This is a genomic window from Streptomyces sp. CB02009 (assembly GCF_001905825.1).
GTDB lineage: Bacteria > Actinomycetota > Actinomycetes > Streptomycetales > Streptomycetaceae > Streptomyces.
This window is the reverse complement of the sequence record NZ_LIVV01000005.1, coordinates 366087-475836: the sequence shown is the minus strand read 5'-3', so window position 1 is coordinate 475836 and position 109750 is coordinate 366087. Positions and strand designations below refer to the sequence as shown.

The 109750-nt window shown below is 70.6% G+C and carries 123 protein-coding genes and 3 tRNA genes (1 of these 126 running past the window's edge); 87 read left to right on the top strand and 39 right to left on the bottom strand.

The genetic code is table 11. The features are described 5' to 3' along the window. Window positions 1–890, bottom strand: partial view of an amidohydrolase family protein gene (locus tag AMK27_RS21750; RefSeq protein WP_073910803.1) — the 5' portion only. The gene continues 391 nt to the left of window position 1, outside the view; the window shows 890 of its 1281 coding nt (coding positions 1–890); it begins with the start codon at window positions 888–890; the stop codon falls past the left edge of the window. Window positions 891–1097: 207 nt separating this feature from the next. Here AMK27_RS21750 and AMK27_RS21745 point away from each other — a divergent pair. The 9 genes from AMK27_RS21745 (at window position 1098) to AMK27_RS21705 (ending at window position 6794) form a co-directional block, all read left to right on the top strand. Beyond that, window positions 1098–1170, top strand: a tRNA-Thr gene (locus AMK27_RS21745). A gap of 43 nt (window positions 1171–1213) precedes the next feature. Next, window positions 1214–1286 (top strand) — tRNA-Met (locus tag AMK27_RS21740). Between the two features lie 86 nt (window positions 1287–1372). Then, window positions 1373–1537 carry a 50S ribosomal protein L33 gene (gene rpmG / locus AMK27_RS21735; protein WP_003956487.1) on the top strand — a complete coding sequence of 55 codons (165 nt, stop codon included), beginning with the start codon at window positions 1373–1375 and terminating at the stop codon, window positions 1535–1537. Window positions 1538–1619: 82 nt separating this feature from the next. After that, window positions 1620–2072, top strand: a complete 453-nt coding sequence (locus tag AMK27_RS21730) for a MaoC family dehydratase N-terminal domain-containing protein (protein ID WP_073910800.1) — start codon at window positions 1620–1622, stop codon at window positions 2070–2072. 2 nt (window positions 2073–2074) lie between these two features. Next, window positions 2075–2503 (top strand): MaoC family dehydratase, encoded by a 429-nt coding sequence (locus AMK27_RS21725; RefSeq protein WP_073910796.1) that lies wholly within the window; start codon window positions 2075–2077, stop codon window positions 2501–2503. A gap of 170 nt (window positions 2504–2673) precedes the next feature. Next, entirely contained in the window at window positions 2674–3243 is a 570-nt protein-coding gene (locus AMK27_RS21720; RefSeq protein ID WP_198955917.1) for a TetR/AcrR family transcriptional regulator, read from the top strand. Between the two features lie 98 nt (window positions 3244–3341). Further along, window positions 3342–4787: an MFS transporter gene (locus tag AMK27_RS21715; RefSeq protein ID WP_073910792.1), complete on the top strand. Its 1446-nt coding sequence runs from the start codon at window positions 3342–3344 to the stop codon at window positions 4785–4787. A gap of 169 nt (window positions 4788–4956) precedes the next feature. Beyond that, entirely contained in the window at window positions 4957–6015 is a 1059-nt protein-coding gene (locus AMK27_RS21710) for a UDP-N-acetylmuramate dehydrogenase (RefSeq protein ID WP_198955916.1), read from the top strand. Between the two features lie 65 nt (window positions 6016–6080). After that, the gene (locus AMK27_RS21705) at window positions 6081–6794 is read left to right on the top strand and encodes a hypothetical protein (RefSeq protein WP_073910784.1); all 714 of its coding nucleotides are present in this window, start codon (window positions 6081–6083) and stop codon (window positions 6792–6794) included. Here the strand turns inward: AMK27_RS21705 and AMK27_RS21700 are convergent. Both AMK27_RS21700 and AMK27_RS21695 read right to left on the bottom strand, forming a co-directional pair. Continuing rightward, entirely contained in the window at window positions 6739–7770 is a 1032-nt protein-coding gene (locus tag AMK27_RS21700; RefSeq protein WP_198955915.1) for an adenosine deaminase, read from the bottom strand. The genes AMK27_RS21705 and AMK27_RS21700 overlap by 56 nt on opposite strands. A gap of 118 nt (window positions 7771–7888) precedes the next feature. Beyond that, on the bottom strand, window positions 7889–9115 hold the full coding sequence (locus tag AMK27_RS21695; RefSeq protein WP_073910777.1) for a pyridoxal phosphate-dependent aminotransferase: 1227 nt from the start codon (window positions 9113–9115) through the stop codon (window positions 7889–7891). Between the two features lie 207 nt (window positions 9116–9322). On the opposite strand from AMK27_RS21695, the gene AMK27_RS21690 reads away from it, so the two are divergent. The 10 genes from AMK27_RS21690 (at window position 9323) to AMK27_RS21640 (ending at window position 22503) form a co-directional block, all read left to right on the top strand. Next, window positions 9323–9395 (top strand) — tRNA-Trp (locus AMK27_RS21690). A gap of 103 nt (window positions 9396–9498) precedes the next feature. Then, window positions 9499–9786 (top strand): preprotein translocase subunit SecE, encoded by a 288-nt coding sequence (gene secE, locus AMK27_RS21685; protein ID WP_030318724.1) that lies wholly within the window; start codon window positions 9499–9501, stop codon window positions 9784–9786. 44 nt (window positions 9787–9830) lie between these two features. Next, window positions 9831–10718, top strand: a complete 888-nt coding sequence (gene nusG, locus AMK27_RS21680) for a transcription termination/antitermination protein NusG (RefSeq protein WP_073910773.1) — start codon at window positions 9831–9833, stop codon at window positions 10716–10718. A gap of 158 nt (window positions 10719–10876) precedes the next feature. Then, entirely contained in the window at window positions 10877–11311 is a 435-nt protein-coding gene (gene rplK, locus AMK27_RS21675; protein WP_015035536.1) for a 50S ribosomal protein L11, read from the top strand. 78 nt (window positions 11312–11389) lie between these two features. Further along, window positions 11390–12118, top strand: coding sequence for a 50S ribosomal protein L1 (gene rplA, locus AMK27_RS21670; protein WP_030318718.1), 729 nt, complete (start codon window positions 11390–11392; stop codon window positions 12116–12118). Window positions 12119–12233: 115 nt separating this feature from the next. Continuing rightward, window positions 12234–13157, top strand: a complete 924-nt coding sequence (locus AMK27_RS21665; protein ID WP_073910770.1) for a hypothetical protein — start codon at window positions 12234–12236, stop codon at window positions 13155–13157. Between the two features lie 284 nt (window positions 13158–13441). Next, entirely contained in the window at window positions 13442–13972 is a 531-nt protein-coding gene (gene rplJ, locus AMK27_RS21660) for a 50S ribosomal protein L10 (RefSeq protein WP_030318714.1), read from the top strand. 109 nt (window positions 13973–14081) lie between these two features. Then, window positions 14082–14465, top strand: a complete 384-nt coding sequence (gene rplL / locus AMK27_RS21655; protein WP_073910766.1) for a 50S ribosomal protein L7/L12 — start codon at window positions 14082–14084, stop codon at window positions 14463–14465. Window positions 14466–15013: 548 nt separating this feature from the next. Continuing rightward, window positions 15014–18496, top strand: coding sequence for a DNA-directed RNA polymerase subunit beta (rpoB, locus tag AMK27_RS21645; RefSeq protein WP_030318711.1), 3483 nt, complete (start codon window positions 15014–15016; stop codon window positions 18494–18496). 107 nt (window positions 18497–18603) lie between these two features. Next, window positions 18604–22503, top strand: coding sequence for a DNA-directed RNA polymerase subunit beta' (locus AMK27_RS21640; protein WP_073910763.1), 3900 nt, complete (start codon window positions 18604–18606; stop codon window positions 22501–22503). 68 nt (window positions 22504–22571) lie between these two features. Here the strand turns inward: AMK27_RS21640 and AMK27_RS21635 are convergent, their stop codons facing one another. The 14 genes from AMK27_RS21635 to AMK27_RS21570 all read right to left on the bottom strand — a co-directional run bounded on the left by AMK27_RS21635 (window position 22572) and on the right by AMK27_RS21570 (window position 34733). Further along, window positions 22572–22835 carry a hypothetical protein gene (locus AMK27_RS21635; protein WP_073910760.1) on the bottom strand — a complete coding sequence of 88 codons (264 nt, stop codon included), beginning with the start codon at window positions 22833–22835 and terminating at the stop codon, window positions 22572–22574. After that, complete coding sequence (locus tag AMK27_RS21630) at window positions 22822–23055, bottom strand: hypothetical protein (RefSeq protein WP_073910757.1); 234 nt, start codon at window positions 23053–23055, stop codon at window positions 22822–22824. Before AMK27_RS21630 ends, AMK27_RS21635 begins: the two co-directional genes overlap by 14 nt. Before the next feature lie 22 nt (window positions 23056–23077). Next, window positions 23078–23989, bottom strand: a complete 912-nt coding sequence (locus tag AMK27_RS21625) for a peptidoglycan-binding protein (RefSeq protein WP_073910755.1) — start codon at window positions 23987–23989, stop codon at window positions 23078–23080. A gap of 80 nt (window positions 23990–24069) precedes the next feature. Next, a complete protein-coding gene (locus tag AMK27_RS21620; protein ID WP_073910753.1) occupies window positions 24070–24480 on the bottom strand; it encodes a hypothetical protein in 411 nt (136 codons plus the stop codon). A gap of 58 nt (window positions 24481–24538) precedes the next feature. Further along, window positions 24539–25108, bottom strand: a complete 570-nt coding sequence (locus AMK27_RS21615) for a hypothetical protein (protein WP_073910750.1) — start codon at window positions 25106–25108, stop codon at window positions 24539–24541. Next, window positions 25108–26238 (bottom strand): hypothetical protein, encoded by a 1131-nt coding sequence (locus AMK27_RS21610; protein ID WP_073910747.1) that lies wholly within the window; start codon window positions 26236–26238, stop codon window positions 25108–25110. Before AMK27_RS21610 ends, AMK27_RS21615 begins: the two co-directional genes overlap by 1 nt. Before the next feature lie 14 nt (window positions 26239–26252). Next, window positions 26253–27395 carry a hypothetical protein gene (locus AMK27_RS21605; RefSeq protein ID WP_073910745.1) on the bottom strand — a complete coding sequence of 381 codons (1143 nt, stop codon included), beginning with the start codon at window positions 27393–27395 and terminating at the stop codon, window positions 26253–26255. A 46-nt stretch (window positions 27396–27441) separates the two neighbouring features. Further along, on the bottom strand, window positions 27442–28662 hold the full coding sequence (locus AMK27_RS21600; RefSeq protein WP_073910743.1) for a hypothetical protein: 1221 nt from the start codon (window positions 28660–28662) through the stop codon (window positions 27442–27444). A 40-nt stretch (window positions 28663–28702) separates the two neighbouring features. Then, window positions 28703–29896 carry a hypothetical protein gene (locus AMK27_RS21595; protein ID WP_073910741.1) on the bottom strand — a complete coding sequence of 398 codons (1194 nt, stop codon included), beginning with the start codon at window positions 29894–29896 and terminating at the stop codon, window positions 28703–28705. A gap of 54 nt (window positions 29897–29950) precedes the next feature. Further along, window positions 29951–30883: a phage distal tail protein gene (locus AMK27_RS21590; RefSeq protein ID WP_073910739.1), complete on the bottom strand. Its 933-nt coding sequence runs from the start codon at window positions 30881–30883 to the stop codon at window positions 29951–29953. A 55-nt stretch (window positions 30884–30938) separates the two neighbouring features. Next, window positions 30939–32189: a tape-measure protein gene (locus AMK27_RS21585; RefSeq protein WP_073910735.1), complete on the bottom strand. Its 1251-nt coding sequence runs from the start codon at window positions 32187–32189 to the stop codon at window positions 30939–30941. After that, entirely contained in the window at window positions 32186–33385 is a 1200-nt protein-coding gene (locus tag AMK27_RS21580) for a phage tail protein (protein ID WP_073910731.1), read from the bottom strand. Before AMK27_RS21580 ends, AMK27_RS21585 begins: the two co-directional genes overlap by 4 nt. Window positions 33386–33414: 29 nt before the next feature. After that, complete coding sequence (locus tag AMK27_RS21575; RefSeq protein WP_073910727.1) at window positions 33415–34428, bottom strand: hypothetical protein; 1014 nt, start codon at window positions 34426–34428, stop codon at window positions 33415–33417. 92 nt (window positions 34429–34520) lie between these two features. Beyond that, window positions 34521–34733, bottom strand: a complete 213-nt coding sequence (locus tag AMK27_RS21570) for a hypothetical protein (protein WP_073910723.1) — start codon at window positions 34731–34733, stop codon at window positions 34521–34523. Window positions 34734–35035: 302 nt separating this feature from the next. Here AMK27_RS21570 and AMK27_RS21565 point away from each other — a divergent pair, with 302 nt between their 5' ends. Beyond that, complete coding sequence (locus AMK27_RS21565; protein ID WP_073910720.1) at window positions 35036–35809, top strand: hypothetical protein; 774 nt, start codon at window positions 35036–35038, stop codon at window positions 35807–35809. 27 nt (window positions 35810–35836) lie between these two features. Here the strand turns inward: AMK27_RS21565 and AMK27_RS21560 are convergent, their stop codons facing one another. The 4 genes from AMK27_RS21560 to AMK27_RS21545 form a co-directional block, all read right to left on the bottom strand. Continuing rightward, window positions 35837–36157, bottom strand: a complete 321-nt coding sequence (locus AMK27_RS21560) for a hypothetical protein (protein ID WP_382510622.1) — start codon at window positions 36155–36157, stop codon at window positions 35837–35839. A 119-nt stretch (window positions 36158–36276) separates the two neighbouring features. Then, the gene (locus AMK27_RS21555; RefSeq protein ID WP_073910714.1) at window positions 36277–36567 is read right to left on the bottom strand and encodes a hypothetical protein; all 291 of its coding nucleotides are present in this window, start codon (window positions 36565–36567) and stop codon (window positions 36277–36279) included. 97 nt (window positions 36568–36664) lie between these two features. Then, window positions 36665–37276 (bottom strand): phage tail tube protein, encoded by a 612-nt coding sequence (locus AMK27_RS21550; RefSeq protein WP_073910710.1) that lies wholly within the window; start codon window positions 37274–37276, stop codon window positions 36665–36667. Between the two features lie 126 nt (window positions 37277–37402). Beyond that, on the bottom strand, window positions 37403–37810 hold the full coding sequence (locus tag AMK27_RS21545; RefSeq protein ID WP_073910707.1) for a hypothetical protein: 408 nt from the start codon (window positions 37808–37810) through the stop codon (window positions 37403–37405). 293 nt (window positions 37811–38103) lie between these two features. On the opposite strand from AMK27_RS21545, the gene AMK27_RS21540 reads away from it, so the two are divergent. Continuing rightward, window positions 38104–38931 carry a hypothetical protein gene (locus AMK27_RS21540; RefSeq protein ID WP_073910670.1) on the top strand — a complete coding sequence of 276 codons (828 nt, stop codon included), beginning with the start codon at window positions 38104–38106 and terminating at the stop codon, window positions 38929–38931. A 106-nt stretch (window positions 38932–39037) separates the two neighbouring features. Here AMK27_RS21540 and AMK27_RS21535 read toward each other — a convergent pair whose 3' ends face one another. The 3 genes from AMK27_RS21535 to AMK27_RS21525 are packed head-to-tail and all read right to left on the bottom strand — an operon-like array spanning window position 39038 to window position 40327. Next, window positions 39038–39241, bottom strand: a complete 204-nt coding sequence (locus tag AMK27_RS21535; protein ID WP_030318670.1) for a hypothetical protein — start codon at window positions 39239–39241, stop codon at window positions 39038–39040. Further along, window positions 39235–40035 (bottom strand): hypothetical protein, encoded by an 801-nt coding sequence (locus AMK27_RS21530; RefSeq protein WP_241847570.1) that lies wholly within the window; start codon window positions 40033–40035, stop codon window positions 39235–39237. Before AMK27_RS21530 ends, AMK27_RS21535 begins: the two co-directional genes overlap by 7 nt. Beyond that, the gene (locus tag AMK27_RS21525; RefSeq protein WP_073911871.1) at window positions 40028–40327 is read right to left on the bottom strand and encodes a WhiB family transcriptional regulator; all 300 of its coding nucleotides are present in this window, start codon (window positions 40325–40327) and stop codon (window positions 40028–40030) included. Before AMK27_RS21525 ends, AMK27_RS21530 begins: the two co-directional genes overlap by 8 nt. Before the next feature lie 233 nt (window positions 40328–40560). On the opposite strand from AMK27_RS21525, the gene AMK27_RS21520 reads away from it, so the two are divergent. The 5 genes from AMK27_RS21520 to tuf all read left to right on the top strand — a co-directional run bounded on the left by AMK27_RS21520 (window position 40561) and on the right by tuf (window position 45704). Further along, the gene (locus AMK27_RS21520; RefSeq protein WP_073910666.1) at window positions 40561–41010 is read left to right on the top strand and encodes a helix-turn-helix domain-containing protein; all 450 of its coding nucleotides are present in this window, start codon (window positions 40561–40563) and stop codon (window positions 41008–41010) included. Between the two features lie 336 nt (window positions 41011–41346). Then, the gene (gene rpsL, locus AMK27_RS21515) at window positions 41347–41718 is read left to right on the top strand and encodes a 30S ribosomal protein S12 (RefSeq protein ID WP_003948652.1); all 372 of its coding nucleotides are present in this window, start codon (window positions 41347–41349) and stop codon (window positions 41716–41718) included. Window positions 41719–41720: 2 nt separating this feature from the next. Further along, window positions 41721–42191, top strand: a complete 471-nt coding sequence (gene rpsG / locus AMK27_RS21510) for a 30S ribosomal protein S7 (protein ID WP_015035567.1) — start codon at window positions 41721–41723, stop codon at window positions 42189–42191. Between the two features lie 39 nt (window positions 42192–42230). Further along, window positions 42231–44360: an elongation factor G gene (fusA, locus tag AMK27_RS21505; protein ID WP_073910662.1), complete on the top strand. Its 2130-nt coding sequence runs from the start codon at window positions 42231–42233 to the stop codon at window positions 44358–44360. Between the two features lie 150 nt (window positions 44361–44510). Further along, on the top strand, window positions 44511–45704 hold the full coding sequence (gene tuf / locus AMK27_RS21500) for an elongation factor Tu (protein ID WP_073910658.1): 1194 nt from the start codon (window positions 44511–44513) through the stop codon (window positions 45702–45704). A 123-nt stretch (window positions 45705–45827) separates the two neighbouring features. Here tuf and AMK27_RS21495 read toward each other — a convergent pair whose 3' ends face one another. Next, window positions 45828–47807 carry a PIG-L family deacetylase gene (locus AMK27_RS21495; protein ID WP_073910654.1) on the bottom strand — a complete coding sequence of 660 codons (1980 nt, stop codon included), beginning with the start codon at window positions 47805–47807 and terminating at the stop codon, window positions 45828–45830. 213 nt (window positions 47808–48020) lie between these two features. Between AMK27_RS21495 and AMK27_RS21490 the strand changes: the two genes are divergently transcribed. The 33 genes from AMK27_RS21490 (at window position 48021) to truA (ending at window position 67215) form a co-directional block, all read left to right on the top strand. After that, window positions 48021–48383: a YciI family protein gene (locus tag AMK27_RS21490; protein WP_073910651.1), complete on the top strand. Its 363-nt coding sequence runs from the start codon at window positions 48021–48023 to the stop codon at window positions 48381–48383. Beyond that, on the top strand, window positions 48380–49621 hold the full coding sequence (locus AMK27_RS21485) for an RNA polymerase sigma factor (RefSeq protein ID WP_073910647.1): 1242 nt from the start codon (window positions 48380–48382) through the stop codon (window positions 49619–49621). Before AMK27_RS21490 ends, AMK27_RS21485 begins: the two co-directional genes overlap by 4 nt. Before the next feature lie 446 nt (window positions 49622–50067). Continuing rightward, a complete protein-coding gene (gene rpsJ / locus AMK27_RS21480; protein WP_003948644.1) occupies window positions 50068–50376 on the top strand; it encodes a 30S ribosomal protein S10 in 309 nt (102 codons plus the stop codon). 11 nt (window positions 50377–50387) lie between these two features. Next, window positions 50388–51032 (top strand): 50S ribosomal protein L3, encoded by a 645-nt coding sequence (gene rplC, locus AMK27_RS21475; RefSeq protein ID WP_073910644.1) that lies wholly within the window; start codon window positions 50388–50390, stop codon window positions 51030–51032. A 7-nt stretch (window positions 51033–51039) separates the two neighbouring features. Beyond that, on the top strand, window positions 51040–51690 hold the full coding sequence (rplD, locus tag AMK27_RS21470) for a 50S ribosomal protein L4 (RefSeq protein ID WP_073910640.1): 651 nt from the start codon (window positions 51040–51042) through the stop codon (window positions 51688–51690). After that, window positions 51690–52013 (top strand): 50S ribosomal protein L23, encoded by a 324-nt coding sequence (rplW, locus tag AMK27_RS21465; RefSeq protein WP_024755407.1) that lies wholly within the window; start codon window positions 51690–51692, stop codon window positions 52011–52013. Before rplD ends, rplW begins: the two co-directional genes overlap by 1 nt. A gap of 40 nt (window positions 52014–52053) precedes the next feature. Then, entirely contained in the window at window positions 52054–52890 is an 837-nt protein-coding gene (gene rplB / locus AMK27_RS21460) for a 50S ribosomal protein L2 (RefSeq protein ID WP_055598863.1), read from the top strand. Window positions 52891–52902: 12 nt separating this feature from the next. Then, window positions 52903–53184, top strand: a complete 282-nt coding sequence (gene rpsS, locus AMK27_RS21455; protein WP_015035577.1) for a 30S ribosomal protein S19 — start codon at window positions 52903–52905, stop codon at window positions 53182–53184. Window positions 53185–53226: 42 nt separating this feature from the next. Beyond that, window positions 53227–53574, top strand: a complete 348-nt coding sequence (gene rplV, locus AMK27_RS21450; RefSeq protein ID WP_056552397.1) for a 50S ribosomal protein L22 — start codon at window positions 53227–53229, stop codon at window positions 53572–53574. After that, a complete protein-coding gene (gene rpsC, locus AMK27_RS21445; protein ID WP_017239578.1) occupies window positions 53574–54422 on the top strand; it encodes a 30S ribosomal protein S3 in 849 nt (282 codons plus the stop codon). Before rplV ends, rpsC begins: the two co-directional genes overlap by 1 nt. A gap of 5 nt (window positions 54423–54427) precedes the next feature. Then, complete coding sequence (gene rplP / locus AMK27_RS21440) at window positions 54428–54847, top strand: 50S ribosomal protein L16 (protein ID WP_015035580.1); 420 nt, start codon at window positions 54428–54430, stop codon at window positions 54845–54847. Beyond that, complete coding sequence (gene rpmC, locus AMK27_RS21435) at window positions 54847–55071, top strand: 50S ribosomal protein L29 (protein ID WP_017239580.1); 225 nt, start codon at window positions 54847–54849, stop codon at window positions 55069–55071. The genes rplP and rpmC overlap by 1 nt, the downstream gene beginning before the upstream one ends. Further along, window positions 55071–55352, top strand: a complete 282-nt coding sequence (rpsQ, locus tag AMK27_RS21430; protein WP_015035582.1) for a 30S ribosomal protein S17 — start codon at window positions 55071–55073, stop codon at window positions 55350–55352. The genes rpmC and rpsQ overlap by 1 nt, the downstream gene beginning before the upstream one ends. Window positions 55353–55446: 94 nt before the next feature. Further along, window positions 55447–55815, top strand: a complete 369-nt coding sequence (gene rplN, locus AMK27_RS21425; protein WP_003956455.1) for a 50S ribosomal protein L14 — start codon at window positions 55447–55449, stop codon at window positions 55813–55815. Window positions 55816–55817: 2 nt separating this feature from the next. Beyond that, entirely contained in the window at window positions 55818–56129 is a 312-nt protein-coding gene (rplX, locus tag AMK27_RS21420) for a 50S ribosomal protein L24 (protein ID WP_015035583.1), read from the top strand. Then, window positions 56126–56683, top strand: a complete 558-nt coding sequence (gene rplE, locus AMK27_RS21415; RefSeq protein WP_106975815.1) for a 50S ribosomal protein L5 — start codon at window positions 56126–56128, stop codon at window positions 56681–56683. Before rplX ends, rplE begins: the two co-directional genes overlap by 4 nt. 5 nt (window positions 56684–56688) lie before the next feature. Beyond that, window positions 56689–56874, top strand: coding sequence for a type Z 30S ribosomal protein S14 (locus AMK27_RS21410; protein WP_003948630.1), 186 nt, complete (start codon window positions 56689–56691; stop codon window positions 56872–56874). A 206-nt stretch (window positions 56875–57080) separates the two neighbouring features. Next, window positions 57081–57479, top strand: coding sequence for a 30S ribosomal protein S8 (gene rpsH, locus AMK27_RS21400; RefSeq protein WP_015035585.1), 399 nt, complete (start codon window positions 57081–57083; stop codon window positions 57477–57479). 21 nt (window positions 57480–57500) lie between these two features. Further along, complete coding sequence (rplF, locus tag AMK27_RS21395) at window positions 57501–58040, top strand: 50S ribosomal protein L6 (protein WP_024755414.1); 540 nt, start codon at window positions 57501–57503, stop codon at window positions 58038–58040. Between the two features lie 3 nt (window positions 58041–58043). After that, complete coding sequence (gene rplR, locus AMK27_RS21390) at window positions 58044–58427, top strand: 50S ribosomal protein L18 (RefSeq protein ID WP_015035587.1); 384 nt, start codon at window positions 58044–58046, stop codon at window positions 58425–58427. Window positions 58428–58473: 46 nt separating this feature from the next. After that, window positions 58474–59076, top strand: coding sequence for a 30S ribosomal protein S5 (gene rpsE / locus AMK27_RS21385; RefSeq protein WP_015035588.1), 603 nt, complete (start codon window positions 58474–58476; stop codon window positions 59074–59076). Continuing rightward, window positions 59076–59258 (top strand): 50S ribosomal protein L30, encoded by a 183-nt coding sequence (gene rpmD / locus AMK27_RS21380; protein ID WP_015035589.1) that lies wholly within the window; start codon window positions 59076–59078, stop codon window positions 59256–59258. Before rpsE ends, rpmD begins: the two co-directional genes overlap by 1 nt. Window position 59259: 1 nt before the next feature. Continuing rightward, entirely contained in the window at window positions 59260–59715 is a 456-nt protein-coding gene (gene rplO, locus AMK27_RS21375) for a 50S ribosomal protein L15 (protein ID WP_030318646.1), read from the top strand. A 213-nt stretch (window positions 59716–59928) separates the two neighbouring features. Beyond that, window positions 59929–61248, top strand: a complete 1320-nt coding sequence (secY, locus tag AMK27_RS21370) for a preprotein translocase subunit SecY (RefSeq protein ID WP_073910637.1) — start codon at window positions 59929–59931, stop codon at window positions 61246–61248. Next, window positions 61248–61895, top strand: a complete 648-nt coding sequence (locus AMK27_RS21365; RefSeq protein WP_073910633.1) for an adenylate kinase — start codon at window positions 61248–61250, stop codon at window positions 61893–61895. Before secY ends, AMK27_RS21365 begins: the two co-directional genes overlap by 1 nt. A 95-nt stretch (window positions 61896–61990) precedes the next feature. After that, window positions 61991–62842 carry a type I methionyl aminopeptidase gene (gene map, locus AMK27_RS21360; protein WP_030318640.1) on the top strand — a complete coding sequence of 284 codons (852 nt, stop codon included), beginning with the start codon at window positions 61991–61993 and terminating at the stop codon, window positions 62840–62842. A 226-nt stretch (window positions 62843–63068) separates the two neighbouring features. Next, a complete protein-coding gene (infA, locus tag AMK27_RS21355; protein ID WP_003956442.1) occupies window positions 63069–63290 on the top strand; it encodes a translation initiation factor IF-1 in 222 nt (73 codons plus the stop codon). Window positions 63291–63352: 62 nt separating this feature from the next. Beyond that, window positions 63353–63466, top strand: coding sequence for a 50S ribosomal protein L36 (gene rpmJ / locus AMK27_RS21350; protein ID WP_003956441.1), 114 nt, complete (start codon window positions 63353–63355; stop codon window positions 63464–63466). Between the two features lie 191 nt (window positions 63467–63657). Then, window positions 63658–64038, top strand: a complete 381-nt coding sequence (gene rpsM / locus AMK27_RS21345) for a 30S ribosomal protein S13 (RefSeq protein WP_015035595.1) — start codon at window positions 63658–63660, stop codon at window positions 64036–64038. Window positions 64039–64104: 66 nt separating this feature from the next. After that, window positions 64105–64509, top strand: a complete 405-nt coding sequence (rpsK, locus tag AMK27_RS21340; RefSeq protein ID WP_006376016.1) for a 30S ribosomal protein S11 — start codon at window positions 64105–64107, stop codon at window positions 64507–64509. Between the two features lie 125 nt (window positions 64510–64634). Further along, the gene (locus tag AMK27_RS21335; RefSeq protein WP_024755423.1) at window positions 64635–65657 is read left to right on the top strand and encodes a DNA-directed RNA polymerase subunit alpha; all 1023 of its coding nucleotides are present in this window, start codon (window positions 64635–64637) and stop codon (window positions 65655–65657) included. 142 nt (window positions 65658–65799) lie between these two features. Further along, entirely contained in the window at window positions 65800–66264 is a 465-nt protein-coding gene (rplQ, locus tag AMK27_RS21330; protein ID WP_015035596.1) for a 50S ribosomal protein L17, read from the top strand. A 93-nt stretch (window positions 66265–66357) separates the two neighbouring features. After that, a complete protein-coding gene (gene truA / locus AMK27_RS21325) occupies window positions 66358–67215 on the top strand; it encodes a tRNA pseudouridine(38-40) synthase TruA (protein WP_073910629.1) in 858 nt (285 codons plus the stop codon). Here truA and AMK27_RS21320 read toward each other — a convergent pair. After that, the gene (locus AMK27_RS21320) at window positions 67186–68166 is read right to left on the bottom strand and encodes a hypothetical protein (protein ID WP_073910626.1); all 981 of its coding nucleotides are present in this window, start codon (window positions 68164–68166) and stop codon (window positions 67186–67188) included. The genes truA and AMK27_RS21320 overlap by 30 nt on opposite strands. 56 nt (window positions 68167–68222) lie before the next feature. Here AMK27_RS21320 and AMK27_RS21315 point away from each other — a divergent pair, with 56 nt between their 5' ends. The 4 genes from AMK27_RS21315 to glmM all read left to right on the top strand — a co-directional run bounded on the left by AMK27_RS21315 (window position 68223) and on the right by glmM (window position 72676). Then, on the top strand, window positions 68223–69845 hold the full coding sequence (locus AMK27_RS21315; RefSeq protein ID WP_198955914.1) for an ABC-F family ATP-binding cassette domain-containing protein: 1623 nt from the start codon (window positions 68223–68225) through the stop codon (window positions 69843–69845). A 331-nt stretch (window positions 69846–70176) separates the two neighbouring features. Beyond that, window positions 70177–70620, top strand: a complete 444-nt coding sequence (rplM, locus tag AMK27_RS21310) for a 50S ribosomal protein L13 (protein ID WP_055641831.1) — start codon at window positions 70177–70179, stop codon at window positions 70618–70620. A gap of 44 nt (window positions 70621–70664) precedes the next feature. Then, window positions 70665–71177 (top strand): 30S ribosomal protein S9, encoded by a 513-nt coding sequence (gene rpsI, locus AMK27_RS21305; protein WP_015035601.1) that lies wholly within the window; start codon window positions 70665–70667, stop codon window positions 71175–71177. A 140-nt stretch (window positions 71178–71317) separates the two neighbouring features. Continuing rightward, on the top strand, window positions 71318–72676 hold the full coding sequence (glmM, locus tag AMK27_RS21300; RefSeq protein ID WP_073910618.1) for a phosphoglucosamine mutase: 1359 nt from the start codon (window positions 71318–71320) through the stop codon (window positions 72674–72676). Between the two features lie 65 nt (window positions 72677–72741). Here glmM and AMK27_RS21295 read toward each other — a convergent pair whose 3' ends face one another. Together AMK27_RS21295 and coaA are read right to left on the bottom strand one after the other, a co-directional pair. After that, window positions 72742–73701 carry a DUF389 domain-containing protein gene (locus AMK27_RS21295; protein WP_073910614.1) on the bottom strand — a complete coding sequence of 320 codons (960 nt, stop codon included), beginning with the start codon at window positions 73699–73701 and terminating at the stop codon, window positions 72742–72744. Window positions 73702–73703: 2 nt separating this feature from the next. Next, window positions 73704–74672, bottom strand: coding sequence for a type I pantothenate kinase (coaA, locus tag AMK27_RS21290; protein WP_073910610.1), 969 nt, complete (start codon window positions 74670–74672; stop codon window positions 73704–73706). 197 nt (window positions 74673–74869) lie between these two features. Here coaA and AMK27_RS21285 point away from each other — a divergent pair, with 197 nt between their 5' ends. The 9 genes from AMK27_RS21285 to AMK27_RS21245 all read left to right on the top strand — a co-directional run bounded on the left by AMK27_RS21285 (window position 74870) and on the right by AMK27_RS21245 (window position 83098). Then, window positions 74870–75640: a hypothetical protein gene (locus tag AMK27_RS21285; RefSeq protein WP_073910607.1), complete on the top strand. Its 771-nt coding sequence runs from the start codon at window positions 74870–74872 to the stop codon at window positions 75638–75640. Window positions 75641–75679: 39 nt separating this feature from the next. After that, entirely contained in the window at window positions 75680–77527 is a 1848-nt protein-coding gene (gene glmS, locus AMK27_RS21280; protein WP_073910603.1) for a glutamine--fructose-6-phosphate transaminase (isomerizing), read from the top strand. A gap of 24 nt (window positions 77528–77551) precedes the next feature. Then, on the top strand, window positions 77552–77920 hold the full coding sequence (locus tag AMK27_RS21275) for a holo-ACP synthase (RefSeq protein WP_073910599.1): 369 nt from the start codon (window positions 77552–77554) through the stop codon (window positions 77918–77920). A 212-nt stretch (window positions 77921–78132) separates the two neighbouring features. Then, window positions 78133–79602: a bifunctional ADP-dependent NAD(P)H-hydrate dehydratase/NAD(P)H-hydrate epimerase gene (locus AMK27_RS21270; RefSeq protein WP_073910595.1), complete on the top strand. Its 1470-nt coding sequence runs from the start codon at window positions 78133–78135 to the stop codon at window positions 79600–79602. Between the two features lie 48 nt (window positions 79603–79650). Next, the gene (locus AMK27_RS21265) at window positions 79651–79878 is read left to right on the top strand and encodes a hypothetical protein (RefSeq protein ID WP_073910591.1); all 228 of its coding nucleotides are present in this window, start codon (window positions 79651–79653) and stop codon (window positions 79876–79878) included. A 20-nt stretch (window positions 79879–79898) separates the two neighbouring features. Then, window positions 79899–81047 carry an alanine racemase gene (alr, locus tag AMK27_RS21260; RefSeq protein WP_073910588.1) on the top strand — a complete coding sequence of 383 codons (1149 nt, stop codon included), beginning with the start codon at window positions 79899–79901 and terminating at the stop codon, window positions 81045–81047. Window positions 81048–81057: 10 nt separating this feature from the next. Beyond that, window positions 81058–82239: an alpha/beta fold hydrolase gene (locus tag AMK27_RS21255; protein ID WP_073910584.1), complete on the top strand. Its 1182-nt coding sequence runs from the start codon at window positions 81058–81060 to the stop codon at window positions 82237–82239. 33 nt (window positions 82240–82272) lie between these two features. After that, window positions 82273–82773 carry a tRNA (adenosine(37)-N6)-threonylcarbamoyltransferase complex ATPase subunit type 1 TsaE gene (tsaE, locus tag AMK27_RS21250; protein WP_073910580.1) on the top strand — a complete coding sequence of 167 codons (501 nt, stop codon included), beginning with the start codon at window positions 82273–82275 and terminating at the stop codon, window positions 82771–82773. A 133-nt stretch (window positions 82774–82906) separates the two neighbouring features. After that, on the top strand, window positions 82907–83098 hold the full coding sequence (locus AMK27_RS21245) for a hypothetical protein (RefSeq protein ID WP_073910576.1): 192 nt from the start codon (window positions 82907–82909) through the stop codon (window positions 83096–83098). 240 nt (window positions 83099–83338) lie between these two features. Here AMK27_RS21245 and AMK27_RS21240 read toward each other — a convergent pair whose 3' ends face one another. Continuing rightward, complete coding sequence (locus tag AMK27_RS21240; RefSeq protein WP_241847569.1) at window positions 83339–83905, bottom strand: L,D-transpeptidase; 567 nt, start codon at window positions 83903–83905, stop codon at window positions 83339–83341. 96 nt (window positions 83906–84001) lie between these two features. Here AMK27_RS21240 and tsaB point away from each other — a divergent pair, with 96 nt between their 5' ends. The 8 genes from tsaB to AMK27_RS21200 all read left to right on the top strand — a co-directional run bounded on the left by tsaB (window position 84002) and on the right by AMK27_RS21200 (window position 89889). Further along, window positions 84002–84658, top strand: a complete 657-nt coding sequence (gene tsaB / locus AMK27_RS21235; RefSeq protein WP_073910567.1) for a tRNA (adenosine(37)-N6)-threonylcarbamoyltransferase complex dimerization subunit type 1 TsaB — start codon at window positions 84002–84004, stop codon at window positions 84656–84658. Continuing rightward, entirely contained in the window at window positions 84655–85152 is a 498-nt protein-coding gene (rimI, locus tag AMK27_RS21230) for a ribosomal protein S18-alanine N-acetyltransferase (protein ID WP_073910563.1), read from the top strand. Before tsaB ends, rimI begins: the two co-directional genes overlap by 4 nt. Further along, the gene (gene tsaD / locus AMK27_RS21225) at window positions 85142–86257 is read left to right on the top strand and encodes a tRNA (adenosine(37)-N6)-threonylcarbamoyltransferase complex transferase subunit TsaD (protein ID WP_073910559.1); all 1116 of its coding nucleotides are present in this window, start codon (window positions 85142–85144) and stop codon (window positions 86255–86257) included. The genes rimI and tsaD overlap by 11 nt, the downstream gene beginning before the upstream one ends. After that, window positions 86254–86508 (top strand): hypothetical protein, encoded by a 255-nt coding sequence (locus AMK27_RS21220; RefSeq protein ID WP_073910555.1) that lies wholly within the window; start codon window positions 86254–86256, stop codon window positions 86506–86508. Before tsaD ends, AMK27_RS21220 begins: the two co-directional genes overlap by 4 nt. A 65-nt stretch (window positions 86509–86573) precedes the next feature. Further along, window positions 86574–87419 (top strand): polysaccharide deacetylase family protein, encoded by an 846-nt coding sequence (locus tag AMK27_RS21215; protein WP_079188545.1) that lies wholly within the window; start codon window positions 86574–86576, stop codon window positions 87417–87419. A gap of 114 nt (window positions 87420–87533) precedes the next feature. Beyond that, on the top strand, window positions 87534–87899 hold the full coding sequence (locus AMK27_RS21210; RefSeq protein WP_073910548.1) for a YciI family protein: 366 nt from the start codon (window positions 87534–87536) through the stop codon (window positions 87897–87899). 82 nt (window positions 87900–87981) lie between these two features. After that, window positions 87982–89187 carry an RNA polymerase sigma factor gene (locus AMK27_RS21205; RefSeq protein WP_073911869.1) on the top strand — a complete coding sequence of 402 codons (1206 nt, stop codon included), beginning with the start codon at window positions 87982–87984 and terminating at the stop codon, window positions 89185–89187. Window positions 89188–89208: 21 nt separating this feature from the next. Beyond that, window positions 89209–89889 (top strand): hypothetical protein, encoded by a 681-nt coding sequence (locus tag AMK27_RS21200; protein WP_073910545.1) that lies wholly within the window; start codon window positions 89209–89211, stop codon window positions 89887–89889. Between the two features lie 134 nt (window positions 89890–90023). Here AMK27_RS21200 and AMK27_RS21195 read toward each other — a convergent pair whose 3' ends face one another. Then, complete coding sequence (locus AMK27_RS21195; RefSeq protein WP_073910542.1) at window positions 90024–91214, bottom strand: class I SAM-dependent methyltransferase; 1191 nt, start codon at window positions 91212–91214, stop codon at window positions 90024–90026. Window positions 91215–91343: 129 nt separating this feature from the next. Between AMK27_RS21195 and AMK27_RS21190 the strand changes: the two genes are divergently transcribed. The 4 genes from AMK27_RS21190 (at window position 91344) to groL (ending at window position 94753) form a co-directional block, all read left to right on the top strand. Beyond that, on the top strand, window positions 91344–92270 hold the full coding sequence (locus AMK27_RS21190) for a polysaccharide deacetylase family protein (RefSeq protein WP_073910540.1): 927 nt from the start codon (window positions 91344–91346) through the stop codon (window positions 92268–92270). Window positions 92271–92302: 32 nt separating this feature from the next. Beyond that, on the top strand, window positions 92303–92530 hold the full coding sequence (locus AMK27_RS21185) for a hypothetical protein (RefSeq protein WP_073910537.1): 228 nt from the start codon (window positions 92303–92305) through the stop codon (window positions 92528–92530). 175 nt (window positions 92531–92705) lie between these two features. After that, entirely contained in the window at window positions 92706–93014 is a 309-nt protein-coding gene (gene groES, locus AMK27_RS21180; RefSeq protein ID WP_017239619.1) for a co-chaperone GroES, read from the top strand. A gap of 110 nt (window positions 93015–93124) precedes the next feature. Beyond that, a complete protein-coding gene (groL, locus tag AMK27_RS21175) occupies window positions 93125–94753 on the top strand; it encodes a chaperonin GroEL (protein ID WP_073910534.1) in 1629 nt (542 codons plus the stop codon). Window positions 94754–95056: 303 nt separating this feature from the next. Here groL and AMK27_RS21170 read toward each other — a convergent pair whose 3' ends face one another. Beyond that, complete coding sequence (locus AMK27_RS21170; RefSeq protein WP_073910531.1) at window positions 95057–95755, bottom strand: ester cyclase; 699 nt, start codon at window positions 95753–95755, stop codon at window positions 95057–95059. A gap of 46 nt (window positions 95756–95801) precedes the next feature. Between AMK27_RS21170 and AMK27_RS21165 the strand changes: the two genes are divergently transcribed. Next, window positions 95802–99245: a hypothetical protein gene (locus tag AMK27_RS21165; RefSeq protein ID WP_073910528.1), complete on the top strand. Its 3444-nt coding sequence runs from the start codon at window positions 95802–95804 to the stop codon at window positions 99243–99245. Here AMK27_RS21165 and AMK27_RS21160 read toward each other — a convergent pair. The 5 genes from AMK27_RS21160 to AMK27_RS21140 all read right to left on the bottom strand — a co-directional run bounded on the left by AMK27_RS21160 (window position 99222) and on the right by AMK27_RS21140 (window position 104570). Further along, window positions 99222–100244, bottom strand: coding sequence for a hydroxyacid dehydrogenase (locus AMK27_RS21160; protein WP_073910524.1), 1023 nt, complete (start codon window positions 100242–100244; stop codon window positions 99222–99224). The genes AMK27_RS21165 and AMK27_RS21160 overlap by 24 nt on opposite strands. A gap of 17 nt (window positions 100245–100261) precedes the next feature. Further along, entirely contained in the window at window positions 100262–101119 is an 858-nt protein-coding gene (locus tag AMK27_RS21155; protein WP_073910520.1) for a carbohydrate ABC transporter permease, read from the bottom strand. Beyond that, window positions 101116–102015 (bottom strand): carbohydrate ABC transporter permease, encoded by a 900-nt coding sequence (locus AMK27_RS21150; protein ID WP_073910517.1) that lies wholly within the window; start codon window positions 102013–102015, stop codon window positions 101116–101118. The genes AMK27_RS21155 and AMK27_RS21150 overlap by 4 nt, the downstream gene beginning before the upstream one ends. A gap of 4 nt (window positions 102016–102019) precedes the next feature. Beyond that, complete coding sequence (locus AMK27_RS21145; RefSeq protein ID WP_073910514.1) at window positions 102020–103348, bottom strand: ABC transporter substrate-binding protein; 1329 nt, start codon at window positions 103346–103348, stop codon at window positions 102020–102022. Window positions 103349–103472: 124 nt separating this feature from the next. After that, window positions 103473–104570, bottom strand: coding sequence for a substrate-binding domain-containing protein (locus AMK27_RS21140; protein ID WP_073910510.1), 1098 nt, complete (start codon window positions 104568–104570; stop codon window positions 103473–103475). A 209-nt stretch (window positions 104571–104779) separates the two neighbouring features. Between AMK27_RS21140 and AMK27_RS21135 the strand changes: the two genes are divergently transcribed. Then, a complete protein-coding gene (locus AMK27_RS21135; RefSeq protein ID WP_073910506.1) occupies window positions 104780–106609 on the top strand; it encodes a DUF2264 domain-containing protein in 1830 nt (609 codons plus the stop codon). A 69-nt stretch (window positions 106610–106678) separates the two neighbouring features. Here the strand turns inward: AMK27_RS21135 and AMK27_RS21130 are convergent, their stop codons facing one another. Both AMK27_RS21130 and AMK27_RS21125 read right to left on the bottom strand, forming a co-directional pair. Next, window positions 106679–107452, bottom strand: coding sequence for an SDR family NAD(P)-dependent oxidoreductase (locus tag AMK27_RS21130; RefSeq protein ID WP_073910503.1), 774 nt, complete (start codon window positions 107450–107452; stop codon window positions 106679–106681). Window positions 107453–107513: 61 nt separating this feature from the next. After that, on the bottom strand, window positions 107514–108188 hold the full coding sequence (locus AMK27_RS21125; protein ID WP_073910500.1) for an MOSC domain-containing protein: 675 nt from the start codon (window positions 108186–108188) through the stop codon (window positions 107514–107516). 81 nt (window positions 108189–108269) lie between these two features. On the opposite strand from AMK27_RS21125, the gene AMK27_RS21120 reads away from it, so the two are divergent. Then, window positions 108270–109187, top strand: a complete 918-nt coding sequence (locus tag AMK27_RS21120; RefSeq protein WP_073911867.1) for a LysR family transcriptional regulator — start codon at window positions 108270–108272, stop codon at window positions 109185–109187. A 134-nt stretch (window positions 109188–109321) separates the two neighbouring features. On the opposite strand, the gene AMK27_RS21115 is transcribed toward AMK27_RS21120, so the two are convergent. After that, window positions 109322–109711, bottom strand: a complete 390-nt coding sequence (locus AMK27_RS21115) for a WhiB family transcriptional regulator (RefSeq protein WP_073910497.1) — start codon at window positions 109709–109711, stop codon at window positions 109322–109324. Between the last annotated feature and the right edge of the window lie 39 nt (window positions 109712–109750).

The window sequence follows — 109750 nt, the reverse complement described above, 5'->3', positions numbered from 1 at the left end:
CCCGCCGCGAGCCGCACTCCGGCCGCCCGCAGCAGCCGCACCGGCGCCGCGCCGCGCGTCTCCGTGCCCCCGCAGCCGCCCTGCGGCAGGCAGACCACGGTCACGCCGGCCGCCGCGAGCCCGTCCGCCGCCCGCCGCGCCGCGTCGGAGGGGAGCCGGCCGAGGCCCGCGCACGGCCCGATGGTCACCCCGGGCCGCAGCCCGCCGGCCATCGCCGCCAGCCGGGCGAGCCGGGCCGGGTCGTCCCCGTCGGTGTGCAGGTCGACCGGTACGCCGTGTTCGGCCGCGATCTCCAGGACCGCCTCGACGTACCCCGCCGGGTCCGGGTCCAGGTCCGGACAGCCGCCCACCACCCCGGCGCCCATCTTCACCGCGTCCCGCAGCATGGCGAGCCCGTCCGCGCCGGCCGCCCCGGTGAGCAGCCTCGGCACCGCGACGGCGGTGAGGTCCACGAGGCCGCGCAGTGAGCGCCGGGCCTGGAGGACGGCTTCGAGCGGGCCGAGTCCGTGGACGTCGCCGATCCGGACGTGCGCGCGCTGCGCGGTCGCGCCGTGGCCGAGCTGGAGCAGCGCCGCCTCGGTGGCCCGGCGCTGGACCTCCTCGGGGGTGTAGGAGACGGGCCCGGGGGAGTCGGCGGAGAGCGCGGTGTCGGCGTGGGCGTGGGGTTCGGCGGCGGCGGGGAGCAGCAGGTAGCCGGCGAGGTCCACGCGCGCGCCCGCGGCGGTGAGGCTGCCGGCGGTGCCGACGGCCTCGATCCGGCCGCCGACGAGCCGTACGTCCACGGTCCGCCCGTCGGTGAGCCGTGCGTGGGAGAGCAGGAGCGAGGTCGAGTCGGCCGTGGTGGCGGCCCCGTCCTCGGGCGGCTGGGGCTGCTTGCTTTCGGCTGACATCGGGGCTCCTCAAGGCTCCTCAAGATCAAGATCACGAAGCGTGGGGCAGAGCCTAGGGGCGGTCGGTCCGCGCTTCGAGGAGGAGCGCAATAGTCGTACCGATGAGGCCACGAGTGGCGTACGGGACGCCTGGTGAGGGCCGTCGCGAGGGCGCCGCGAAACGGATTTGGGTGATGGGCCGGGGACCGTGTAATGTCTTCCTCGCTCGCCCCAATAGCTCAGTCGGTAGAGCGTCTCCATGGTAAGGAGAAGGTCTACGGTTCGATTCCGTATTGGGGCTCTGGTGAGAAGGACCCGTCTTCGGACGGGATCCGGATCATCAAAGCGGTGTAGCTCAGTCGGTAGAGCAAGCGGCTCATAATCGCTGTGTCACCGGTTCAAGTCCGGTCACCGCTACACACGGTAGCCGATTGTGGGGTCGGTCCTTCGATCGGCTACTCTTTTATGCGTTCATCCGTCCCATCCGTCCAAGGAGCACTCACGTGGCTGCCACCGACGTCCGCCCGAAGATCACGCTGGCCTGCGTGGAGTGCAAGGAGCGGAACTACATCACCAAGAAGAACCGGCGTAACAACCCGGACCGTCTTGAGATGAAGAAGCACTGCCCCCGCTGCAACTCGCACACTGCACACCGCGAGACGCGCTAATCAGGCTCGTACACGAGGCCGTCCCCACTCGGGGGCGGCCTCGTGTCGTTTGTCGGCAACAAATCCAGGAGGTATCGAGTCCATGGCGCTCGACCAGTCCTTCGTGGGCCGGACCTATCCGCCCACCCCGGCCTACGAGGTCGGCCGCGAGAAGATCCGCGAGTTCGCCGAGGCGATCGGGGACGTGAATCCCGCCTACGTCGACCAGGAAGCGGCCAAGGAACTCGGGCACCCCGATGTGATCGCTCCGCCGACGTTCGTGTTCGCCATCACGTTCAAGGCGGCCGGCGCGGTCATCGAGGACCCCCAGCTGGGCCTCGACTACAGCCGGGTCGTCCACGGCGACCAGAAGTTCGCCTACACGCGGCCCGTGCGCGCCGGTGACCGGCTGTCCGTCACCTCCACCATCGAGGCGATCAAGTCGATGGCGGGCAACGACATCCTGGACATCCGCGGCGAGGTCCACGACGAGTCCGGCGAGCACGTCGTGACCGCCTGGACGAAGCTCGTCTCCCGCGCACCCGAGGGGGCCTGACCATGACCGCGAAGATCGCCTACGACGAGGTCGAGGTCGGCACCGAGCTGCCCGCGCAGACCTTTCCCGTGAGTCGCGCCACACTCGTCCGGTACGCCGGCGCCTCCGGGGACTTCAACCCCATCCACTGGAACGAGAAGTTCGCGGTGGAGGTCGGCCTCCCCGACGTCATCGCCCACGGCATGTTCACCATGGCCGAGGCGATCCGCGTCGTCACCGACTGGGCCGGCGACCCGGCCGCCGTCGTCGAGTACGGCGTCCGCTTCACCAAGCCCGTGGTCGTCCCCAACGACGACACCGGTGCGCTGATCGAGGTCAGCGCCAAGGTCGCCGCGAAGCTGGACGACCAGCAGGTGCGGGTCGACCTGACCGCGATGTGCGCGGGCCAGAAGGTCCTGGGCATGTCCCGGGCCGTGGTCCGGCTCGCGTAGCCGCCCGGATCGATCGCAGGGCAGAGCAAGGCAGGGCAGAGCAAGGCAGGCCAGAGGTGGGCGGCCGCGGAGAGCGGCCGCCCGCCTTTTCGCTCGCCCACCCCCTCCGCTCTTCGCGCGCCGGGGCTTTCCGCTTGCCAAGTTAGTGAGTGAGCACTAACTTGGTTCGCATGGTCAGGATGAGTGCGGAGGAGCGGCGCGAGAGCGTCATTCGCGCGGCGATGAGCGAGTTCAGCCGCGGCGGGTACTACGGCACGTCCACCGAGGCGATCGCCAAGCGCGTCGGCGTCTCGCAGCCGTATCTCTTCCGGTTGTTCCCCGGCAAGAAGGCAATCTTCCTGGCCGCCTCCGAGCGCTGCATCAGCGACACGATCCGGGTCTTCGAGGAGGCCTCGAAGGGGCTGACCGGCCAGGAGGCCCTCCATGCCATGGCCACCGCGTACACCCGGATCATCACCGAGGACCCCGACCGGCTCCTCCTGCAGATGCAGGTGTACGTGACCGTCGCCGCCGCCGAGGCGGCCGGCGACCACGAGTTCGGCGAGGCCGTACGGGCCGGCTGGACGACTCTCTGGGAGACCGTCCACCTCGCGCTCGGCGCCGACGCCGACGAGACCACGACCTTCCTGGCGTACGGGATGCTCATCAACACCCTCGTCGCCATGGGCTTCCCGCCCGAGCACCGGGTCTGGGAGGGGTTCTACCCCTCCGTCCGGCGCCCCGGCGGCACCGAGGAGTAGCGCGGGGGCCCGCCTTCGGGCGTCCGCCCGCACGTCCCGCTCCCTCATGGGCGCGAAAGTTAGTCAGCAATAACTAACCTGATATCCGAGGGGCAGTAATGAACCAGCCAGCAGCCCGCCGCGGTTCCACCGCCTGGGCACTCGTCATCACCAGCGCCGCAGGCTTCATGGCGGCCCTCGACAACCTCGTCGTCACCACCGCCCTCCCCTCGATCCGCGAGGACCTCGGCGGAGCGCTGCACGACCTCGAATGGACGGTGAGCGCGTACACCCTCACCTTCGCCGTGCTCCTCATGTTCGGCGCCGCCCTCGGCGACCGCTTCGGCCGTCGCCGTCTCTTCATCGTCGGACTCACCGTCTTCACCGGCGCCTCCGCCGCGGCCGCCCTCGCCCCCGGCATCGACGCGCTGATCGCCGCCCGCGCCCTCCAGGGCGTCGGCGCCGCGATCATGATGCCGCTCACGCTCACCCTGCTCACCGCGGCCGTCCCGGCCGCCAAGCGCGGCACCGCCTTCGGCATCTGGGGCGCCGTCCAGGGACTCGCCGTCGCCTCCGGCCCCCTCATCGGCGGCGTCCTCACCGAGCACCTCTCCTGGCAGTGGATCTTCTGGCTGAACGTCCCGCTCGGCCTCGCCCTGCTGCCGCTCGCCCGGCTGCGCCTCGCCGAGTCGTACGGCACCGGTGCCCGCCTCGACATCACCGGCACGCTCCTCGCCAGCGGCGGCCTCTTCGGCATCGTGTACGCGCTGATCCGCGGCCCGATCGACGGCTGGACCTCCGCGACCGTCCTCACCGGACTCATCGCCGGCGCCGCGCTCATCGGCGGGTTCGTCCACCACGGCATACGCGCCAAGGCGCCGATGCTGCCCATGCGGCTCTTCCGCAACCGCGCCTTCTCCGGGATCAACGCGGCCAGCCTGCTGATGTTCCTCGGCATGTTCGGCTCGATCTTCCTGCTCAGCCAGTACATGCAGGGCGTCCTCGGCTACTCGCCCACCGAGGCCGGGCTGCGGATGCTGCCCTGGACCGGAATGCCCATGATCGTCGCACCGCTCGCCGGCGCCCTCTCCGACCGCGTCGGCGGCCGCCCGGTCGTCGCCGCCGGCCTCACCCTCCAGGCGATCGGCCTCGCCTGGTTCGCCCTCGTCCTGACCCCCGACGCCTCGTACACCGCCCAGCTCCCCGCCCTCGTCGTGAGCGGCATCGGCATGGCCCTGTACTTCGCACCGGCGGCCAACCTCGTGATGTCCAGCGTCCGGCCCTCCGAGCAGGGCATCGCCTCCGGCGCCAACAACGCGCTGCGCGAGGTCGGCGGCGCGCTCGGCGTCGCCGTGATGGCCTCGATCTTCGCCGCCCAGGGCGGCTACGCGTCCGGCCAGGACTTCGTCGACGGCCTGCTGCCCGCGCTGTGGGTCGGCGCCGGAGCGGTGGCCCTCGGCGCGGTCGCGGTGCTGTTCGCCCCGTCCCGGCGCCAGGAGGCCCGGCGGAAGGCGGAGGCGGCCGCAGAGGCGGAGGCCGGCGAGAAGGACCTCGTCGGCGTGTGAGCGGGCCCCCGCGCCCCGCGCGAGCGGGCCCCGCGGCCTCCCCGCCGGGAGACAGAACCTCTCCGGGCGGGGACTGCCCCGTCCCCGCCCCGTGCGAGCGGGCCCCCGCGCCGTCCCGGCCGGGAGACGAGACGTCTCCCGGCCGGGACGGCCCCGTACTCTTGAGCCCGTGCAGCCTCTTCTCGACGCCCCCCTCGCGCCCCTGACCACCTTCCGGCTCGGCGGCCCCGCGGCCCGGCTCGTCACCGCCACCACGGACGACGAGGTGGTCGCGGCCGTGCGCGAGGCCGACGCCGCGGGGACGCCCCTGCTGGTCATCGGCGGCGGGTCCAACCTCGTCATCGGCGACAAGGGCTTCGACGGCACCGCCCTGCGGATCGCGACCGAGGGCTTCACCCTCGACGGAACGAGGCTGGAACTCGCCGCCGGAGAGGTCTGGACGGACGCCGTCGCCCGCACCGTCGAGGCCGGACTCGCCGGCATCGAGTGCCTGGCCGGCATCCCCGGCTCGGCCGGCGCGACCCCGATCCAGAACGTCGGCGCGTACGGGCAGGACGTCTCCGCCACCGTGACCGAGGTCGTCGCCTACGACCGGCGCGCCGAGGAGACCGTCACCCTCACCAACGCCGAGTGCGCCTTCTCGTACCGCCACAGCCTCTTCAAGGAGCACCCCGAGCGGTACGTGGTGCTCCGGGTCCGCTTCGAGCTGGAGGACGCCGGCGGGCTGTCCGCGCCGGTCAAGTACGCCGAGACCGCCCGCGCCCTCGGCGTCGGGGCGGGCGACCGGGTGCCGCTCGCCCAGGCCCGCGAGACCGTCCTGCGGCTGCGCGCCGGCAAGGGCATGGTCCTGGACCCCGCGGACCACGACACCTGGTCCGCCGGATCCTTCTTCACCAACCCGATCCTCACGGCGGAGGAGTACGAGACCTTCCTCACGCGCGTGGCCGGGCGCCTCGGCGCGGACGTCACCCCGCCGGCCTTCCCCGCGGGCGAGGACGGTGCCGTGAAGACCTCCGCCGCCTGGCTGATCGACCGGGCCGGGTTCACCAAGGGGTACGGCTCCGGGCCCGCGCGCATCTCCACCAAGCACACGCTCGCGCTGACCAACCGGGGCGAGGCGACCACCGAGGACCTGCTCGCGCTGGCCCGTGAGGTCGTCGCCGGGGTCCACGAGGCGTTCGGCGTCACGCTGGTCAACGAGCCCGTGACGGTCGGCGTCAGCCTGTAAAGCCCCAGAGCCCCAGAGCCCTAAAGCGCTTGTGCGGGACCCGCGCGGGTCCGCAGTCTTTCCGGATGCGTCTCAAGGCCCGGGAGTACCGGATCCGCGCGGGGGAGCGCGAGCACCGGATCGTCCGGCCGTGGCCCCCGCTGCGGCACACCACGCTCAACTCGCCCCTCCACGACCGCTGGGGCTACCTCGTCGGCGACCACGACGGCCTCGCCCGGCTCGCCGGGCTCTTCTCCTTCGCCGCGTTCTCCCGGCACACGCTCGTCCACGTCCCGCTGCGCGACAGCCTGCCGCGCGACTACGCGCCGGGCACCCCCGTCGACCTCGTCCTGGCCCACCGGGACACCGGCGGCCTGCGCCCCTCCGCCTGGCCCGCGCTGCGCGGCCGGCTCCGCGACGGGCGGCCGCTGACCCTCCGTACCGACGAGCGGCGCACCGCCGACCGCGCCGCCGCCTGGGAGGCGGCCCCCGAGCGGGTCGCCGGACGGCTCAGGGCCGCCGTGCACGCCCGCACGCTCTTCCTCCTCGGCGACCGGGACGTGTTCTGCGCCGCCGCGGGGGAGCTCTCCCTCGCGGCCGGGCACGGGCCGCTGCACGAGCGGGCCCCGGCGGGCCACGACGTCCTGCTCGCCTCGCTGACCCCGTTCCTGGAGCAGCCCGCGCACGGCTGGGACCGCACCGAGGTGGACATCGGCTTCCAGGCCCGGCCCCCGCTGCACCGCTTCACCCCACCGGGGCGGCCAGCCAGTCGTCGATCCCGGCCAGCAGCTTCTCCCTGATGTCCTCCGGCGCCGCCGAGCCGCGGACCGACTGCCGGGCCAGTTCCGCCAGTTCGGGGTCCGTGAAGCCGTGGTGCCTGCGGGCGATCTCGTACTGCGCCGCCAGGCGGGAGCCGAAGAGCAGCGGGTCGTCCGCGCCGAGGGCCATCGGCACCCCCGCGTCGAAGAGCGTCCGCAGCGGGACGTCCTCGTGCTTCTCGTACACCCCGAGGGCCACGTTGGACGCCGGGCAGACCTCGCAGGTCACCCCGCGCTCCGCGAGCTTGCGCAGCAGCCGCGGGTCCTCGGCCGAACGGACTCCGTGGCCGACCCGGGAGGCCCGCAGGTCGTCCAGGCAGTCCCGTACCGACGCCGGACCCGTCAGCTCGCCGCCGTGCGGGGCCGCGAGCAGGCCGCCCTCGCGCGCGATGGCGAAGGCCCGGTCGAAGTCCCGCGCCAGGCCGCGCCGCTCGTCGTTGGAGAGTCCGAAGCCGACCACGCCCCGGTCCGCGAAGCGCACCGCGAGCCGGGCGAGCGTGCGCGCCTCCAGGGGGTGTTTCATCCGGTTCGCCGCGACGAGCACCCGCATCCCGAGCCCGGTCTCCCGCGAGGCCGCGTCGACCGCGTCGAGGATGATCTCCAGGGCGGGGATGAGCCCGCCGAGGTGCGGGGCGTACGAGGTGGGGTCGACCTGGATCTCCAGCCAGCCCGAGCCGTCCCGGACGTCCTCCTGGGCCGCCTCGCGGACCAGGCGCTGGATGTCCTCGGGGGCGCGCAGGCAGGAGCGGGCGATGTCGTACAGCCGCTGGAAGCGGAACCAGCCGCGCTCGTCGGTCGCCCGCAGCTTCGGAGGCGTACCACTGCTCAGCGCCTCGGGAAGGTGCACGCCGTACTTGTCGGCCAGCTCGATCAGGGTGGAGGGCCGCATCGAACCGGTGAAGTGCAGGTGCAGATGGGCCTTGGGCAGCTGGGTGAGATCGCGGTAAACGTGCTCCATTGGCTGATCCTGCCGCACCCGAATGGACGACGACACCCCGTTTCCCCGATCGGGACCTTGCTAGAACGCAAAAACGGGCCCCCGGCTCCGAAGAACCGGGGGCCCGCGAGGAGTGCGATCAGTCCGTCGCCTCGGCGAGGAGCTTCTGCAGCCGGGACACGCCCTCCACCAGGTCCTCGTCGCCCAGCGCGTAGGACAGGCGCAGGTAGCCCGGCGTGCCGAAGGCCTCGCCCGGGACGACCGCGACCTCGGCCTCGTCCAGGATCAGGGCGGCCAGCTCGACGGAGGTCTGCGGGCGCTTGCCGCGGATCTCCTTGCCGAGCAGGGCCTTCACCGAGGGGTACGCGTAGAACGCGCCCTCCGGCGTCGGGCAGTACACCCCCTCGATCTCGTTGAGCATCCGCACGATCGTCTGGCGGCGGCGGTCGAAGGCGGTCCGCATCTCCGCGACGGCGTCCAGGTCGCCCGAGACGGCGGCGAGGGCGGCGATCTGCGCCACGTTGCTCACGTTGGACGTGGCGTGCGACTGCAGGTTCGTCGCGGCCTTGACGACGTCCTTCGGGCCCACGATCCAGCCGACGCGCCAGCCCGTCATGGCGTACGTCTTCGCGACACCGTTGACCACGATGCACTTGTCGCGCAGCTCGGGGACGATCGCCGGCAGCGAGGTGAACTTCGCGTCGCCGTAGACGAGGTGCTCGTAGATCTCGTCGGTGAGGACCCACAGGCCGTGCTCGACGGCCCAGCGGCCGATCGCCTCGGCGTCGGCCTCGGAGTACACGGCGCCGGTCGGGTTGGACGGCGAGACGAAGAGGACGACCTTGGTCCGCTCCGTACGGGCCGCCTCGAGCTGCTCCACCGAGACCCGGTAGCCGGTGGTCTCGTCGGCCACGACGTCCACCGGGACACCGCCCGCGAGGCGGATCGACTCGGGGTACGTCGTCCAGTACGGCGCCGGGACGATGACCTCGTCGCCCGGGTCGAGGATCGCGGCGAAGGCCTCGTAGATCGCCTGCTTGCCGCCGTTGGTCACCAGGACCTGGGAGGCGTCGACCTCGTAGCCGGAGTCGCGCAGCGTCTTGGCGGCGATGGCGGCCTTCAGCTCCGGCAGACCGCCGGCCGGCGTGTAGCGGTGGTACTTCGGGTTCTTGCAGGCCTCGACGGCCGCGTCGACGATGTAGTCCGGGGTCGGGAAGTCGGGCTCACCCGCGCCGAAACCGATCACCGGGCGCCCGGCGGCCTTGAGGGCCTTGGCCTTGGCGTCGACGGCGAGGGTGGCGGACTCGGAGATCGCACCGATCCGGGCGGAGACCCGACGCTCGGTGGGAGGGGTAGCAGCGCTCATACGGCCCATCGTCCCAGACCTCATCAAGGCCCGGCACACAGGTTTCACGGACCGGACAGGAACGGTCATTCCCGGTCGTACGCGCGTCCGACGGCAGGTCGCTCGTGGTTTCTGTTCGACGCGGGGGCCCCTGACCACGTATGCTCACTCCTCGTTGGCCCGCACCGACCACATCTCACGATGCGGTACGTTGAGGGACACCAACAAAGGGTCGTAGCTCAATTGGTAGAGCACCGGTCTCCAAAACCGGCGGTTGGGGGTTCAAGTCCCTCCGGCCCTGCTACACACACCGCCAGGTGTTGTGCGCATGTACGTACTTCATTGCACCGCCGTGCGGCTCCACCCGGGCGCGGCACGGCCGACCCGGAATCAGGTGAGAGATCGTGACGGACGCCGTAGGCTCCATCGACATGCCTGATGCCGATGACGAGGCCTCCGAGTCGAAGAAGAAGTCCCGCAAGGGCGGCAAGCGCGGAAAGAAGGGCCCTCTGGGCCGTCTCGCGCTCTTCTACCGACAGATCGTCGCCGAGCTCCGCAAGGTCGTCTGGCCCACGCGCAGCCAGCTTTCGACGTACACCACCGTGGTGATTGTCTTCGTCGTCATCATGATCGGCCTTGTCACCGTGATTGACTATGGCTTCCAGGAAGCAGTCAAGTACGTCTTCGGCTGACTTTTTGTTCCACCCCATCTGTATCGCAGGAAGAAGCAGCCACCGTGTCTGACGCGAACCTGAACGACGCCTTCGAGTCCGAGTCCGTCGAGGACGAGCTGGACATCGTCGAGGCCGCCGACGAGGACCAGGCAGACGCTGCTGACGACGTTGCCGGCGAGGCCGCCGAGGACGCCGCTCTCGAGGTCGAGGACCAGGACGAGGCCGACGAGGCTGAGGCCGACGAGGACGCCGAGGCCGAGGCTGACGAGGACGACGAGTCCGTCGCCGACGAGGTCGAGGACGCCGAGGAGGAGGCCGAGCCGGCCGCCCCGGTCGACCCGGTCGCCGCGCTCCGCGAGGAGCTGCGCACCCTGCCCGGCGAGTGGTACGTCATCCACACCTACGCGGGCTACGAGAAGCGCGTGAAGGCCAACCTCGAGCAGCGTGCCGTCTCGCTCAACGTCGAGGACTTCATCTACCAGGCCGAGGTCCCCGAGGAAGAGATCGTCCAGATCAAGGGCGGCGAGCGGAAGAACGTCAAGCAGAACAAGCTTCCCGGCTACGTTCTCGTCCGCATGGACCTGACGAACGAGTCCTGGGGCGTCGTCCGCAACACCCCCGGCGTCACCGGCTTCGTGGGCAACGCCTACGACCCGTACCCGCTGACCCTGGACGAGATCGTCAAGATGCTCGCCCCGGAGGCCGAGGAGAAGGCCGCCCGCGAGGCCGCCGAGGCCGAGGGCAAGCCGGCTCCGGCCCGCAAGCTGGAGGTCCAGGTGCTGGACTTCGAGGTCGGCGACTCGGTCACCGTCACCGACGGCCCCTTCGCCACCCTCCAGGCGACCATCAACGAGATCAACCCCGACTCGAAGAAGGTCAAGGGCCTCGTCGAGATCTTCGGTCGCGAGACCCCGGTCGAGCTCAGCTTCGACCAGATCCAGAAGAACTGATCTCACAAGTTTCCGACCAGGTCAGAGCGGCTCTCGCAGCTGCTCTGACCTGCTCGGTTTTTGGCCGCGCGTCTATACCCGTTATCGTTGTGCGGTATGCCTGCATCCGGATGACCGGATGGCGGGCTGAACACTCTCACTAGGACCCGGAGAGAGCAATGCCTCCCAAGAAGAAGAAGGTCACGGGGCTTATCAAGCTCCAGATCAACGCTGGTGCGGCCAACCCGGCCCCGCCGGTCGGTCCCGCGCTGGGCCAGCACGGCGTCAACATCATGGAGTTCTGCAAGGCCTACAACGCCGCGACCGAGTCGCAGCGTGGCATGGTCGTGCCGGTGGAGATCACGGTCTACGAAGACCGCACCTTCACCTTCATCACCAAGACTCCGCCGGCCGCCAAGCTGATCCTCAAGGCCGCTGGTGTGGACAAGGGCTCCGGCGAGCCCCACAAGACCAAGGTCGCCAAGCTCACGGCTGCCCAGGTCCGCGAGATCGCCACGGTCAAGCTCCCCGACCTGAACGCCAACGACCTGGACGCCGCGTCCAAGATCATCGCTGGCACCGCCCGTTCCATGGGCATCACGGTCGAGGGCTGATCAGCCCCCTCGTGACCTAGTGGTAGGGCCAGCGCCGGCCCGCACCACGACTCCACACCTGAACCAACAGGAGAAGCAGTGAAGCGCAGCAAGACCCTCCGCGCAGCGGACGCCAAGATCGACAGCGAGAAGCTCTACGCTCCTCTCGAGGCCGTCCGTCTCGCCAAGGACACCTCCAGCACCAAGTTCGACGGCACCGTCGAGGTCGCCTTCCGCCTGGGTGTCGACCCGCGCAAGGCCGACCAGATGGTCCGTGGCACCGTGAACCTTCCGCACGGCACCGGCAAGACCGCCCGGGTCCTGGTCTTCGCGACCGGTGACCGTGCCGAGGCCGCGATCGCCGCGGGCGCCGACATCGTCGGCTCCGACGAGCTCATCGACGAGATCTCCAAGGGCAACCGCCTGAACGAGTTCGACGCCGTTGTGGCCACCCCGGACCTCATGGGCAAGGTCGGCCGCCTCGGCCGCGTCCTCGGCCCGCGTGGTCTCATGCCGAACCCCAAGGTCGGCACCGTCACCCCCGATGTCGCCAAGGCTGTCAACGACATCAAGGGCGGCAAGATCGAGTTCCGCGTCGACAAGCACTCGAACCTGCACTTCATCATCGGCAAGGTCTCCTTCGATGACACGAAGCTGGTCGAGAACTACGCCGCGGCCCTGGACGAGATCCTCCGTCTGAAGCCGTCCGCCGCGAAGGGTCGCTACATCAAGAAGGCGACCATCACGACGACGATGGGCCCCGGCATCCCGCTGGACTCGAACCGCACCCGCAACCTCCTCGTCGAGGAGGACCCGGCCGCGGTCTGAGCCCTTCAGGCTCACTGAGTGGTCAGCCGGCCCCGCACCTCCTCGGAGGTGCGGGGCCGGCTTCTTGTTACGGTGCGAGGGACCGCAGCAGGCTGCCCAAGGGGTGGGGGAACAGATGAACATGTCCGCATGGAAGCGCGCGGGTGTCGCCGTGACGGCCGTGGCCGTCGTCACCGGAGTCGCGGGGTGTCAGGACGGGGACGGGAAGGCCGCGGGCGCCGACAAGGCGCAGACGCAGAGCCTCGGTGACATCACCAAGGTGATCCGGACCGCGTACGAGAAGACCTCGGCCGCCAAGTCCGCGAAGATCCGGATGACGATGGAGCTGCCCGCCGGTCTGGAGGGCGGTGGCGGCACCATGGAGATGACCGGCGTCCAGGGCTGGGACCCGACCGTCATGGACATCACCGTCAAGGGCTCGATGCTGGGCGCGGCCAACGGCGGCGGCCCCGACAAGATGCGCATGATCATGCTCGGCAACGTCATGTACATGGACATGGGTGCCGAGCAGGCCGCTCAGATGGACGGCAAGCGCTGGATGAAGCTGGACATGCAGGCCGCGGCGGAGGCCTCCGGCGACAAGGCCCTGTCGAAGTCGATGACCGGCGGCCTGGAGAACATGAACCAGGACCCGGCCAAGCAGCTCGCCCTGCTGCTCGACTCGCCCAACCTCAAGCACCTCGGTGCCGAGAAGGTCGAAGGCGCCGAGACCCAGCACTACAAGGGCACGCTGACCCTGGAGCAGATGGTCGCCACCAACAAGTCCCTGGACGTGCTGTCCGAGAAGGACCGGGCGGCCCTGGTCGAGAGCGTCAAGAAGGCCGGCATCACGGCGTACGACACCGAGGTCTGGGTCCGTGAGGACGGCTACCCGGCCCGGATGGACATCGGCATGAAGTCGGCGCAGGGGACCGTGACGATGGGGATGTACTTCTCCGACTACGGCTCCAAGGCCACCGTCCAGGCCCCGCCGGCCAAGGACACCGTCGACCTCTTCGAGATGCTGAAGGGCCTCGGCGCGGGCGGCGGCAAGGCCTGACGCACGTCGGGCGTCCGGGGGCGGTCAGGCCTGATTTGCCCCCGGGCGTGTCGGTCACGTACTCTTCCGAGGAAGCCAAAGACCGCTGGTCGTCACTGTGCCGTCAAGGTGCGGTGGCCGAAGGATTCGCTGCGATGCGAACGACCCGCGCAGGTGATTGTGGATGAGTTCCCGGATCCTCGTGATGCGGTTGAGCTGAGCCCCGAGCGCCTGCGCCCGGGGCGTTTTTGTTGTGGCAGCGCCTTCTGAGCGGTCCTCATCACCCGGAAGGAGGCCGACGCTCTATGGCAAGGCCCGACAAGGCTGCCGCGGTAGCCGAGCTTGAGGACAAGTTCCGCAGCTCGAACGCCGTCGTGCTGACCTCGTACACGGGGCTCACCGTGGCGCAGCTGAAGACGCTGCGTCGTTCGCTCGGTGAGAACGCCCAGTACGCCGTGGTGAAGAACACGCTGACCAAGATTGCGGCCAACCAGGCCGGCATCTCCGCGCTGGACGACCAGCTTGCTGGTTCGACCGCGGCCGCCTTCGTCACCGGTGACCCGGTGGAGTCGGCGAAGGCTCTGCGTGACTTCGCCAAGGAGAACCCGAACCTCGTCATCAAGGGCGGTGTCCTTGATGGTAAGGCGCTGTCCGCCGACGAGTTCAAGAAGCTCGCGGACCTCGAGTCCCGCGAGGTTCTGCTCAGCAAGCTGGCCGGCGCGTTCAAGGGCAAGCAGTCGCAGACTGCCTCGCTCCTCCAGGCGCTGCCGTCGAAGTTCGTCCGCACCGCGGAGGCGCTTCGCGTCAAGCTCGCCGAGCAGGGCGGTGCCGAGTAATTCGGCTCGCGTCATGATCTGTGCCGCCTAGGCGCAGGTCGTAGCGGGCCGTAACGCCCGCCTCTCTATACATCCGGCACCTGCCGAATTAGTGGAAGGATCGCCCATCATGGCGAAGCTCTCTCAGGACGACCTCCTCGCCCAGTTCGAGGAGATGACCCTCATCGAGCTCTCCGAGTTCGTGAAGGCCTTCGAGGAGAAGTTCGACGTCACCGCCGCCGCGGCCGTCGCCGTTGCCGGCCCGGGCGCCCCGGTCGCCGGTGCCGAGGCTGTCGAGGAGCAGGACGAGTTCGACGTCATCCTCGAGGGTGCCGGCGACAAGAAGATCCAGGTCATCAAGGTCGTGCGTGAGCTCACCTCCCTGGGCCTCAAGGAGGCCAAGGACCTCGTCGACGGCACCCCGAAGCCGGTCCTCGAGAAGGTCGCGAAGGAGGCCGCCGAGAAGGCTGCCGAGTCCCTCAAGGCCGCCGGCGCCTCCGTCACGGTCAAGTAAGACCGTTTCGAGTCGCTGAAGCTGACTCCTGCCCCCGTGTAACGCGGGGGCATCGAAAGGCGATCACCCTTCTGGGTGGTCGCCTTTCGGCGTTCCCGGGAAGGGCGTGGCGGGGGGCCCGAGGGCCGTCGGCGGCGGAGTATGGTGATCTTCGCCGTGCGCCCCGCAGACCGGGGGGCCTTGACGAACCGCACGCAGCGCGCAATTCTCAGGACGCGTCGTCACAACGATCCGTTTCCGAGGCATGGATCGACGGCTGAACGGGCAGTATCGAGGTGCGCCGCACGGCGCGAGGTACCGCGGAGTTGAGAGCAACGAGGGTCGCGAATTATTCGCCCTGGACATCAGTGAGCCAAGTGGCTACACTGACCCTTTGCGCTGCCTGTTAGCTGCCCCCTGCCCGTCACCAGGGGCATACCTTCGCATCCGCTTCGTGGACCGACCCCGTCTGAGCTGGCCTTTTGGTCGTATCAGGAAAAGTCTGCCGTGAAGCGATGCAGGGGACCGGTACGCGCGTAGTGAGTCCGAGCCCTCGGAAGGACCCCCTCTTGGCCGCCTCGCGCAACGCCTCGACCAATACGAACAACGGCGCAAGCACCGCCCCGCTGCGCATCTCCTTTGCAAAGATCAAGGAGCCCCTCGAGGTTCCGAACCTCCTCGCGCTGCAGACCGAGAGCTTTGACTGGCTGCTCGGCAACGCCGCCTGGAAGGCTCGCGTCGAGGCTGCCCTTGAGTCGGGACAGGACGTCCCCAGGAAGTCCGGTCTGGAAGAGATCTTCGAGGAGATCTCTCCGATCGAGGACTTCTCCGGGTCGATGTCGCTGACCTTCCGCGACCACCGCTTCGAGCCGCCGAAGAACTCGATCGACGAGTGCAAGGACCGTGACTTCACGTACGGCGCCCCGCTCTTCGTCACCGCCGAGTTCACCAACAACGAGACCGGCGAGATCAAGTCCCAGACGGTCTTCATGGGCGACTTCCCGCTCATGACGAACAAGGGCACCTTCGTCATCAACGGCACCGAGCGTGTCGTGGTGTCGCAGCTGGTCCGTTCGCCGGGTGTCTACTTCGACTCCTCCATCGACAAGACGTCCGACAAGGACATCTTCTCCGCCAAGATCATCCCGTCCCGGGGTGCCTGGCTGGAGATGGAGATCGACAAGCGCGACCTGGTCGGTGTCCGCATCGACCGCAAGCGCAAGCAGTCCGTCACCGTCCTCCTCAAGGCTCTCGGCTGGACCACCGAGCAGATCCTGCAGGAGTTCGGCGAGTACGAGTCCATGCGCGCCACCCTGGAGAAGGACCACACCCAGGGCCAGGACGACGCGCTGCTCGACATCTACCGCAAGCTGCGTCCGGGCGAGCCGCCGACCCGTGAGGCCGCTCAGACGCTGCTCGAGAACCTCTACTTCAACCCGAAGCGCTACGACCTCGCCAAGGTCGGCCGCTACAAGGTGAACAAGAAGCTCGGCGCCGACGAGCCGCTGGACGCCGGCGTGCTCACCACCGACGACGTCATCGCCACGATCAAGTACCTGGTCAAGCTCCACGCGGGCGAGACCGAGACGATCGGCGAGAACGGCAACGAGATCGTCGTCGAGACCGACGACATCGACCACTTCGGCAACCGTCGTCTGCGCAACGTCGGCGAGCTCATCCAGAACCAGGTCCGCACGGGTCTGGCTCGTATGGAGCGCGTCGTGCGTGAGCGCATGACCACCCAGGACGTCGAGGCGATCACGCCGCAGACCCTGATCAACATCCGGCCGGTCGTCGCCTCCATCAAGGAGTTCTTCGGCACCAGCCAGCTGTCGCAGTTCATGGACCAGAACAACCCGCTGTCGGGTCTGACGCACAAGCGTCGTCTCTCGGCGCTGGGCCCTGGTGGTCTGTCCCGTGAGCGGGCCGGCTTCGAGGTCCGAGACGTGCACCCGTCCCACTACGGACGCATGTGCCCGATCGAGACCCCCGAAGGCCCGAACATCGGTCTGATCGGTTCGCTCGCCTCGTACGGCCGCGTCAACGCGTTCGGCTTCATCGAGACGCCGTACCGCAAGGTCGTCGACGGTCAGGTCACCGACGAGGTCGACTACGTCACCGCCGACGAAGAGGACCGCTTCGTCATCGCGCAGGCCAACGCCGCGCTCAACGACGACCTGCAGTTCACCGAGCCCCGTGTCCTGGTGCGTAAGCGTGGCGGCGAGGTCGACTACGTCGAGCCGTCCGACGTGGACTACATGGACGTCTCGCCGCGCCAGATGGTGTCGGTCGCGACCGCCATGATCCCGTTCCTCGAGCACGACGACGCCAACCGTGCCCTCATGGGCGCGAACATGATGCGTCAGGCGGTGCCGCTGATTAAGTCGGAGGCCCCGCTCGTCGGCACCGGCATGGAGTACCGCTGCGCCACCGACGCCGGCGACGTGCTCAAGGCCGAGAAGGACGGTGTCGTCCAGGAGCTGTCGGCCGACTACGTCACGGTCGCCAACGACGACGGCACGTACATCACGTACCGCCTGCACAAGTTCTCGCGCTCCAACCAGGGCACCTCTGTGAACCAGAAGGTCGTCGTGGACGAGGGCGACCGCGTCATCGAGGGCCAGGTCCTCGCCGACGGTCCCGCCACCGAAGACGGCGAGATGGCGCTCGGCAAGAACCTGCTCGTGGCGTTCATGCCGTGGGAGGGTCACAACTACGAGGACGCGATCATCCTGTCGCAGCGCCTCGTGCAGGACGACGTCCTCTCCTCGATCCACATCGAGGAGCACGAGGTCGACGCCCGTGACACCAAGCTCGGCCCGGAGGAGATCACCCGGGACATCCCGAACGTCTCCGAGGAGGTCCTCGCCGACCTCGACGAGCGCGGCATCATCCGTATCGGTGCCGAGGTCGTCGCCGGCGACATCCTCGTCGGCAAGGTCACGCCCAAGGGCGAGACCGAGCTGACCCCGGAGGAGCGCCTGCTCCGCGCGATCTTCGGTGAGAAGGCCCGTGAGGTCCGTGACACCTCGCTGAAGGTGCCGCACGGCGAGATCGGCAAGATCATCGGCGTCCGCGTCTTCGACCGCGAGGAGGGCGACGAGCTTCCCCCGGGCGTGAACCAGCTGGTCCGCGTCTACGTCGCCCAGAAGCGCAAGATCACCGACGGTGACAAGCTCGCCGGCCGTCACGGCAACAAGGGCGTCATCTCGAAGATCCTGCCGATCGAGGACATGCCGTTCCTGGAGGACGGCACCCCGGTCGACATCATCCTCAACCCGCTGGGTGTCCCGTCCCGAATGAACCCGGGACAGGTCCTGGAGATCCACCTCGGCTGGCTCGCCAGCCGCGGCTGGGACGTCTCCGGCCTCGCGGACGAGTGGGCGCAGCGCCTCCAGGTGATCGGCGCCGACAAGGTCGCCCCCGGCACCAACGTCGCGACCCCGGTCTTCGACGGTGCGCGTGAGGACGAGCTCGCGGGTCTGCTGAACCACACCATCCCGAACCGCGACGGCGAGCGCATGGTGCTCCCGACCGGTAAGGCGAGGCTGTTCGACGGCCGCTCCGGCGAGCCGTTCCCGGACCCGATCTCGGTCGGGTACATGTACATCCTCAAGCTCCACCACCTGGTCGACGACAAGCTCCACGCCCGGTCGACCGGTCCGTACTCGATGATCACCCAGCAGCCGCTGGGTGGTAAGGCCCAGTTCGGTGGCCAGCGCTTCGGTGAGATGGAGGTGTGGGCGCTGGAGGCATACGGCGCCGCGTACGCCCTCCAGGAGCTGCTGACGATCAAGTCCGACGACGTGACCGGCCGCGTGAAGGTCTACGAGGCCATCGTCAAGGGCGAGAACATCCCTGAGCCCGGCATCCCCGAGTCCTTCAAGGTGCTCATCAAGGAGATGCAGTCCCTGTGCCTCAACGTGGAGGTGCTGTCCTCGGACGGCATGTCCATCGAGATGCGCGACACCGACGAGGACGTCTTCCGCGCAGCGGAGGAGCTCGGCATCGACCTGTCCCGGCGCGAGCCGAGCAGCGTCGAAGAGGTCTGACGGGAGTTCGGTCGGGGACTCGGCGTTTCACCGCTGAGTCCCCGGCCGGCCCCAGGACCCCCGAATCAGACCCCAAGCCTTACAACCCTGAGAGGGATTGACGCATAGTGCTCGACGTCAACTTCTTCGACGAGCTCCGGATCGGTCTGGCCACCGCTGACGACATCCGTCAGTGGAGCCACGGCGAGGTCAAGAAGCCGGAGACCATCAACTACCGCACGCTCAAGCCCGAGAAGGACGGACTCTTCTGCGAGAAGATCTTCGGTCCGACCCGGGACTGGGAGTGCTACTGCGGCAAGTACAAGCGTGTCCGCTTCAAGGGCATCATCTGCGAGCGGTGTGGCGTCGAGGTCACCCGCGCGAAGGTGCGCCGTGAGCGGATGGGCCACATCGAGCTCGCCGCTCCCGTCACCCACATCTGGTACTTCAAGGGCGTTCCGTCGCGTCTTGGCTACCTGCTCGACCTCGCCCCGAAGGACCTCGAGAAGGTCATCTACTTCGCGGCGTACATGATCACGTACGTCGACGACGAGCGTCGTACGCGTGACCTGCCCTCGCTGGAGGCGCACGTCTCCGTCGAGCGCCAGCAGATCGAGAACCGTCGCGACTCCGACCTGGAGGCCCGCGCCAAGAAGCTCGAGAACGACCTCGGCGAGCTCGAGGCCGAGGGCGCCAAGGCCGACGTGCGCCGCAAGGTGCGCGAAGGTGCCGAGCGCGAGATGAAGCAGCTGCGCGACCGCGCGCAGCGCGAGATCGACCGTCTGGACGAGGTCTGGTCGCGCTTCAAGAACCTCAAGGTCCAGGACCTGGAGGGCGACGAGCTCCTCTACCGCGAGCTGCGTGACCGCTTCGGCACGTACTTCGACGGTTCGATGGGTGCCGCGGCGCTGCAGAAGCGCCTGGAGTCCTTCGACCTGGAGGAGGAGGCCGAGCGTCTCCGCGAGATCATCCGCACCGGCAAGGGCCAGAAGAAGACCCGTGCGCTCAAGCGCCTCAAGGTCGTCTCCGCGTTCCTGCAGACCGCGAACAGCCCCAAGGGCATGGTTCTCGACTGCGTGCCGGTCATCCCGCCGGACCTGCGTCCGATGGTGCAGCTGGACGGTGGCCGCTTCGCGACCTCCGACCTGAACGACCTGTACCGCCGCGTGATCAACCGCAACAACCGTCTGAAGCGTCTGCTCGACCTCGGTGCCCCCGAGATCATCGTGAACAACGAGAAGCGGATGCTCCAGGAGGCGGTCGACGCCCTCTTCGACAACGGCCGTCGTGGTCGCCCGGTCACGGGCCCCGGCAACCGTCCGCTGAAGTCCCTCAGCGACATGCTGAAGGGCAAGCAGGGTCGTTTCCGTCAGAACCTGCTCGGTAAGCGTGTGGACTACTCCGCGCGTTCCGTCATCGTCGTCGGTCCGCAGCTGAAGCTGCACCAGTGCGGTCTGCCGAAGGCCATGGCGCTGGAGCTCTTCAAGCCGTTCGTGATGAAGCGCCTGGTCGACCTGAACCACGCGCAGAACATCAAGAGCGCCAAGCGGATGGTCGAGCGCGGCCGCACGGTCGTGTACGACGTCCTCGAAGAGGTCATCGCCGAGCACCCGGTTCTGCTGAACCGTGCGCCCACGCTGCACCGCCTCGGCATCCAGGCCTTCGAGCCCCAGCTGGTCGAGGGCAAGGCCATCCAGATCCACCCGCTCGTCTGCACCGCGTTCAACGCGGACTTCGACGGTGACCAGATGGCCGTGCACCTGCCGCTCTCCGCGGAGGCGCAGGCCGAGGCCCGCATCCTGATGCTGTCCTCGAACAACATCCTGAAGCCGGCCGACGGCCGTCCGGTCACGATGCCGACCCAGGACATGGTCCTCGGTCTGTTCTTCCTGACCACCGACGGTGAGCTCCGTGACACCAAGGGCGAGGGCCGCGCGTTCGGCTCCACGGCCGAGGCGATCATGGCGTTCGACGCCGGCGAGCTCGCGCTGCAGTCGCAGATCGACATCCGCTTCCCCGTCGGCACCGTCGCTCCCCGTGGCTGGGTTCCCCCGGTCGCCGAGGAGGGCGAGCCGGAGTGGCAGCAGGGTGACTCGTTCCGCCTGCGCACCTCGCTGGGCCGCGCGCTCTTCAACGAGCTGCTGCCCGAGGACTACCCCTTCGTCGACTACTCCGTCGGCAAGAAGCAGCTCTCCGAGATCGTCAACGACCTCGCCGAGCGGTACCCCAAGGTCATCGTGGCGGCGACGCTCGACAACCTGAAGGCGTCCGGCTTCTACTGGGCGACCCGCTCCGGTGTCACCGTGGCCATCTCCGACGTCGTCGTGCCCGAGGCCAAGAAGGCCATCGTCAAGGGCTACGAGGAGCAGGACGAGAAGGTCCAGAAGCAGTACGAGCGCGGTCTCATCACGAAGGAAGAGCGCACTCAGGAGCTCATCGCGATCTGGACCAAGGCGACCAACGAGGTTGCCGAGGCGATGAACGCGAACTTCCCGAAGACGAACCCCATCTTCATGATGGTCGACTCGGGTGCCCGAGGAAACATGATGCAGATGCGTCAGATCGCGGGTATGCGTGGTCTGGTGTCGAACGCCAAGAACGAGACGATCCCGCGTCCCATCAAGGCGTCCTTCCGTGAGGGCCTCACCGTTCTGGAGTACTTCATCTCCACGCACGGTGCCCGTAAGGGTCTGGCGGACACCGCCCTGCGTACCGCCGACTCGGGTTACCTGACCCGTCGTCTGGTGGACGTCTCGCAGGACGTGATCATCCGCGAGGAGGACTGCGGCACCGAGCGCGGTCTGAAGCTGCGGATCGCCGAGCGCGGCGCCGACAACGTGCTGCGCAAGACGGACGACGTCGAGACCTCCGTGTACGCGCGGATGCTCGCCGAGGACGTCGTCGTCGACGGCAAGGTCATCGCGCCGGCCAACGTCGACCTGGGTGACGTGCTCATCGACGCCCTCGTGGGCGCCGGTGTCGAGGAGGTCAAGACCCGCTCGGTCCTGACCTGTGAGTCCGCCGTCGGTACCTGTGCGTTCTGCTACGGCCGTTCGCTCGCCACCGGCAAGCTGGTCGACATCGGTGAGGCGGTCGGCATCATCGCCGCCCAGTCCATCGGTGAGCCCGGTACCCAGCTGACGATGCGTACCTTCCACACCGGTGGTGTGGCCGGTGACGACATCACCCAGGGTCTGCCCCGTGTCGTCGAGCTCTTCGAGGCTCGTCAGCCCAAGGGTGTCGCCCCGATCTCGGAGGCGGCCGGCCGCGTCCGTATCGAGGAGACCGAGAAGACCAAGAAGATCGTCGTCACCCCGGACGACGGCACCGACGAGACGGCGTTCCCGATCTCGAAGCGTGCCCGTCTGCTGGTGGGCGAGGGCGACCACGTCGAGGTGGGCCAGAAGCTCACCGTGGGTGCCACCAACCCGCACGACGTGCTGCGGATCCTCGGTCAGCGCGCGGTCCAGGTCCACCTGGTCGCCGAGGTCCAGAAGGTCTACAACTCGCAGGGTGTGTCGATCCACGACAAGCACATCGAGATCATCATCCGGCAGATGCTGCGCCGTGTGACGATCATCGAGTCCGGCGACGCGGAGCTGCTGCCGGGCGAGCTCGTCGAGCGCTCGAAGTTCGAGACCGAGAACCGTCGTGTGGTCACCGAGGGCGGTCACCCCGCCTCCGGCCGTCCGCAGCTGATGGGTATCACCAAGGCCTCGCTGGCGACGGAGTCCTGGCTGTCGGCCGCCTCCTTCCAGGAGACGACCCGAGTCCTGACGGATGCGGCGATCAACGCCAAGTCCGACAGCCTCATCGGCCTCAAGGAGAACGTCATCATCGGTAAGCTCATCCCGGCCGGTACGGGTCTGTCCCGCTACCGCAACATCCGGGTCGAGCCGACCGAGGAGGCCAAGGCCGCGATGTACTCGGCCGTCGGCTACGACGACATCGACTACTCGCCGTTCGGCTCGGGCTCCGGCCAGGCCGTTCCGCTGGAGGACTACGACTACGGTCCGTACAACCAGTAAGCGAGTCGCTTGACCGAAGGGCGGTCACCCCGATGGGGTGGCCGCCCTTCGGCGTGTCACCGGGCGGGTCAGCGGGAGGCCAGCTCCCAGACCGCGACGAGCACGCCGGCGCTCGCGGTGAGCGCGGCGATGCTGGCCACCGGCCAGCGGCCCCGCTCCAGGTCGTCGAGGCGGGCCTCGTGGTCGGCGAGCTGCCGGTCGGTCTGGTCGCTGCGCTGGACGAGCAGGGCGAGCGAGCCGTCGACGCGGGCGAAGCCCGCCTCCAGGGTGCCGCGGAGCCGTTCCAGTTCGAGGGCGACGGCGACGGGGTCGTTCGGGTCAGACTCGGTCATCGGCACCGCCCGGGGTGGGGCGCAGCCAGGACGGGAGCAGGCCCTGCACCACGTCGAGGGCCATCACCCGGGCCAGTCCGCCGGCGACGGCCAGCGCCCCGGCGACCCAGGGGAGGGTCGCGGGGACGCCGGAGGCGTCGACGATCGCGGGGAGCACGACGGCGATGCCGACGGCGGACTGGAGGACGGTGCGGGCCGTGCGCTTGGCGGCATCGGACATCGGGTCTCCTCTGGTGCGGTGGTCACTTCGTGTACGGGACCTTCAGCGCGCTCCAGGACGCGGCGCCGGGGATGCCGTCGGCGTCGGAGCCGCGGAAGCCGAGCTTGCGCTGCCACTTCGCGTAGCTGAGCCGGTCGGCCTCGCTCCAGCGGGGACCGGGGCCGACGGTGTACGCGGCGCAGCCCTCGGCGACGAGTCGGCGGCCCATGGCCGTGATGACCGGGGAGCTCGTCTCCTTGCGGAAGAACGAGGTGCCCGGGAACGGCTGGAGGCGGGGGGCGGCGGGCTTTCCGCTGCCGGGGGCGGGCTTGGCGGGCGCCTTGGTGAGCCGGGTCTGGACGCGCTGCCGGAGGGTCGGCATGCCGAAGCCCTTGGGGTCGCTCTTCCAGTCGGACCATTCCAGGTGGCCGATGACGGACTTGGCGCCCCAGCCGTGGGCCCGGCAGAGGGCGGCGGAGACCCGTTCGATGGCGTCGAGCTGGGCGGCCGGCCAGGGGTCGGTGCCGTTGCCGAGGTTGACGCACTCGAAGCCGTAGAAGCGGGCGTTGCCGTCGACGGCTCCGGGGCTGCCCTGGTGGGCGCGGGGGACCGGCGGGCGGTCCCCGTAGGTCTCGGTGATCACGGCCTGGAGGACGGACGGGTCGCCGCCGCCGGCGTGGTTGGCGCGTCCGTCGCCGACGAGGTGGACGGTGCCGTCCTTGGCGATGACGCCGTGGCAGAGCGGTCCCGGCAGGCCCTCGTAGCCGTTGAAGCACATCTCGACGGAGGAGGCGGTGCCGGAGCTGACGGTGTGGTGGATCATCACGCCGGTGACCGGGCCCCAGGCGCCGGCGTGGTTGCGGTTGTGGGAGCGCCAGCCGGGGTGTTCGACGACGGTGACGCCTTCGGCGCGGAGTGCGGCGAGGAGCCGGTCCGCGGGGAGGGGAGTGGCCATCTGGTGTCCTCCGGACATGAAAAAGGCCCGCACGGTGGGCGGGCGGGCGTACGGGCGGGGCGGGTGCCGGCGGGCGGGTGCTACGGCGCGGGGGCCGGCTCCGGGGTGGGCTCGGGGGTGGGCTCCGGGGCCGGCGGGGCCCAGGCCGCGCACAGCTCGGCCAGGGCGGAACGGCGGGCCTGGAAGTCGGCGAGCGCGGCCGTCACGGCCCGCTGGGCGGCGGTCGGGTCGGGGACGACCGGGGCGCCGTCGACGCCGTCCACGATGGCCAGGCCGGAGCCGCGCAGGACGGCGTCGCCGCTGCCCCTCTCGGTGATCTCGGCGGTGACGTACACCGACGGGTACTGGCCGGTGACGGGGTCGCGCCGGAGGGTGTGGCTCAGGCTGTTGTCGTAGACGCGGACGTCGACGGTGTGTCCGTCCTCGGTGAGGGTGGCGCGGCCCGCGTAGTCGATGGCCACGCCCCAGGGTTCGGTGGGGTCGATGTTCACTGGGTGCTCCTTGTGCTCGGCGGCGGGGATCAGACTGCGGGGATCCGGGCGGCGGGGATCAGGTCTGGGCGCCGTGGATGAGGACGGGCTGGGCGTAGACCGTGCCGCCGGTGGCCTGGGCCTGGATCTCGATGTTCATGGTCTGGCCGAACCGGGTCTTCATGTCGCCGGGCAGCAGGCCGATGTAGTCGTAGGTGGTGCCCGCGGTGACCGAGGGTCCGAACGGGACGTTGTCGACCAGGACCCGCACCTGGCCGGTGGCGCCGCCGGACGCCGCCGTGTTGATGGCGAGCCGCAGCTTCGGCTGCCAGATGGGGTTGGAGGAGCGGGCGATGGTGGTGAAGGCGGCGGCGGTGGTGGAGGGCCACTTGGCCGGGTCGGTGGCCAGCGGCGGCATCAGTTGCAGCCAGGGCCGGGCGAGGCCGCCGGTCAGGATGTCGTCCGCGAAGATCTCGTGGTTGTAGCCGTCGAAGATCCGGAACAGCGGCCGGGTGATGGTGACGCTCTCGGACGGGGTGGGACGGAACTCGTTGACCGGGGGGCGGGTGTTCACCGCGGTCGACAGGGCCTTGAGGCGGCGTTCCATCTGGTTGAGCCGGTCGATGATGTCCTCGGGCAGCTGGGGCATCAGGCCTCCTCAAGGTAGAGCTCGGCGGTGTCGGGCCGGCCGCGTTCCGGCGGGGTGATCTTGACGCCGATGATGCGGTAGCGGGCGTCGAGCCCCTGGGAGTACCACTCGTCGGTGATGCGGATGCGGGCGACGCGGCCGAGGAGGGCCGGCGGGACGATGCCGCCCAGGTGGATGCTGATCGAGGGGATCACCACGGCGCCGCGCGCCTGCGCGAGCTCGGTGGTGGCCACCGAGTCGAGCGCGAGCGGGTCGCTGATCTCGTTGTGGTCCGAGGACAGGTCGATCAGCGGCCAGCCGTCCACGAGCAGGTCGCTGGCGTACTGCGTGCCGGAGAAGAGGGGCCGGGACTCGGCGGCGGCGTTGGAGTTGGTGGAGGCGCCGCGGGCCACGGCGGTGGTGCCGCCGCGGGTCGCGTCGTACGGGAAGGAGTACGACAGGATGACGCCGGGCCGGTCGAAGACCAGGTCGGTCGCGCCGGTGACGATCTTGGGTTCGCCGATCCGGAGCTGCCGGATCCGCTGCCCGGTGGCCGGGTCGCGGTAGACCAGGATCTGGTGCTCGAAGCCGTCCTCGGTCGCGGCGAGCTGGTCGAGCGCCTCCAGGTAGACGGTCTCGTCGCCCTTGCGCCACGAGGCCGTCTTCTGGAACTTGGGGATCTCGTTCCCGAAGGTGATCCCGAGGCGGCGGGGTTCCTCGCCCGCGGGGGCGTCGGGGTAGGTCTGGACGTCGAGCTCGCGCCACAGCCGGCGCGCGATCTCCAGCTGGTCGGTCGGGGTGTCGTACGTGATGTCGGTACGGATGCGGCGGCGCCCGGCGTACGAGTCGAAGGTGGCGGCCTGGACGCCGAGGGTCAGCACCCCGCGGCCGCTGGACTGCAGGGTGCTGGTCCAGACGATGCCGCCCCACCACAGGTCGCCGCCGCGCTCCAGGTAGACCGCGGTGCGGCCCTCCCGCACCTTCTTGACCCGGTCGGCGATGGCCTTGTCGGGGATGGGGACGGTGCCGGAGAGCGAGCCCGCCTTGCCGATGTAGTCGTCGAACGAGACGTCCCGCAGCGGCAGGATGTCCAGCGTCTGGTCGGTGAGCAGGTCGCAGAAGATCGCCCGGTAGGGCGTTTCGATGGCCATCGAGGGCCACCCCCTTACAGGACGTAGGTGGCGGAGACGCGGATGTTCCGTCCGGGGACGAGAGCGCCGTTGGAGGACCAGGTCCGCAGGTTGACCTGGCCGTTGGTGTAGATGTTGGCGCCGCCGTCGCCGAAGCCGTCGGAGGCCGAGGCCTCGAAGTCCATGGACGGGCGCCAGCCGGCCGGCAGGGTGCAGAGCGGCTCGTCGGGCAGGTTGCCGGCGCTCTCGACGTTGACCTGGGCGCCGGTGCGGGTGACGGTGACCGTGACGGTGCACAGCCCGCTCTTGGTCCTGCGGCCGCTGAACGAGACGACCGACCAGTTGGCCAGGGCCGTGGCGCCGGTGGTGGTGGTCTCGTTCTCGACGGGCGGCTGGTAGGCCGTCCAGGCGCTGCCGTTCCAGCGCTGGAGCTGGCCGCCGTTGTAGTCGCGGTACTGGCCGTTGTAGCTGCCGGTGGTGATCGTGCCGCTGGGCGCGATGCCGCCGATCTCCTTGGGGTAGGCGACCCAGGCGGTGCCGTCCCAGCGCTGGAGGAAGTGGGCGTTGTCGTTGTCCTGGTACTGGCCCGGGTAGCCGCCGGCCACGCCTGCGTTGTTGTAGACGGGCAGGATGCCGCCGGCGGAGACGGTCGTGGTGCGCAGGTCGGTGGTGGCGCCGCCCGCCCAGTCGATGCCGCCGGTGCCGGCGGAGGCGCCCTTCTTGACCTTCACCGTGAACAGGATCAGGGAGCGGGCGGGGGCCGCCGGGGCGGCCGGGGTGGCGGCCGGGGTGCCCTTCACGATCTCGACGGCTGCCTCGTGCTTGCCGAGGGCGTCCACGTCGTTGTCGTAGACGCGGACCACGACGAGGTCGACGCGGTCGTTGAGCGGGTCGCCGTCGGCGAAGGTGAGGGTGATGTCCTCGTCGAGGGCGACCGGGTAGGCGCCGTCGGTGGTGCCGCCCTGGATGACGGCCTTGCCGTGGTAGACGGTGGCCGTCATCGGGCCGGAGGAGCTCATCCACAGGCCGCCGACCCGGAACTTGCCGTCGTACGTGCCGGGCAGGACGCCGGACCGGACGCCGAGCGGGTTGACGGGGGTGGTGGCGCCGATGTTGGTGATGCGGGTGTTCTGGCGGGTCTGCCCGGTGGGCATCAGCCATCCGGAGCGAACGGGCATGCGGTTCTCCTGGAGGTAGGGGCGGTCGGGTGGCGGCCGTGCGGACTCAGTACTGCGGGGTGACCTGGAGGAACGAGTTGTCGAACCAGGCCCGCACGTTGGCGTTGGTGCTCCGGTAGTACGCGGTGACCGTGTAGGTCGCGCCGGGCGTCAGGCCGGACAGGCGCTGCGTCGTCGAGACGGACACGGCGTCGGTGGCACTGGACGACTTGGAGGCGAAGGCGGAGAGTTCGTCGTCCACCTCGCGGAAGACGGTGGCGCCCTGGGTGATGCGGACGCACATCAGCGCGGAGCTGGCGACGCCGGTGGTGCCCGAGTTCAGGGACAGCTCGGTCTTCGAACCGAAGGAGAGGATCGCCTGCCGGCTCTCCGGGGCGACGAAGCTCAGCGACAGCGGGTTCTCCGCCCGGTCGACCAGGGTGTTCACGAAGGTCGTCGAGAGGGTGTACCCGCCGTCCAGCGAGTCGTTGAAGTACGGCCCCGGGTAGGCCGGGGCCCACGCCGCGCCGCTCCAGCGCTGGATCGGACCGGCCGCGGTGGCCCGGTACTGGCCCGTGTAGCTGCCCGCGGTCGTGGCGTTGACGGAGGTCGGGACGATACCGCCGAGGGCCTCCGGGTAGGCGACCCACTGGCCGCCGTCCCAGCGCTGCAGCTGGTTGTTGGCGGTGTCCTGGTACTGGCCGGGGTGGGCGCCCGGCAGGACCGGGCCCTCGACCGGGAGGATGCCGCCGAGCGCGACGACCGGCGTGCGCAGGTCCTTCAGGGAGGTGTTCCACGGGATGCCGCCGTTGCCTCCGCTGGCGCCGGCCGGGACGGTCACCTCGTACAGCGGCAGGCTGCGCGGCGGGGCCGCGGGCGCCTTGGGGGCCTGGCCCGGCACCCCCTGGACGATCTCGACCTTCGCCTCGTTGCGGGTGCTTCCGTCGTAGAGGTTGTCGTAGATCCTCAGGACGACCAGGTCGATCCGGCCGTACTGGGCGTCGCCCGCGGCGAAGGTGACCTGCGCGGATGCGGGCAGGGCCACCGGGTAGACGCCCTGGGAGATGTCGCCCTGGATGACGGCCCGGCCCTCGGAGACGATCGCCGTCATGGCCGAGGCCTTGTCCATCCAGAAGCCGGCCAGCCGGTACTTGCCGTCGTAGGAGCCCGGCAGGACGCCGGAGCGGACCTGGACGGGGTTGATCATGGTGGTCGCGCCGACCTGGTTCAGGCGGGTGTCCTCGCGGGTCTGGCCGGTCTCGGCGACCCAGCTGCTGCGCAGGTTCACGGGGTTCTCCAATCGGGGAGGTGCGGGGTGGGGGGCGGGGTCAGGACCTGATCCACTGGGCGGACAGGTTGCTGTAGTAGCCCGAGCCGCCGAGGGTCCGGACGGCGGCCGTGTGGTTGTGGTAGCCGGCGAGCTGCAGGACGTTGCCCGCGGTGAGCTTGACCAGGCCCTGGCCGCCGACGGTGACGGCGCCGGTGGACGCCGGGCCCAGCCAGGTCATCCGGGGTACGCCGACGCCGCCGAGGTGGATGCGGGCGCCGCGCACGCCGGTGGCGGAGTCGCCGTTCCAGGCGACGTGGCCGGAGACCCGCCACCAGCCGGTGCGCGGTACGACGAAGCTGTCGGTGCCGTTCCAGCCGGTGAAGTCGTCGATGTCGACGTTCTGCAGGGTGATCGGCGTCCAGGTGCCGGCCGGCACGCTCTGCATCGACGTCTGCGAGACGCTGAACAGGACCGCCGCCCTGCCCTCCGCGTACTGCCAGGCCGCACCGTCCCAGCGCTGCAGGACACCGGCGTTGTCGCGGTACTGGCCGGTGTACGCGCCGGTCGTCATCGTCCCGTGCGGGGCGATGCCGCCGATCGGCTTCGCGTACGAGACCCAGGCGGTGCCGTCCCAGCGCTGGAGCAGGCCGGCGACGTCCCGGTACTGGCCGACGTAGGCGCCCTTGAAGCCGCTGGTCGGGATGATGCCGCCGAGCGCGGTCATCGGGTAGTGCAGGGTGGTGACGACGCCCGCGGTGGTCCACTTGACGCCGCCGGTGCCGGCCGAAGTGCCGGCCGGCACCGAGACGGTGTAGAGCGGGAAGGCGCTGCCGGGGCCCGAGAGGGGAACGGCCGGGGTGGCCGCGGGGGTGCCCTTGACCAGCCGGATCACGGCCCCGGTGGCGCCGCTGCGGTCGTACGCGTCGTCGAGGACGGCCAGTTCGATCAGGTCGATCCGGCCGTACTGCGGATCGCCGTCCGCGATGGTCAGGGTCTCGGGGGAGGTCACCGCGATCATGTACGCGCCCTGGGCGGTGTCGCTGCCCTGGACGACGGCCCGGCCGGTGCCGACGGAGCACTCCATCGCCGACGTGCCGGTCAGCACCAGGCCGCCGGGCACGATGCCGGGGCGCGAGCGCAGCGGGGTCTCCGCGGCGCTCTGCCCGTTCGGGGTGAGGAGCGCGGACAGCGCGATCCGGGTGTCCTCGCGGGTCTGGCCGGTCGGATGCAGCCAGGCGGCCCGTACGGTCATGGGTTCACCTCTTTCTGTACGGAGCGGTCTGCGGGGAGGAGGAGGCGGCCGTGGTCACCACTCGGCGCTGCGCCAGCGGATCGTCATCAGGGCCTCCGGCGTCGAGGCGTCGGGCCGGAACGACAGCTCCGTGCGGCCCGGTTCGAGGAGGAACAGCTCCTCCGGGCTGGAGTCGGCCATCGCGGTGTGGCGGCGGGAGGCCGTGTTGTTGAGCATCACCGTGCCGTTGGCGGTGTCGACGACGAGCTCGTCACCGGCGGCCAGGTCGATCGCGTACCGCAGCCGGCGCGTGCTGACCCGCTCGGTGACGGTCGGCATCGAGCAGGGGCCGCGGAAGACGATCACCGGGTGGGTGGCGGCGGAGCCGGTGTTCTCGGCGACGGCGTCACCGGTGGACTTGGCCTGGCCCCAGTTGAGCGGCCAGGTGAGACCGTTCGGCAGCCAGTTCAGTCCGGTCTCCGGCTGCGGCGGGGTGGTGGAGGAGGACTGCTCGTTGACGGCGTAGCGGCGCGGGTCGGCGGCCAGCCACTGGATCGACATCTTCGAGCTGCCCTGGGTGGCGAAGCCCTGGTCCGCGGGGACCACGCGCTGGGCGATCCGGGCGCGTACGGCGAGGAGTTCGCCGTGCAGCCGGACGGTGAGCCAGCGCTCCTCGTCGAGCAGGGCGAGCGCCTGGCGCAGTGCGCGGACGGCCTCGCCGGTCTGGCTCCACTCCGGCATCAGCACGATCGTGCCGCTGATCTTGCGCGGCTTGGCGTAGCGGGAGCCGGGCCAGGCGCCGTGCGAGGTGGGCCGGTCGGCGTCGGAGGAGTCGTACTCGGGCAGGTCCTCCCAGCCCTGGAGTCCGGACCGGTCGACGTTGAAGGGGGTGCCGGGGCCGATGAGAAGCCCGGCCCACTGGATCTGCCCGTCCTGGGTGATCAGTGAGCCGGGCGCGTGGTCGGCGGTGAGGCTGCTTCCGGCGTATGTGGTTGTGGTCTCGGCCATGGGGCCGTCACCTCACTTCTGAGGGGCTGTCGGGTGAGAGGGCTGGGCGGGGGCCTCAGCCGTGGGCGCCGGCGAGGAAGAGCAGGTCCTCGGCGGTCGACCGCGGGCCGGCGCCGGGCTCCTCGTGGAACTCCGCGATGCGGTGGGGCTGCCGGGGAGTCTCGGTGAGGGCCGGGACGCGCCGGTTCTCCAGCACGGTGAGCGGGTCGATGCGCGGCGCGCTGTCGGCGCCGGGGAAGACGACACCGCCCTCGGCGAGCATCGGGATCTTGTCGATGTCGACGCCGAACTTCTTGCCGAGGATGTTCACGCTCAGCTTGTTGAGCCCGTCGATGATCCAGTTGGCGAAGGCGATCAGGCCGTTGATCGGGCCCTTGACGACGCCGAGCACGGCGCTCAGCGCGCCCTTGATCAGCTCGCCCATGCCCCGCAGCGCCCTGGCCACGGCGTCCTTCGCGTGCCGGAAGAAGCCCGGGATCTTGTCGGTGACGAAGGAGAGCACCGGCTTGACGGCGTTCTTGATCCCGCCCATCGTGCGCGAGGCGATGCCGCGCAGGGCGTTCGAGGCCGAGGTGACGGTGGTGCGGACCCTGCTGATGCCGCTGATGCCGGAGCCGACGATCTTCAGGGCGCCCGTGAACAGGGCCAGGTACCCCTTGGCGTACGTTCCGACGGCCTGCCCGATGAGCTTGAGGACCGGCTGCAGGAACGTCCAGACCGACTGGAAGCCCTTCAGCGCGGCCTGGAACACCTGCCGCATGATCTTCTGGCCGGTCTCGCTCTGCATCGCGTACTCGATGAGCCAGGCGGCGACCGGTACGAGGATGCCGGCGAGGAAGCCGATCGGGTTGGCCCGCATGGCGAGGTTGACGCCGGTCATGGCGACGGAGGCGACGGTCATGACGGTGCCGTAGGTGTCCATCAGCCGGGTGACGACATCGGCGACGGGCAGCAGCGGGAGGAGGAGGGCGAGGACGCCGCCGACCGCGGGGCCGAGCCTCCCGGTGGCCGTTCTCGCCCTGCCCGCCGCGGTGCCGATCTTCCCCACGCCGGTGGCGGCCTTGGAGCGCTGGATGCGCCGGACGGAGTCCGCGGCGCCGGACGAACCGGTGCCGAGGCCGCGTACGGAGGTGCCGGCGGTGCGCAGGGCGGCGGCGAACCGGTCCATGCCGCCGGCCGTGCGCAGGGCGTCGTCCCTGAGCCGCTTCAGTCCGTCGCCCGCCTGACCGAGACCGCTCCTGAGAGCGCTCATCGCCGGCAGGACACCGCCGGCGAACGGGTTCGGGAAGGCCGCGACGGCACTCATCCGCGCGCCTTCGCCAGGTACATCAGCGCGTCCGCCGTGGACTGCGGGTCACTGGTGCGGGCCGCGTGGTAGTGCTCGATGTGCAGCCCGGCGCCGCCGTTGCCGCCCCCGAGCTGCGCGCTCATGCGGGCGCGCCGGGCGGTGAGGGCGAGCAGCCGGTCCAGCTTGGACAGCGGCAGGACGGCCTCGGCCTCGCCGGCCTCGGCGAGGATCGCCGGCACACCGCCGCTGCGGGGCATGACGACACCGCCGGTGGCGAGCATGGGGATGGTGGGGATGTTGACGCCGAAGGTCTTGCCGCCGACGACCGGGACCCAGCCGGGGACGCTGACCTTGACGCCGTTGACGGCCCTGATCATCCGGTTGATCAGGCCGATGACGGCGTTGATCGGGCCGGAGACGCCGCTCTTGATGCCCTCGAAGGCGCGGGACGCGATGTCCTTGAGGCCGTTCCAGATGGAGGACATCTTGTCCTTGACGGCGCTGAAGGCGTTCGGGATGGCGCTCTTGATCCAGTTCACCACCGGGGTGATGACGGCCTTGATGCCGTTCCAGACGCTGCCGACAACCGTCTTGATCGCCTTCATGACCGTGGTGATGACCGTCTTCCAGATCGTCACGTAGGTCTTGATGACGGTGGCGACGGCCTTGACGACGGTGGAGATCGCCGTCTTGATGCCGTTCCAGACCGTCTTGATCAGCTGCCCGGCCTTCTTCATGATCGGGCCGATGGCCTTCATGACCGCGCTGATCACGGTCTTCACGGCGTCGAAGGCCTTCTTCAGGACCTTCTGCATCGTCTTCGACTGCATCGCCATGGCGACGATCTTCTCGATGAGAGGCATGAAGAGTTCGATCAGGCGGGCGAGGAGATTGCCCTTCATGGACTTGTTGAGCTTGTCCTGGCCCTTGGCGGCCTTGCCGGCGCCGGACTCGTACTTGCCGAGCTTGGTGCCGGCCGTCTCGGCGGTCCGGCCGGCCTTGGTCATCGACTTCTCGGCCTGGTCCGAGGCGGTCTTGAGGTTCTTGAGCTGGGTGCTGGAGCCCTGGGCGCCGGTCTTGAGGTTCTTGAGCTGACCGTTCGCCGAGTTGCCCGCGTCGCCGACCTTCTTGACGGCGGTGGCGGCGCCGGTGGCCTGGGTCTTGAGGTTGCGCAGGGAGTCGGACGACTTCTTGAGGGAGCTGGTGAAAGCCATGAGTTACCTCCTTTCGGGGTGGGTGGGGCTCAGGCCATGGCCTGAGCGGCCTCCTGGGCCTTGACCTTGAGGGTGTTGAACGCGGAGGCCACGTCGCCGCCGGCGCGGGCGAGCCGTTCGGCCGCCCTGGCGGACGACTCCAGACCGCGGGCCTTCGGGAGCTTCTTCGGATCGAAGTGCCGCTGCGCGCTGGCCAGCTTCCCGGTCGCCTTGGCCATCGCCTGGATCTGCGTGGGGTTGGCGTCGACCATGGCCGAGTTGAGCTTTTCGAGCTTCTTAGGGTCCGGGACCTTCTTGGGGTCGTAGTCCTTCACGGCCTTGACGAGCGCGTCGATCGCCTTGGCGACCGTCTCGATCTTGGCGGGGTCGGCTTCCTTGACGGCCGTGTTGATCCTTCCGACGGCGTCTGCCGCCTTGACCATCGCGGAGGCCTTCGGCAGGTCCTTGAACTTCGTCGTGAACGGGCCGGCCTGGGTGTTGAACTCCTTCAGGGGAGGGTTGATCCCCTCCAGCTGGGCGCGCAGGGCGTCGAAGTTCGCGTTCTGCGGGAGCGAGGCCAGTCCGCCGGCGGCGGCCCCCTCCCGGTCCTCGACGGCGGTCCGGTCCTGGAGGCGGATGCCGCGGCCGGTGTCGGAGGTGGCGAGGACCCGGCCGTTGGGGTTGCCCATCAGCCGGGCCGGCAGCTGCTGGATGTCGCGCTGGATCTTGATGACCCAGGCGGCGAGGATGAGGCCGATGGCGGGGAGCATCAGGCCCACGACGGCCGAGGCGAGGTAGTAGCCCCACTTGTTGTCCGGGTTCTCCCGGTTCTCGTAGAACTTCTCGAGGGCGGCGCCGAATCCGTCGAGACCCATGGCTTCGAGGAACTCGGACTTCTTCGCCTTGGTGAGCTCGTCGTACATCGACTTGAAGCGTTCGGTCCACTGCTCCGGGAGCTGCTTCTGGAGGTATTGCTCCGTGATCAGCGGGCTGGCGTCCGACTTGGTGAGGTAGGTCTTGAGGGCGGTGATCTCGGTGGAGAGATCATCGGGTGTTTTCGTCATGATTACTCCGCTTCCGGCCGGGACGGCCGAGCGCCGAAAAGCCCCTGCCGATGCCGGCAGGGGCTTGTTCGAGTGGGGGCGGCGGGCGGCGGCTAGGCGTCCTCGCCGCGGCGGGGGTCGCGTCGCGCCGTCGCGAGCGCGTCGTTCCAGCCGGCCGCGTACGCGCGGGTCTCGCAGCGGGAGACCTCGGCGTACAGGCTGCCGAGCAACGCTCTCTTGTCGAGGGCGGCGGGTCCGTCGAGGAGCTGGCGGAGGCGGTCCTGGAGAGGGATCTGCGGTCGCGATGCCTCGGCCTGCTGGGTCATGGACGCCTGCCTTCCGGTTGCTTGCCCGTGCGTGTGTGGCGGCGCCGCGGAGTGAGGAGCGGGGGCACCACGTTGTTCGAACTCTTGTGCGAACAGAGTGTGGAACATTCGTTCGGTGTTTGTCGAGCGGGAAACGTCTGACGGTGCGTCTTCTCGTCAAGTTCCCGTACGGGTTGGCGGCTGAAGGTACTTCCGTTCGACCGGGTAACCTGGAAGGCGCTCTCCGGACCGGACCACCTCGGGGCGCGGGGGGCGCGAGGGGCGCGCGGGGACCCCAGGGGGCTGGAAGGCAGTACTGACGCATGGAAACGGAGCCGGGTGTCAACCGGCGCGAGCGAGTCGTCGACTGGCTCGCGTCCCATCCTGATCTGCCCCACCTCTTCGCACGCCTCTCCGAGCTCGTCCTGGTCCACGGCTACGCCACCGAGGACCTCGTCGTGATCCCCCGGACCGAGGTCGACCGCCGCGAGACGGCCGCGTTCACCGCGGGCTGGGCCGAGGCCGTGTCGGACGAACTCCCGCGTATCCGGCGGGAGTACGAGAAGCGCGTCGCCGACGCCTACACCCAGGGCCAGGGCGACGCGCGGGGGATCCGCCGGCCCGATCGCCGGATCGACAGCGGGCAGGACGGCGCCCGGGTCATCGCACTGCCCTTCGCCCGGCTCCTCGAACCGCCCGCCGCCGTGGTCGAGGCCGAGGAGCGCGTCCGCAGGGAGCGCGAACTGTTCGAACAGCGGCCCGAGCCGGAACCCGAGCACGCCTCGGGCCCCGAACCGGGTGCGGACCCCGACGTCCTCGTGACCGCCCAGGAGAGCCGTACCCGCAGGAGCGCCCAGCCGGTGCGGAAGGTCGTACGCGGCAAGGGCGGGCGCCCGATCGTGCCGCCGCTCGCCGGGGTCCCCGTACAGAACGGCCCGAACGCCGACCGGCGCGACCACGACGCCAACGAGGCGAACGACGCCGACACGCGTCCCGGCAGGGGGCGCAGGGGGTCGTTGTCCGAGCGGGCCAAGGCCCTGGAGAAGGAGCTCTCCGCCGAGCGAGCACGGGAAGCGCCCCCGGAGTCCGCTCCCTGACGGGAACGGCCTCCGGGGGCCGCGGGGTCACCCGAAGAACCGGGCGAGGGCGTGGGGAGACACTGCCGCGCTCTCCTCGGCACGCGCGCTCCGCCCGTGTTCGTCGGTGCCCGTGCCGTCGGCTCCGTCGTGGTCCTCGTCCTGGTCGGGGCCGCCCGGACGGGGGACGGGCGTCGGCGGATCGGGCTGGTCGCCGTCCTCGCCGCTGTTGACGCACATGAACATCCAGTTGGAGACGGCCAGATGGTCCACCGTGGCCGCCAGCAGGTGGTCGGTGACCGACCACTCGGCGGCCTCGCCGTGGAGCTCGCGCTGGAGGGCGCTGTCCCGCGGCAGGTGCTTGACCATGACCATCAGGCGACGGCTGGACAGTTCGCCCCGGTGCCAGTCGAGCAGGTCGGCGGAGTAGTGGCGGAGCAGGTCCGCCTCAAGGGCCTCGGCGTGTTCGTCGACGAACTCGACGAGGCTCAGTCTTCCCCCAGGCCGAGCCCGGTCTCCTTGCCGTAGGCCTCCAGGATCGCGGCGACGTCCTGCATCGTGATGTCGTGCTGCTCGAAGCGGGCGAACTGCTCCTCACCCATCAGGAGCGCGAGCAGGCCGTCCACGTCGTTGTCGTCGAGCGTGCGCAGCGCCTTGGCCGTCGCCCGGCTCAGTTCGGTCGGAAGGGTGTAGCTCTCGCCGTCCAGCTCGAAGGACCAGGCGCGGCCATGGGCCTCCTGTCGCTGTGCGCGGGCGGCGTTGACGTCGAAACGGGCCATGGGGATGCGTACTCCTTGTGTCGGGTGAAGGACGGTCGAGAGAGGGAGGGGCGGGGCGGGACGGCGGTGCGCCGTCCCGCCCCGGGTGGGGAGGGGATCAGACCGCCGCGCCGTACTGGCTGTCCTTCATGAGGAAGGTCGCCAGCGGCTTGCCGTCGCCCTTCGACATGGCGGAGAAGGTGACGCCCAGCTGCGACGCCGCCTTGCGGGCCAGCTTGATGTCGTCGGTGGCCGTGACCTGGCCGCGCGGGATGATGAAGCGGTACTTCACCGCGGTCGTGCCACCGGCCTTGACGTCGGTGAACTCCAGGCCGAGGGCGCGCACGTCGGCGAACGGACGCTCGGCGATCTCGTAGCGGTAGGTGTCGACGGCCGGCGTCGGCTCCGCCTTGACGGCGTCCCCGCCCATGAAGAAGGGCAGGGTGTCCTCGTTGAACTGGAGCAGCGAGAACTTCAGCGAGAGGTCACGGCTCGAGTAGATGTAGTGGACCGGGGAGACCGACTGCCACGAGTCGATGGCCTCCAGCTTGTCCTTCTTCGAGAAGGTGACGCCGTCGCCGGAGGTGAAGCCGAGGTCCTTCCAGCCCGCGCCGGTCCAGTCGGCGGCGGAGTCGGTGCCGAACGTGGCCGGGGCGGAGGTACCGGCGTCGGCCACGTAGAGCTTGCCGGTGCCGGCGACGCGGATCTCGGCCGAGTTGTTTCCTGCCATGGTGTGTTTCTCCTTGGTGAGAGGGCTGCCGTCCGGACGTCGGTCCGGGTACGGCAAAGGCCCCGCCGGACGGCGGGGCCTGGTCTGTGGGGGCGTCGGGGAGGACGCCGGGGGAGGCGCGAGCGTCTAGAAGACGTTCAGCGAGAGCTGGATGACGCAGAGGTAGCGGTTGGCGCCCCGGTAGAGGTAGTCGGGCATCCAGCGCGGCCCGTCCTGCTCCTCGACGTCGCTGACGAAGTGGGCGCCGATCTGCTTGCCGAGGGTGGCGAGCAGGGCCCGGCGGGCGGCGTTGGCGAGGACGTGGGCCGCGCTCTTGGTCGGCGCGTACACCTCGAACTCGACCAGCGGCTTGTCGACGTGCAGGTCGCCGATCCAGGCGCCGCCGCGGCGGTTCACCAGGACGGCGTTCTGCGTGCCGTCGAAGCCGGCCGGCGCCTGTGCGGCGATCGTGACGCCGGCCAGTGCCGGGTCGGCCTTGAGGACGTCGACGACCAGCTTCTCGACGTCCGGGAACGCACTCGGGGGAGTGGTCATGACGGTGCTCCTCGAAGGGCTCGGAAGAGGGAGGCGGTGCGGGGCGCCGCCCGGGCCGCTCCGCGGGAGGGGGCGGGGCGCGGCAGCGCGCCCGGACGGCGAACGGCGAAGCCGCTGCCCGTCGTCCGGGCGCAGCTCCGCCGCTGCACCAACTGTGACAGAGAGCGTGCGCGCACGCAACTAGTTCGGTGCGGCCTTCCCGCATCCCCCGCCCCGGCCCCGTCGTCCGTCCTCCCGCGAGGGCCCGCACAGGTGCCCGATAGGTTGGCGGCCACCGACCGAGGAGCCGCCCCGTGCCCGCCGCCCGCCCCCGCCTTCTGTACGTCACCGACCTCGCCTACCCGGCCCGCGGACGGCGCTACTGCGACGAGGACATCCACCTCACCGCCCGGCTGCGCGACTCCTTCGACCTGGCGCTCTGCCACCCGCTCGACGCCGCCGCCCTCATGGACGGCTTCGACGCCGTCGTCGTCCGCAACAGCGGCCCGGTCATCGGCTACCAGAAGGAGTACGACACCTTCCGCGAGCGCGCCCTGGCCGAGGGCACCCGCGTCTACAACCCGCTCCACGGCCGCGGCGACATGGCCGGCAAGCAGTACCTGCTCGACCTGACCACCGCCGGATACCCGGTCATCCCCACCGTCGACCGGCCCGAGGACCTCCACCGGCTGCCCGCCGCCGACGCGTACGCGGTCAAGCCCAAGGCCGGCGCCGACTCGATAGGCCTGCGCTTCCTCGCCCACGAGGAGCTCGCGGGCCTCCGCTACGACGGCCTCCTCGTCCAGCCGCGCGTCGACTTCCGGTACGAGGTCTCCTTCTACTTCGTCGACGACCTCTTCCAGTACGCCCTGCACGCCCCCGACCCCGCACGCCGCTGGGTCCTGGAGCCGTACGAGCCCACCGGGGACGACCTCGACTTCGCCCGCCGCTTCGTCGACTGGAACACCCTCGACCACGGCATCCAGCGCGTGGACGCCTGCCGCGCCCCCGGCGGTGAGCTGCTCCTCGTCGAACTGGAGGACCTCAACCCCTATCTCTCCCTGGACCGCGTGCCCGAGGAGACCCGCGACCGGTTCGTCACCGCCTTCACGGACTCGCTCCACCGCTTCCTGGCGGCCTGAGGCGCCGCACGCGAAGCGGCACGCGAAAGCGCCCCCGTCCTTCACGGACGGGGGCGCTTCACGTACGACGGGCGGTCAGACGGTCAGACGGCCAGGGGGCCGGCGGTCAGGCGGTACGGGGACGGCGGCGGGCCACGCGCTCGGCGGCGAACACGTCCTCCAGGCGGAAGAGCTGGGCCCGGCCCGCCTTCCCCGCGGCCCGCAGATGGCCGAGCTGGACCCACTTGCGGATGGTCGCGGGGGCGACCCCGGCCTCCTCGGCGGCGAGCGGTCCCGGGATCAGGGCCGGCAGGGCGGGCGAGCTCAGCACGAGGTCTCCTCGGAGTCGTCGGTCGGTGCGTCGGCCGGTGCGGGGGCCAGTGCGGTGGTCGGTGCGGCGGCCGTGTCCATCGCCGCCCGGATCTCGTCGGTACGGGAGCCGGCGGCGGCCGCGAGCTCCGCCCACTCGGGCTCCGGCCACAGGTGCCGGTAGGCGGGGTCGTCCTGGCAGCCGCACGCCTCGTCCACGCACACGCAGGCCGGGTTCACGCAGAGCACCGCGCGCCGGTCGGGGAAGGCCCGCAGCGACACCGAGTCGCACCAGGGGCAGCGGCCCGACACCCGTACGACCGTCTCCGAGTCGCCGAGCGTCCGGGCGCAGCGCCGGGCCATCCGGCGGATCTCGTCCCGTACGTGCCGGGCGAGGTCCGGCTCTGCGGCGATCGCGTCGAGGAGTCCCACGACCCGGCGGAGCCGGTCGACCACCCCGGCGCGGGGCGGCCGGGGCAGGGCGAGCCGGGCGCACACGGCCTCCTCCAGCTCCACCACCCCGTCGGTGATGTCGCGGATCGCGTCGGAGACGTGCAGCCGGATGGGGGCGGCGCCGTGGCCGGGGACGGCGAGGCCGTGCCGCTGCTGGAGGAGCAGCGCCTCGCGGCGCTCCTCGCGGATCTGCTCGTCACGGGCCGCGGGGGAGGGGGCCGGGGCGCTCCCGGCGGGGCCGCGGCGGCCGGGCGCGAGCTCTTCGGCGAGCTCGGGGAACTGGCGCACGAGGGAGGCGGTCCAGAGTGCGATGTCGCGCAGCACGGGTTCGACGGACGGGGCGCGGGACGTGCGGTCAGCCACGGCGGCCGCTCCGGGTGAGCGTCGGGGCGAGGGCGACGGCCTTCGCCACGCGGGCCGCGTCCGCCGGGCGACCGTTGCGCCAGAGGCGGCCCGCGCAGACTCCGTCGAAGTAGCTCTCGGCGGGGGCCACGGCCGTCTCGCACTCGCGGCGGACGGGGCAGCCGGCGCAGGCGCGCAGCGCCGGGGCCGCCTCCTTGGCGCGGCGGGCGAAGACGACGGACGGGGAGAGGTCGGCGCACGCGGCGTCGGCCTGCCAAGGGGTGGGGTCGGGCTGGAACAAGAGGTTCTCCACGGTCCGGGGCACCCCGAACCCAGGGGACCTGTGGGGCCGTTGGGGCTCAGGGGGCCGACGAGTGCGGCGGCGAGCCAGAGTTACACGTTGCGTGCGAGCGCGCAACAAATTTGCGAGGCGACCCCCTCGCGACCTTCATCGTTTCAACACGTTGCGTACCCGAAACCAAGTAATTCTGTGCGCGCAAGCACGCTAGAGTTGAGCGCCTGGAGGAGTGGAGTGAGGAGCTGTACATGACCACTCGTGGGCTGGATGAGTTCGCAGGCTGGGTCGAAGGCCTGATGCGACAGCGCGGCTACGACATCGACAGCCCGCGCGGCGGCGGCAAGTCCCGGATCGCGGACGAGGCCGGGGTGCACCGGGCCGCCGTGACGCGCCTGCTGCAGCGGCAGAGCATGCCCGACCTGGAGACCATGCGCAGGATCGCCCCGCTGCTCGGGGTATCGGTCCGCGACATGCTCATCCGGTCCGGCCGGGTGAGCCCGGAGGAGCTCCCGATGGCGGCCGATCTGCTGCCGCCGAGCGACTGGCAGCCGTCGATGGAGGACTTCGCCCGCTGGCTGGGCGTCCCCGACGACCGCATGGGCGTCTTCGTCAAGGTCGTGAACCAGTTCCTGGAGCCCGACACGGAGGCGGAGGGGTCCGCCGAGGCTCCCGAGCCCCGCCGCACGGCCCGGGACTGACCCCGGCCCGGTCCGGGATCGGCGCCCGTCCGCCCCGGACCGGCCCCGCTCCGCTGCGATCCTGCCTGGTCCCGGCCCTCCCCGGCCGGGACCACGTGCGCGTGGGCATTTGTTTTGACCGGAGTCCATGCGATAGGTACGCTCAAGCCTTGTGCCTGGGGTGTGCCTGGGCTCGCGTGCGTGTCATCAGCCGCACGGCGAGTCATATATCGGCCACCGTGATCCGCGCCTTTCCGCCTCGGTGGACGGGTCCGCGAGATTCGACACACCCGACCGCGTGGGTCGGTGAATGTTCCAGGTTAGTTTCACCGACGGCACACAGAAACCGGAGAAGTAGTGCCTACGATCCAGCAGCTGGTCCGGAAGGGCCGGCAGGACAAGGTCGAGAAGAACAAGACGCCCGCACTCGAGGGTTCCCCTCAGCGTCGCGGCGTCTGCACGCGTGTGTTCACGACCACCCCGAAGAAGCCGAACTCGGCCCTCCGTAAGGTCGCGCGTGTGCGTCTGACCTCCGGCATCGAGGTCACGGCCTACATCCCGGGTGAGGGTCACAACCTGCAGGAGCACTCCATCGTGCTCGTGCGCGGTGGCCGTGTGAAGGACCTGCCGGGTGTTCGCTACAAGATCATCCGCGGTTCCCTCGACACGCAGGGCGTCAAGAACCGTAAGCAGGCTCGCAGCCGCTACGGCGCCAAGAAGGAGAAGTAAGAATGCCTCGTAAGGGCCCCGCCCCGAAGCGCCCGGTCATCATCGACCCGGTCTACAGCTCTCCTCTTGTCACCTCGCTGATCAACAAGATCCTGCTGGACGGCAAGCGTTCCACCGCCGAGCGCATCGTGTACGGCGCCATGGAGGGTCTTCGCGAGAAGACCGGCCAGGACCCGGTCATCACGCTGAAGCGCGCTCTCGAGAACGTCAAGCCGGCCCTCGAGGTCAAGTCCCGCCGTGTCGGTGGCGCCACCTACCAGGTGCCGATCGAGGTCAAGCCGGGCCGCGCGTCCACGCTGGCCCTCCGCTGGCTCGTCGGTTACTCCCGCGCCCGTCGCGAGAAGACCATGACCGAGCGCCTCATGAACGAGCTCCTCGACGCCTCGAACGGCCTCGGTGCGGCCGTCAAGAAGCGTGAGGACACGCACAAGATGGCCGAGTCCAACAAGGCCTTCGCGCACTACCGCTGGTAGTCGCAACCCACATCGAGACCGAGAGAAGACTGAGCCGATATGGCTACCACTTCGCTTGACCTTGCCAAGGTGCGCAACATCGGCATCATGGCTCACATCGACGCGGGCAAGACGACCACCACCGAGCGGATCCTGTTCTACACCGGTGTCTCGTACAAGATCGGTGAAGTCCACGACGGCGCTGCCACGATGGACTGGATGGAGCAGGAGCAGGAGCGCGGCATCACGATCACGTCTGCCGCGACGACCTGCCACTGGCCGCTCGAGAATGTCGATCACACGATCAACATCATCGACACGCCGGGTCACGTCGACTTCACCGTCGAGGTGGAGCGTTCGCTGCGCGTGCTCGACGGTGCTGTCACCGTGTTCGACGGTGTGGCCGGCGTCGAGCCCCAGTCCGAGACCGTCTGGCGTCAGGCGGACCGCTACGGCGTGCCGCGTATCTGCTTCGTCAACAAGCTCGACCGTACGGGCGCCGAGTTCCTCCGCTGCGTCGACATGATCGTGGACCGCCTCGGCGCCGTCCCGATCGTCATGCAGCTGCCCATCGGTTCCGAGATGGACTTCCAGGGCGTCGTCGACCTCGTTCGTATGAAGGCGCTCGTCTGGTCCGCCGAGGCGACCAAGGGCGAGATGTACGACGTCGTCGACATCCCGGCCTCGCACACCGAGCTCGCCGAGGAATGGCGCGCCAAGCTGGTCGAGACCGTCGCGGAGAACGACGAGGAGCTCATGGAGCTCTTCCTGGAGGGCGTCGAGCCCACCGAGGAGCAGCTGTACGCGGCTGTCCGTCGTATCACCATCGCTTCCGGCAAGGGCAACGGCGAGAAGACGGTCACCCCCGTCTTCTGCGGCACCGCGTTCAAGAACAAGGGCGTTCAGCCCCTGCTCGACGCTGTCGTCCGTTACCTGCCTTCGCCCCTGGACGTCGAGGCCATCGAGGGCCACGACGTCAAGGACGCCGAGGTCGTCGTCAAGCGCAAGCCGTCCGACGACGAGCCGCTGTCGGCCCTCGCGTTCAAGATCGCGAGCGACCCGCACCTCGGCAAGCTCACCTTCGTCCGGATCTACTCCGGTCGCCTGGAGGCCGGCACCGCGGTGCTGAACTCCGTCAAGGGCAAGAAGGAGCGCATCGGCAAGATCTACCGCATGCACGCGAACAAGCGTGAGGAGATCGACTCGGTGGGCGCCGGCGACATCGTCGCCGTCATGGGCCTCAAGCAGACCACCACCGGTGAGACGCTGTGTGACGACAAGAACCCCGTCGTGCTGGAGTCCATGGACTTCCCGGCACCGGTCATTCAGGTCGCCATCGAGCCCAAGTCCAAGGGTGACCAGGAGAAGCTGGGTGTCGCCATCCAGCGTCTCGCGGAGGAGGACCCCTCCTTCCAGGTGCACTCGGACGAGGAGACCGGCCAGACCATCATCGGTGGTATGGGCGAGCTTCACCTCGACATCCTCGTCGACCGCATGCGGCGCGAGTTCAAGGTCGAGGCGAACGTCGGCAAGCCGCAGGTCGCTTACCGCGAGACGATCCGCAAGACCGTCGAGCGCGTGGACTACACCCACAAGAAGCAGACCGGTGGTACCGGTCAGTTCGCCAAGGTGCAGATCGCGATCGAGCCGATCACCGAGGGCGACGCCTCGTACGAGTTCGTGAACAAGGTCACCGGTGGCCGCATCCCGAAGGAGTACATCCCTTCGGTCGACGCGGGTGCGCAGGAGGCCATGCAGTTCGGCATCCTGGCCGGCTACGAGATGACTGGCGTCCGCGTCATCCTTCTCGACGGTGGCTACCACGAGGTCGACTCCTCCGAGCTCGCGTTCAAGATCGCCGGTTCGCAGGCCTTCAAGGAGGCCGCGCGGAAGGCTTCGCCGGTCATCCTCGAGCCCATGATGTCCGTCGAGGTCACCACGCCCGAGGACTACATGGGTGAGGTCATCGGCGACATCAACTCCCGCCGTGGCCAGATCCAGGCCATGGAGGAGCGCAGCGGCGCTCGCGTCGTGAAGGGCCTCGTGCCCCTTTCGGAGATGTTCGGCTACGTCGGCGACCTCCGCAGCAAGACCTCGGGTCGCGCAAGCTACTCGATGCAGTTCGACTCCTACGCCGAGGTTCCGCGGAACGTCGCCGAGGAGATCATCGCGAAGGCCAAGGGCGAGTAACTCTCCCGAGTTCACGCTTTAGGCTTGACACCAGTCGCCGGGGCTCAGCCCCCGAAACCCGAGGGTCCGGGTCCCGGCGGATGGCATCCCAGCAAAGATCACCTGGCGCCGATGAGCAAGGCGTACAGAACCACTCCGCAGGAGGATTCAGTGGCGAAGGCAAAGTTCGAGCGGACTAAGCCGCACGTCAACATCGGCACCATCGGTCACATTGACCACGGTAAGACGACCCTCACGGCCGCCATTACCAAGGTGCTGCACGACGCGTACCCGGACCTGAACGAGGCCTCGGCCTTCGACCAGATCGACAAGGCTCCCGAGGAGCGCCAGCGCGGTATCACGATCTCGATCGCGCACGTCGAGTACCAGACGGAGTCGCGTCACTACGCGCACGTCGACTGCCCGGGTCACGCTGACTACATCAAGAACATGATCACGGGTGCCGCGCAGATGGACGGCGCCATCCTCGTGGTCGCCGCCACCGACGGCCCGATGCCGCAGACCAAGGAGCACGTGCTCCTGGCCCGCCAGGTCGGCGTTCCGTACATCGTCGTCGCCCTGAACAAGGCCGACATGGTGGACGACGAGGAGATCCTGGAGCTCGTCGAGCTCGAGGTCCGTGAGCTCCTCTCCGAGTACGAGTTCCCGGGCGACGACCTTCCGGTCGTCCGTGTCTCGGCGCTCAAGGCGCTCGAGGGCGACAAGGAGTGGGGCGAGAAGCTCCTCGGCCTCATGCACGCGGTGGACGAGTCCATCCCGCAGCCCGAGCGTGACGTCGACAAGCCGTTCCTGATGCCGATCGAGGACGTCTTCACGATCACCGGTCGTGGCACCGTCGTCACCGGTCGTATCGAGCGCGGTATCCTCAAGGTCAACGAGACCGTCGACATCATCGGCATCAAGACCGAGAAGACCACCACCACGGTCACCGGTATCGAGATGTTCCGCAAGCTGCTCGACGAGGGCCAGGCCGGTGAGAACGTCGGTCTGCTCCTCCGTGGCATCAAGCGCGAGGACGTCGAGCGCGGCCAGGTCATCATCAAGCCGGGTTCGGTCACGCCGCACACCAGCTTCGAGGCCCAGGCCTACATCCTGTCGAAGGACGAGGGTGGCCGTCACACCCCGTTCTTCAACAACTACCGCCCGCAGTTCTACTTCCGTACCACGGACGTGACCGGCGTCGTGACCCTCCCCGAGGGCACCGAGATGGTCATGCCGGGCGACAACACCGCCATGAGCGTTGAGCTGATCCAGCCCATCGCCATGGAGGAGGGCCTCAAGTTCGCCATCCGTGAGGGTGGCCGGACCGTCGGCGCCGGCCAGGTCGTCAAGATCAACGCCTGATCGTTGATCTGACCTGGTAGCTCCACGAGCTGCAGCAGAAGGCCCCGCACCTTTCGGTGCGGGGCCTTCTCGCATGTCCGGAGGGGGCACGGCCGTCCCTCCCGGGGGATCACCTCCGAAGGATCACGGCCGCCAGCTCCACGGGTGCCCGTCCGCGCCGAGGCCGACCACGGTCGCCCCGTCCGCGCCCAGGCGCAGCGCCGCCGACACCGCGGGCGTCCCCGTCGGCCGGGTCCGGGTCCGGTTCCCGGCCCGCACCCGTACCCGGCCGTCCGGGCCGGTGCCCAGGAGGACGGTCCCCAGGGCCGCGGAGCGCGCCGCGACCACACCCCCGTAGCCGTCCAGACCGGCGTCGCCGCGGGGCCCGAGGAGTTCCCCGGCCGCCGGGGGCCGGTAGTAGAGGTCGCCGCCCGCCGACGCCACCGCGGATCCGGAGAGCGGCAGCCGCGCGCTCTGCTCGACGCCGTCCACCCAGTGCCGTACGGAGTCCCGCCCGGCCGCGTGGAGGTGAACCCGTCCGGCCGCGTCGAGCGACACGGCGAGTCCGTCCTGGACCTCCGCCGTCCCGGGGAGCGCCCGCCACGGACCCCAGGAGCCGTCGGCCGCCCGTACCCGGGTCGAGACGTTCCGGTCCGCGTTCCGTACAAAGAGGTGGACCCGGCCGTCGGGCGCCGCGACGGCCACCGGCGCACCGATCCGGCGGCCCCGGTCGTCGGTGCGCTCCGGGTTCCCGAGTCCGCGCCAGGCCAGGAACGGGCCGCCGGGGGAGCGCTGCTCCAGGAGCACCAGCTCGCGCCGGTTCCGCCCGCCGTGTCCGTCGATCGCGGAGAACCGCACCCCGAAGAGCAGGACCCGGCCGTCGCCGAGCACGGCCGAGCCGAGCGCGGGGGCGAGCGGGCCGCCGCCGAGGTCCGTCGGCCCGTCCCAGACGCCGGGTGCCGTCTCCTGCCAGCGGACCGCGCGCAGGCCGAGCACCCCGTAGGCGGTGAGGCGGCCGTCCGGCCGCTCGGCGAGCGCGGGGCCGGCGGCGGGCCAGCGGTGGTGGGTGGAGCGGACCCAGCCCTTGCGGTTGGTGAGCGGGCGTGCGCCGCCGACGCCGTAGTCGCCGCAGCCCGAGGGGTTGCCGCAGTCCCAGGAGGGGTCGCCGCCGTAGGGGACGAGGCGGGCCGCCTTGGCCTTCAGTACCTGGGGCGGGAGGTTCTTGGGCCAGTGCCGGTTGTAGTAGCCGCGGAACGCGGTCGTCGTGAACGCCGGTATGGGTTCGCCGTCCCGGACGGCGTCCGCGACCCAGCGGCTCAGCGCTGCCCAGGTGAAGGACGCGACGGCCGTGTGGTCGCCGTGGTCCGAGTAGCCGGGCTGCTCCGAGTCCCGTCTGCGGGTGGCCTCGTCGCTGAGCTGGATGTCCGGGTCGGGGTCCAGTGTGTGCACGACGGTGGGCCGGTAGCGGGCGAGCAGCCCGACGAGGACGCCGACCAGCCGGTCGTAGTCGTAGGTGTCCGAGCGGGTGACGGGCGAACCGGTCGACAGATGGGTCCGCAGCTCCAGGGCGCGGTCGTGCCAGAGGGCCGGCAGGGCCATGTAGCGCCGGTTCGTGTGCATCGGCAGGTTGAGGAAGACCAGCTCGACGCGGTTGCGGCCGTGGACGAGGGTGTCGATCTCCGCCCGCCGGCCGCCGGCGAGCGTGAGCGTCTCGCGCTGCCAGGGAGTGAACACCGGCAGGCCGAGCGCCGCCGCGTACGACTGGCGCAGGCCCTGGTGGCGTGCCGAGGAGTAGGCGGCGCGGTCCGGGGGAGCGTCCGGCATCCCCTTGATCCGGTTCCGGCCGGTGTGCTCGCCCGCGGTCACGTACACGGAGACGAGGGGGACCCCGGCGTCGAGGAGGCGCTGGGTGTCCGGGTTCATGAAGTACAGGTCGTCGTCCGGGTGCGCGGCGACCTGCAGGAGCAGCGCACGCCGGGTCCGCGCGGACGCGATCGGCTTGCCGGGCGCGGGGTCGGCGGTCGGCGCGGCCCTGCGCGGCTCCGGCACGGAACACCCGGCGACGGCCGAGCTGACGGCGAGGGCCGCGGCGAGAACCGCCCGCCGGCGGGGTGCTGTGGTCACGTGGGCGGTCCGTCCCCTGGGTAGTGCGGTCCCCGGTAAGACGAACGTTCGAAGTCTGGGGTTGTGTGCGGACGGGTCCGTGACTGGCAGGATGCGGCCACCGGAAAAAGATCTTCGAAAAGCGTCGCCGGTCGTGTCGAGGACCGGGCGCCGGTTCCGACCGACAGGTGACAGCACGCCACAGGGGCGCGCGGTACGGGGAGGACGACCACCATGAAGTACGTCGCGATGATCTACGGGAACCAGGCCAAGTGGGACGCCTTCCCCGCCGAGGCCTGGCCCGAGGCGATCGCCCGCCAGGAGGCCTTCAACAGGAAGTACCGCGAGAGCGGCGAGCTGATCGGCGCGTACGGCCTCGCGGACGCGGCCGCCGCCCAGCTCGTCCGCCGCGTGGACGGCGTCCCCGCGGTGACCGACGGCCCGTACCTGGAGACCAAGGAGTATCTGGCCAGCTTCTACCTGCTCGACTGCGACGGCCCCGAGCGGGCCCGGGAGATCGCCGCCGACATGCCCTTCGCGGACGTCGACCCGGTGGAGCTCTGGCCGGTCCTGCACGAGTCCGCGGCGGACGTGTGACCGGCACCGACGGGATCGAGGACCTGCTGCGCACGTACGCGCCGCAGGTCCTCGGCGTCCTCGTGCGGCGGTACGGGACCTTCGACACCTGCGAGGACGCCGTCCAGGAGGCCCTGATCGCGGCGGCCCGCCAGTGGCCCGAGGAGGGCGTCCCCGACAACCCGCGGGGCTGGCTGGTCACCGTCGCCGCCCGCCGGCTCGTCGACCAGGTGCGCAGCGAGGCCGCGCGCCGCCGCCGCGAGGACTCCCTGGCCCTGGCCACGCCGGCCTCGGAACTCCTCGCGCACGCCGCCGACGAGGAGCCCGGCACGGACCGGGACGACTCGCTGTCCCTGCTGTTCCTCTGCTGTCACCCCGAGCTCTCCCCGTCCAGCCGGGTCGCCCTCACCCTGCGCGCCGTCGGCGGTCTCACCACCGGGCAGATCGCGGCCGCCTTCCTGGTGCCGGAGTCGACGATGGCGCAGCGGATCAGCCGGGCCAAGCAGACGATCCGGGAGGCGGGCGGCTCGCTCGCGCTGCCGCCGGGGGAGGACCGCACGGCCCGGCTCGCCGAGGTCCGGCACGTGCTCTACCTGGTCTTCAACGAGGGCTACACGGCGAGCGCCGGCGAGGAGCTGACCGCGCCCGAGCTGTCCACCGAGGCGATCCGGCTCGCGCGCCTGCTGCACCGGCTGCTGCCCGAGGACACCGAGACGGCGGGGCTGCTCGCCCTGATGCTGCTCACGGACGCCCGCAGGCCGGCCCGTACGGGCCCGCACGGCGCACTCGTACCGCTGGCGGAGCAGGACCGGGGGAGGTGGGACGGCCGGCTCGTCGCGGAGGGCGTCGAGCTGATCAGCCGCACCCTGCCCCGGGGGCAGGTCGGCCCGTACCAGCTGCAGGCGGCGATCGCGGCGGTGCACGACGAGGCGGAGACCGCCGGGGCCACCGACTGGCCGCAGATCCTCGCGCTCTACGAACTCCTGGAGCGGACCGGGCCGAATCCGATGGTCACCCTCAACCGCGCGGTGGCCCTCGCGATGGTCGAGGGGCCCGCGGCGGGGCTCGCGCTCCTGGACGAGCTCGCGCGGGACAAGCGGCTGGCCCGGCACCACCGGCTGCTCGCCACCCGGGCCCATCTCCTCGAACTGCTCGGCGAGAAGGAGGCCGCGGCGGCGGCCTACCGGGAGGCGGCACGCCGTACGACCAGCGCTCCGGAGCGCCGTCATCTCACCGGGCGGGCGCGGCGCTTGGGGTGAGGCGGCGGGGGGCGTCCGAGGAGGGCGCGTGCGCCCCGGCGCATGGCCGTACGTGACGTGGGGTACAGTCTTCGCTCCCGATTGGCGGCCGGATGGCCCCGTATGGCAGACTGTCGGGGTTGCTCGGTTGAGTGCCGATGCTGCGCGCCTCCCGTCGGGAGGACCGGAAGCGAGTCCCACAGTACTCGTCGCTCCTTCTCAGGAGCGGACGTACGGGAATCTTCTGGGAAGCGTCAGCGGGGTGCCGACCAGGCGCCCGGTGGGTGTTGTGCCCCCGGCCTGCGGTCATGGCGACCGTGCCCCCTTGGTTGGGAAATCCCTAGGGATTTCTGCGTAGAGGGAGTGCGACACGCCCGACCGCGTGGGTCGGAGACACGGCAACGCTTCTCCGTAAGCGAAGCCGATCGGGTTCCAGAGCGTTACGAGACAAAGGACTACTAGTAGCCATGGCGGGACAGAAGATCCGCATCCGGCTCAAGGCCTACGACCACGAGGTCATCGATTCCTCGGCGAAGAAGATCGTCGAGACGGTGACCCGCACTGGTGCGTCGGTCGCGGGCCCGGTGCCGCTGCCCACTGAGAAGAACGTGTACTGCGTCATCAAGTCGCCGCACAAGTACAAGGACTCGCGCGAGCACTTCGAGATGCGCACGCACAAGCGCCTCATCGACATCCTCGACCCCACGCCGAAGACGGTTGACTCGCTCATGCGTCTCGACCTCCCGGCGGGCGTCGACATCGAGATCAAGCTCTGAGGGCGCGCGAGATGGCTAAGAACATCAAGGGCATCCTGGGCGAGAAGCTCGGCATGACGCAGGTCTGGGACGAGAACAACCGGATCGTTCCGGTGACCGTCGTCAAGGCCGGCCCCAATGTCGTGACCCAGGTGCGTACGAACGACGTCGACGGCTACGAGTCGGTCCAGATCGCCTTCGGCGAGATCGACCCTCGCAAGGTGAACAAGCCCCTCAAGGGTCACTTCGCCAAGGCCGACGTCACCCCGCGCCGCCACCTGGTGGAGCTCCGCACCGCTGACGCCTCCGAGTACACGCTCGGCCAGGAGATCACCGCCGAGGTCTTCGAGGCCGGCGTGAAGGTCGACGTCACCGGTAAGAGCAAGGGCAAGGGCTTCGCCGGTGTCATGAAGCGCCACAACTTCCGTGGTGGCAAGGCGTCGCACGGTGCCCACCGCGTGCACCGCAAGCCCGGTTCCATCGGTGGCTGCGCCACCCCGGGCCGTGTCTTCAAGGGTATGAAGATGGCTGGTCGCATGGGCAACGAGCGCGTGACCACCCAGAACCTGACCGTCCACGCCGTTGACGCCGAGAAGGGTCTGCTGCTCATCAAGGGCGCCGTCCCCGGCCCCAACGGTGGCCTCGTCCTGGTCCGCACCGCGGCCAAGGGGGTTTGAGGAACCGATGAGCACCATTGACATCCTTTCGCCGGCAGGCGACAAGACCGGGACCGTCGAGCTCCCCGAGGAGATCTTCGGCGCCAAGGTCAGCATTCCGCTGATCCACCAGGTCGTCGTCGCGCAGCTGGCCGCGGCCCGTCAGGGCACGCACAAGACCAAGCGCCGTGGCGAAGTCCGCGGTGGTGGCAAGAAGCCTTACCGCCAGAAGGGCACCGGCCGCGCCCGTCAGGGTTCGACCCGCGCCCCGCAGTTCGCCGGTGGTGGCGTCGTTCACGGCCCCCAGCCGCGTGACTACTCGCAGCGGACCCCGAAGAAGATGAAGGTCGCCGCTCTCCGCGGTGCCCTCTCGGACCGGGCCACCCACTCCCGCATCCACGTCGTCTCCGGCGTGGTCGAGGGTGCGATCTCCACCAAGGCCGCGAAGACGCTGTTCGGCAAGATCTCGGAGCGCAAGAACCTGCTCCTGGTCGTCGAGCGCTCCGACGAGGCCGCGTGGCTGTCCGCTCGTAACCTGCCCCAGGTGCACATCCTGGAGCCGGGCCAGCTCAACACGTACGACGTGATCGTCTCCGACGACGTGGTCTTCACTCAGGCCGCCCTCGAGTCCTTCGTGTCTGGCCCCCAGACCGCTGAGACCGAAGGGAGCGACGCCTGATGACTGAGGCCGTCGTCACCAGCAAGACCTTCTCGGACCCGCGCGACATTCTCGTCAAGCCGGTTGTCTCGGAGAAGAGCTACGCACTGCTGGACGAGAACAAGTACACGTTCATCGTCGCGCCTGGCTCCAACAAGACCCAGATCAAGCAGGCCGTCGAGGCGGTCTTCTCGGTCAAGGTCACCGGGGTCAACACGATCAACCGCCAGGGCAAGCGCAAGCGCACCAAGGCCGGTTTCGGCAAGCGCAAGGACACCAAGCGCGCCATCGTGACCCTTGCCGAGGGCAACCGTATCGACATCTTCGGCGGTCCGACCGCCTAAGGGCGGTCTGGATCGTCCGGAATCGGACGAGGACTGAGAAATGGGAATCCGCAAGTACAAGCCGACTACGCCGGGCCGTCGTGGCTCCTCCGTAGCCGACTTCGTCGAGATCACGCGGTCCACGCCGGAGAAGTCGCTGGTCCGCCCCCTGCACAGCAAGGGCGGCCGTAACAACACCGGTCGTGTGACCGTCCGTCACCAGGGTGGTGGCCACAAGCGCGCCTACCGCGTGATCGACTTCCGTCGTCACGACAAGGACGGCGTGCCGGCCAAGGTCGCGCACATCGAGTACGACCCCAACCGCACCGCGCGCATCGCGCTGCTCCACTACGTGGACGGCGAGAAGCGCTACATCATCGCCCCCAAGGGTCTGACGCAGGGTGACCGCGTCGAGAACGGCCCCGGCGCTGACATCAAGCCCGGCAACAACCTGGCGCTCCGCAACATCCCGGTCGGTACCACGATCCACGCGATCGAGCTCCGTCCCGGTGGCGGCGCCAAGTTCGCGCGCTCCGCTGGTGCCTCCGTGCAGCTGCTGGCGAAGGAGGGCACGATGGCCCACCTTCGTATGCCGTCGGGCGAGATCCGTCTCGTCGACGCCCGCTGCCGCGCCACGATCGGCGAGGTCGGCAACGCCGAGCAGTCGAACATCAACTGGGGCAAGGCCGGCCGTAAGCGCTGGCTTGGCGTCCGCCCGACCGTCCGCGGTGTGGCGATGAACCCGGTTGACCACCCGCACGGTGGTGGTGAGGGCAAGACCTCCGGTGGTCGCCACCCGGTCTCCCCGTGGGGTCAGAAGGAGGGTCGTACTCGCTCGCCGAAGAAGGCTTCGAGCAAGTACATCGTCCGCCGCCGCAAGACGAACAAGAAGCGCTAGGAGCGGGTTTAGATGCCGCGCAGTCTCAAGAAGGGACCCTTCGTTGACGGCCACCTCGTAAAGAAGGTGGACGCTCAGAACGAAGCCGGTACCAAGAACGTCATCAAGACCTGGTCCCGTCGCTCGATGATCATCCCGGCCATGCTCGGCCACACGATCGCGGTGCACAACGGCAAGACCCACATTCCGGTGTTTGTCACCGAGTCGATGGTCGGCCACAAGCTCGGCGAGTTCTCGCCGACGCGCACCTTCCGGGGTCACGTGAAGGACGACCGGAAGTCGAAGCGCCGCTAGTAGCGGGGTGGAATGACCATGACAGACACTGGAAGGACAACCATGGAAGCCAGGGCCCAGGCGCGGTACATCCGCGTCACGCCCATGAAGGCCCGCCGCGTGGTGGACCTTATCCGTGGCATGGATGCCACGGAGGCTCAGGCGGTCCTGCGTTTCGCCCCGCAGGCCGCGAGCGTGCCGGTTGGCAAGGTGCTGGACAGCGCCATCGCCAACGCTGCACACAACTACGACCACACCGACGCCTCTTCGCTGGTCATCAGCGAGGCGTTCGTGGATGAGGGCCCGACCCTGAAGCGGTTCCGTCCGCGTGCCCAGGGCCGTGCCTACCGGATCCGTAAGCGGACCAGCCACATCACCGTGGTCGTCAGCAGCAAGGAAGGAACCCGGTAATGGGCCAGAAGGTTAACCCGCATGGGTTCCGGCTCGGCATCACCACGGACTTCAAGTCCCGCTGGTACGCCGACAAGCTGTACAAGGACTACGTCAAGGAAGACGTCGCCATCCGTCGGATGATGACGTCCGGCATGGAGCGCGCCGGCATCTCGAAGGTTGAGATCGAGCGCACCCGTGACCGCGTGCGGGTGGACATCCACACCGCGCGTCCCGGCATCGTCATCGGCCGCCGTGGCGCCGAGGCCGACCGCATCCGCGGCGACCTCGAGAAGCTCACGGGCAAGCAGGTCCAGCTGAACATCCTCGAGGTCAAGAACCCCGAGATGGACGCTCAGCTGGTTGCTCAGGCCGTTGCCGAGCAGCTCTCCTCCCGCGTCTCCTTCCGTCGCGCCATGCGTAAGAGCATGCAGGGCACGATGAAGGCCGGCGCCAAGGGCATCAAGATCCAGTGTGGCGGTCGTCTCGGCGGCGCCGAGATGTCCCGCTCGGAGTTCTACCGCGAGGGCCGCGTGCCCCTGCACACGCTCCGCGCGAACGTCGACTACGGCTTCTTCGAGGCCAAGACGACCTTCGGCCGCATCGGCGTGAAGGTCTGGATCTACAAGGGCGACGTCAAGAACATCGCCGAGGTCCGCGCCGAGAACGCTGCGGCCCGTGCGGGTAACCGCCCGGCCCGTGGCGCCGGCGCTGGCGACCGCCCGGCCGGCCGTGGTGGCCGCGGTGGCGAGCGTGGCGGCCGCGGCCGCAAGCCGCAGCAGCAGTCCGCGCCGGCTGCCGAGGCCCCCAAGGCCGACGCTCCCGCCGCCGCTGCCGCTCCGGCTGAGAGCACCGGAACGGAGGCCTGACCGAAATGCTGATCCCCCGTAGGGTCAAGCACCGCAAGCAGCACCACCCCAAGCGCTCGGGTATGAGCAAGGGTGGTACGCAGGTTGCGTTCGGCGAGTACGGCATTCAGGCCCTCACGCCGGCGTACGTGACCAACCGCCAGATCGAGGCGGCTCGTATCGCGATGACCCGCCACATCAAGCGTGGCGGCAAGGTCTGGATCAACATCTACCCGGACCGCCCGCTGACGAAGAAGCCCGCCGAGACCCGCATGGGTTCCGGTAAGGGTTCTCCGGAGTGGTGGATCGCGAACGTCAAGCCGGGTCGGGTGATGTTCGAACTGTCCTACCCGAACGAGAAGATCGCGCGCGAGGCCCTCACCCGTGCGGCCCACAAGCTGCCGATGAAGTGCAAGATCGTTAAGCGCGAAGCAGGTGAGCTGTGATGTCGGCCGGTACCAAGGCGTCCGAGCTGCGCGAGCTGGGCAACGAGGAGCTTCTCAACAAGCTCCGCGAGGCCAAGGAAGAGCTGTTCAACCTCCGCTTCCAGGCGGCGACGGGTCAGCTCGAGAACCACGGTCGGCTCAAGTCCGTCCGTAAGGACATCGCCCGGATCTACACCCTGATGCGTGAGCGCGAGCTGGGCATCGAGACGGTGGAGAACGCCTGATGAGCGAGAGCAACGTGACTGAGAAGACCGAGCGCAACGCTCGCAAGGTCCGCGAGGGCCTGGTCGTCAGCGACAAGATGGACAAGACCGTCGTCGTCGCTGTCGAGGACCGCGTCAAGCACGCGCTGTACGGCAAGGTCATCCGCCGTACGAACAAGCTCAAGGCTCATGACGAGCAGAACGCTGCCGGCATCGGCGACCGCGTCCTCCTGATGGAGACCCGGAAGCTGTCCGCCACGAAGCACTGGCGCGTCATCGAGATCCTCGAGAAGGCCAAGTAAGTATTTCGCGCAAGCGAAATTCGTTCCGCCAGGCTCGGCCGGGGCTTCCTCGTGAAGCCCCGGCCGGGAACCGGCAGACAATCAGGAGATAGACGTGATCCAGCAGGAGTCGCGACTGCGTGTCGCCGACAACACTGGTGCCAAGGAGATCCTTTGCATCCGTGTTCTCGGTGGCTCCGGTCGCCGCTACGCGGGCATCGGTGACGTCATCGTCGCCACCGTCAAGGACGCGATCCCCGGTGGCAACGTGAAGAAGGGTGACGTCGTCAAGGCGGTCATCGTTCGCACCGTCAAGGAGCGCCGCCGCCAGGACGGCTCGTACATCCGCTTCGACGAGAACGCCGCTGTCATTCTCAAGAACGACGGCGACCCTCGTGGCACCCGTATCTTCGGCCCGGTGGGCCGTGAGCTGCGCGAGAAGAAGTTCATGAAGATCATCTCGCTCGCGCCGGAGGTGCTGTAAGCATGAAGATCAAGAAGGGCGACCTGGTCCAGGTCATCACCGGTAAGGACAAGGGCAAGCAGGGCAAGGTCATCACGGCCTTCCCCCGCGAGAACCGCGTCCTCGTCGAGGGTGTCAACCGGGTCAAGAAGCACACCAAGGCCGGCCCGTCGCAGGCCGGTGGCATCGTCACGACCGAGGCTCCGGTCCACGTCTCCAACGTCCAGCTGGTCGTGGAGAAGGACGGCAAGAAGGTCGTCACGCGTGTCGGATACCGCTTCGACGACGAGGGCAACAAGATCCGCGTTGCCAAGCGGACGGGTGAGGACATCTGATGGCTACCACCACTCCGCGTCTCAAGACGAAGTACCGCGAGGAGATCGCGGGCAAGCTGCGTGAGGAGTTCTCGTACGAGAACGTCATGCAGGTTCCCGGCCTCGTGAAGATCGTGGTCAACATGGGTGTCGGCGACGCCGCCCGTGACTCGAAGCTCATGGACGGTGCCGTCCGCGACCTCACCACGATCACCGGTCAGAAGCCGGCCGTCACCAAGGCCCGCAAGTCCATCGCGCAGTTCAAGCTGCGTGAGGGTCAGCCGATCGGTGCGCACGTCACCCTCCGTGGCGACCGCATGTGGGAGTTCCTGGACCGCACCCTGTCGCTCGCGCTTCCGCGCATCCGCGACTTCCGTGGTCTGTCCCCCAAGCAGTTCGACGGGCGTGGCAACTACACCTTCGGTCTCACGGAGCAGGTCATGTTCCACGAGATCGACCAGGACAAGATCGACCGTGTCCGGGGTATGGACATCACCGTGGTGACCACGGCGACCAACGACGACGAGGGCCGTGCCCTTCTGCGTCACCTCGGCTTCCCCTTCAAGGAGGCGTAAGCGAGATGGCGAAGAAGGCTCTCATCGCGAAGGCTGCCCGCAAGCCCAAGTTCGGCGTGCGTGGCTACACGCGCTGCCAGCGCTGTGGTCGTCCCCACTCCGTGTACCGCAAGTTCGGCCTGTGCCGCGTGTGCCTTCGTGAGATGGCTCACCGTGGCGAGCTGCCGGGCGTGACCAAGAGCTCCTGGTAATCCCTTAGTTGGGATGACCGGAGTCTCTCGGTAAGCACTGGGTTGGCGGATGCCCACCCCTCCATGGCTTAGGCTAGGAGGGTTGGGCGTCCGCCGCCCGTACGACTTACTACGCCGTAGGTCCCCGCGCCGCACCCGTCCCGCCCCTGTGTGGGGAGAGGGATGGCGCACTGGAAACCCCGGCGAGAGAGGCCGAAGGCCAATTCATGACCATGACTGATCCGATCGCGGACATGCTGACTCGTCTGCGTAACGCGAACTCGGCATACCACGACTCCGTGACGATGCCGCACAGCAAGATCAAGTCTCACATCGCGGAAATCCTCCAGCAGGAGGGCTTCATCACGGGCTGGAAGGTCGAGGACGCCGAGGTCGGCAAGAACCTCGTCCTCGAGCTCAAGTTCGGTCCGAACCGTGAGCGCTCCATCGCGGGCATCAAGCGGATCTCGAAGCCCGGTCTCCGGGTTTACGCGAAGTCCACCAACCTGCCGAAGGTTCTCGGCGGCCTGGGCGTGGCGATCATCTCCACGTCCCACGGTCTCCTGACCGGCCAGCAGGCAGGCAAGAAGGGCGTAGGTGGGGAAGTCCTCGCCTACGTCTGGTAGTCGGGAACGGAGGAATAGCTAATGTCGCGTATTGGCAAGCTGCCTATCCAGGTTCCCGCCGGCGTGGACGTCACCATCGATGGCCGCACGGTCACGGTCAAGGGTTCCAAGGGCACCCTGAGCCACACCGTCGCCGCGCCGATCGAGATCGTTAAGGGCGAGGATGGCGTGCTCAACGTCAACCGTCCGAACGACGAGCGTCAGAACAAGGCCCTTCACGGCCTGTCCCGCACGCTGGTGGCCAACATGATCACCGGTGTGACCCAGGGTTACGTGAAGGCGCTCGAGATCAGCGGTGTCGGTTACCGCGTCGCCGCGAAGGGCTCCAACCTGGAGTTCCAGCTCGGCTACAGCCACCCGATCCTGGTCGAGGCGCCCGAGGGCATCTCGTTCAAGGTCGAGTCGCCGACCAAGTTCTCGGTCGAGGGCATCGACAAGCAGAAGGTCGGCGAGGTCGCGGCAAACATCCGCAAGCTGCGGAAGCCCGACCCGTACAAGGCCAAGGGCGTCAAGTACGCCGGCGAGGTCATCCGCCGCAAGGTCGGAAAGGCTGGTAAGTAAGCCATGGCATACGGTGTGAAGATCGCCAAGGGCGACGCTTACAAGCGTGCCGCCAAGGCCCGCCGCCACATCCGCATCCGCAAGAACGTGTCGGGTACGGCGGAGCGTCCGCGCCTCGTCGTGACGCGTTCGAACCGCGGTATCACCGCTCAGGTCATCGACGACCTCAAGGGTCACACCCTTGCGTCCGCGTCGAACCTGGACGCGTCGATCCGCGGTGGCGAGGGTGACAAGTCCGCGCAGGCCAAGCAGGTCGGAGCTCTCGTCGCCGAGCGCGCCAAGGCCGCTGGTGTCGAGGCTGTCGTGTTCGACCGTGGTGGCAACAGGTACGCCGGGCGCATTGCCGCTCTGGCTGACGCCGCCCGCGAAGCCGGGCTGAAGTTCTAAGCCCCGGTTCCGGGACTAACGGACGTAACAGAGAGAGGTAAATCCAATGGCTGGACCCCAGCGCCGCGGAAGCGGTGCCGGTGGCGGCGAGCGGCGGGACCGGAAGGGCCGCGACGGTGGCGCTGCCGCCGAGAAGACCGCGTACGTTGAGCGCGTTGTCGCGATCAACCGCGTCGCCAAGGTTGTCAAGGGTGGTCGCCGCTTCAGCTTCACCGCGCTGGTCGTGGTGGGCGACGGTGACGGCACCGTAGGTGTCGGTTACGGCAAGGCCAAGGAAGTTCCCGCGGCCATCGCCAAGGGTGTCGAGGAAGCCAAGAAGAACTTCTTCAAGGTTCCGCGCATCCAGGGCACCATCCCTCACCCGATCCAGGGCGAGAAGGCCGCGGGCGTCGTCCTGCTCAAGCCGGCTTCCCCCGGTACCGGTGTTATCGCCGGTGGCCCGGTGCGCGCCGTGCTCGAGTGCGCCGGCGTTCACGACATCCTGTCGAAGTCGCTCGGCTCCGACAACGCGATCAACATCGTGCACGCGACCGTGGAGGCCCTCAAGGGCCTGCAGCGCCCCGAGGAGATCGCGGCTCGCCGTGGTCTGCCCCTCGAGGACGTCGCTCCCGCGGCTCTGCTCCGTGCACGTGCTGGGGCGGGTGCGTAATGGCTCGCCTCAAGGTCACGCAGACGAAGTCGTACATCGGCAGCAAGCAGAACCACCGCGACACCCTGCGTTCGCTCGGCCTCAAGAAGGTCAACGACGTGGTTGTCAAGGAGGACCGCCCCGAGTTCCGCGGAATGGTGCACACCGTCCGCCACCTCGTGACGGTCGAGGAGGTTGACTGACATGGCGGAGACCAACCCGCTGAAGGCCCACAACCTCCGTCCCGCCCCCGGTGCCAAGACCGCGAAGACCCGTGTCGGTCGTGGTGAGGCGTCGAAGGGTAAGACGGCCGGTCGTGGTACCAAGGGCACCAAGGCCCGTTACCAGGTTCCGCAGCGCTTCGAGGGTGGGCAGATGCCCCTCCACATGCGTCTGCCGAAGCTCAAGGGCTTCAAGAACCCGTTCCGCACCGAGTACCAGGTCGTGAACCTGGACAAGCTCACCGCGCTCTACCCGCAGGGTGGCGAGGTCACGGTGGCCGATCTGGTCGCCAAGGGTGCGGTTCGCAAGAACCAGCTCGTCAAGGTGCTCGGCACCGGCGAGATCACCGTGGCGCTGCAGGTGACGGTCGACGCCGTCTCCGGCTCCGCCAAGGAGAAGATCGCCGCCGCTGGTGGCACCGTCACCGAGCTCGTCTAAGACGACTCGATGGCTTGAACATCCGATCGGGGATGCCTCCCAAAAGGGGCATCCCCGATTGGTCGTTCCTAGGGGGGCATGGTCGCCGGTAAGGTGGCGTGCACTGTCTAGGCTCCGTGCGGTATGCCCGCACGGGATTGATGACCGATACCTAATCGTCGAACCTCAAGACCGTCACCCTTGACGCATAGCGCGGGGGTCGCAGGAGGCACCGTGCTTACCGCGTTCGCCCGGGCGTTCAAGACGCCCGACCTGCGCAAGAAGCTGCTCTTCACGCTCGCCATCATCGTGCTGTACCGCCTCGGGGCCCACATCCCGGTCCCCGGCGTCAGCTACGAGGCCGTCCAGCAGTGTGTGAAGCAGGCCAGCGAAGGCAACAACAGCCTGTTCGGCCTGGTCAACATGTTCAGTGGCGGGGCGCTGCTCCAGATCACCATCTTCGCGCTCGGCATCATGCCGTACATCACGGCGAGCATCATCCTGCAGCTGCTCACCGTCGTGATCCCGCGTCTGGAAGCCCTCAAGAAGGAGGGCCAGTCGGGTACTGCCAAGATCACGCAGTACACCCGGTACCTGACGGTCGCCCTCGCCGTGCTGCAGGGCACCGGTCTCGTCGCCACCGCGAAGAGCGGCGCGCTGTTCAGCGGCTGCCGCGTCGCGGACCAGGTCGTTCCCGACCCGTCGATCTTCACCATCGCCACGATGGTCCTCACGATGACCGCCGGTACCTGCATCGTCATGTGGCTCGGTGAGCTCATCACCGACCGCGGCATCGGCAACGGCATGTCGATCCTGATGTTCATCTCGATCGCCGCCGGCTTCCCGGGCGCCCTCTGGGCCATCAAGGAGAGCGGCAAGCTCGCCAAGGGCTGGATCGAGTTCGGCACCGTCATCCTCATCGGCTTCGTGATGGTGGCCCTCGTGGTCTTCGTCGAGCAGGCCCAGCGCCGCATCCCGGTGCAGTACGCGAAGCGCATGATCGGCCGGCGCTCCTACGGCGGTACGTCCACGTACATCCCGCTGAAGGTGAACCAGGCGGGTGTGATTCCTGTCATCTTCGCGTCGTCGCTGCTCTACATCCCGGCCTTGATCGCGCAGTTCTCGAACTCCACCGCAGGGTGGAAGACCTGGATCGAAGCCCACTTCGTCAAGGGTGACCACCCCTACTACATCGCGACGTACTTCCTCCTGATCGTGTTCTTCGCCTTCTTCTATGTGGCGATCTCGTTCAACCCCGAGGAAGTCGCGGACAACATGAAGAAGTATGGTGGCTTCATCCCGGGTATCCGGGCTGGTCGACCTACTGCCGAGTATCTGAGCTACGTGCTCAACCGGATCACTTGGCCGGGCTCGCTGTACTTGGGTCTGATCGCTCTTGTGCCGACGATGGCGTTGGCAGGCTTCGGTGGCGCCAATGCCAACTTCCCCTTCGGTGGGACGAGCATCCTCATCATCGTGGGTGTGGGGCTGGAGACCGTGAAGCAGATCGAGAGCCAGCTCCAGCAGCGCAATTACGAAGGGTTCCTCCGCTGATGCGAATCGTCCTCGTCGGACCGCCCGGTGCCGGCAAGGGAACGCAGGCTGCGTTCCTTGCCAAGAACCTGGACATCCCGCACATCTCCACGGGCGACCTGTTCCGCGCCAACATCTCCCAGGGCACGGAGCTCGGTCTCAAGGCCAAGGCGTTCATGGACGCCGGCGACCTGGTACCCGACGAGGTGACCATCGGGATGGCCAAGGACCGGATGGAGCAGCCGGACGCCGTCAACGGCTTCCTGCTGGACGGGTTCCCCCGCAACGTGGCGCAGGCCGAGGCCCTGGACGTGGTCCTGAAGGCCGAGGACATGCAGCTCGACGCGGTGCTGGACCTGGAGGTCCCCGAGGACGAGGTCGTGAAGCGGATCGCGGGTCGCCGCATCTGCCGCAACGACAGCGCGCACGTCTTCCACGTGCAGTACAACGCGCCGAAGACCGAGGGTGTCTGCGACGCCTGCGGCGGCGAGCTGTACCAGCGTGCGGACGACTCCGAGGAGACGGTCCGCAAGCGCCTGGAGGTCTACCACACGCAGACCGAGCCGATCATCGACTACTACCGGGCGCAGAACCTGGTCGTGACGATCTCGGCGCTCGGCAAGGTGGACGAGGTCACGGCGAAGGCGATGGCCGCGCTCAAGAAGTAACCCCGGTTCGTCGATACGGCCGCGGTGCCCCTCAGGGGCGCCGCGGCCGTATCGTTGTTCTGTTCCCCGTACTCGATGGAAAGGCCGCGGCCACGATGGTGCAGATCAAGACCCCCGAGCAGATCGCGAAGATGCGCGAGGCGGGACTGGTCGTTGCCGCGATCCACGCGGCGACGCGTGAGGCCGCCGTGCCGGGCGCCACGACGAAGGACCTGGACGAGGTCGCGCGGAAGGTCATCGCCGACCACGGGGCGAAGTCGAACTTCCTCGGGTACGGCGGGTTCCCCGCGACGATCTGCACCTCGGTGAACGAGGTCGTCGTCCACGGCATCCCCGACGACAAGACCGTCCTCAAGGACGGCGACATCATCTCCATCGACGCGGGCGCGATCGTGGACGGCTGGCACGGTGACGCGGCCTACACGGCCTTCGTGGGCACCGGGCACGCGCCCGAGCTCGTCGAGCTCTCCCGGGTGACGGAGGAGTCGATGTGGGCGGGCATCGCCGCCATGCGGCTCGGCAACCGTCTGGTCGACATCTCGAAGGCCATCGAGACGTACATCAAGCGCCAGCCGCGTCCGGCCGTGGGCGACCACAGCCTGGGCCGGTACGGGATCATCGAGGACTACGGCGGCCACGGCATCGGCACCGAGATGCACATGGACCCGCACCTGCTGAACTACGTCTCCCGCAAGCGCGGCAAGGGCCCGAAGCTGGTCCCCGGCCTGTGCCTGGCGATCGAGCCGATGGTCTCCCTGGGCACTCCGCAGACGGAGGTCCTGAAGGACGACTGGACCGTCATCACGACGGACGGCACCTGGTCCTCGCACTGGGAGCACTCGATCGCGCTGACCGAGGAGGGCCCGCTGGTCCTGACGGCGGTCGACGGCGGCAAGGCCAAGCTCGCGGAGCTGGGCGTGACCGCGGCGCCGGACCCGTTGGCGTAGCGGACGCCGCTTCCGCCGGCGCAGCCCGACGTCTCCGGTCGTCCAGGAGTACTCTTCGACATTTCTACGGCGTGGTGCCTTGCGTAAGGATCAGTCCGGGTGGGCAGACTTCCCGATTCGTCTTTTCCTGGGGCCTGACGTAGACTGATGCGTCGGCTCTCGTGTACCCGTGTGTCCGCATGCGGCGGCGAGAGTCGATCAAGGTAGCCGATTCGAAAGGCGAAGCGTGGCCAAGAAGCAAGGTGCCATCGAAATCGAGGGCACCGTGATCGAGTCCCTCCCGAACGCCATGTTCAAGGTGGAGCTCCAGAACGGTCACAAGGTCCTCGCGCACATCTCCGGCAAGATGCGGATGCACTACATCCGAATCCTTCCGGACGACCGGGTCGTCGTGGAGCTCTCTCCGTACGACCTGACGCGTGGCCGGATCGTCTACCGGTACAAGTAGATCTTGCCCGCACCCCGCCTCCGCGCGCGGGTGGTGGCACTGACCCGGAGAACCTCACACCCATGAAGGTCAAGCCGAGCGTCAAGAAGATCTGCGACAAGTGCAAGGTGATCCGCCGTCACGGCCGGGTCATGGTCATCTGCGACAACCTGCGCCACAAGCAGCGCCAGGGCTGACGCACGCCGACCGACCTGCAACTTCGCAGTTCTTCGCGCGACGCATAGCAATACGTACATACGCAGAGCCCGTCGGGCCGTGTTCACACGGTTGACGGCACCTCCGGCGGGGGCCGGGGACCCGACCTGTACCTCATACGGCAGCCGGGAACGGTTCTGCAGCAGACCCCCGAGAACACAGGAGCCATTGAATGGCACGCGTTTCCGGTGTTGACATCCCGCGCGAAAAGCGTGTGGTGGTCGCACTCACCTACGTCTTCGGCATCGGGCGTACCCGGTCCGAGGAGATTCTCGCCGCGACCGGCGTGAACCCGTCCACCCGTGTCCGCGACCTTGCCGAGGAAGACCTCGTCAAGATCCGCGAGTACGTGGACGCCAACCTCCAGACCGAGGGTGACCTCCGTCGCGAGATCGCCGCCGACATCCGCCGCAAGGTCGAGATCGGCTGCTACCAGGGCCTGCGCCACCGTCGTGGCCTGCCCGTCCGCGGCCAGCGCACCAGCACGAACGCTCGTACCCGCAAGGGCCCGCGTCGCGCCATCGCCGGCAAGAAGAAGCCGGGCAAGAAGTAGTCCTCAGCGGACGCTTGACCAAGCGGTCTTCGCTGTAGGACCGACCACCTCCCGTAGGAGTTATAGATGCCCCCCAAGGGTCGTCAGGGCGCTGCCAAGAAGGTGCGCCGCAAGGAAAAGAAGAACGTCGCTCACGGCCACGCGCACATCAAGAGCACGTTCAACAACACGATCGTCTCGATCACGGACCCCGCGGGCAACGTGATCTCCTGGGCCTCCGCCGGCCACGTCGGCTTCAAGGGCTCGCGCAAGTCGACCCCGTTCGCCGCGCAGATGGCCGCCGAGTCGGCCGCTCGCCGCGCGCAGGAGCACGGCATGCGCAAGGTCGACGTCTTCGTCAAGGGTCCGGGCTCCGGCCGCGAGACCGCGATCCGCTCCCTCCAGGCCACGGGCCTCGAGGTCGGTTCGATCCAGGACGTCACCCCCACGCCGCACAACGGCTGCCGTCCCCCCAAGCGCCGCCGCGTCTGACGCACGGCTGCTTGATCAGGACTTCGGGCGGTACGGCTCTTCGGACCGTGCCGCCCGTACCCTTGCAGTACGCAGCACTCCGTCGGGCGTCAAATAGTGGGCGCCCACGACTGAAGGATTGACACATGCTTATCGCTCAGCGTCCTTCGCTGACCGAAGAGGTCGTCGACGAGTTCCGCTCCCGGTTCGTGATCGAGCCGCTGGAGCCGGGCTTCGGCTACACCCTCGGCAACTCCCTCCGCCGTACCCTCCTGTCCTCGATCCCGGGTGCCGCTGTCACCAGCATCCGCATCGACGGCGTCCTGCACGAGTTCACCACCGTGCCGGGCGTCAAGGAGGACGTGACCGACCTCATCCTCAACATCAAGCAGCTGGTCGTCTCCTCGGAGCACGACGAGCCGGTCGTGATGTACCTGCGCAAGCAGGGCCCGGGTCTGGTCACCGCCGCCGACATCGCGCCCCCGGCCGGTGTCGAGGTGCACAACCCCGACCTCGTCCTCGCCACGCTCAACGGCAAGGGCAAGCTGGAGATGGAGCTGACCGTCGAGCGCGGTCGCGGCTACGTCTCCGCCGTGCAGAACAAGCAGGCGGGCCAGGAGATCGGCCGTATCCCGGTCGACTCCATCTACTCCCCGGTGCTCAAGGTCACGTACAAGGTCGAGGCGACCCGTGTCGAGCAGCGCACCGACTTCGACAAGCTGATCGTCGACGTCGAGACCAAGCAGGCCATGCGCCCGCGTGACGCCATGGCGTCCGCCGGCAAGACCCTGGTCGAGCTGTTCGGTCTGGCGCGCGAGCTCAACATCGACGCCGAGGGCATCGACATGGGCCCGTCCCCCACGGACGCCGCCCTTGCCGCCGACCTGGCGCTGCCGATCGAGGAGCTCGAGCTCACCGTTCGTTCGTACAACTGCCTCAAGCGCGAGGGCATCCACTCCGTGGGTGAGCTCGTGGCGCGCTCCGAGGCGGACCTGCTCGACATCCGCAACTTCGGTGCGAAGTCGATCGACGAGGTCAAGGCGAAGCTGGCCGGTATGGGCCTCGCGCTGAAGGACTCGCCGCCCGGATTCGACCCGACCGCCGCGGCCGACGCCTTCGGCGCGGACGACGACGCGGACGCCGGTTTCGTGGAGACCGAGCAGTACTAGCAGATCGTCTGCGGGCCGGCTTCGGCTGGTCGCGCAGTTCCCCGCGCCCCTGACGGGGCGCGGGTCTTCGACGGGCGACCGCCCGCTCGGATACTGACCCCGGTACCTGGTACGGCCGGGGCAGATCACAAGGAGAAACACCATGCCGCGTCCCGCGAAGGGTGCCCGCCTCGGCGGTTCCGCCGCGCACGAGAAGCTGCTCCTCGCCAACCTGGCGAAGTCGCTCTTCGAGCACGGCCGCATCACCACCACCGAGGCCAAGGCCCGTCGCCTGCGTCCGGTCGCCGAGCGCCTGATCACCAAGGCGAAGAAGGGCGACATCCACAACCGTCGCCTGGTGCTGCAGACGATCACCGACAAGGGCATCGTCCACACCCTCTTCACCGAGATCGCCCCGCGCTACTCCGAGCGCCCGGGTGGCTACACCCGTATCACCAAGATCGGCAACCGTCGTGGCGACAACGCCCCGATGGCCGTGATCGAGCTGGTCGAGGGCGAGATCGCCAAGAAGGCGACCGTCGCCGAGGCCGAGGCCGCCACCGTGCGCGCCGTCAAGGAGGCCGACGCGGCCGCCGAGGCTCCGGCCGAGGAGTCGAAGGACGCGTAAGCGTTCCGGTCGACTGTTCTCGTGTGCGGGCCCGTACCCCTCTGGGGTGCGGGCCCGCCGCCGTGTTCGATGGTTTCGAGAGGATGATTCCGCGTGAGCGATGACGTGCAGGACGGCTTCGTACGGGTTCGGCTTGACCTGTCGTACGACGGCAAGGACTTCTCCGGCTGGGCCAAGCAGTCCCAGGGACAGCGGACCGTGCAGGGGGACATCGAGGCCGCGCTGCGGACCGTGACCCGGTCGACGGAGACGTACGAGCTGACCGTGGCCGGCCGGACCGACTCCGGCGTGCACGCCCGCGGCCAGGTCGCGCATGTCGACCTGCCCGTCGAGCTGTGGGCCGAGCACCGCGACAAGCTGCTCAGGCGGCTCGCGGGGCGCCTCTCGCACGATGTGCGGGTCTGGTCCCTGACCGAGGCCCCCAGCGGCTTCAACGCGCGCTTCTCCGCCATCTGGCGCCGCTACGCCTACCGCGTCACCGACAACCCCGGCGGGGTCGACCCGCTGCAGCGCGGGCACGTGCTGTGGCACGACTGGGCCCTCGACATGGACGCCATGAACCAGGCCGCCGCCGCGCTCGTCGGCGAGCACGACTTCGCCGCGTACTGCAAGCGGCGCGAGGGGGCCACCACCATCCGCACACTCCAGGAGCTGCGCTGGGAGCGCCGCCCCGACGGTGTGATGGAAGCCACCGTCAAGGCGGACGCCTTCTGCCACAACATGGTCCGCTCGCTGGTCGGCGCGCTGCTCTTCGTCGGCGACGGGCACCGGCCCGTGGACTGGCCGGGCAAGGTGCTCGCGGCCGGCGTCCGGGACTCGGCCGTGCATGTCGTACGGCCGCACGGCCTCACCCTCGAAGAGGTCGGCTACCCGGCCGACAAGCTCCTGGCCGCCCGCAATCGGGAGGCCAGGAACAAGCGGTCACTCCCCGGGAGCGCCGGCTGCTGCTGAGGCCTGGGAGCGGCCGCGGGCGTAGATCTGGTTGAAGGCGAAGGTGGCGATGTCGTCGCTGGCCTGGAAGATCGGCTTGTCGGCCTTGGTGACCTTCTTGCCGTTGGAGAAGCCGGCCTGGGTGAAGTAGGCGTAGCGGCCGACCGAGTTCGACCGGCGCAGGCAGACGGTGGCGTGGCAGAAGTCACGCACGCCCGCGCCGGCCAGCGGGGCGATGCCGCCGGTGGCCTGGTTCTTCGCCTTGAGGGCCGCGGCCTCCGAGGGGAAGACGGCGACGCCGACGGTGACCGCCACGCCGTCCTTCACATAGGTGGCGCGGAGCACCCGCTGGCAGCCGTTCTTCTTCAGGACGGCGCCGAGGCCGCCCTGGGTGACGGCCGCGCAGTCGGTCGTCGACGAGGTGGCGCCCTTGCTGTAGGGCCGCTTGTTCATCGTCAGCTTCTTGCCCGGGAAGAGGCCCTCCGCGGAGAGCGGGGCCTTGTCCTTCTTCGGGTCCGAGATGTAGTCCTTCGGGTTCGGCGGGGGCGGCGGCGCCACCGAGGAGAAGGTCGGCTCGGGGGTCGGTTCCGCGGTGGCGGAGGCCGTGCCGGTGGGCACCCCGCCGTTCTCGGCCTCGTCGTTCTTCTTGCCGGAGGCCACCACGGCGGTGGCGACGATCGCGCCGACGACCAGGGCGGCGACCGCGCCGCCGCCGATGATCAGCCAGCGCTTGCGGCGGTTACGGGAGGCCGAGGCGTCCGCCAGGGCGCCCCAGTCGGGGGTCGCGCCGCCCTGGGCGCCCGGGAAGGGGTCGGGCGCCTGCCCCTGGCCGGGCTGCTGCCCGTACCCCTGCTGCCCGTACCCCTGGGGCTGTCCCCAGCCCTGCTGCCCGTGTCCCTGCGGCTGCTGCCCGTGCCCCTGCTGCCCGCCCTGCTGCGGCTCCTGCGGCCACTGCGGTCCCCCAAAGCTCATGCCGCGCATCCTAAACCGGTTGGGCCCGGGCGACGCGGGCGGCGACAATGCACCTCATGGGACATGTCGAGGCCGCGCATCTTGAGTACTACCTTCCCGACGGGAGGATCCTCCTCGGGGACGCCTCCTTCCGGGTCGGGGAGGGCGCCGTCGTCGCCCTCGTCGGGGCCAACGGCGCCGGCAAGACCACACTGCTCCGGCTGATCTCCGGAGAGCTCCAGCCGCACGGCGGCACCGTCCGGATCAGCGGCGGACTCGGTGTGATGCCGCAGTTCGTCGGCTCGGTGCGCGACGCGTCCACCGTGCGCGACCTGCTGGTCTCGGTGGCCCAGCCCCGGATCCGGGAGGCCGCGAAGGCCGTCGACGAGGCCGAGCACCTGATCATGACCGTCGACGACGAGGCCGCGCAGATGAGGTACGCGCAGGCCCTCAGCGACTGGGCCGAGGTGCAGGGGTACGAGGCCGAGACCCTCTGGGACATCTGCACGATGGCCGCGCTCGGCGTCCCGTACGAGAAGGCGCAGTTCCGGGAGGTCCGGACGCTCTCCGGCGGTGAGCAGAAGCGGCTCGTCCTGGAGTCGCTGCTGCGCGGCTCCGACGAGGTGCTGCTCCTCGACGAGCCGGACAACTACCTCGACGTGCCCGGCAAGCGGTGGCTGGAGGAGCGGCTGCGGGAGACCCGCAAGACCGTGTTGTTCATCTCCCACGACCGTGAGCTGCTCTCCCGGGCGGCCCAGAAGATCGTCGCGGTCGAGCCCGGCCCGGCCGGCTCGGACGTGTGGGTGCACGGTGGCGGGTTCGACACCTTCCACGAGGCGCGGCGGGAGCGGTTCGCGCGCTTCGAGGAGCTGAAGCGGCGCTGGGAGGAGAAGCACGCCCAGCTGAAGAAGCTCGTCGTCAACCTGCGGCAGGCGGCCGCGGTCAGCCACGACATGGCCTCGCGGTACGCGGCGGCGCAGACCCGGCTGCGGAAGTTCGAGGAGGCGGGGCCGCCGCCGGAGCCGCCGCGCGAGCAGGAGATCACGATGCGGCTGCGTGGCGGCCGTACCGGTGTACGTGCTGTGACCTGCGAGAACCTTGAGCTGACCGGGCTGATGAAGCCCTTCTCGTTGGAGATCTTCTACGGCGAGCGGGTCGGTGTCCTCGGCTCGAACGGGTCGGGCAAGTCCCACTTCCTGCGCCTGCTGGCGGGGGACCCGTCCGTCGCGCACACCGGGATGTGGAAGCTGGGCGCGCGGGTGGTCCCGGGGCACTTCGCCCAGACCCACGCGCACCCGGAGCTGACCGGGCGGCCGCTCGTCGACATCCTGTGGACGGAGCACGCCAAGGACCGGGGCGGCGCGATGTCGATGCTGCGGCGGTACGAGCTGGAGCGGCAGGGCGACCAGCCGTTCGACAAGCTCTCGGGCGGGCAGCAGGCGCGGTTCCAGATCCTGCTGATGGAGCTGGCGGGCACGACGGCGCTGCTCCTGGACGAGCCGACGGACAACCTGGACCTGGAGTCGGCGGAGGCCCTGCAGGACGGGCTGGAGTCGTACGAGGGGACGGTGCTGGCGGTGACCCACGACCGGTGGTTCGCGAAGAGCTTCGACCGGTTCCTGGTGTTCGGGTCCGACGGGGTCGTCCGGGAGACGACCGAGCCGGTGTGGGACGAGCGGAGGGTCGAGCGGGCGCGGTGACCCGGGCGCGGTGACCTGGGCGGGCCTGGGCGCGGTGACCTGGGCGGAGGCCGGGGCGGGGGCCCGGGCGCGGTGGTCCGGGCGGGGACGCGGGAGCCCCGCGTCCCCGTGTCCCCCGGCGTTTTGACCCATCAGGGGTGGCGCGGGTAGGGTTGCGGTTTGTTATGCGTATTGGCTTCGTCGCTCTCATGTGACGAACCCCTACGCAGGTTCCCTGGAGCAGTTACCAGTGGCTCGCATACGGGCGTCGTTCCCGGCAGTGTAGGCCCCAGCTGCATGATCGCTTCAGGTGTGTCTGGACTCCATCCACTGAAGAAGCGAAGGCTACGAAGTGCGTACGTACAGCCCCAAGCCCGGCGATGTCACTCGCCAGTGGCACATCATCGACGCGCAGGACATCGTCCTGGGCCGTCTGGCGACCACGGCTGCGAACCTCCTCCGAGGCAAGCACAAGCCGGTCTACGCCCCCCACATGGACATGGGCGACTTCGTCATCATCATCAACGCCGACAAGGTTCACCTGTCCGGCAACAAGAAGACCCAGAAGCTGGCGTACCGCCACTCCGGCTTCCCGGGCGGTCTGCGCTCCGTCCGTTACGACGAGCTGCTGGACAAGAACCCCGAGAAGGCCGTCGAGAAGGCCATCAAGGGCATGATCCCCAAGAACACCCTGGGCCGTCAGATGCTCTCGAAGCTGAAGGTCTACGCGGGCGAGAACCACCCGCACGCTGCGCAGCAGCCGGTTCCGTTCGAGATCACCCAGGTCGCGCAGTAGTTCCGGCCACACCCCCTAAGAACGAAAGAAATCTGAGGAGCATCGTGGCCGAGACCACCCCCGAGACCCCCGTCGACGAGTTCGAGGGCGTCGAGGAGTACACCACCGAGACCGAGCTCGTCGAGGGTGAGTACACCTCCGAGTCGCTCGCGTCCCGCTTCGGCGACCCGCAGCCGGCCGCCGGCCTGGGCCGTCGCAAGAACGCCATCGCCCGCGTCCGGATCGTTCCGGGCACCGGCAAGTGGAAGATCAACGGTCGCACCCTTGAGGACTACTTCCCCAACAAGGTGCACCAGCAGGAAGTCAACGAGCCCTTCAAGGTGCTCGAGCTCGACAACCGCTACGACGTCATCGCCCGCATCGCGGGTGGCGGTGTCTCCGGTCAGGCCGGCGCCCTGCGCCTCGGCGTGGCCCGTGCGCTGAACGAGGCGGACGTCGAGAACAACCGCCCGGCGCTGAAGAAGGCCGGCTTCCTCTCCCGCGACGACCGTGCGGTCGAGCGCAAGAAGGCCGGTCTCAAGAAGGCCCGTAAGGCTCCGCAGTACAGCAAGCGTTAATCGCCTGCTCGGTCTGCTTTCGTACGCCCCGGCGGCACTGCCCGTGCCGTCGGGGCGTACGTTTTTTCATAACTCTTTCGCCTTCGCCTTTCATCTTTCACCTTTCATCAGCTTGGGCACGTATTTCTCGGAGGACAGCTGTGGGACGACTCTTCGGCACGGACGGCGTACGCGGTGTGGCCAACGCGGACCTGACGGCGGAGCTCGCGCTCGGCCTGTCGGTCGCGGCCGCGCACGTGCTCGCCGAGGCGGGCACCTTCGAGGGCCATCGGCCGACCGCGGTGGTCGGACGTGATCCCCGCGCGTCCGGAGAGTTCCTCGAAGCCGCCGTCGTGGCCGGTCTCGCCAGCGCCGGCGTCGACGTGCTGCGCGTCGGCGTGCTGCCCACCCCGGCCGTGGCCCACCTCACCGGCGTGCTCGGCGCCGACCTCGGCGTGATGCTCTCCGCCAGCCACAACGCCATGCCCGACAACGGCATCAAGTTCTTCGCGCGCGGCGGCCACAAGCTCGCCGACGAGCTCGAGGACAAGATCGAGGCCGTCTACGAGGAGCACCGCACCGGCGCCCCCTGGGAGCGTCCGACCGGTTCCGGTGTCGGCCGGGTCCGTGACTACGACGAGGGCTTCGACACCTACGTCGCCCACCTCATCGCCGTCCTCCCGAACCGCCTCGACGGTCTCAAGGTCGTCCTCGACGAGGCCCACGGCGCCGCCGCCCGCGTCTCGCCCGAGGCCTTCACCCGGGCCGGCGCCCAGGTCGTCACCATCGGCGCCGAGCCGGACGGCCTCAACATCAACGACGGCTGCGGCTCCACCCACCTCGGCCTGCTCAAGGCCGCCGTCGTCGCGCACGGCGCCGACCTGGGCATCGCGCACGACGGCGACGCCGACCGCTGCCTCGCGGTGGACGCCGCGGGCAACGAGGTCGACGGCGACCAGATCCTCGCCGTGCTCGCCCTCGCCATGCGGGAGTCCGGTGCGCTGCGCGGGGACACCGTCGTCGCGACCGTCATGTCGAACCTGGGCTTCAAGCTCGCCATGGAGCGCGAGGGCCTGAACCTCGTCCAGACGGCGGTCGGCGACCGCTACGTCCTGGAGTCCATGAAGGAGCACGGCTTCGCGCTCGGCGGCGAGCAGTCCGGGCACGTCATCGTGCTCGACCACGCCACCACCGGCGACGGCACCCTCACCGGCCTCATGCTGGCCGCCCGGGTCGCCGCCACCGGCACGTCGCTCGCGGACCTCGCCGGGGTGATGGAGCGGCTCCCGCAGATCCTCATCAACGTCCCCGACGTCGACAAGTCCCGGGTGAAGACCTCCGGCGACCTCGCCGCGGCCGTCACCGCCGCCGAGTCCGAGCTCGGCTCCACCGGCCGCGTCCTGCTGCGTCCCTCCGGCACCGAGCCGCTGGTCCGCGTCATGGTCGAGGCGGCGGACATCGAGCAGGCGCGCGCGGTGGCGCAGCGGCTCGCGGACGTCGTGAAGTCGGCGCTCGGCTAGGCTTTCTGAGGCGCCGTCATGCGTTGGGGGCCCCGCCGTACCGGTACCGGTACGGCGGGGCCCTCTCAGCTTTCCCCGCGGGTCCCGGGGGTGCGGCGCCAGTGGCCGCGCTGGGTGCGCCAGAGGAGTTTCTGCCCGTACAGGGTCAGCACCCCGGCCAGCATGATGCCGAACAGGTTCAGCATCAGCTGCTCGATCGAGCCCCACATCTGGCCGAAGTCGCCGTAGCTGAGGGCGACCGCCGCGTTCGCGCCCGCCGGGACCGTCGTCACCGAGATCGCCACGCCCACCAGGGCCCCGGACTTGGCCGAGGTCAGCGAGAGCATGCCCGCGATGCCCGCGAGCAGGGCCACGACGAAGGAGAACGGGTCCGGCTGCCAGATGAAGCTGGTGTTGGGGCGGTCGCCGTCGAGGCGGCTCTCGCTGAACAGGTCGAGTGCGTCCATCCCCAGGCTGAACACCGTGGTCGCCGCGATCGCCGCCGCGAAGCCGATGATCAGCGCGATCAGCGAGCGCGCGGCCAGTCTCGGCTCGCGGCGCACCACCGCCGTGCAGACCCCGGCGAGCGGGCCGAACTCCGGTCCGACCGCCATGGCGCCCACGATCAGGATCGCGTTGTCCAGGACGACACCGCAGGCCGCGATCATCGTCGCCAGGATCATGAACGCGCTGTACGTGATGGAGAGCGTCGACTCCTCGTGCGTGGCCCCCTCCAGCTGCTCCCAGAGCACCGCGTCCGCGGGCTCGCCCGGAGCCTCCTTCTCGGCGGTGTCCGCGCGGGTGGAGAGCGAGAAGTCGATGTTCTCGACCGCGATGGAGCCGTCCTGATCGATCCTCAGCGCGCGCAGTCCCTTGAGGAGTTCGTCGCCCGCCTCGCGGGCGACGTCGCACATGACCACGTCGCCCGAGGGCACCCGGGCCGCCCCGGGCAGGACCACCAGGTGCGTGGTGCCGACCGTGGACTCGATCACCTCGACGGCGGCCCTGGTGCGGTCGGGCGGCACGATCATCCGGAGATGCAGCATCCTCAGAGCTTACGGAGGCTCAGCCGCTGCACCTTGTGGTCGGGGCCCTTGCGGACGACGAGGGTCGCCCGGCCGCGCGTCGGGGCCACGTTCTCCAGGAGGTTCACCTTGTTGATGGTCCGCCACATGGTGCGCGCGTAGTCGAGGGCCTCGTCCTCGGAGACCTGGGTGTAGCGCTGGAAGTACGAGTCGGGGTCCTGGAAGGCGGTGAGGCGCAGCTTGCGGAAGCGGTTGAGGTACCAGCGCTCGATGTCCTCCGGGCGCGCGTCCACGTACACCGAGAAGTCGAAGTAGTCGGCGAGGCCGACGCGGGTGCGGCCGTCCTTGCCGGGCAGGGCCGGCTGGAGGACGTTCAGTCCCTCGACGATGAGGATGTCCGGGCGGCGGACGACGAGGCGCTCGCCGGGGACGCGGTCGTAGATCAGGTGCGAGTAGACCGGCGCGCTGACCTCGTCCTTGCCCGCCTTGATGTCGGCGACGAACCGGGTCAGGGCCCGGCGGTCGTACGACTCGGGGAAGCCCTTGCGGGACATCAGGCCGCGGGCCTTCAGCTCCTCCATCGGGTAGAGGAAGGCGTCCGTGGTGACCAGCTCCACGCGCGGGTGCTCCGGCCAGCGGGCGAGGAGGGCCTGGAGCAGACGGGAGACCGTCGACTTCCCGACGGCGACCGAACCGGCGACTCCTATGACGAAGGGGGTGCCGCGCTGCTCGGCGTTCTCGCCGAGGAAGGTGTTGAGGGCGCCCCGCAGTCCGCTGGTGGCCTGCACGTACAGATTGAGCAGCCGGGACAGCGGGAGGTAGATGTCCCGTACCTCGTCGAGGTCGATGACGTCGCCGAAACCGCGGAGCCGCTCGACCTCCTCGGCGGTGAGGGGGAGCGGGGTCTTGTCGCGCAGGGCGCTCCACTCGGCGCGGGTGAGGTCGACGTAGGGCGTCGTGCCGTTGGCGCTTCGTGGCGGCGAAGTGATCACCCCGCCATTGTCGGGGGTCGCACGGCTCTGTGGGCCGTGGGGTGGCCGTGGGGTGGGTCACGCGGCAAAAGCGGTTGTCGTGGCGCCGTCGGCGGGTGATCCTTCTTGACGCCGCGTGGGCCGTTGTTCTTCACGCGGGGGGAGCCGCCCGGGGGCGGCACGACGAGAACACGAAGAGAAGCAGAGAGCCACCACCCATGCGTACGTCCATGCGAAGCGCCGCCGTCGCGGCCACCGCCGTCTCCCTCGCCCTGCTCGTCACCGCCTGCGGTGGCGGGGAGAAGAGCGACGGGAAGGGCGACAAGGCCGGCGGCACCGCCGCGCCCGGCGCCTCCGCCACGAGCGGGCCCGCGGCCAGGACGCTGTCCGACGCCGAGCTGGAGAAGGCGATCGTCGAGCGGGCCGACCTCAAGGGCCACCAGGTGCAGAAGACCGAGACCGGGGACGTCGTCCCGGCGGCCTCGGTCACCGCCGACAAGGCCGCCTGCACGCCGATCGCCCACGCCATGTCCTTCCTCTCGCCCGGCTCGCCCGCCGCGTCGGCGGAGCGCAAGGTCCTCGAAGAGCCGAAGAAGGACGCGTCGGCCTCGCCCGAGGACGCGCTGCTCGGCGGTCTCGGCGCCCGGGTCACGGCGGTCACGCTCGGCTCGTACGACGGGCAGGGCGCGCAGGAGGCCTTCGCCTCGGTGAAGAAGGCCGGTGCGGAGTGCGCCGGCGGCTTCCAGGTCGTCCACCTCAAGGAGAAGACGAAGGTGGCCAAGGTCGCTCCGGAGACCGTCACCGCCGGTGAGGAGGCCGTCGCCTTCACCGTCACCTCCGACATGGAGGGGCAGCCGTTCGTCAGCAAGCTCGTCGTCTTCCGCCAGGGCAACACGCTCGCGTCGTTCTCGACGATCAGCCTCGTCCCCGGTGGGGTCAAGGAGCTGCCGCAGGCCGTCATCGACGCGCAGGCCGCCAAGCTGTCCTGACTCCGGCCCTTCGGGCGCCTTCCGCCGTAGGCTGCCGTCATGTGCGGAATCGTGGGATACGTCGGCGGGCAGTCGGCGCTTGATGTGGTGGTCGCGGGCCTCAAGAGGCTCGAATACCGGGGCTACGACTCGGCCGGTGTCGCGGTGCTCTCCGACGGAGGGCTCGCCGCGGCCAAGAAGGCGGGCAAGCTCGTCAACCTGGAGAAGGAGCTCGTGGACCGGCCGCTCGCCGGCGGGTCCGTGGGCATCGGACACACCCGCTGGGCCACCCACGGCGGGCCGACCGACGCCAACGCGCACCCGCACCTGGACAACGCCGGGCGCGTCGCCGTCGTCCACAACGGCATCATCGAGAACTTCGCCCCCCTGCGGGACGAGCTCGCCGAGCGCGGCCACGACCTGCTGTCCGAGACGGACACCGAGGTCGTGGCCCACCTCATCGCCGAGGAGTTCTCCTCCGCGGGGGACCTCGCGGAGGCGATGCGGCTGGTGTGCCGGCGGCTCGACGGGGCCTTCACCCTGGTCGCCGTGCACGCTGACCAGCCTGACGTGGTCGTCGGCGCCCGCCGCAACTCGCCGCTCGTCGTCGGTGTCGGCGAGGGGGAGAACTTCCTCGCGTCCGACGTGTCCGCGTTCATCGCCCACACCCGGTCGGCCATCGAGCTCGGCCAGGACCAGGTCGTCGAGCTGACCAGGGACGGCGTCACCGTCACCGACTTCGACGGCGCGCCCGCCGACGTCCGCGCCTTCCACGTGGACTGGGACGCCTCCGCCGCCGAGAAGGGCGGCTACGACTACTTCATGCTCAAGGAGATCGCCGAGCAGCCCAAGGCCGTCGCCGACACCCTCCTCGGCCGGATCGACGGCTCCGGCCGGCTCACCCTCGACGAGGTGCGCATCCCCGACGCCGTGCTCCGCGAGGCCGACAAGATCGTCATCATCGCGTGCGGCACCGCGTTCCACGCCGGCCTCATCGCCAAGTACGCCATCGAGCACTGGACCCGCATCCCCTGCGAGGTCGAGCTCGCCAGCGAGTTCCGCTACCGGGACCCGATCCTCGGGCAGCGCACCCTCGTCATCGCCATCTCCCAGTCGGGCGAGACGATGGACACGCTGATGGCGCTGCGGCACGCCCGGGAGCAGGGCGCGAAGGTGCTCGCCGTCTGCAACACGAACGGCTCGACGATCCCGCGCGAGTCCGACGCCGTGCTGTACACCCACGCCGGGCCCGAGGTCGCCGTCGCCTCCACCAAGGCCTTCCTCACCCAGCTCGTGGCCTGCTACCTGCTCGCGCTCTACCTCGGTCAGGTGCGGGGCACCCAGTGGGGCGACGAGATCCACGCCGTGGTCCGCGAGCTGGCCCGGATCGGCGACGAGGTCGAGCGGGTCCTGGAGACCATGGAGCCGGTCCGGGCGCTGGCCCGCTCCCTCGCCCACAAGGACACCGTCCTCTTCCTCGGCCGGCACGTCGGCTACCCCGTGGCCCTCGAAGGCGCCCTGAAGCTCAAGGAACTGGCGTACATGCACGCCGAGGGCTTCGCCGCGGGAGAGCTCAAGCACGGGCCGATCGCGCTCATCGAGGAGGACCTGCCGGTGGTCGTGGTCGTGCCCTCGCCCAAGGGCCGCTCCGTGCTCCACGACAAGATCGTCTCCAACATCCAGGAGATCCGGGCCCGCGGCGCCCGCACCATCGTGATCGCCGAGGAGGGCGACGAGGCGGTCGTCCCGTACGCCGACCACCTCGTCCGCATCCCGGCCACGCCTACGCTGCTCCAGCCGCTGGTCTCCACGGTGCCGCTCCAGGTCTTCGCCTGCGAGCTCGCCACCGCGCGGGGCAACGAGGTCGACCAGCCGCGCAACCTGGCCAAGTCCGTGACCGTGGAGTGAGTGTGTGCGTGTGAAGGTGAGCAGATGATCATCGGGGTGGGGATCGACGTGGCGGAGATCGACCGGTTCGCCGCGTCGATCGAACGGACGCCGGGGCTGCTCCAGCGCCTCTTCCTGGAGAGCGAGCTGCTGCTCCCCAGCGGCGAGCGGCGGGGACCCGCGTCGCTGGCGGTGCGGTTCGCGGCCAAGGAGGCCCTCGCCAAGGCGCTCGGCGCGCCGGGCGGGCTGCACTGGACGGACGCCGAGGTGTACGTCGAGGGCACCGGGCAGCCGCGGCTGCGGGTGACCGGGACGGTGGCGGCGCGGGCGGAGGAGCTGGGCGTGAAGCACTGGCACGTGTCGCTGAGCCATGACGCGGGGGTGGCGTCCGCGGTGGTGATCGCCGAGGCGTGAGCGGCGGCCGCGGAGGAGGACGGACGAGCGCGGGGCCCGGCTGCCGGAAGGCGGCCGGGCCCCGCGCTCGTGTGCGCGACTGCCAGGGCCGGCGTCGGGTTGAAGAGTGTCGCGCACTTAGGTAAGGCAAACCTAAGTTGGATTGGGGAGGGCGTCAACCCCCCTGCGAACGGCGGCGGGCGGGCGTCCGGGGGCTGCGGCAGACTGCCCCCATGCGTACCGCTCACCGCGTGGAGACCGTACGGGCCGCCGAAGCCGCCCTCATGGCCCGACTCCCCGAAGGCGCGCTCATGCAGCGCGCCGCCGCCGGACTCGCCGCCGCCTGCTGCTCCCTCCTCGGGAAGGGACGGGTGTACGGGGCGAGGGTCGCCCTCCTCGTCGGCAGCGGCGACAACGGCGGCGACGCCCTCTACGCCGGGGCCCGGCTCGCCCGCCGCGGCGCCGGAGTCACCGCCGTCCTGCTCGGCGACCGCGCGCACGAGGGCGGGCTCGCGGCCCTGCGGGCGGCCGGGGGCCGGGTCGTGGACAGCGCCCACGACGACCCGTTCGAACCGCTCGCCGCCGCCGACCTCGTCCTCGACGGCATCACCGGCATCGGCGGACGGGGCGGGCTCCGGCCCGACGCCGTGCCCGTCGCCCGCGCCGCCCGCGGCTCCGACGCCGTCGTCGTCGCCGTCGACCTGCCGAGCGGCGTCGACGCGGACACCGGCGAGGTGGCGGGGGAGGCCCTGCGGGCGGACGTGACGGTCACCTTCGGGACGTACAAGCCGGGCCTGCTCGTCGACCCGGCGCGGTCCTACGCGGGCGCGCTGCGCCTCGTCGACATCGGACTCGGCGCCGAACTGCCGGGCGTGGCCGACCTGGAGGCGCTCCAGCACCAGGACGTGGCGCGGCTGCTGCCCGTCCCCGCCGCCGAGAGCGACAAGTACCGGCGCGGGGTGCTCGGCGTCGTCGCCGGGTCCGCGCGCTATCCGGGAGCGGCGGTGCTCGCCGTCGAGGGTGCCCTGCGGGGCGGCGCCGGGGCCGTGCGGTACGTCGGGCCCGCGGCGGACGCGGTGATCGCGGCGCACCCGGAGACCCTGGTCCACCCCGGGCCGCCGGACCGCGCCGGGCGGGTGCAGGCCTGGGTGGTCGGGCCGGGGCTCGGGGACGAGCCGGGCGTCGCGGAGGTCCTCGCCTCGGACGTGCCGGTGCTCGTGGACGCGGACGGGCTGCGCGGGCTCGACCCCGCGCTCGTACGGGCCCGCAGCGCGCCGACCGTCCTCACCCCGCACGCCGGGGAGGCGGCGGCGCTGCTCGGTGCGACCCGGGAGGAGGTGGAGGCGGGGCGGCTCGCGGCGGTACGGGAACTGGCGGCGCGGTTCGGGGCGACGGTGCTGCTCAAGGGCTCGACGACGCTGGTCTGCGGGCCGGTGACGGAGGCCGGGCGGGCCGCGGGCGGCGCGGTGCGGGTGAACCCGACGGGGACGGGGTGGCTGGCGACGGCGGGCAGCGGCGACGTCCTGTCGGGCCTCGCGGGCTCGCTGCTCGCGGCGGGGCTGCGCCCGGTGGACGCGGCGTCGTGCGCGGCGTACCTGCACGGCCTCGCGGCACGCCGGGCGTCGGGCGGCGGCCCGGTGACGGCGGGGGACGTGGCGGGGGCGCTGGGCGGCGCGTGGCGGGATGTGACGGCGGGTCTCTGAGGGGTGGGCCGGGACGTGACGGCGGGGCTCTGAGGGGCGGGGCGGGACGTGACGGCCGGGGCGTGGCGCGCCGGGGTCACCGTCTACAACTCGCCCGTGTTCTCCTCCCCGTTCTCCGGCGGCGGCCGGGCCTTCGCCGGTGTCCGCGGGCGGCTCGCCACGCCCGACGTCGGTCGCGGCCGCGTCCGTTCCGGCCGCCGTGGTGCCCGGGAACCCCGGGGCGTGCCGCGCAAGGGTGACCGGGTCTACATCTGGCGGAAGCGGCCCGGGAGCTGACACCTGAGAGACTGGGCGCGATGACTGAGACACCGCCGCCCCGCAGAGCCCGCGCCGAGATCGACCTCGGTGCGCTGCGTGCGAACGTCCGCACGCTGCGCGCCCGCGTCGCCCCCCACGTCCGGATCATGGCCGTGGTCAAGGCCGACGCGTACGGACACGGCGCGGTGCGCTGTGCCCGCGCCGCCCTGGAAGCGGGCGCGGACTGGCTCGGCACGGCCACCCCGCACGAGGCCCTCGCGCTGCGCGCCGCCGGGATCACGGACGTGCCGGTCATGTGCTGGCTCTGGACCCCCGGCGACCCCTGGGACCAGGGCATCGAGGCCGGTCTCGACATGTCCGTGAGCGGGATGTGGGCCCTGGAGGAGGTCGTCGAGGCGGCCAGGAGGACCGGCGGCACCGCGCGCGTCCAGCTCAAGGCCGACACCGGGCTCGGGCGCAACGGCTGTCAGCCGGCCGACTGGCCCGAGCTGGTCGGGGCGGCCCTGAAGGCCGAGGCCGACGGGCTCGTCAAGGTCACCGGGCTCTGGTCGCACTTCGCCTGTGCCGACGAGCCGCACCACCCCTCCATCGCCGCGCAGCTCGATGTCTTCCGCTCGCTGCTCGACCACGCCGAGAAGGCGGGCGTCGAGCCCGAGGTCCGGCACATCGCCAACTCGCCGGCCACGCTCACGCTCCCCGAGGCCCACTTCGACCTGGTCCGTCCCGGTATCGCCGTGTACGGGGTGTCGCCGAGCCCGGAGTTGGGCACCTCCGCCGAACTGGGGCTGCGGCCGGTGATGTCGCTCAAGGCGAGCGTCGCCCTGGTCAAGTGGGTCCCGGCCGGCCACGGCGTCAGCTACGGCCACCACTACGTCACCGACGCCGAGACGACCCTCGGCCTCGTCCCGCTCGGCTATGCCGACGGCGTCCCCCGGCACGCCTCCGGCCGCGGCCCCGTCCTCGTCGACGGCACCGTCCGGACCGTCGCCGGGCGCGTCGCCATGGACCAGTTCGTCGTCGACCTGGGCGGGGACGATCCCGCGCCGGGCACCGAGGCCGTGCTGTTCGGGCCCGGCGACCGGGGCGAACCGACCGCGGAGGACTGGGCGGTGGCCGCCGACACCATCGCGTACGAGATCGTCACCCGGATCGGCGCGCGCGTCCCGCGCGTGTACCTGGGCGGATAGAGGGGGGCCCATGGGCGAGTCCAGCAGCACCGGTACGTGGCGCCGCGCCGGATTCGCCGGCGCCGCGATAGGCGTCCTCGCGGCGGGGGCCGCCGCCGGGGTGGCCGTCGAGCGCCTCACCGTCGGCCGGTCCGTACGGCAGAAGGCGCGGCTCGCCCTCGACTCCACCGGCCCGTACGGCGGGCTGCGCGGGACCCCGGGCCGGGCCCTCGCCGACGACTCGACGGTCCTGTACTACGAGGTCGACGAGGTAGCGCCGGACACCCCGCCGGCCCGTAGGCGGCGGCTCTTCGGGCGCAAGGAGCCCGCCCCCGTGACCGTCGTCCTCAGTCACGGCTACTGCCTCAACCAGGACTCCTGGCACTTCCAGCGGGCCGCGCTGCGCGGTCTGGTCCGGACCGTCCACTGGGACCAGCGCAGCCACGGCCGCTCCGGTCAGGGCGTCGCCCAGTCCGGCGCCGACGCCGTGCCCGTCACCATCGACCAGCTGGGCCGCGACCTCAAGGCGGTCCTCGACGCCGCCGCGCCCGAGGGGCCGCTCGTCCTCGTCGGGCACTCGATGGGCGGCATGACGATCATGGCGCTCGCGGAGCGGTACCCGGAGTTCGTCCGCGACCGGGTCGTCGGCGTCGCCTTCGTCGGTACGTCCGCCGGGAACCTCGCCGAGGTCACGTACGGCCTGCCGATCGCCGGCGTCAACGCCGTCCGGCGGGTCCTGCCCGGTGTGCTGCGCGCGCTCGGCTCGCAGGCCGAGCTGGTGGAGCGGGGCCGGCGGGCGACCGCGGACCTGTTCGCCGGGCTCATCAAGAAGTACTCGTTCGCGTCGAGGGACGTGGACCCCGCCGTCGCCCGCTTCGCCGAGCGGATGATCGAGTCCACCCCCATCGACGTGGTCGCCGCCTTCTACCCGGCCTTCGCCGAGCACGACAAGTCCGCGGCACTGGCCGTCCTCCGCGACCTCCCGGTGCTCGCGCTCGCCGGCGACCGCGACCTGGTCACCCCGAGTTCCCACACCGAGGCCATCGCCGACCTCCTCCCGGAGGCGGAGCTCGTCATCGTGCCGGACGGCGGTCACCTGGTGATGCTGGAGCACCCGGAGGCGGTCACCGACCGGCTCGCCGACCTGCTCGTCCGGGTGGGGGCCGTCCCGGAGGCCGCGGCGGCGGCCGCCACGGTGCGGCCGCCACGGTGAGGCCGGACATCCGCAACGGTTAAGTTGGCGGGTATGGAAGCAGCGCACCCGCCCGTCTCCGGCGCCACTCTCGCCATCGACTCCCCCCAGCAGATGCAGGAGCTCGGCCGCCGTCTCGCGAAGATCCTCCGCCCCGGCGACCTCGTCATGCTCACCGGTGAACTCGGCGCCGGGAAGACCACCCTCACGCGGGGCCTCGGCGAGGGCCTCGGTGTGCGGGGTGCCGTCACCTCCCCGACCTTCGTCATCGCCCGTGTCCACCCGTCCCTGGTCGACGGCCCCGCGCTGGTGCACGTGGACGCGTACCGCCTCGGCGGCGGACTCGACGAGATGGAGGATCTGGACCTCGACGTCTCGCTGCCCGAGTCGGTCGTGGTCGTCGAATGGGGTGACGGGAAGGTCGAGGAGCTGACCGACGACCGGCTGCACCTGCTGATCCACCGGCTGACCGGCGACACCGACGACGACCGGCGCACGGTCGTGCTGCGCGGGATCGGGCCGCGCTGGGCCGACGAGGACCTGGGCGTGCTCTGACCGGCGGTACGCCGGGCCCACGGTCGTACGTAGTTTCCGACAACGTGTCGGGAAGGTGTTGCGTCGTTCGCACGTGCCGTGGTGACATGGATGCACGAGCTGGTTAGGTGAACCTAACCTACGGGAGGCATGCATGGCGACGCCGAAGCGCGCGGAACCCGTCCGGGACCACGTCTCGATGAGTGAGCTGCTGGCATCCTGCGCGGCCGCCCGCGCCGTGTCGACCCCGCCAGGCGTCCGCCCCGACCGGGCGGACGAGGAGCGCGGGGCGAGGGCCGGGCAGGTCGAGCGGATCGTGCGGGTCGTGCGCGACAGAGCGGCGTAGCCGGGGGCGTCCGGCCTGGGGCGGTGCGGCCGATCCGTGCGGCTCCGGGACGCTGAGCGGTGCGTGCGGCCCCGTCCGGCCCCGCCGTCGTGCGTGCGGCCCCGTCCGGCCCCGGAGGGCTGACGCGGACGCCCCGGAGGGGTGAACCTGCGGTCCGCGGAGAGGGCGGCCTTGAGCGGCCCGCCCGAGGCGGACCCGCGGCGAGCTCATGGCGCGTCCGCGGTTACTACGCGACGACCACTACGCGACGACGACGACCTTCGCGCCGATCGACGCGAACGTCCACAGCGCGTCCCCGTCGGCCCGCTTCATGCGGATGCCGCCGGTCTTCCGCGCCGGGTCCGGGCTCGGCGTCGAGCCGTCGACCGCCGCGCTGAAGCCGATCGCCACGTCCTGGGCCGTCGCGAACCGCACCACGTGCTCGATCTGCACGCCGTCCGAGCCGCGGACCGAGCCCGAGCGGGAGGTCACGCTGTACGCGCCCGGCGCCGGGTCCACCGTGCTCGGCATCACCGTGAACGTCCGGGAGGCCTTGCCCTTCGCGTCGACCAGCCAGACCCGGCGGTCGGCGAGGGAGTACACGACGCGCTCGCCGCTGCCGGAGGCCGCGGGCACGGCCAGCGGGTCCTTCGCCGGCTGCTTCGGGCCGCCGCTCGGAGAGACCGAGGGGGCGGAGGTGCCGGGGGTCCGGGGAGCGGCCGAGACGTCGGCAGGGGCGTTCGCCGAGGCCTGGTACGCCAGGAAGCAGACCGCGGCGACGGCCGCCGCCGTGAGCCCGGCCACGAATCCCGAGCTGCTCCGTGCCACCGTGCCCACCTCTCGTACGAACGTATCGAAGGGTGACGGTAGCAGCCGGGGGAGCGAGGGGCGGGGCACCGTGCCCGGGAGCCGTAGGCTGTTCGCGTGCTGTTGCTCGCCATGGATACCGCCACCCCCGCCGTCACCGTCGCCCTCCACGACGGCGAGGCCGTCGTCGCCTCGTCGGAGCAGGTCGACGCCCGCCGCCACGGGGAGCTGCTGCTGCCCGCCGTCGACCGGGTCCTCAAGGAGGCCGGGCTGAAGCTCGACGCGGTCACCGGGATCGTCGTCGGCGTCGGCCCCGGGCCGTACACCGGCCTCCGGGTCGGCCTCGTCACGGCCGCGGCCTTCTCCTCCGCGCTCGGCGTCCCGGTGCACGGCCTGTGCACCCTCGACGGACTCGCGTACGCCTCCGGGATCGACGAGCCGTTCGCCGTCGCCACCGACGCGCGCCGCAAGGAGGTCTACTGGGCGCGGTACGACGACTCCCGCACCCGGGTGACCGACGCGGCCGTCGACCGGCCCGCCGAGATCGCCGAGCGGCTGGCCGGCCTCCCCGTCGTCGGCGCGGGCGCCCGCCTCTACCCCGAGGCGTTCCCCGACGCCCGGGACCCCGAGCACCAGTCGGCGGCCGCGCTCGCCGCGCTCGCCGCGGAACGGCTCGCGGCCGGCGAGGGCGGCTTCCTCGACCCGCTGCCGATGTACCTGCGCCGCCCCGACGCCCAGGTGCCGAAGAACTACAAGGTGGTCACTCCCCAATGACCGGGGCCGTGGAACTGCGCGAGATGCGCTGGTGGGACATCCCGCCGGTGCTGGCCCTCGAGGACGAGCTGTTCCCCGAGGACGCCTGGTCGGCGGGGATGTTCTGGTCGGAGCTCGCGCACGCGCGCGGGCCGCGGGCCACCCGCCGCTACCTCGTGGCGGAGACCGCCGACGGCCGGCTCGTCGGGTACGCGGGGCTCGCCGCGGCCGGCGGACTCGGCGACGTGCAGACGATCGCCGTCGCCCGCGACCAGTGGGGCACGGGGCTCGGCGCCCGGCTCCTCACCGACCTGCTCCACCACGCCACCGCCTTCGAGTGCGAAGAGGTGCTCCTCGAAGTGCGCGTGGACAACACCCGGGCCCAGAAGCTCTACGAGCGCTTCGGCTTCGAGCCCATCGGATTCCGGCGCGGCTACTACCAGCCCGGAAACGTGGACGCGCTCGTGATGCGACTGACCGTTCAAGGAACTGAGACTGATTCTGATGGCTGCTGACGAACCGCTCGTACTCGGCATCGAGACCTCCTGCGACGAGACCGGCGTCGGCATCGTCCACGGGACCACGCTCCTCGCGGACGCCGTCGCGTCCAGCGTCGACACCCACGCCCGCTTCGGCGGCGTCGTGCCCGAGATCGCCTCCCGCGCCCACCTGGAGGCGATGGTCCCGACGATCGAGCGCGCCCTCAAGACGGCCGGGATCTCCGCCAAGGACCTCGACGGCATCGCCGTCACGGCCGGCCCCGGCCTCGCGGGCGCGCTGCTCGTCGGCGTCTCTGCGGCCAAGGCCTACGCCTACGCCCTCGGCAAGCCGCTCTACGGCGTCAACCACCTCGCCTCGCACATCTGCGTCGACCAGCTGGAGCACGGCAAGCTCCCCGAGCCGACGATGGCGCTGCTCGTCTCCGGCGGCCACTCCTCGCTGCTGCTCTCCGCCGACATCACCTCCGACGTGCGCCCGCTGGGCGCCACCATCGACGACGCCGCCGGCGAGGCCTTCGACAAGATCGCCCGGGTGCTCGACCTCGGCTTCCCCGGCGGACCGGTCATCGACCGGCTCGCCAAGGAGGGCGACCCGGCCGCCATCGCGTTCCCGCGCGGTCTGAGCGGCTCCCGGGACCCCGCGTACGACTTCTCCTTCTCCGGCCTCAAGACCGCCGTGGCCCGCTGGATCGAGGCCAAGCGGGCGGCCGGCGAGGAGGTGCCGGTCCGCGACGTCGCCGCGTCCTTCCAGGAGGCGGTCGTGGACGTCCTCACCCGCAAGGCCGTCCGGGCCTGCAAGGACGAGGGCGTCGACCACCTGATGATCGGCGGCGGCGTCGCCGCCAACTCGCGGCTCCGGGCCCTCGCCCAGGAGCGCTGCGAGCGGGCCGGCATCCGGCTGCGGGTGCCCCGGCCCGGACTGTGCACGGACAACGGCGCGATGGTCGCGGCCCTCGGCTCCGAGATGGTGGCCCGCAACCGGGCCGCCTCCGACCTGGAGCTGTCGGCGGACTCGTCGCTGCCGGTGACGGACCCGCACGTGCCGGGCGCGCACGCGCACGGCCACTCCCACGACCACGACCATGTGCACGAGGTCAGCAAGGAGAACCTGTACTCATGAGGCTCACCCTCATGTGGGAGGCGCGGGCCGCGCAGGGCCGGGGTGCCGAGCTCCTGGAATGGGCGCGGGCGCGGGTCCTGGCCCGCGAACCGGTCCGCCGGGAGGTCCTCCGGGCCCCGCAGGACCGGGTCCTCGTCCTCACCTGGTGGGACGCGGAGACCTTCGACGCCGAGCTGCCCGAGCTGCCGGAGCCGGACGCGGAGCTGATCACCCGCCCGGTCCACCGCTGGCGCTTCGAATCGGTCGAATAGCCGCAGCGGCGACACACGACCGAAAATAGAGCAACCTTTCGATCGAATCCGGCATCCCACAGCGCGTGAAGAAGACGATCGCGCTGTGGGCGGCGCTGACCGCCGCCGCTCTCCTGATGACCGGCTGCGGGGCGGAGCAGCCCGGTCCCGCCGCCCCGGCGACGACGGACGCACCCGCGGCCGATCCCTCCGCCGGGCGGAAGGCACCCGAGGCGCCCGGGGCCGCGGCCGCCGCCGCGTACCGCCGCTGGGGCCTCAAGCCCTTCCCGGCCCCGCCCGCGCCGCCGGCGGTCAAGCCGGTGACGCGCACGCCGGGCGGCCCGGTCCCCGTGATCAGTGACATCCCCACCACCGAGAAGATCGTCTTCATCACGATCGACGACGGCGCGGAGAAGGACCCCGCGTTCGTCCGGATGATGAAGGACCTCAAGGTCCCGGTCACGATGTTCCTCACGGACTCGGCCGTCCGCACCGACTACGGGTACTTCACCCCGCTCGTCGCGCAGGGCCACGGGCTCGCCAACCACACGCTCACCCATCCCAACCTGCGCACCCTCTCCGAGGAAGGCCAGCGCCGGGAGATATGCGGCCAGCAGACGAAGCTCGCGCAGCGGTACGGCACGACCCCGCGCCTCTTCCGCCCGCCCTACGGCAACTGGAACGAGGCCACCCGCGCGGCGGCGGGCAGCTGCGGCGTCGACGCGATCGTGCTGTGGCGCGAGTCCATGCAGATCAAGAACATGCAGTACCAGCGCGCCGACCGGAGCCTGCACCCCGGCGACATCATCCTGGCCCACTTCCGCGGCCCGTCCGAGCTCAAGGGCCGGACGATGACCGAGATGACGGCGACGATGCTCCGACGCATCCAGGAGCAGGGCTTCACGGTGGCGCGCTTGGAGGACTACGTCTGAGCCGGACGCCTCGGGAAAGAAACTTCTCGCGCGTCGTCGATGCGGGCTCCTCCCGTTCGACGTATGTGTGGAAGGCGGGGAACGGCCCCGCCGCCGCGTCATCGAGGAGTCGTCATGCCCCGCTTCCTGTCCCTCGTCCGCATCGAGGAGAACACCATCGACATGGAGAGCGCCGACCCCGGCTTCGAGGAGCGGATGGGCGCGCTCTTCGAGGAGATCACCAAGGCCGGGGCCATGGTGGACACCGCCGGGCTCCGTCCGACCGCCGAGTCCACCCGGATCACCTGGTCGGACGGGAAGCTGTCGTTCACCGACGGACCGTTCACCGAGACCAAGGAGGTCGTCGGCGGCTACGCGATGCTCCAGTGCAAGGACATGGCCGAGGCCGTCGAGTGGGGGAAGCGGTTCCTCGCCGTGCACCCGCCGCAGTGGAAGGTCGGGCTCGAGGTCCGCGAGGTCGAGGAGATGCCGGAGGGCTGACCGGTCCCGGAGCCGTACCTGTGCTGTCATGTGAGGCGTGACGGCACAGACGGTCGAGGAGACGCTGGAGACGGTCTTCCGGATGGAGTCGGCGCGGATCATCGCCACGGTGGCGCGGATCGTCCGCGACGTCGGCATCGCCGAGGAGATCGCCCAGGACGCGCTCGTCGCCGCTCTCGAGCAGTGGCCGCGGACCGGCGTCCCGGAGCGCCCGGGGGCCTGGCTGACGGCCGCCGCCAAGCACCGGGCCGTCGACCTGGTGCGGCGGCGGGAGACGTACGCGCGGAAGCTCGCGGAGGTCGGCCGCACGCTCACGGAGGAGTCGTACGACCCCGAGCCCTCGGGCCCCGGGGACATCGACGACGACGTGCTGCGGCTGATCTTCACCGCCTGCCACCCGGTGCTCTCCGCCGAGGCGCGCGCCGCCCTCACCCTGCGGCTCGTCGGCGGGCTCCGGACCGACGAGATCGCCCGCGCCTTCCTCGTGCCCGAGGCGACCGTCGCGGCCCGGATCACCCGCGCCAAGCGGGCGCTCGCGAAGGCGGGCGTGGAGTTCGAGGTGCCCTACGGGGAGGACCGGGCGGCCCGGCTCGGCTCCGTCCTGGAGGTCGTCTACCTGATCTTCAACGAGGGGTACGCGGCGACCGCCGGCGGCGACCTGCTGCGGCCGGGCCTCTGCGAGGACGCGCTGCGGCTCGCCCGCGTCCTCGCGGCGCTCGTCCCGCAGGAGGGCGAGGCGCAGGGGCTCGTCGCCCTGCTGGAGCTCCAGGCCTCCCGGACGGCGGCCAGGACCGGGCCCGACGGGCGCCCGGTGCTGCTCGCCGCGCAGGACCGGCGGCGCTGGAACCGGCTCCTCATCCGGCGCGGATACGCCGCGCTCGAACGCGCCGGCGACGGGCGCTCGTACGGGCCGTACGCCCTCCAGGCCGCGATCGCCGCCCTCCACGCGCGGGCCTCCTCGTACGAGGAGACGGACTGGGCGACGATCGCCGCGCTGTACGGGAAGCTGGGCGCCCTCGCCCCCTCGCCGGTCGTCGAGCTGAACCGCGCGGTCGCCGTGTCGATGGCCGACGGCCCCGCGGCGGCGCTGCCGCTCGTCGACGCCCTCGCGGCCGAACCGGACCTGGCCCGCTACCACCTGCTGCCGAGCGTCCGCGGCGACCTGCTCGCCCGCCTCGGACGGGCGGAGGAGGCGCGGGCGGAGTTCGAGCGGGCGGCGGACCTCACCCGCAACGAGAGCGAACGGGCGCTCCTGCGCGGAAAGGCAAGGGAGTTGGACCTGCCGTGACGCGCGCTTAGGGTGCTTGGCATGTCCCCGCGCAACCCGTTGCCCCCGCCGCCCCCGCCCGCCGAGATCCGGAGCTGGCCCGACCGGGACGCGCGGCTCGCCGACCGGGCGCTGGCCCTGGACGAGCTCGGGCGCCGGCTGCTCGGCGGCGGGCGGCTCGCGATGTTCCTGCTCGGGTTCCTCCTGCTCCAGCTGGGCTGGGGGCTCGTCGGCGTCCTGGTCATCGCGGTCGGACGGCCCGAGTTCGAACCGCTGAAGCTGCTGACCGGGCTCGTCACCGCGGTCCTCGGCATCGGCGCCCTTGTCCCGGCCGTGTGGCTGACGGTCCGCAGCCTGCGGCGCGACCGGACGGTCCGCGAGCGCCTCGTGCAGTGGGCGGAGCTGGACCGGCACGGCCCGACGGACGCCCGGCTGCGCGCCCCCGTCCTCAGCGCCTGCTGGCTGCTGCTGTCGTTCGCGATGTGCGGCTTCGGGCTCTGGATGGGCTTCGCGGTCCCGGCGGGCGTCAGCCGCTACGACGGCTACGGCCTGGTCGCCTACGGCATGGGCGTCGCCATGATCTTCTGGGTCACCGGCCTGACGGGCCTGGTGAAGGCCATGGGGCACTACCGCTTCGCGGTGCGGCTGACCGGCTCGGGTGCGGGCACGGGTGGTGCGGGTGCGGGTGCGGGTGCGGGCCGCGGGCCGTCAGAGGCGTCCTGAGCGCTGCGGGCCGCCGGACGCCCCTGAAGTGCGGCAGCGCTGCGGGCCCGACGGACGCCCTGAGGGCAGCGCTGCGGGCCCGACGGACGCCCTGAGGGCAGCGCTGCGGGCCGCCGGACGCCCTGAGAGGCGGCTCAGCGGCCGCCGCCCGCCGGGCGGCCGATCAGCATCGTCGGGGCTCCCGCGACGCGGGTGAGCAGGACCGTCGCCGCGTTCGGGCCCTTCGGCTTGACCTTGCGGCGGATCTCCTCGGGCTCGACCGCCGAGCCGCGCTTCTTCACCGTCAGGGTGCCGACCTCGCGCTCCCGCAGCAGGGCCTTCAACTTCTTCAGGTTGAAGGGGAGTTCGTCGGTGATCTCGTACGCGGCGGCGTACGGCGTCGGAACCAGCCGGTCCGCCGTGACGTACGCGATCGTCTCGTCGATCAGGCCGCCGGCCAGCTCCTCCGCCACCTCGGCGACGAGGTGCGCGCGGATGACCGCGCCGTCCGGCTCGTAGAGGTAGCGGCCGACCGGGCGGACCGCCGGGTCGGGGAGGCCGCGGCCGACGAGGCCGGCGCCCGAGGGGAGCAGGGTGGCGCGGCGGGCGCCCGGCTCCGTGCCGAACCAGAGGACGGCCTCCTTGACGTCCCCGCCGTCCGAGATCCACTCGGCCTCGGCCTCCGCGGGGACCGCCTCGTGCGGGATGCCGGGGGCCACCTTGAGCGCCGCGTGCGGGGCCTTGCGGGCCGCCTCGACGGCCCAGGAGAGCGGCGGGGAGTAGGCCTCGGGGTCGAAGATCCGGCCCCGGCCGCCGCGCCGCGCCGGGTCGACGAAGACCGCGTCGTACGGGGCGGTGTCGATCTCGGTGACGTCCGCGCACCGCACCTCGATGAGCTCCGCGAGGCCGAGCGCCTCGGCGTTGGCGCGGGCGACCGCCGCCGTCAGCGGGTCGCGGTCCACGGCGAGGACGGAGATCCCGGCGCGGGCGAGTGCGATCGCGTCGCCGCCGATACCGGAGCAGAGGTCGGCGACGCTGCGGATCCCGAGCGCCTTCATCCGGCCGGCCCGGTAGGTGCCGACCGAGGCGCGGGTCGACTGCTCGACGCCGTTCGGCGTGAAGTACATCCGGTACGCGTCCTCCGCGCCGAACTTTGCCACCGCCCGCTGCCGCAGCCGCGCCTGCCCGACGGCAGCCGTCACCAGCTCGGCGGGGTGGTCGCGGCGCAGCCGGGAGACGACCGCCAGCTCCTGGGCGGGGTCGTGGTCGCGGAGGGCCGCGAGGAGCGTCTGTCCCTCGGGGGTGAACAGCGGGGCGAAGGAGGCGAGGTCGGTCACCCGTCCCATTGTGGGCCCTGCGGTGGTGTGGGCCGGCCGGGGGACCGGGGCCGCGTACGGCGGTGTCGCACCACGGAACGAGCCTCCGCGCTGACAGGATGCGGCGCCATACGACTCGTACGACAAAAGGAATAAACGATGGCAAAAGGTGTGCACGGTTCCTCCCGGGTGCTCGGGGCGGTGCTCGTCGTCGCCGCCCTCGCCTCCGCCGCCACCGGCTGCTCCGACAGCGCCGAGCCGGACCGCGGCGCGCCCGCCCCCGCCGCCGGGCAGCAGGCGCGGGCCCAGGAGCAGGGCGCGGCCGGCGCGCTCAACGCGTACGTCGAGAAGGTCCACAAGCAGCGCGCCGCGCGCGTGCTCGCCGCGAAGAAGTGGGGCCTCGCCAAGCCGCCGCTCGAAGCCCCGGCCCCGCCCGCCGTCAAGCCGAAGATCACCACCCGCAAGGGCTTCGAGACCGACGGCGAGGACCTGCCGCCCGTCTTCACCACCGTCCCGACCAAGCAGAAGATCGTCTTCCTGACGATCGACGACGGCTCGGAGAAGGACCCCGAACTGCTGCGGATGATGCAGGAGCTGAAGATCCCCTACAGCGCCTTCCTCAGCGACTACGTCGTCAAGGACGACTACGCCTACTTCGCCCGGATGCAGAAGTCGCAGGAGTCGGGGGTGTCCCTGCACAACCACACCCTCAACCACCGCTACCTGCCGGGACTCTCGTACAAGCAGCAGAAGCGCGAGATCTGCGGCATGCAGGACGTCATCGAGAAACGATTCGGCACGCGGCCCCCGCTGTTCCGCCCGCCATACGGCAACTACAACGAGGACACCCTGCGCGCCGCCGCCACCTGCGGCGTCAAGGCCGTCCCGCTCTGGGCGGCGGAGGCCTTCCCCGACCACATGGAGTGGCGCGAGTGGGACCGGGACCTGCACCCCGGCGACATCGTCCTCACCCACTTCCGGGGCAAGGAGGACTGGAAGGGCAGCATGGCCGACATGGTCCGCCGGGTGATGAACGTGATCACGGCCAAGGGGTACGCGGTCGCGAAGCTCGAGGACTACGTGTGACGCGAGGACTGCGCAGGACGCGAGGGCCGCGCGTGACGTGGGACCCGCGTGCGAGGCGAAGCCGCCGCGCGGGCGGACCGCGGGCGCTGCCCCTCCTGGCCGCCGTGCTCGTGCTGGGGCTGACCGGCTGCGCCTCGACCGTGGACTCCATCGAGCGGCTCGGCCGGAAGGCCGCCGAACGCGTCGGCACCGGCGCGGCGGAGCCGGCCGCGGCGTCCGGGGGCGCGCTCCCGAGGCCGGAAGCGAACCGCCACGGGTGAGGAATTGGCACTCCGCTTGACCGAGTGCTAATCGCGGTCATAGTCTCGGCTCTGGCACTCACCACTGGAGAGTGCCAACAGAGCGACGGGCAGGTCCGGCACCCGCGACGACGGATCCACCTGGTCGCCACCTCAGACAGTTGACCCCGAGATCTCCGAAGGGGGAGGTCGGATCGTGACGACCACCAGCTCCAAGGTTGCCATCAAGCCGCTCGAGGACCGCATTGTGGTCCAGCCGCTCGACGCCGAGCAGACCACCGCCTCTGGCCTGGTCATCCCGGACACCGCGAAGGAGAAGCCCCAGGAGGGCGTCGTCCTCGCGGTGGGCCCGGGTCGCTTCGAGAACGGCGAGCGTCTGCCGCTCGACGTCAAGACCGGCGACATCGTGCTGTACAGCAAGTACGGCGGCACCGAGGTGAAGTACAACGGCGAGGAGTACCTCGTCCTCTCGGCTCGCGACGTGCTCGCGATCGTCGAGAAGTAATTCACCGAAGTATCTGAAGCAGATGCTTTGAGCTGCGCCCCTTGACCCCGCACAGGGCGTCCGGGGGCGCGGTTCGTTCCACCCCATTCCGAGAGGGCTGAACCGCTCCCATGGCGAAGATCCTGAAGTTCGACGAGGACGCCCGTCGCGCCCTTGAGCGCGGCGTCAACAAGCTTGCCGACACGGTGAAGGTGACGATCGGCCCCAAGGGCCGCAACGTCGTCATCGACAAGAAGTTCGGCGCCCCCACCATCACCAACGACGGTGTCACGATCGCCCGCGAGGTCGAGATCGAGGACCCGTACGAGAACCTCGGCGCCCAGCTGGTGAAGGAGGTGGCGACCAAGACCAACGACATCGCGGGTGACGGCACCACCACCGCCACCGTGCTCGCCCAGGCCCTGGTCCGCGAGGGTCTGCGCAACGTCGCCGCGGGTGCCTCCCCGGCCGCCCTGAAGAAGGGCATCGACGCCGCCGTCAAGGCCGTCTCCGACGAGCTGCTCGCCACCGCGCGCCCGATCGAGGACAAGTCCGACATCGCCGCCGTCGCCGCGCTCTCCGCGCAGGACCAGCAGGTCGGCGAGCTCATCGCCGAGGCGATGGACAAGGTCGGCAAGGACGGTGTCATCACCGTCGAGGAGTCCAACACCTTCGGCCTGGAGCTCGACTTCACCGAGGGCATGGCCTTCGACAAGGGCTACCTGTCCCCGTACATGGTGACCGACCAGGAGCGTATGGAGGCCGTCCTCGACGACCCGTACATCCTGATCAACCAGGGCAAGATCTCCTCGATCCAGGACCTGCTGCCCATCCTGGAGAAGGTCATCCAGGCCGGCGCCGGCAAGCCGCTCCTGATCATCGCCGAGGACGTCGAGGGCGAGGCCCTGTCGACCCTGGTCGTGAACAAGATCCGTGGCACCTTCAACGCCGTGGCCGTCAAGGCCCCCGGCTTCGGTGACCGCCGCAAGGCCATGCTCGGTGACATCGCCACCCTCACCGGTGCGACCGTCATCGCCGAGGAGGTCGGCCTCAAGCTCGACCAGGCCGGCCTGGACGTGCTCGGCACCGCCCGCCGCGTCACCATCACCAAGGACGACACCACGATCGTCGACGGTGGCGGCGACTCGTCCGAGGTGCAGGGCCGCGTCAACCAGATCAAGGCCGAGATCGAGTCCACGGACTCCGACTGGGACCGCGAGAAGCTCCAGGAGCGCCTCGCGAAGCTGGCCGGCGGCGTGTGCGTGATCAAGGTCGGCGCCGCCACCGAGGTGGAGCTGAAGGAGAAGAAGCACCGCCTCGAGGACGCCATCTCGGCGACCCGTGCCGCGGTCGAGGAGGGCATCGTCTCCGGCGGTGGCTCCGCGCTCGTCCACGCCGTCAAGGTCCTCGAGGGCAACCTCGACAAGACCGGTGACGAGGCCACGGGTGTCGCGGTCGTCCGCCGCGCCGCCGTCGAGCCGCTGCGCTGGATCGCCGAGAACGCCGGCCTCGAGGGCTACGTCATCACCTCGAAGGTGGCGGAGCTCGACAAGGGCCAGGGCTTCAACGCCGCGACCGGCGAGTACGGCGACCTGGTCAAGGCCGGCGTCATCGACCCGGTGAAGGTGACGCGCTCCGCCCTGGAGAACGCCGCCTCGATCGCCTCCCTCCTCCTCACCACCGAGACCCTCGTGGTGGAGAAGAAGGAAGAGGAGCCGGCGGACGCGGGCCACGGCCACGGTCACGGCCACTCCCACTGAGGCGTGTCCTAGCGCGTAGCTGACCACCGAGGCCCGGTGCCCCCGTCGCGGGGGCACCGGGCCTCGGTGCGTCGCGTGCGACGGGGCCCGGGCCTTGGAGTGTCGCCTGCGCGGGTGCACGGGCCTCGGTGCGGTCGCGGTCGCGGGGGCGCCAGCCTTGGTGTGGTCGCCGTCGCGTGGGCACCGCCCTCGGTGTGTCGCCGTCGCGCGGGTACCGGCCACGGTGCGGTCGTCGTCGCGCGGGCACCCGCCTCGGTGCGGTCGCTGTCGTGGGGAGACCGGTCGCCGCGACAGCCGCCCGTCTCACCCCTCCACGGCGCCGAGCTGCCCCATGAGCCCGAGCAGGTCGTACTGCCACCAGCCCTCGACGATCTTCCCGTCGTCCCGGAAGCGGTGGATCACCGTGCCGGTCATGCTCACGTCCATGCCGGTCGGCTGCAGCCCCATGAAGTCCCCGGTGTGGCTGCCCCGCCACGTCCAGCGGGTGCAGACCCGGTCGCCCTCGGCGATCTGGTCGTCGACGGTGAACGCGAAGTCGAAGCCGCCCCGCCACATCTCCACCTCGCGCCGGACGGCGTCCATGCCGATGACGTCCTGCTCATTGGTCGGATCGTGGTCGTGGTACCCCTCGGCCAGCACCTCGTCGAGCAGCGCCAGCTCCGGCTGGTCGGAGAACATCTCCATGAGCCGCCTGGCGTTGTTCTTGTACATCGCCTCGTCCCGGACCACGTCGAGATCCGTGAACGTCGGCATCTCGTCACAGAGCGCGACCATCTCCCGGAAGATCCGGTCCGTCTCGGGAAGCTGCGAGTTCCGCATGGCCACGTCGTAGGACGGGAACTCCACGATCTCCACGAGGTGCGTGGAATCGGCCCGGTCCTTGCCGAGAACGCTGTGCGTGGCGGTCCGCTTGCCCTTGGTCTGCTCGATCCACCGGTCCATGAGCCGGCTCATGTCGTCGATCCGGCTGGTCTTGAAGTCGATGATCTGCGTGAACGTCATGACGCCTCCCGACCCAGGTGGGATCCCTCCAGTCTAGGTTGGGCGCATGGAGCGGGCAGGGGGAGAGCGACCGGTCACGGTCGACAACGAGGCGGGCGTCGTCGTGATCGGCGACGGCAACCAGGTGGGATTCGGCACGGGGACGACGGTCCGCTCGGCGTACCGGGAACAGGTCCGGCGCATCGCACCGCCGGAACTCATCGGCCGCGAGGACGAGTTGGCCGAGCTGGCCGCGTTCTGCCGTACGGGGGACGGGTACCGGTGGTGGCGGGCGGACGCCTGGGCCGGGAAGACGGCGCTCATGGCCTGGTTCGCGCTGAACCCGCCGGCCGGCGTGCGGATCGTCCCCTTCTTCATCACCGCCCGCCTCGGCTCGCAGAACGACGCCGTCGCGTACGTCGACGTGGTCCTGGAGCAACTCGCGGAGCTGGCGGGCGAGGGGATCCCGGCCCATCTGACCGCCGCCACCAAGGACGCCCACCTGTTCCGCCTGTACGGCGAGGCCTCCCGGGCCTGCGCCGCGCGCGGCGAACGGCTGGTCCTGCTCGTCGACGGCCTCGACGAGGACCGGGGCGTGACGACGGGCCCTGAGGCCCGCTCGATCGCGAGCCTGCTGCCCGCCGCCGGCCCCGTCGTCGTCTCCGGCCGGCTCAACCCGCCGCTCCCGGCGGACGTACGGCCGGACCATCCGCTGAGGAACCCGGAGATCGTACGGCTCCTCCCGCCCTCCCCGCAGGCCCGCGCGATCAGGGCGGAGGCCGAGCGCGAGCTCAAGCACCTGCTGGCGACCGGAGGTCTCCCGTACGAGCTCCTGGGGCTGGTCACCGCCTCGGGCGGCGGACTGACGGCGGACGACCTCGCGGAGCTGACCGGAGACGTGCCCTACCGGGTGCGGGACCTGCTGCGCACCGGCCCGGGGCGTACGTTCGCGCTCCGGGGCGAGGGCTATCTCCTCGCCCACGAGGAACTGGTCGTCCAGGCGCGGGAGATGCTGGGCCCGCGCGAACAGGAGCGGTGGCGCGGGGTCCTGCGCGGCTGGGCGGAGAGCCGACGGGCCGGGGGCTGGCCGGCGGACACGCCCGCGTACCTGCTGCACGGCTGGTTCACCATGCTGCGGGCGGCCGGAGACCCGGACGCGATGGTGGACTGCGCGCTCGACGCGGTACGGCACGACCGGCTGCTCGCCGCCACGGGCGGCGACGGGGCGGCGCTCGCCGAGATCGAGGCGGCGGGGGAGGCGGTGCTCGCGCGGGGCGACCGCCCCGCCCTGCTCACCGCGCTGCTGCGGCTCGCCCTGCGGCGGGCCGCGCTGCGGGACCGCAACGGCCAGGTCCCCGCCGGACTGCCCGTCGCCTGGGCCGAGCTCGGCGAGCGGGACCGCGCGCTGGCGCTCGCACGCGGACTCGCACCGCCGAACCGGATCCGGGCGCTGTGCGCCGTCGCCGAGCTGCTGCACGCCGACGGCCCGCGGGAACGGGCCCACGCCCTCCTGGACGAGGCCGACTCCCTGGCCCGCGCCGAACACCAGAGCCAGGAACGGCCCTTCGCGCTCTGGGCCGTCGGCGACTCCTGGCTCGCCGTCGGCGCCGCGGACCGGGCGGAGGAGGTCATGAACGCGCTGGCGGGGCCGATCCTGCGCCGTCGTCCGCTGCTGGCCCTGGTGGCCTTCCGCTGCGGCACGGGCGACTTCCGGCGTGCTCTGGGGGCGGTACGGGAGGTGCGGGAGGACCGGACCCGCGCCCTCGGCCACGCGATCGTCTGCGGCGCCCTCGCGGCATCGTCCCGCGCGACCGAGGCCCTCGCCCTCGCCCGGTCGGAGCAGGGGTTCGGGAAGATGCTGGGGCTGCTGCGGATCGCCGAGGCCCTGGGTACGGCCCAGGACTCCCCGCCCCCGGGCGCCGCCGCCGACGGCGATCCGCAGGAGCCGGTCCGGCCCGGCCGGCTCGTCGACGAGGCGCTCGCCGTCGTGGAGGACGAGGCCCCCGCCGGCGGGAGCGAGCTCGCCGCCGAGCTGATCACCGCACTCGTGGCCGCCGGAGCCGCCGGGCGGGCCGAGGCGCTCGCCGTGGAGCCCGGGACCTCGCGGCACGGTGAGGCGATGCGCCTCGCCCTGGTCAAGGCGCTGGCGGAGCGGGGGGACCCGGACCGGGCGGAGGGGCTGCTCGATCTGCTCGTCTCGGAGAGCAGCCGCAGCCACGCCCGCGCCGCACTCGTCGAGGCATGGGCGGAGGCGGACGCCGTCGACAGGATCCGTCCCGTTCTCGCCGCGCTGACCGACCGGTTCAGCCGTCCCCGCGCCGTACGGGCGGCCATCGGGGCCCTCGTCAGGACGGGGCACGTCGAGGAGGCCGAGGCACTGGCCGCGAGCGAACCGGACGTGACCGATCCGCAGGGGGCGGGCCTGAAGGTGTGCCTCGCCCGCGCCCTCACCGCGGCCGGTCACCGCGAGCGGGCCGCCGCACTCCTCAGCCGGGTGGAGGAGGCGAGCCGCGCGCCCCGGCACGAGCACGTCGCCCCTGTCCTGGCCGCCGTGGCGGAGGCGCTGGCCCTGGCGGGGCACCTCGCGCCCGCCCGGCTCCTCACGGACGGCCTGACGGCGGGGACGAACCGGGAGCCGCACCTCCTCCGGGTCGTCAGGGCCCTCCTCGCCACGGGCCGGTTCGAGGAGGCCGAGCTGCAGTCCCGGGGAGCACGCGTCAACCAGCGGGAGTACCTGGTCGGGCTGATCGCCCGCGCCCGGGGCGCCGAGGGGCCCGACGAGCTGATCCGGGAGTTCGGCCGGCCGGCCGTGCGACGCGGCTGCGTGCGGCTGGCTGTCGACGGCGTACCGCGCCCCCTGCTGCCCGCGCCCGAGACCGGGGTCCCGGTCGCGGAGGTGCAGGGGCGTGCGGACCGCGCCCGGGCCCTGCACGGGGAGGGCCGGGACGGCGAGGCGGCCCTGGAGCTGGACCGCGCGGTGGCCGCCGCGCGCGGGACCCTGCGGTACACGGCGGTGCCGCTGGCCGCCGTGGTGCGGGCGCAGACGGTCCTGGGGCGGCGGGAGCAGGCCGCGGAGCTGCTGGCGGAGGCGTCGGCGTACCTCCGGTTCGCCGACGGGCGCCGCGAGGTGTCGTTCGTGGCGCGGGCGTGGGTCGCGGCGGGCGGCTTCGACGCCGCGGAGTCGCTGGTGGCGGAGGCGACGGCGGAGCTGACCGAGGAGACGGCCGCGCTGCGGCTCGACCTCGCGGAGGAGCTGGCCCGCGCCGGTGAGCACGGGCGGGCCGAGGTCCTTCTCGACGGCCTCGCCCGCGTCGGGCTCGCCCGGGCCGGGGCCTACGCGGTGCTGGCCCTGGCCCACCCCGACCCCGGCCGCGCCCGCGAGATCACCGCGCTGGCCCTGCACGTGGGGCCCTGGTACGAGGCGCTGCCCGCCGTGCTGCGCCACGAGCCCGACGCCGTCCCCCTGGTCCTCGCCGAGGCCGGCCGGCTACGCCGAGCGCTGGAGGTCTGACGCCCGTACCTCCTCCGCGAACGGTTCGCCCCGGGTGTAGCGCGCCACCTCGTCGAGCGCCTGGTCCGCCATGCGGTGGAGTTCGTTGCCCAGGGAGCCCGCCACGTGCGGGGTGAGCAGGACGTTCGGGAGGGTGTAGAGGGGGGAGTCGGGGGGCGGGAGTTCCGGGTCGGTGACGTCCAGGGTCGCGTGGAGGCGGCCGGAGGTCAGGTGGGGGAGGAGGGCCCGCTCGTCGATCAGGGAGCCCCGGGACGTGTTGATCAGGGTCGTTCCGTCGCGCATCGCCGCCAGTTGGGGTGCGCCGATCATGTGGGCCGTGGACGGGAGCTGGGGGGCGTGGACCGAGACGACGGTGCTGCGGGCGCACAGCTCGTCGAGGTCGGTCACCAGTTCCGTGCCGGGGGGCGGGACGTCGACGTACGGGTCGTACAGGAGGATCTCGATGTCGAAGGGGCGCAGCAGGTCGATGACCCGGCGGCCGATCCGGGACGCGCCCACGATGCCGACCGTGCGGCGGTAGTTGCCCCAGGTCGCGGACTCGGTGAGCCAGGAGTGGTCGGCGCGGAGTTCGGCGTACCGCTGAGCCGAGCCGAGGACCCGCTTCCCGGCGAAGAGGATCGCGGCGAGCGTGTACTCGGCGACCGGCAGCGCGTTGGCCGCGGCGGCCGAGGTGACGCGCAGGCCGCGGTCCCAGCAGGCCTCGGTGATGTGGTGCTTGACCGAGCCGGCCGCGTGGACGACCGCCCGCAGGCGGGGTGCGCGGTCCAGGACGTCGGTGGTCAGGGGCGTCGCTCCCCAGCAGGTGAGGAGGATCTCGGCCTCGGCCAGCGCGCCGGCGGTCCGCGGGTCCCGGGACGTCAGGTCGTGGGCGACCAGCCGCGGGTCCGTGCGGGTGAGCGCGGCGAGGCGGCCGCGGTGGGTGTCGGTGAGGAGGCGTTCGGTCACGCCCTCGCCCATCGCGAGCAGCAGTGCGGGACGGTTGTCGGTGGTCGGGTGCATCGTGGTACCTGTGCTCCTCACTTGACGCTGCCGGCCGTCAGACCGGCCTTCCAGTGGCGCTGGAGGGAGACGAAGGCGACGACGAGGGGGACGACGGCGAGCAGGGATCCGGTGACGACGAGGGGGTAGAAGTCGGGTTCGGCGTGGGCGTTGCTGTTCCACGCGTACAGGCCGAGGCTCAGGGGGTAGAGCTTCTGGTCCGACAGCATCACCAGGGGGAGGAAGAAGTTGTTCCAGACGGCGGTGAACTGGAAGAGGAAGACGGTCACGAAGCCGGGCATCACCATGCGCAGGCCGATGGACCAGAAGACGCGGAGCTCGCCCGCCCCGTCGATACGGGCCGCCTCCAGGGCCTCGTCGGGGATGTAGCCGGCGCAGAAGACCCGGGACAGGTAGACGCCGAAGGGGTTGACGAGGACCGGGACGAGCACGGCCCAGTAGGTGTTGACGACGCCGACCTCGCTGGCCAGGAGGTACATCGGCAGGGCGAGCGCGGTGGTGGGGACGAGCACGCCGAGGAGGACGAGGCCGAAGAGCTGCTCCTTGCCCCGGAAGTCGTAGACGTGGAAGGCGTATCCGGCGGCGACGCTGACGAACGAGCAGGCGAGGGCGCCGAGTCCGGCGTACAGCAGGCTGTTGGCGTACCAGTGGAAGTAGATGCCGTCGTTGTACTCGGCGAGCCGGGTGAGGTTGCCGCCGAGGTCGAAGCCCTCGAAGGAGAAGGCGTTTCCGGCGAGCAGTCCGCCGGCGTCCTTGGTGGCGGCGGTCAGCAGCCAGACCAGCGGGAAGAGCATGTAGACGACGGCGAGGACGAGGGCGCCGTTGACGGCCGCCTTGGAGAGCCAGACGGAGCCGGTGCGGGGTCGGCCGGTCATGCCGTGCGCTCCTTCCCGGCCTTGCGGCGGCCCGTCATCCGCGTCACCGCGAACGACAGCAGGGCCGCCGTCAGGGCGAGGAGTACGGACGCCGCGGCGGCGAGTCCGTAGTCGTTGCGGTCGAAGGCCGCGGTGTAGGCGTACATGTTCGGCGTCCAGGTGGAGGTGACGGCCGAGCCCGTGCCCTTGTTGAGGATGAGCGGCTCGGTGAAGAGCTGGAGGGAGCCGATGATCGTGAAGAGGGCGACCATGGCGAGCGAGGCCTTGACGAGCGGGATCTTGACGGCGAAGGCGATGCGCCAGGCGCCGGCCCCGTCGACGGTGGCCGCTTCGAGGACGGAGCGGTCGATGGCCTGGAGGGCCGCGTAGAAGATGACCATGTTGTAGCCCAGCCACTCCCACAGCGCGATGTTGACGACGGAGGGCAGGGCGCCTTCGGGGGAGAAGAAGTCGAAGCCGATGCCTCCGGCCTCCATGGCCTGGACGACCGGGCTGAGCTGGGGTGTGTAGAGGTAGACCCAGATCAGCGCGGCGATGATGCCGGGGACGGCGTGCGGCAGGAACAGCGCGAGCTGGAAGAAGCGGCGGGCGCGGGCGAGCGCCGAGTCGAGCAGGAGGGCGAGGCCGAGGGCTCCGGCGAGCAGCAGCGGGATGTAGAGCAGGCAGTATCCGAGCAGGACGCCGAAGCCCTCGCGGAAGGCCCGGTCACCCAGCGCCGCGGTGTAGTTGTCGAGGCCGGTGAAGACGGTCTCGGTGCCGCCGAAGCCCAGTCCCGACTGCTTCTCGGTGAAGAGGCTGAGCCAGACCGCGTATCCGATCGGCACCACCATCACCGCGGTGAACAGCAGGAAGAAGGGGGTCAGCAGGATCGTGGCGGCGCGGGTGCGGGCCTTCATCCGGTCAGCCCTCGACCTTCAGGCCGCGCTTGGTCAGTTCGGCGACGGTGGCGTCATGGCCGGCCTTGACGGCGTCGGCGATGCCCGGGCCGCCCTGGGTGATCTTGCCGAAGTGGTCCTTGATGGTGGTGTTGGTGGTGCCGGTGGTCGGGCCCCAGGCCCAGTTCGGGCTGATGGAGGAGCCCGCGGCCTCGAAGAGGGCGTAGATGTCCTGGCCGCCGTAGTAGCCCGCGTCGAAGGCCTTCTTGGCGACGGGGCGGAGCGCGGTGGCGGCGGGGAAGGCGGAGGAGGTGCCGGAGGCGATCCGGGCCTTCACGCCGGCTTCGGTGGTGGACATCCACTCGGCGAAGGTGACGGCCGCGGCCTGCTGCTTGCTGTCCTTGGTCACGGCGAAGGAGGTGCCGCCGAGCATGCCGCTGGCGGGCTTGCCGTCCCAGCTGGGCATCGGGGCGACGCCCCACTTGCCGTCCTGCTCGGGCAGGGTGCCCTTGAGGACGCCCGCGCCCCAGGAGGCGCCGAGGTAGCCGATGGTGGTGCCGTTCTTGAGGGAGCCGGTCCACTCGGGGCTGAAGGAGGCGTTCTTGTGGACGAGCCCGGCGTCGAGGAGGCCCTGCCAGTAGCCGGCGACCTTGGTGGTGGCGGCGTCGGTGGTGTCGATCTTCCAGGTGTCGTTCTCGGCCTTGAACCACTGGGCGCCGGCCTGCCAGGCCATGGCCTCGAAGGTGGTCGGGTCGTCGGGGAAGAAGGTGGCGATACGGGCCTTGGCGTCGGCCTTCTTGACCTGCTCGGCGGCCTTCTTGAACTCGTCCCAGGTGGTGGGGACCTGGACCTTGTACTTCGCGAAGAGGTCCTTGCGGTAGAAGAAGGCCTGCGGGGCGGCGTCGAAGGGGACGGCCCAGGACTTGCCGCCGAGGGTGGTGAGTTCGACGGTCTGCGGGAGCAGCTTGGCCCGGTCGGCCTCGGTGAACTGGCCGCCGATGTCCTGGAGGGCGCCGGAGCTCACGAACTCGGGGAGCGAGGAGTACTCGATGGAGACGAGGTCGGGAGCGTTGCCGGCCTTCACGGCGTTGGAGATCTTGGCGTAGCCGCCGGCGGTGCCGGAGGGGATCTCCTCGAACTTCACCCGGATGTCGGTGTGGGAGGCGTTGAAGGCGTCGACGACGTCCTTGGAGCCCTTGGCCCAGCCCCAGAAGGTGATGGTCACGGGCCCGTTCGGCTTGTTCGCCGTGCTGTTCGCTGTGTCGTCACCGCTGCCGCCGCAGGCCGTGAGGACGGCGAGGGCGGTGGCGGTGCCGGCTATGACACGGGACGTTCTGCTCCAACTGCGGGTCACGGCACGACTCCTGAAGGGCGGCGGCGGGGGAGGTTGTGGCCGTGATCCTGTGACCGTTCATGACCGAAGTCAAGAGCGAAAGATTGATTGATCGAAAAAAGATCAGAAGCGAGTCGACCCGAACTCAGCCGGAGGACGTCGTGCGGGCCCCGCACGACTCCCGGACCCGCAGCCTCGGCAGCAGCCCCAGATGACGCCGCGCCGCGTCCTCGTCCGCGCCCTCCGTCAGCCGCTCCACCAGGAGTTCCGTGGCGTGCCGCCCCACCTGCCGCTTCGGCGGCGCCACCGCCGTCAGCGGGGTGTCGGCCAGCGCGGCGACCTCGTCGTCGTACGCGATCAGGGCCAGGTCCTGCGGCACGCGTACGCCCAGCTCGGCGAGGCGCTGCACGATCTCGATCGCGTCCACGTCGTTGTGCACCAGGGCCGCGCTCGCCAGGCCGGACCCGACCGCCTCGTGCAGGGCCCGCACCGCCCGCTCGAAGCCCGCCGGATCCGCCTCCGCCGGCACGGAGTCGATGACCGGCCGGGGCTCCGCGAGGCCCAAGGTGCCCAGCGCCTCGGCGTACCCGGCGCGCACCGCGAGCGCGGTCGGCGAGTCCCCGCGCGCCACGAGCAGCGGGGTCGCGTGGCCGAGGGCGAGCAGGTGGCGCAGGGCGAGCAGGACGCCGTGGGCGTGGTCGGACGCGACCCGGTCGAGGCCGTCCAGCGGGCTGCCGGGTTCGGCCCTGCGCTCCAGGAGCACGGCCGGTACGGGGAGTTCGGCCAGCCAGTCCCCGTACGCGCGCCGGTCCTCGGGCCCCCGCCAGCCCGGGGCGACGAGGACGCCCTCGGCGCCGGCCGCGAGCAGCCCCTCGGTGCGGGCCCTGTCCTCCTCCGGCCGGTAGTCCGAGACGCGCAGGACGAGCCGGGCGCCGGCGCGGGCGGCCGCCTCGTGCGCACCCCGGATGACCTCGGCGAAGTAGTAGGTGGCGGAGGGCGCGAGCAGGCCGAGGACCAGGCCCTCGCCGTTCCGTCCACCCCCCGGGGCGCCCCGCCGCTCGGGCCAGGACACCTGGCCGTGCACCCGGTCGAGCAGGCCCCGGCCGGCCAGGAGCTCGACGTCCCTGCGGGCGGTGACGGGGGAGACCCCGAGCCGCTCGGCCAGTTCGGCGACGCGGGCGGTGCCGCGCTCGCGCACCAGGGCCAGCAGTCGGTCGTGTCGTTCGGCAGCACTCTCGCGCACGGCGCAGTTCCCCCTCGCGGTGGTGGTGGTTCCCCGACCTTAGATCACACACGGCCCCTGAATGATCGAACGGAAGAAATTTCGATCATTCGCTCCGACTCTCTTGACGTTCGATCGGAGCCTGTCCAGGATTCCCGGCGACGGAGTCGTCACCGCGGGGAGCCCGAGAACCTTCCCGGGCGAGCCTCCGGGGAGCCCCAGGGAGCATCATGCCCACGCCGCCCGAGAACCGTGAGCTCAGCCCGTACACCGGCTGGACCCGTGCCCACTGGGAGGACACGGCCGACCGACTCCTCCTGGCGGTACGCCCGTTCGCCTCCCCGCGGCACGGACTGATCGACCTGCCGGGCCCCCGGCCCAGCTGGTCCGGAGCCCGCTCCGACGGCCTGGAGGGCTGGGCCCGCACCTTCCTCCTCGCGGCCCTCCGGGTCGCGGGCGCGCGTGGCGACGACCCGCACGGGCATCTCGACCGGTACGCGGAAGGGCTCGCCGCCGGGACCGCGAAGCCCGGACGCGCGGACGAGGAGTCCTGGCCCCTCACCGCCGACACCCGCCAGGCGATCGTCGAAGCGGCCTCCGTCGCCCTCGGACTCCGCCTCACCCGCCCCTGGCTCTGGGACCGGCTCGACGACCGCACCCGCGAGCAGGTCGTCGACTGGCTCCGCCCCGCCCTCGGCCCGTCGCCCGTCGACAACAACTGGTGGCTCTTCGGCCTCACCGTCGCCGGCTTCCTCCAGGACGCGGGCGTCGACACCGACCGGGCCGCCGCCACCGTCGACCGCTCCCTCGCCCGGATCGAGGACTGGTACCTCGGCCACGGCTGGTACAGCGACGGCGACAACCGCGCCTTCGACCACTACAACGCCTGGGCCCTGCACTTCTACCCGGTCCTCCACGCCCACCTCGCCGGGGACCGGGAGCTGCTCGACCGGTACGGGCCCCGTCTGCGCGCCCACCTCGACGACTACGTCCACCTCTTCGACGCCGACGGCGCCCCGCTCCCGTACGGGCGCTCCCTGATCTACCGCTTCGCCGCGGCCGCCGCCCCCTGGCTCGGCACCCTCACCGGGCACACCCCGCTCAGCCCCGGCGCCACCCGCCGCCTCGCCTCCGGGACCGTGCGGTACTTCCTCGACCGCGGCGCCGCCGACCCGGACGGGCTCCTCACGCTCGGCTGGCACGGCCCGTACGCGCCCCTGGTCCAGGAGTACTCGGGCCCCGGCTCCCCGTACTGGGCGTCCAAGGGCTTCCTCGGCCTCCTCCTGCCCGCCGGCCACCCCGCCTGGACCGACCGCGAGGAACCCCTGCCGGCCGAACGCGCCGACACCGTCCGCCCCTTCGCCCCGGCCGGGCTGCTCGTCCAGACCACCGCCGCCGACGGCCTCGTACGCCTCCACAACCACGGCAGCAACCATGTGCACAGTGCCGACGCCGGTGAGGACGACCCCGGTTACGCCCGCCTGGCGTACGCGACCCGCACGGGACCCACCACCGGGCCGGCCCCCGCCGACAACCACTTCGCGCTGCTCGTCGAGGCCAGGCCGACCACCAGGGGACCCGCCGCACCGGCCGGCACCGGCCCCGGCTGGGCCGCCTCCCGCCACACCCCCTGCCCCGGCGTCCGGGTCGTCTCCGCGACCCTCGCCCACGGCCGCGCCGAGGTCCGCGCCCACCTGGTCCTCGGCGCCCCGGAGGGGACGCCGGTACGGCAGACGGGCTGGGCCACCACCCCCGAGGGGCCGCACGCGCAGCTGCACCCGGTGCACGGCTACGCCGAGGACCGCGGAGCCGCCGTGCCCGCCACCGAACTCCCCACCGGGGAGACCCTCCAGGGGCCCGGCAGCCGCACCCTCGCCCTGCACGGCGCGACGAGCGGCCCGGCCGCCCTCTTCGTCGCGCTCGCCTCGCTCACCGCCGAGCCCGGCTGCCCGGCCCCGGTCGCGGACCTCGCGGCCGTCCGGGTCGCCGGCCACACCCTCCACGTGACCTGGCGGGACGGCACCGCCACCGGACTGGACCTCGACGCCCTGACCGGGTGAGCGGTGCGGGACGCGCCCGGCGGGTGAGCGGTGCGGGACGCGCGCGGCGGGGCGGATCCGCGTCCCGGGCTACTTCGGCCCGTACTTCCTGCCGGCCTTGGAGGAGACCCCGCCGAGGAGGCCGCGCGGCGCCAGCTTCACCACACCCATGAGGGCCTTGTAGCGGGGGTCGGGGATCGACAGCGACTTCCCCCGGTCCAGGTCCGCCAGCGCCGCCGTCACCAGCTTGTCCGCGTCGAGCCACATCCAGCCCGGGATGTTGTCCGTCCCCATCCCGGCCCGCTCGTGGAACTCGGTCCGTACGAAGCCGGGGCAGAGCGCCATCAGCCGCACGCCGCTGCCCGCCAGGTCCCGCGCCGCGCCCTGGGTGAACTGCACGACCCAGGCCTTCGACGCCCCGTAGGTGCCGCGCGGCACGAAGGCCGCCACCGAGGCGACGTTGACCACGGCGCCCCGTCGGCGCTCCTTCATCGAGGCGGCGGCCGCCGAGGTCAGCCGCAGCACCGCCTCGCAGTGCACCGTGAGCATCTTCAGCTCGTCGGCCATGGACACCTCGAGGAAGCGGCCCTTGTGGCCGAAGCCGGCGTTGTTCACGAGCATGTCCACCGGCTGCTTCGGGTCCGAGAGCCGGGCCTCGACGGCGGCGATGCCCTTCTCCTCGGCGAGGTCCGCCGCGAGCACCTCGGCCTCGATGCCGTGGCGGTCGTGCAGTTCCGTCGCCTGCTCCCGGAGCCGCTTCATGTCCCGGGCCACGAGCACGACATCGTGGCCGTCCGCGGCGAGCCTCCGCGCGAAAGCGGCCCCGATGCCCGCGGTGGCGCCCGTAATCAGTGCAGTCGTCATACGGGCACGGTAGTGCCACGGCGGAGCCGCTCTTGTCCGCGTACCGCCGACCAGACGCGGGCTACGCGCGCGCGTACTTCTCCGCGTACTGGCGTGCGAGCGCGAGGAGTCCGGACTCCATCCACTCGGCGGCGGCCAACGTGCGGGGGAGCAGGGTGCGTTCGGTGGTCGCGGCGCGGTGGAGCAGGGCGACGGTGATGTCGTGGTCGGGCCGGTGCACGACCGTGATCGGGTCGCCGGCGCGGATCTCGCCCGGCACGATCACCCGCAGCAGCGCGCCGGGACCGGCCTCGGACCGGGTGAACCGCTTGACCCAGCCCTTCTCCTCCAGGAAGCCCGCGAACGTACGGCAGGGGATGCGGCCGCCGGTGACCTCCAGGACGACCTCCTCGCCGATCCGCCAGCGCTCGCCGATCAGGGCGCCGTTGACGTCGAGGTCACGGGTCGTGAGGTTCTCGCCGAAGGAGCCGTTGGCGAGCGGGCGGCCGAGCTCGCTCTCCCACCGGTCCAGGTCCTCGCGCGCGAAGGCGTACGCGGCCCGGTCGTCGCCGCCGTGGAAGCGCAGGTCGCAGACGGTGTCCCCGGCGAGGCCGCTCTTGCCGACGCCGGGCGCCCCGGGCGCCTCGATCCGGACCGGTCCCTCGACGGGGCGCTTGTCGATGGCGGTCAGGCCGGAGGCGGCCTCGGTGTAGTCCACGGCCTTGGCGCGGCCCACATTCACACTCAGCAAGGTCATGTGGGCACTTTACGGGCACGCGCCTCAAAGCTGGAAGCGGAAAAGTGGGACGCCATCCAAGATTCGCTTATGCTGGAGCGCATGATCGAGGCTCGTCATCTCCGTGTTCTGCGCGCCGTCGCCGCCACCGGCTCGTTCTCGGCCGCCGCGCGCGAACTGGGCTGCACCCAGCCCGCCGTCAGCCAGCAGATGAAGGCCCTCGAAGGCTCCGCGGGGACGCCGCTGCTGATCCGTACGGGCCGCGAGATGCGCCTCACCGAGGCCGGCGAGGTCCTGGTCCGGCACGCCTCCGGCATCCTCGCCGGGCTGACCGCCGCGGAGGAGGAGGTCGCCGCGATCGCCGGGCTCCGCGCGGGCCGGGTCCGGCTGGTCTCCTTCCCCAGTGGCAGCTCCACGCTCGTCCCCACCGCGCTCGCCGCGCTGCGGGCCGCGCACCCCGGCACCCGGGTCTCGCTGGTCGAGGCCGAACCGCCGCGCTCGATCGAGATGCTCCGCGAGGGCGACTGCGACGTTGCCCTCGCCTTCCGGTACGGCGGCGGCTCGCCCGGCCGGCCGGGCGACGGGCAGGCCGAATGGGACGACCTGGTGGTCCGCCCGATCCTGGCCGACCGCCTGGTGGGCCTGGTCCCCGAGGGGCACCGGCTCGCCGGGGCCGGGTCCGTGGGCATGGCCGAACTGGCCGACGAGTCCTGGATCGCGGGCTGCCCGCGCTGCCGCCGCCAGCTCGTCGACGTGTGCGAGGAGGCGGGCTTCACCCCCCGCATCGACTTCGCCACCGACGACTACCCGGCCGTGGTGGGCCTGGTCGGCGCCGGCCTCGGCGTGGCCGTCCTGCCGGAGCTGGCCATCGAGTCCGTACGGCCCAGGGGGGCGCGGACCGTGGCCGTGGAGCCCGCCGTGGAGCGGGAGATCGTGGCCCTGACGCTGCCCGACCTGGCGAAGGTGCCCGCCGTCGCCGCCACGCTGGACGAACTGACCCGGGCCGCCACGCGCGCGTAGGACGCCGCCTCGCGCGCGCGTGGGCGCGGCCCCGGCCGATGCTCCGGTCAGTGGTGTTCCGGTCGGTGGTCTTCCGTCCGGTGGTGTGCCGGTGGGCGCTATTGAGGTGGGTGCTTAGTTGAGGAAACGTTCCTTCACATGCGCTCCACAATCGGCCGGCCTGCTGCCGACGCCGGTGTCGTCATGGATGTCACGGAAGCCGCGGACGCGACCGACGGGGTCGTCGGCGCCGTCGTGATCAGGCGATTGCGCGCGCGTCCCATGAGCTCTTCGCGTTCGTCCTCGGTGAGGCCGCCCCATACGCCGTAGGGCTCCCGCACGGCGAGTGCGTGTGCCGCGCACTCCGCGCGTACCGGGCACCGCATGCAGACCTCTTTCGCCGAGTTCTCACGCGCACTCCGTGCCGCGCCGCGCTCTCCCTCGGGGTGGAAGAACAGGGAGCTGTCGACGCCGCGGCAGGCCGCGAGCAGTTGCCAGTCCCACAGATCGGCGTTGGGTCCGGGAAGGCGGGAGAAATCTGCCATTGCGCTTGTCCCCTTGAAACCGTGTCGAACGGATAGGTG

Excerpts from the sequence above, each read along its gene's own strand:
- AMK27_RS21730 (WP_073910800.1), top strand. The coding sequence starts at position 1,620 with ATGGCGCTCGACCAGTCCTTCGTGGGCCGGACCTATCCGCCCACCCCG.
- AMK27_RS21725 (WP_073910796.1), top strand. The coding sequence starts at position 2,075 with ATGACCGCGAAGATCGCCTACGACGAGGTCGAGGTCGGCACCGAGCTG.
- AMK27_RS21720 (WP_198955917.1), top strand. The coding sequence starts at position 2,674 with ATGGTCAGGATGAGTGCGGAGGAGCGGCGCGAGAGCGTCATTCGCGCG.
- AMK27_RS21715 (WP_073910792.1), top strand. The coding sequence starts at position 3,342 with ATGAACCAGCCAGCAGCCCGCCGCGGTTCCACCGCCTGGGCACTCGTC.
- AMK27_RS21705 (WP_073910784.1), top strand. The coding sequence starts at position 6,081 with ATGCGTCTCAAGGCCCGGGAGTACCGGATCCGCGCGGGGGAGCGCGAG.
- AMK27_RS21700 (WP_198955915.1), bottom strand. The coding sequence starts at position 7,770 with ATGGAGCACGTTTACCGCGATCTCACCCAGCTGCCCAAGGCCCATCTG.
- AMK27_RS21695 (WP_073910777.1), bottom strand. The coding sequence starts at position 9,115 with ATGAGCGCTGCTACCCCTCCCACCGAGCGTCGGGTCTCCGCCCGGATC.
- rplK (WP_015035536.1), top strand. The coding sequence starts at position 10,877 with ATGCCTCCCAAGAAGAAGAAGGTCACGGGGCTTATCAAGCTCCAGATC.
- AMK27_RS21665 (WP_073910770.1), top strand. The coding sequence starts at position 12,234 with ATGAACATGTCCGCATGGAAGCGCGCGGGTGTCGCCGTGACGGCCGTG.
- rplJ (WP_030318714.1), top strand. The coding sequence starts at position 13,442 with ATGGCAAGGCCCGACAAGGCTGCCGCGGTAGCCGAGCTTGAGGACAAG.
- rplL (WP_073910766.1), top strand. The coding sequence starts at position 14,082 with ATGGCGAAGCTCTCTCAGGACGACCTCCTCGCCCAGTTCGAGGAGATG.
- AMK27_RS21635 (WP_073910760.1), bottom strand. The coding sequence starts at position 22,835 with ATGACCGAGTCTGACCCGAACGACCCCGTCGCCGTCGCCCTCGAACTG.
- AMK27_RS21630 (WP_073910757.1), bottom strand. The coding sequence starts at position 23,055 with ATGTCCGATGCCGCCAAGCGCACGGCCCGCACCGTCCTCCAGTCCGCC.
- AMK27_RS21625 (WP_073910755.1), bottom strand. The coding sequence starts at position 23,989 with ATGGCCACTCCCCTCCCCGCGGACCGGCTCCTCGCCGCACTCCGCGCC.
- AMK27_RS21615 (WP_073910750.1), bottom strand. The coding sequence starts at position 25,108 with ATGCCCCAGCTGCCCGAGGACATCATCGACCGGCTCAACCAGATGGAA.
- AMK27_RS21610 (WP_073910747.1), bottom strand. The coding sequence starts at position 26,238 with ATGGCCATCGAAACGCCCTACCGGGCGATCTTCTGCGACCTGCTCACC.
- AMK27_RS21605 (WP_073910745.1), bottom strand. The coding sequence starts at position 27,395 with ATGCCCGTTCGCTCCGGATGGCTGATGCCCACCGGGCAGACCCGCCAG.
- AMK27_RS21595 (WP_073910741.1), bottom strand. The coding sequence starts at position 29,896 with ATGACCGTACGGGCCGCCTGGCTGCATCCGACCGGCCAGACCCGCGAG.
- AMK27_RS21590 (WP_073910739.1), bottom strand. The coding sequence starts at position 30,883 with ATGGCCGAGACCACAACCACATACGCCGGAAGCAGCCTCACCGCCGAC.
- AMK27_RS21585 (WP_073910735.1), bottom strand. The coding sequence starts at position 32,189 with ATGAGTGCCGTCGCGGCCTTCCCGAACCCGTTCGCCGGCGGTGTCCTG.
- AMK27_RS21580 (WP_073910731.1), bottom strand. The coding sequence starts at position 33,385 with ATGGCTTTCACCAGCTCCCTCAAGAAGTCGTCCGACTCCCTGCGCAAC.
- AMK27_RS21575 (WP_073910727.1), bottom strand. The coding sequence starts at position 34,428 with ATGACGAAAACACCCGATGATCTCTCCACCGAGATCACCGCCCTCAAG.
- AMK27_RS21570 (WP_073910723.1), bottom strand. The coding sequence starts at position 34,733 with ATGACCCAGCAGGCCGAGGCATCGCGACCGCAGATCCCTCTCCAGGAC.
- AMK27_RS21565 (WP_073910720.1), top strand. The coding sequence starts at position 35,036 with ATGGAAACGGAGCCGGGTGTCAACCGGCGCGAGCGAGTCGTCGACTGG.
- AMK27_RS21560 (WP_382510622.1), bottom strand. The coding sequence starts at position 36,157 with ATGGTCAAGCACCTGCCGCGGGACAGCGCCCTCCAGCGCGAGCTCCAC.
- AMK27_RS21555 (WP_073910714.1), bottom strand. The coding sequence starts at position 36,567 with ATGGCCCGTTTCGACGTCAACGCCGCCCGCGCACAGCGACAGGAGGCC.
- AMK27_RS21550 (WP_073910710.1), bottom strand. The coding sequence starts at position 37,276 with ATGGCAGGAAACAACTCGGCCGAGATCCGCGTCGCCGGCACCGGCAAG.
- AMK27_RS21545 (WP_073910707.1), bottom strand. The coding sequence starts at position 37,810 with ATGACCACTCCCCCGAGTGCGTTCCCGGACGTCGAGAAGCTGGTCGTC.
- AMK27_RS21520 (WP_073910666.1), top strand. The coding sequence starts at position 40,561 with ATGACCACTCGTGGGCTGGATGAGTTCGCAGGCTGGGTCGAAGGCCTG.
- rpsG (WP_015035567.1), top strand. The coding sequence starts at position 41,721 with ATGCCTCGTAAGGGCCCCGCCCCGAAGCGCCCGGTCATCATCGACCCG.
- fusA (WP_073910662.1), top strand. The coding sequence starts at position 42,231 with ATGGCTACCACTTCGCTTGACCTTGCCAAGGTGCGCAACATCGGCATC.
- AMK27_RS21490 (WP_073910651.1), top strand. The coding sequence starts at position 48,021 with ATGAAGTACGTCGCGATGATCTACGGGAACCAGGCCAAGTGGGACGCC.
- rpsJ (WP_003948644.1), top strand. The coding sequence starts at position 50,068 with ATGGCGGGACAGAAGATCCGCATCCGGCTCAAGGCCTACGACCACGAG.
- rplC (WP_073910644.1), top strand. The coding sequence starts at position 50,388 with ATGGCTAAGAACATCAAGGGCATCCTGGGCGAGAAGCTCGGCATGACG.
- rplD (WP_073910640.1), top strand. The coding sequence starts at position 51,040 with ATGAGCACCATTGACATCCTTTCGCCGGCAGGCGACAAGACCGGGACC.
- rplW (WP_024755407.1), top strand. The coding sequence starts at position 51,690 with ATGACTGAGGCCGTCGTCACCAGCAAGACCTTCTCGGACCCGCGCGAC.
- rplB (WP_055598863.1), top strand. The coding sequence starts at position 52,054 with ATGGGAATCCGCAAGTACAAGCCGACTACGCCGGGCCGTCGTGGCTCC.
- rpsS (WP_015035577.1), top strand. The coding sequence starts at position 52,903 with ATGCCGCGCAGTCTCAAGAAGGGACCCTTCGTTGACGGCCACCTCGTA.
- rplV (WP_056552397.1), top strand. The coding sequence starts at position 53,227 with ATGGAAGCCAGGGCCCAGGCGCGGTACATCCGCGTCACGCCCATGAAG.
- rpsC (WP_017239578.1), top strand. The coding sequence starts at position 53,574 with ATGGGCCAGAAGGTTAACCCGCATGGGTTCCGGCTCGGCATCACCACG.
- rplP (WP_015035580.1), top strand. The coding sequence starts at position 54,428 with ATGCTGATCCCCCGTAGGGTCAAGCACCGCAAGCAGCACCACCCCAAG.
- rpmC (WP_017239580.1), top strand. The coding sequence starts at position 54,847 with ATGTCGGCCGGTACCAAGGCGTCCGAGCTGCGCGAGCTGGGCAACGAG.
- rpsQ (WP_015035582.1), top strand. The coding sequence starts at position 55,071 with ATGAGCGAGAGCAACGTGACTGAGAAGACCGAGCGCAACGCTCGCAAG.
- rplX (WP_015035583.1), top strand. The coding sequence starts at position 55,818 with ATGAAGATCAAGAAGGGCGACCTGGTCCAGGTCATCACCGGTAAGGAC.
- AMK27_RS21410 (WP_003948630.1), top strand. The coding sequence starts at position 56,689 with ATGGCGAAGAAGGCTCTCATCGCGAAGGCTGCCCGCAAGCCCAAGTTC.
- rpsH (WP_015035585.1), top strand. The coding sequence starts at position 57,081 with ATGACCATGACTGATCCGATCGCGGACATGCTGACTCGTCTGCGTAAC.
- rplF (WP_024755414.1), top strand. The coding sequence starts at position 57,501 with ATGTCGCGTATTGGCAAGCTGCCTATCCAGGTTCCCGCCGGCGTGGAC.
- rplR (WP_015035587.1), top strand. The coding sequence starts at position 58,044 with ATGGCATACGGTGTGAAGATCGCCAAGGGCGACGCTTACAAGCGTGCC.
- rpsE (WP_015035588.1), top strand. The coding sequence starts at position 58,474 with ATGGCTGGACCCCAGCGCCGCGGAAGCGGTGCCGGTGGCGGCGAGCGG.
- rpmD (WP_015035589.1), top strand. The coding sequence starts at position 59,076 with ATGGCTCGCCTCAAGGTCACGCAGACGAAGTCGTACATCGGCAGCAAG.
- rplO (WP_030318646.1), top strand. The coding sequence starts at position 59,260 with ATGGCGGAGACCAACCCGCTGAAGGCCCACAACCTCCGTCCCGCCCCC.
- AMK27_RS21365 (WP_073910633.1), top strand. The coding sequence starts at position 61,248 with ATGCGAATCGTCCTCGTCGGACCGCCCGGTGCCGGCAAGGGAACGCAG.
- map (WP_030318640.1), top strand. The coding sequence starts at position 61,991 with ATGGTGCAGATCAAGACCCCCGAGCAGATCGCGAAGATGCGCGAGGCG.
- rpmJ (WP_003956441.1), top strand. The coding sequence starts at position 63,353 with ATGAAGGTCAAGCCGAGCGTCAAGAAGATCTGCGACAAGTGCAAGGTG.
- rpsM (WP_015035595.1), top strand. The coding sequence starts at position 63,658 with ATGGCACGCGTTTCCGGTGTTGACATCCCGCGCGAAAAGCGTGTGGTG.
- rpsK (WP_006376016.1), top strand. The coding sequence starts at position 64,105 with ATGCCCCCCAAGGGTCGTCAGGGCGCTGCCAAGAAGGTGCGCCGCAAG.
- AMK27_RS21335 (WP_024755423.1), top strand. The coding sequence starts at position 64,635 with ATGCTTATCGCTCAGCGTCCTTCGCTGACCGAAGAGGTCGTCGACGAG.
- rplQ (WP_015035596.1), top strand. The coding sequence starts at position 65,800 with ATGCCGCGTCCCGCGAAGGGTGCCCGCCTCGGCGGTTCCGCCGCGCAC.
- AMK27_RS21320 (WP_073910626.1), bottom strand. The coding sequence starts at position 68,166 with ATGAGCTTTGGGGGACCGCAGTGGCCGCAGGAGCCGCAGCAGGGCGGG.
- AMK27_RS21315 (WP_198955914.1), top strand. The coding sequence starts at position 68,223 with ATGGGACATGTCGAGGCCGCGCATCTTGAGTACTACCTTCCCGACGGG.
- AMK27_RS21295 (WP_073910614.1), bottom strand. The coding sequence starts at position 73,701 with ATGCTGCATCTCCGGATGATCGTGCCGCCCGACCGCACCAGGGCCGCC.
- AMK27_RS21285 (WP_073910607.1), top strand. The coding sequence starts at position 74,870 with ATGCGTACGTCCATGCGAAGCGCCGCCGTCGCGGCCACCGCCGTCTCC.
- glmS (WP_073910603.1), top strand. The coding sequence starts at position 75,680 with ATGTGCGGAATCGTGGGATACGTCGGCGGGCAGTCGGCGCTTGATGTG.
- AMK27_RS21275 (WP_073910599.1), top strand. The coding sequence starts at position 77,552 with ATGATCATCGGGGTGGGGATCGACGTGGCGGAGATCGACCGGTTCGCC.
- AMK27_RS21270 (WP_073910595.1), top strand. The coding sequence starts at position 78,133 with ATGCGTACCGCTCACCGCGTGGAGACCGTACGGGCCGCCGAAGCCGCC.
- alr (WP_073910588.1), top strand. The coding sequence starts at position 79,899 with ATGACTGAGACACCGCCGCCCCGCAGAGCCCGCGCCGAGATCGACCTC.
- AMK27_RS21255 (WP_073910584.1), top strand. The coding sequence starts at position 81,058 with ATGGGCGAGTCCAGCAGCACCGGTACGTGGCGCCGCGCCGGATTCGCC.
- tsaE (WP_073910580.1), top strand. The coding sequence starts at position 82,273 with ATGGAAGCAGCGCACCCGCCCGTCTCCGGCGCCACTCTCGCCATCGAC.
- AMK27_RS21245 (WP_073910576.1), top strand. The coding sequence starts at position 82,907 with ATGGCGACGCCGAAGCGCGCGGAACCCGTCCGGGACCACGTCTCGATG.
- rimI (WP_073910563.1), top strand. The coding sequence starts at position 84,655 with ATGACCGGGGCCGTGGAACTGCGCGAGATGCGCTGGTGGGACATCCCG.
- tsaD (WP_073910559.1), top strand. The coding sequence starts at position 85,142 with ATGGCTGCTGACGAACCGCTCGTACTCGGCATCGAGACCTCCTGCGAC.
- AMK27_RS21220 (WP_073910555.1), top strand. The coding sequence starts at position 86,254 with ATGAGGCTCACCCTCATGTGGGAGGCGCGGGCCGCGCAGGGCCGGGGT.
- AMK27_RS21210 (WP_073910548.1), top strand. The coding sequence starts at position 87,534 with ATGCCCCGCTTCCTGTCCCTCGTCCGCATCGAGGAGAACACCATCGAC.
- AMK27_RS21205 (WP_073911869.1), top strand. The coding sequence starts at position 87,982 with ATGGAGTCGGCGCGGATCATCGCCACGGTGGCGCGGATCGTCCGCGAC.
- AMK27_RS21200 (WP_073910545.1), top strand. The coding sequence starts at position 89,209 with ATGTCCCCGCGCAACCCGTTGCCCCCGCCGCCCCCGCCCGCCGAGATC.
- AMK27_RS21195 (WP_073910542.1), bottom strand. The coding sequence starts at position 91,214 with ATGGGACGGGTGACCGACCTCGCCTCCTTCGCCCCGCTGTTCACCCCC.
- AMK27_RS21190 (WP_073910540.1), top strand. The coding sequence starts at position 91,344 with ATGGCAAAAGGTGTGCACGGTTCCTCCCGGGTGCTCGGGGCGGTGCTC.
- groL (WP_073910534.1), top strand. The coding sequence starts at position 93,125 with ATGGCGAAGATCCTGAAGTTCGACGAGGACGCCCGTCGCGCCCTTGAG.
- AMK27_RS21170 (WP_073910531.1), bottom strand. The coding sequence starts at position 95,755 with ATGACGTTCACGCAGATCATCGACTTCAAGACCAGCCGGATCGACGAC.
- AMK27_RS21165 (WP_073910528.1), top strand. The coding sequence starts at position 95,802 with ATGGAGCGGGCAGGGGGAGAGCGACCGGTCACGGTCGACAACGAGGCG.
- AMK27_RS21160 (WP_073910524.1), bottom strand. The coding sequence starts at position 100,244 with ATGCACCCGACCACCGACAACCGTCCCGCACTGCTGCTCGCGATGGGC.
- AMK27_RS21155 (WP_073910520.1), bottom strand. The coding sequence starts at position 101,119 with ATGACCGGCCGACCCCGCACCGGCTCCGTCTGGCTCTCCAAGGCGGCC.
- AMK27_RS21150 (WP_073910517.1), bottom strand. The coding sequence starts at position 102,015 with ATGAAGGCCCGCACCCGCGCCGCCACGATCCTGCTGACCCCCTTCTTC.
- AMK27_RS21135 (WP_073910506.1), top strand. The coding sequence starts at position 104,780 with ATGCCCACGCCGCCCGAGAACCGTGAGCTCAGCCCGTACACCGGCTGG.
- AMK27_RS21130 (WP_073910503.1), bottom strand. The coding sequence starts at position 107,452 with ATGACGACTGCACTGATTACGGGCGCCACCGCGGGCATCGGGGCCGCT.
- AMK27_RS21125 (WP_073910500.1), bottom strand. The coding sequence starts at position 108,188 with ATGACCTTGCTGAGTGTGAATGTGGGCCGCGCCAAGGCCGTGGACTAC.
- AMK27_RS21120 (WP_073911867.1), top strand. The coding sequence starts at position 108,270 with ATGATCGAGGCTCGTCATCTCCGTGTTCTGCGCGCCGTCGCCGCCACC.
- AMK27_RS21115 (WP_073910497.1), bottom strand. The coding sequence starts at position 109,711 with ATGGCAGATTTCTCCCGCCTTCCCGGACCCAACGCCGATCTGTGGGAC.